Source organism: Streptomyces puniciscabiei, from assembly GCF_006715785.1.
GTDB lineage: Bacteria > Actinomycetota > Actinomycetes > Streptomycetales > Streptomycetaceae > Streptomyces > Streptomyces puniciscabiei.
In genome coordinates, this window is record NZ_VFNX01000001.1 from 2,672,157 (window position 1) to 2,787,499 (window position 115,343).

96 protein-coding genes, 2 tRNA genes and 5 pseudogenes (2 of these 103 cut by a window edge) are annotated in these 115,343 nt (G+C 70.6%); 39 read left to right on the forward strand and 64 right to left on the reverse strand.

All coding sequences use genetic code 11. The features are described 5' to 3' along the window. The 9 genes from FB563_RS12175 to FB563_RS12215 all read right to left on the reverse strand — a co-directional run. Nucleotides 1–1,163: the 5' portion of an AfsR/SARP family transcriptional regulator gene (locus tag FB563_RS12175; RefSeq protein ID WP_055709136.1), read on the reverse strand. 2,026 nt of this gene lie to the left of the window's left edge; only the first 1,163 of its 3,189 coding nucleotides appear in the window; the start codon lies at nt 1,161–1,163; its stop codon lies off the left edge, out of view. Nucleotides 1,164–1,713: 550 nt separating this feature from the next. Continuing rightward, nucleotides 1,714–2,607 carry a glycosyltransferase family 2 protein gene (locus FB563_RS12180; RefSeq protein ID WP_079049020.1) on the reverse strand — a complete coding sequence of 298 codons (894 nt, stop codon included), beginning with the start codon at nt 2,605–2,607 and terminating at the stop codon, nt 1,714–1,716. Between the two features lie 319 nt (nt 2,608–2,926). Further along, the gene (locus FB563_RS12185; RefSeq protein WP_055709135.1) at nt 2,927–3,421 is read right to left on the reverse strand and encodes a hypothetical protein; all 495 of its coding nucleotides are present in this window, start codon (nt 3,419–3,421) and stop codon (nt 2,927–2,929) included. 911 nt (nt 3,422–4,332) lie between these two features. Continuing rightward, nucleotides 4,333–5,043, reverse strand: a complete 711-nt coding sequence (locus FB563_RS12190; protein ID WP_055709134.1) for a thioesterase II family protein — start codon at nt 5,041–5,043, stop codon at nt 4,333–4,335. A 306-nt stretch (nt 5,044–5,349) separates the two neighbouring features. Further along, complete coding sequence (locus FB563_RS12195; protein WP_079049018.1) at nt 5,350–6,393, reverse strand: GNAT family N-acetyltransferase; 1,044 nt, start codon at nt 6,391–6,393, stop codon at nt 5,350–5,352. Between the two features lie 72 nt (nt 6,394–6,465). After that, complete coding sequence (locus FB563_RS12200) at nt 6,466–6,645, reverse strand: hypothetical protein (protein ID WP_142218644.1); 180 nt, start codon at nt 6,643–6,645, stop codon at nt 6,466–6,468. Nucleotides 6,646–6,763: 118 nt separating this feature from the next. Next, nucleotides 6,764–7,999: an ATP-grasp domain-containing protein gene (locus FB563_RS12205; protein WP_063797139.1), complete on the reverse strand. Its 1,236-nt coding sequence runs from the start codon at nt 7,997–7,999 to the stop codon at nt 6,764–6,766. Between the two features lie 860 nt (nt 8,000–8,859). Further along, nucleotides 8,860–9,867 carry a guanitoxin biosynthesis L-enduracididine beta-hydroxylase GntD gene (gene gntD / locus FB563_RS12210; RefSeq protein ID WP_055709130.1) on the reverse strand — a complete coding sequence of 336 codons (1,008 nt, stop codon included), beginning with the start codon at nt 9,865–9,867 and terminating at the stop codon, nt 8,860–8,862. 17 nt (nt 9,868–9,884) lie between these two features. Then, the gene (locus FB563_RS12215) at nt 9,885–12,485 is read right to left on the reverse strand and encodes an amino acid adenylation domain-containing protein (protein WP_142218645.1); all 2,601 of its coding nucleotides are present in this window, start codon (nt 12,483–12,485) and stop codon (nt 9,885–9,887) included. A gap of 805 nt (nt 12,486–13,290) precedes the next feature. Between FB563_RS12215 and FB563_RS12220 the strand changes: the two genes are divergently transcribed. Next, a complete protein-coding gene (locus tag FB563_RS12220; RefSeq protein ID WP_159045589.1) occupies nt 13,291–14,511 on the forward strand; it encodes a helix-turn-helix domain-containing protein in 1,221 nt (406 codons plus the stop codon). Nucleotides 14,512–14,530: 19 nt separating this feature from the next. Here FB563_RS12220 and FB563_RS12225 read toward each other — a convergent pair whose 3' ends face one another. The 3 genes from FB563_RS12225 to FB563_RS12235 form a co-directional block, all read right to left on the reverse strand. Then, nucleotides 14,531–16,600 carry a hypothetical protein gene (locus FB563_RS12225; RefSeq protein ID WP_055709128.1) on the reverse strand — a complete coding sequence of 690 codons (2,070 nt, stop codon included), beginning with the start codon at nt 16,598–16,600 and terminating at the stop codon, nt 14,531–14,533. Beyond that, the gene (locus FB563_RS12230; RefSeq protein WP_063797138.1) at nt 16,600–17,865 is read right to left on the reverse strand and encodes a helix-turn-helix domain-containing protein; all 1,266 of its coding nucleotides are present in this window, start codon (nt 17,863–17,865) and stop codon (nt 16,600–16,602) included. Before FB563_RS12230 ends, FB563_RS12225 begins: the two co-directional genes overlap by 1 nt. 277 nt (nt 17,866–18,142) lie before the next feature. Then, nucleotides 18,143–18,343 carry a hypothetical protein gene (locus FB563_RS12235; RefSeq protein WP_055709126.1) on the reverse strand — a complete coding sequence of 67 codons (201 nt, stop codon included), beginning with the start codon at nt 18,341–18,343 and terminating at the stop codon, nt 18,143–18,145. Nucleotides 18,344–18,819: 476 nt separating this feature from the next. Between FB563_RS12235 and FB563_RS12240 the strand changes: the two genes are divergently transcribed. From FB563_RS12240 to FB563_RS12285, 10 genes are all read left to right on the forward strand, one after another. Continuing rightward, nucleotides 18,820–19,920: a GNAT family N-acetyltransferase gene (locus FB563_RS12240; protein WP_055709125.1), complete on the forward strand. Its 1,101-nt coding sequence runs from the start codon at nt 18,820–18,822 to the stop codon at nt 19,918–19,920. After that, nucleotides 19,913–20,290 carry a nucleotide pyrophosphohydrolase gene (locus tag FB563_RS12245; RefSeq protein WP_055709124.1) on the forward strand — a complete coding sequence of 126 codons (378 nt, stop codon included), beginning with the start codon at nt 19,913–19,915 and terminating at the stop codon, nt 20,288–20,290. The genes FB563_RS12240 and FB563_RS12245 overlap by 8 nt, the downstream gene beginning before the upstream one ends. Then, entirely contained in the window at nt 20,287–20,961 is a 675-nt protein-coding gene (locus FB563_RS12250) for a nucleoside 2-deoxyribosyltransferase (protein WP_055709123.1), read from the forward strand. The genes FB563_RS12245 and FB563_RS12250 overlap by 4 nt, the downstream gene beginning before the upstream one ends. Beyond that, entirely contained in the window at nt 20,958–22,244 is a 1,287-nt protein-coding gene (locus FB563_RS12255) for a hydroxymethylcytosylglucuronate/cytosylglucuronate synthase (RefSeq protein WP_055709122.1), read from the forward strand. The genes FB563_RS12250 and FB563_RS12255 overlap by 4 nt, the downstream gene beginning before the upstream one ends. Nucleotides 22,245–22,258: 14 nt before the next feature. Then, nucleotides 22,259–23,251, forward strand: coding sequence for a cytosylglucuronate decarboxylase (gene blsE / locus FB563_RS12260; RefSeq protein WP_055709121.1), 993 nt, complete (start codon nt 22,259–22,261; stop codon nt 23,249–23,251). A gap of 55 nt (nt 23,252–23,306) precedes the next feature. After that, on the forward strand, nt 23,307–24,245 hold the full coding sequence (gene blsF, locus FB563_RS12265) for a CGA synthase-related protein (protein ID WP_055709120.1): 939 nt from the start codon (nt 23,307–23,309) through the stop codon (nt 24,243–24,245). Between the two features lie 52 nt (nt 24,246–24,297). Beyond that, nucleotides 24,298–25,461, forward strand: coding sequence for a DegT/DnrJ/EryC1/StrS family aminotransferase (locus FB563_RS12270; RefSeq protein ID WP_055709119.1), 1,164 nt, complete (start codon nt 24,298–24,300; stop codon nt 25,459–25,461). Between the two features lie 52 nt (nt 25,462–25,513). Further along, nucleotides 25,514–26,800 (forward strand): MFS transporter, encoded by a 1,287-nt coding sequence (locus FB563_RS12275; RefSeq protein WP_142218646.1) that lies wholly within the window; start codon nt 25,514–25,516, stop codon nt 26,798–26,800. Between the two features lie 90 nt (nt 26,801–26,890). Continuing rightward, nucleotides 26,891–27,115 carry a hypothetical protein gene (locus tag FB563_RS12280; RefSeq protein WP_142218647.1) on the forward strand — a complete coding sequence of 75 codons (225 nt, stop codon included), beginning with the start codon at nt 26,891–26,893 and terminating at the stop codon, nt 27,113–27,115. A gap of 161 nt (nt 27,116–27,276) precedes the next feature. After that, nucleotides 27,277–28,896, forward strand: coding sequence for an ABC-F family ATP-binding cassette domain-containing protein (locus FB563_RS12285; protein ID WP_142218648.1), 1,620 nt, complete (start codon nt 27,277–27,279; stop codon nt 28,894–28,896). A 221-nt stretch (nt 28,897–29,117) separates the two neighbouring features. Here the strand turns inward: FB563_RS12285 and FB563_RS12290 are convergent. The 5 genes and pseudogenes from FB563_RS12290 to FB563_RS12310 all read right to left on the reverse strand — a co-directional run. Beyond that, nucleotides 29,118–29,588: pseudogene (locus FB563_RS12290) on the reverse strand (YdcF family protein); the annotation flags it as partial. Between the two features lie 2 nt (nt 29,589–29,590). After that, nucleotides 29,591–30,031, reverse strand: a pseudogene (locus tag FB563_RS12295) (helix-turn-helix domain-containing protein); the annotation flags it as partial. A gap of 44 nt (nt 30,032–30,075) precedes the next feature. Continuing rightward, entirely contained in the window at nt 30,076–30,816 is a 741-nt protein-coding gene (locus FB563_RS43495) for a hypothetical protein (RefSeq protein ID WP_055708094.1), read from the reverse strand. Nucleotides 30,817–31,011: 195 nt separating this feature from the next. Then, nucleotides 31,012–31,335, reverse strand: a complete 324-nt coding sequence (locus tag FB563_RS12305) for a hypothetical protein (RefSeq protein ID WP_055708095.1) — start codon at nt 31,333–31,335, stop codon at nt 31,012–31,014. After that, nucleotides 31,329–31,472 (reverse strand): ATP-binding protein, encoded by a 144-nt coding sequence (locus FB563_RS12310; RefSeq protein ID WP_199832915.1) that lies wholly within the window; start codon nt 31,470–31,472, stop codon nt 31,329–31,331. Before FB563_RS12310 ends, FB563_RS12305 begins: the two co-directional genes overlap by 7 nt. On the opposite strand from FB563_RS12310, the pseudogene FB563_RS12315 reads away from it, so the two are divergent. Further along, nucleotides 31,463–32,005, forward strand: a pseudogene (locus tag FB563_RS12315) (tyrosine-type recombinase/integrase); the annotation flags it as partial. The gene FB563_RS12310 and the pseudogene FB563_RS12315 sit on opposite strands and share 10 nt — an antisense overlap. Nucleotides 32,006–32,134: 129 nt before the next feature. Here FB563_RS12315 and FB563_RS12320 read toward each other — a convergent pair. The 11 genes from FB563_RS12320 to bldG all read right to left on the reverse strand — a co-directional run bounded on the left by FB563_RS12320 (nt 32,135) and on the right by bldG (nt 48,885). Next, a tRNA-Thr gene (locus tag FB563_RS12320) sits at nt 32,135–32,208 on the reverse strand. Between the two features lie 119 nt (nt 32,209–32,327). Further along, the gene (locus FB563_RS12325) at nt 32,328–33,929 is read right to left on the reverse strand and encodes an alpha/beta hydrolase (protein WP_055708096.1); all 1,602 of its coding nucleotides are present in this window, start codon (nt 33,927–33,929) and stop codon (nt 32,328–32,330) included. A gap of 85 nt (nt 33,930–34,014) precedes the next feature. Beyond that, nucleotides 34,015–35,220 (reverse strand): DNA polymerase III subunit delta', encoded by a 1,206-nt coding sequence (locus tag FB563_RS12330; RefSeq protein WP_055708097.1) that lies wholly within the window; start codon nt 35,218–35,220, stop codon nt 34,015–34,017. 174 nt (nt 35,221–35,394) lie between these two features. Next, nucleotides 35,395–38,775, reverse strand: coding sequence for a dTMP kinase (gene tmk, locus FB563_RS12335; RefSeq protein WP_055708098.1), 3,381 nt, complete (start codon nt 38,773–38,775; stop codon nt 35,395–35,397). Nucleotides 38,776–38,890: 115 nt separating this feature from the next. Then, nucleotides 38,891–41,722 carry a type I DNA topoisomerase gene (gene topA / locus FB563_RS12340; protein WP_055708099.1) on the reverse strand — a complete coding sequence of 944 codons (2,832 nt, stop codon included), beginning with the start codon at nt 41,720–41,722 and terminating at the stop codon, nt 38,891–38,893. A gap of 266 nt (nt 41,723–41,988) precedes the next feature. Then, complete coding sequence (locus FB563_RS43500; RefSeq protein WP_055708100.1) at nt 41,989–42,186, reverse strand: hypothetical protein; 198 nt, start codon at nt 42,184–42,186, stop codon at nt 41,989–41,991. Between the two features lie 474 nt (nt 42,187–42,660). After that, nucleotides 42,661–44,181, reverse strand: a complete 1,521-nt coding sequence (locus FB563_RS12350) for a N5-glutamine methyltransferase family protein (RefSeq protein ID WP_055710165.1) — start codon at nt 44,179–44,181, stop codon at nt 42,661–42,663. A 179-nt stretch (nt 44,182–44,360) separates the two neighbouring features. Then, nucleotides 44,361–44,987 (reverse strand): hypothetical protein, encoded by a 627-nt coding sequence (locus FB563_RS12355; protein WP_055710164.1) that lies wholly within the window; start codon nt 44,985–44,987, stop codon nt 44,361–44,363. A 246-nt stretch (nt 44,988–45,233) separates the two neighbouring features. Further along, nucleotides 45,234–47,636: a sodium-translocating pyrophosphatase gene (locus FB563_RS12360; RefSeq protein WP_055710163.1), complete on the reverse strand. Its 2,403-nt coding sequence runs from the start codon at nt 47,634–47,636 to the stop codon at nt 45,234–45,236. Between the two features lie 272 nt (nt 47,637–47,908). Next, complete coding sequence (locus FB563_RS12365) at nt 47,909–48,340, reverse strand: ATP-binding protein (RefSeq protein ID WP_055710162.1); 432 nt, start codon at nt 48,338–48,340, stop codon at nt 47,909–47,911. Between the two features lie 203 nt (nt 48,341–48,543). Further along, complete coding sequence (gene bldG, locus FB563_RS12370; RefSeq protein WP_010986038.1) at nt 48,544–48,885, reverse strand: anti-sigma factor antagonist BldG; 342 nt, start codon at nt 48,883–48,885, stop codon at nt 48,544–48,546. A gap of 83 nt (nt 48,886–48,968) precedes the next feature. Here bldG and FB563_RS12375 point away from each other — a divergent pair, with 83 nt between their 5' ends. Further along, entirely contained in the window at nt 48,969–51,473 is a 2,505-nt protein-coding gene (locus tag FB563_RS12375) for a DEAD/DEAH box helicase (protein WP_079049111.1), read from the forward strand. A 112-nt stretch (nt 51,474–51,585) separates the two neighbouring features. Here the strand turns inward: FB563_RS12375 and FB563_RS43975 are convergent. The 7 genes and pseudogenes from FB563_RS43975 to ssd form a co-directional block, all read right to left on the reverse strand. After that, nucleotides 51,586–51,876, reverse strand: a pseudogene (locus FB563_RS43975) (Rv3654c family TadE-like protein); the annotation flags it as partial. Nucleotides 51,877–51,983: 107 nt separating this feature from the next. Further along, nucleotides 51,984–52,340, reverse strand: a complete 357-nt coding sequence (locus FB563_RS12385; protein WP_142218649.1) for a TadE family type IV pilus minor pilin — start codon at nt 52,338–52,340, stop codon at nt 51,984–51,986. A 22-nt stretch (nt 52,341–52,362) separates the two neighbouring features. Next, nucleotides 52,363–52,566 carry a DUF4244 domain-containing protein gene (locus tag FB563_RS12390; RefSeq protein WP_055710359.1) on the reverse strand — a complete coding sequence of 68 codons (204 nt, stop codon included), beginning with the start codon at nt 52,564–52,566 and terminating at the stop codon, nt 52,363–52,365. Nucleotides 52,567–52,653: 87 nt separating this feature from the next. Next, nucleotides 52,654–53,433 (reverse strand): type II secretion system F family protein, encoded by a 780-nt coding sequence (locus FB563_RS12395; protein WP_208766293.1) that lies wholly within the window; start codon nt 53,431–53,433, stop codon nt 52,654–52,656. 287 nt (nt 53,434–53,720) lie between these two features. Beyond that, on the reverse strand, nt 53,721–54,566 hold the full coding sequence (locus FB563_RS12400; RefSeq protein WP_208766321.1) for a type II secretion system F family protein: 846 nt from the start codon (nt 54,564–54,566) through the stop codon (nt 53,721–53,723). A gap of 7 nt (nt 54,567–54,573) precedes the next feature. Next, on the reverse strand, nt 54,574–55,779 hold the full coding sequence (locus tag FB563_RS12405) for a TadA family conjugal transfer-associated ATPase (RefSeq protein ID WP_055704757.1): 1,206 nt from the start codon (nt 55,777–55,779) through the stop codon (nt 54,574–54,576). Next, nucleotides 55,776–56,882 (reverse strand): septum site-determining protein Ssd, encoded by a 1,107-nt coding sequence (gene ssd / locus FB563_RS12410; RefSeq protein WP_055704758.1) that lies wholly within the window; start codon nt 56,880–56,882, stop codon nt 55,776–55,778. The genes FB563_RS12405 and ssd overlap by 4 nt, the downstream gene beginning before the upstream one ends. Nucleotides 56,883–57,473: 591 nt before the next feature. On the opposite strand from ssd, the gene FB563_RS12415 reads away from it, so the two are divergent. Beyond that, the gene (locus tag FB563_RS12415; protein ID WP_055704759.1) at nt 57,474–58,304 is read left to right on the forward strand and encodes an HAD family hydrolase; all 831 of its coding nucleotides are present in this window, start codon (nt 57,474–57,476) and stop codon (nt 58,302–58,304) included. Nucleotides 58,305–58,677: 373 nt separating this feature from the next. On the opposite strand, the gene FB563_RS12420 is transcribed toward FB563_RS12415, so the two are convergent. Further along, nucleotides 58,678–59,502, reverse strand: coding sequence for a Fic family protein (locus FB563_RS12420; RefSeq protein WP_055704760.1), 825 nt, complete (start codon nt 59,500–59,502; stop codon nt 58,678–58,680). Nucleotides 59,503–59,603: 101 nt separating this feature from the next. Here FB563_RS12420 and FB563_RS12425 point away from each other — a divergent pair, with 101 nt between their 5' ends. Then, nucleotides 59,604–60,596 (forward strand): ATP-binding protein, encoded by a 993-nt coding sequence (locus FB563_RS12425; protein ID WP_199832742.1) that lies wholly within the window; start codon nt 59,604–59,606, stop codon nt 60,594–60,596. Between the two features lie 23 nt (nt 60,597–60,619). On the opposite strand, the gene FB563_RS12430 is transcribed toward FB563_RS12425, so the two are convergent. Further along, a complete protein-coding gene (locus FB563_RS12430; protein ID WP_055704761.1) occupies nt 60,620–61,894 on the reverse strand; it encodes a polysaccharide deacetylase family protein in 1,275 nt (424 codons plus the stop codon). Between the two features lie 264 nt (nt 61,895–62,158). Here FB563_RS12430 and FB563_RS12435 point away from each other — a divergent pair, with 264 nt between their 5' ends. The 6 genes and pseudogenes from FB563_RS12435 to FB563_RS43980 all read left to right on the forward strand — a co-directional run bounded on the left by FB563_RS12435 (nt 62,159) and on the right by FB563_RS43980 (nt 70,273). Next, nucleotides 62,159–64,615 carry a SulP family inorganic anion transporter gene (locus FB563_RS12435; RefSeq protein WP_055704762.1) on the forward strand — a complete coding sequence of 819 codons (2,457 nt, stop codon included), beginning with the start codon at nt 62,159–62,161 and terminating at the stop codon, nt 64,613–64,615. A gap of 160 nt (nt 64,616–64,775) precedes the next feature. After that, a complete protein-coding gene (gene acs, locus FB563_RS12440) occupies nt 64,776–66,731 on the forward strand; it encodes an acetate--CoA ligase (RefSeq protein ID WP_055704763.1) in 1,956 nt (651 codons plus the stop codon). A gap of 187 nt (nt 66,732–66,918) precedes the next feature. Continuing rightward, nucleotides 66,919–68,362: pseudogene (gene nhaA / locus FB563_RS12445) on the forward strand (Na+/H+ antiporter NhaA). Nucleotides 68,363–68,486: 124 nt separating this feature from the next. Further along, complete coding sequence (locus FB563_RS12450; protein ID WP_055704764.1) at nt 68,487–68,975, forward strand: phage holin family protein; 489 nt, start codon at nt 68,487–68,489, stop codon at nt 68,973–68,975. Next, nucleotides 68,972–69,892 carry an alpha/beta fold hydrolase gene (locus tag FB563_RS12455; RefSeq protein WP_055704765.1) on the forward strand — a complete coding sequence of 307 codons (921 nt, stop codon included), beginning with the start codon at nt 68,972–68,974 and terminating at the stop codon, nt 69,890–69,892. The genes FB563_RS12450 and FB563_RS12455 overlap by 4 nt, the downstream gene beginning before the upstream one ends. A 201-nt stretch (nt 69,893–70,093) precedes the next feature. Beyond that, nucleotides 70,094–70,273 carry a hypothetical protein gene (locus FB563_RS43980; protein WP_079048604.1) on the forward strand — a complete coding sequence of 60 codons (180 nt, stop codon included), beginning with the start codon at nt 70,094–70,096 and terminating at the stop codon, nt 70,271–70,273. 42 nt (nt 70,274–70,315) lie between these two features. On the opposite strand, the gene FB563_RS12465 is transcribed toward FB563_RS43980, so the two are convergent. Genes FB563_RS12465 through nth form a run of 3 tightly spaced genes read right to left on the reverse strand, consistent with a single transcriptional unit; the run spans nt 70,316 to nt 73,271 of the window. Then, nucleotides 70,316–71,515 (reverse strand): MarP family serine protease, encoded by a 1,200-nt coding sequence (locus FB563_RS12465; RefSeq protein ID WP_055704782.1) that lies wholly within the window; start codon nt 71,513–71,515, stop codon nt 70,316–70,318. 13 nt (nt 71,516–71,528) lie between these two features. Then, a complete protein-coding gene (locus FB563_RS12470) occupies nt 71,529–72,224 on the reverse strand; it encodes an NUDIX hydrolase (RefSeq protein ID WP_055704766.1) in 696 nt (231 codons plus the stop codon). A 54-nt stretch (nt 72,225–72,278) separates the two neighbouring features. After that, the gene (nth, locus tag FB563_RS12475; RefSeq protein ID WP_107100538.1) at nt 72,279–73,271 is read right to left on the reverse strand and encodes an endonuclease III; all 993 of its coding nucleotides are present in this window, start codon (nt 73,269–73,271) and stop codon (nt 72,279–72,281) included. A 276-nt stretch (nt 73,272–73,547) separates the two neighbouring features. Here nth and FB563_RS12480 point away from each other — a divergent pair, with 276 nt between their 5' ends. Together FB563_RS12480 and FB563_RS12485 are read left to right on the forward strand one after the other, a co-directional pair. After that, on the forward strand, nt 73,548–74,222 hold the full coding sequence (locus tag FB563_RS12480; RefSeq protein WP_014674022.1) for a Crp/Fnr family transcriptional regulator: 675 nt from the start codon (nt 73,548–73,550) through the stop codon (nt 74,220–74,222). Between the two features lie 97 nt (nt 74,223–74,319). After that, nucleotides 74,320–75,141, forward strand: coding sequence for a nucleotidyltransferase domain-containing protein (locus FB563_RS12485; protein ID WP_055704768.1), 822 nt, complete (start codon nt 74,320–74,322; stop codon nt 75,139–75,141). A 13-nt stretch (nt 75,142–75,154) separates the two neighbouring features. Here the strand turns inward: FB563_RS12485 and FB563_RS12490 are convergent, their stop codons facing one another. The 4 genes from FB563_RS12490 to sp36 form a co-directional block, all read right to left on the reverse strand. Continuing rightward, complete coding sequence (locus FB563_RS12490) at nt 75,155–75,985, reverse strand: MBL fold metallo-hydrolase (protein WP_055704769.1); 831 nt, start codon at nt 75,983–75,985, stop codon at nt 75,155–75,157. Then, nucleotides 75,982–76,875 (reverse strand): NUDIX hydrolase, encoded by an 894-nt coding sequence (locus FB563_RS12495; protein WP_055704770.1) that lies wholly within the window; start codon nt 76,873–76,875, stop codon nt 75,982–75,984. Before FB563_RS12495 ends, FB563_RS12490 begins: the two co-directional genes overlap by 4 nt. A gap of 80 nt (nt 76,876–76,955) precedes the next feature. Continuing rightward, nucleotides 76,956–77,420, reverse strand: coding sequence for a RidA family protein (locus FB563_RS12500; RefSeq protein WP_055704771.1), 465 nt, complete (start codon nt 77,418–77,420; stop codon nt 76,956–76,958). Next, complete coding sequence (gene sp36 / locus FB563_RS12505; protein WP_003975360.1) at nt 77,417–77,578, reverse strand: Sp36 family protein; 162 nt, start codon at nt 77,576–77,578, stop codon at nt 77,417–77,419. Before sp36 ends, FB563_RS12500 begins: the two co-directional genes overlap by 4 nt. Before the next feature lie 117 nt (nt 77,579–77,695). On the opposite strand from sp36, the gene bagA reads away from it, so the two are divergent. Next, nucleotides 77,696–78,673: an ATPase BagA gene (bagA, locus tag FB563_RS12510; RefSeq protein ID WP_055704772.1), complete on the forward strand. Its 978-nt coding sequence runs from the start codon at nt 77,696–77,698 to the stop codon at nt 78,671–78,673. Continuing rightward, nucleotides 78,670–80,046 (forward strand): ATPase BagB, encoded by a 1,377-nt coding sequence (gene bagB, locus FB563_RS12515; RefSeq protein WP_055704773.1) that lies wholly within the window; start codon nt 78,670–78,672, stop codon nt 80,044–80,046. The genes bagA and bagB overlap by 4 nt, the downstream gene beginning before the upstream one ends. Before the next feature lie 729 nt (nt 80,047–80,775). Here bagB and wblA read toward each other — a convergent pair. After that, nucleotides 80,776–81,114 carry a transcriptional regulator WblA gene (wblA, locus tag FB563_RS43505; RefSeq protein WP_018547931.1) on the reverse strand — a complete coding sequence of 113 codons (339 nt, stop codon included), beginning with the start codon at nt 81,112–81,114 and terminating at the stop codon, nt 80,776–80,778. 494 nt (nt 81,115–81,608) lie between these two features. On the opposite strand from wblA, the gene FB563_RS12530 reads away from it, so the two are divergent. Continuing rightward, nucleotides 81,609–83,930, forward strand: coding sequence for a transglycosylase domain-containing protein (locus tag FB563_RS12530; RefSeq protein ID WP_055704774.1), 2,322 nt, complete (start codon nt 81,609–81,611; stop codon nt 83,928–83,930). Between the two features lie 150 nt (nt 83,931–84,080). Here FB563_RS12530 and FB563_RS12535 read toward each other — a convergent pair whose 3' ends face one another. Further along, a complete protein-coding gene (locus FB563_RS12535; protein WP_055704775.1) occupies nt 84,081–84,548 on the reverse strand; it encodes a GatB/YqeY domain-containing protein in 468 nt (155 codons plus the stop codon). Between the two features lie 102 nt (nt 84,549–84,650). Here FB563_RS12535 and FB563_RS12540 point away from each other — a divergent pair, with 102 nt between their 5' ends. The 5 genes from FB563_RS12540 to FB563_RS12560 all read left to right on the forward strand — a co-directional run bounded on the left by FB563_RS12540 (nt 84,651) and on the right by FB563_RS12560 (nt 89,368). Next, entirely contained in the window at nt 84,651–85,574 is a 924-nt protein-coding gene (locus FB563_RS12540; protein WP_055704776.1) for a metallophosphoesterase, read from the forward strand. A 185-nt stretch (nt 85,575–85,759) separates the two neighbouring features. Next, nucleotides 85,760–86,518: a Pr6Pr family membrane protein gene (locus tag FB563_RS12550; protein WP_055704777.1), complete on the forward strand. Its 759-nt coding sequence runs from the start codon at nt 85,760–85,762 to the stop codon at nt 86,516–86,518. 65 nt (nt 86,519–86,583) lie between these two features. Next, nucleotides 86,584–86,657: transfer RNA gene (locus tag FB563_RS12555), tRNA-Pro, on the forward strand. A 433-nt stretch (nt 86,658–87,090) separates the two neighbouring features. After that, nucleotides 87,091–87,255, forward strand: a complete 165-nt coding sequence (locus FB563_RS42885) for a hypothetical protein (protein WP_159045451.1) — start codon at nt 87,091–87,093, stop codon at nt 87,253–87,255. A gap of 37 nt (nt 87,256–87,292) precedes the next feature. Then, the gene (locus FB563_RS12560; protein ID WP_234357617.1) at nt 87,293–89,368 is read left to right on the forward strand and encodes a type I restriction-modification system subunit M/S; all 2,076 of its coding nucleotides are present in this window, start codon (nt 87,293–87,295) and stop codon (nt 89,366–89,368) included. A 246-nt stretch (nt 89,369–89,614) separates the two neighbouring features. On the opposite strand, the gene FB563_RS12565 is transcribed toward FB563_RS12560, so the two are convergent. Genes FB563_RS12565 through FB563_RS12575 form a run of 3 tightly spaced genes read right to left on the reverse strand, consistent with a single transcriptional unit; the run spans nt 89,615 to nt 91,880 of the window. Continuing rightward, nucleotides 89,615–91,144, reverse strand: coding sequence for a LacI family DNA-binding transcriptional regulator (locus FB563_RS12565; RefSeq protein ID WP_055704779.1), 1,530 nt, complete (start codon nt 91,142–91,144; stop codon nt 89,615–89,617). 51 nt (nt 91,145–91,195) lie between these two features. Further along, nucleotides 91,196–91,576 (reverse strand): helix-turn-helix domain-containing protein, encoded by a 381-nt coding sequence (locus FB563_RS12570; protein ID WP_055704780.1) that lies wholly within the window; start codon nt 91,574–91,576, stop codon nt 91,196–91,198. Between the two features lie 46 nt (nt 91,577–91,622). Further along, nucleotides 91,623–91,880 (reverse strand): helix-turn-helix domain-containing protein, encoded by a 258-nt coding sequence (locus tag FB563_RS12575; protein ID WP_142218651.1) that lies wholly within the window; start codon nt 91,878–91,880, stop codon nt 91,623–91,625. 511 nt (nt 91,881–92,391) lie between these two features. Here FB563_RS12575 and FB563_RS12580 point away from each other — a divergent pair. The 6 genes from FB563_RS12580 to FB563_RS12605 all read left to right on the forward strand — a co-directional run bounded on the left by FB563_RS12580 (nt 92,392) and on the right by FB563_RS12605 (nt 98,474). Next, the gene (locus FB563_RS12580) at nt 92,392–93,324 is read left to right on the forward strand and encodes a hypothetical protein (RefSeq protein WP_055704508.1); all 933 of its coding nucleotides are present in this window, start codon (nt 92,392–92,394) and stop codon (nt 93,322–93,324) included. Further along, nucleotides 93,321–94,022 carry an ATP-binding protein gene (locus FB563_RS12585; protein ID WP_004928356.1) on the forward strand — a complete coding sequence of 234 codons (702 nt, stop codon included), beginning with the start codon at nt 93,321–93,323 and terminating at the stop codon, nt 94,020–94,022. The genes FB563_RS12580 and FB563_RS12585 overlap by 4 nt, the downstream gene beginning before the upstream one ends. A 232-nt stretch (nt 94,023–94,254) precedes the next feature. Beyond that, nucleotides 94,255–95,541, forward strand: coding sequence for a hypothetical protein (locus FB563_RS12590; protein WP_199832730.1), 1,287 nt, complete (start codon nt 94,255–94,257; stop codon nt 95,539–95,541). A gap of 357 nt (nt 95,542–95,898) precedes the next feature. Beyond that, the gene (locus FB563_RS12595; protein ID WP_234357596.1) at nt 95,899–96,252 is read left to right on the forward strand and encodes a plasmid mobilization protein; all 354 of its coding nucleotides are present in this window, start codon (nt 95,899–95,901) and stop codon (nt 96,250–96,252) included. Next, nucleotides 96,249–97,985, forward strand: coding sequence for a relaxase/mobilization nuclease domain-containing protein (locus tag FB563_RS12600; RefSeq protein WP_055704512.1), 1,737 nt, complete (start codon nt 96,249–96,251; stop codon nt 97,983–97,985). The genes FB563_RS12595 and FB563_RS12600 overlap by 4 nt, the downstream gene beginning before the upstream one ends. Nucleotides 97,986–98,093: 108 nt before the next feature. Further along, the gene (locus tag FB563_RS12605; RefSeq protein WP_055704513.1) at nt 98,094–98,474 is read left to right on the forward strand and encodes a hypothetical protein; all 381 of its coding nucleotides are present in this window, start codon (nt 98,094–98,096) and stop codon (nt 98,472–98,474) included. A 169-nt stretch (nt 98,475–98,643) separates the two neighbouring features. On the opposite strand, the gene FB563_RS12610 is transcribed toward FB563_RS12605, so the two are convergent. Both FB563_RS12610 and FB563_RS12615 read right to left on the reverse strand, forming a co-directional pair. After that, entirely contained in the window at nt 98,644–99,465 is an 822-nt protein-coding gene (locus FB563_RS12610; protein WP_055704514.1) for an SPDY domain-containing protein, read from the reverse strand. A gap of 165 nt (nt 99,466–99,630) precedes the next feature. Continuing rightward, complete coding sequence (locus tag FB563_RS12615; protein WP_055704515.1) at nt 99,631–99,984, reverse strand: SPDY domain-containing protein; 354 nt, start codon at nt 99,982–99,984, stop codon at nt 99,631–99,633. A gap of 192 nt (nt 99,985–100,176) precedes the next feature. On the opposite strand from FB563_RS12615, the gene FB563_RS12620 reads away from it, so the two are divergent. Continuing rightward, nucleotides 100,177–100,881: a nucleotidyltransferase domain-containing protein gene (locus FB563_RS12620; protein WP_055704516.1), complete on the forward strand. Its 705-nt coding sequence runs from the start codon at nt 100,177–100,179 to the stop codon at nt 100,879–100,881. Between the two features lie 48 nt (nt 100,882–100,929). Here FB563_RS12620 and FB563_RS12625 read toward each other — a convergent pair whose 3' ends face one another. The 13 genes from FB563_RS12625 to FB563_RS42890 all read right to left on the reverse strand — a co-directional run bounded on the left by FB563_RS12625 (nt 100,930) and on the right by FB563_RS42890 (nt 113,934). Beyond that, nucleotides 100,930–101,883 carry an FAD-dependent oxidoreductase gene (locus FB563_RS12625; protein WP_055704517.1) on the reverse strand — a complete coding sequence of 318 codons (954 nt, stop codon included), beginning with the start codon at nt 101,881–101,883 and terminating at the stop codon, nt 100,930–100,932. A gap of 108 nt (nt 101,884–101,991) precedes the next feature. After that, on the reverse strand, nt 101,992–102,207 hold the full coding sequence (locus tag FB563_RS12630; protein ID WP_055704563.1) for a hypothetical protein: 216 nt from the start codon (nt 102,205–102,207) through the stop codon (nt 101,992–101,994). A 216-nt stretch (nt 102,208–102,423) separates the two neighbouring features. After that, nucleotides 102,424–103,119, reverse strand: a complete 696-nt coding sequence (locus FB563_RS12635) for a restriction endonuclease (RefSeq protein WP_055704518.1) — start codon at nt 103,117–103,119, stop codon at nt 102,424–102,426. Between the two features lie 322 nt (nt 103,120–103,441). Next, entirely contained in the window at nt 103,442–104,968 is a 1,527-nt protein-coding gene (locus tag FB563_RS12640) for an amino acid permease (RefSeq protein WP_055704519.1), read from the reverse strand. Nucleotides 104,969–105,013: 45 nt separating this feature from the next. After that, a complete protein-coding gene (locus FB563_RS12645) occupies nt 105,014–105,880 on the reverse strand; it encodes a hypothetical protein (protein ID WP_234357597.1) in 867 nt (288 codons plus the stop codon). 546 nt (nt 105,881–106,426) lie between these two features. After that, on the reverse strand, nt 106,427–107,167 hold the full coding sequence (locus tag FB563_RS12655; RefSeq protein ID WP_055704521.1) for a TylF/MycF/NovP-related O-methyltransferase: 741 nt from the start codon (nt 107,165–107,167) through the stop codon (nt 106,427–106,429). Continuing rightward, nucleotides 107,164–108,132: an LLM class flavin-dependent oxidoreductase gene (locus FB563_RS12660; RefSeq protein ID WP_055704522.1), complete on the reverse strand. Its 969-nt coding sequence runs from the start codon at nt 108,130–108,132 to the stop codon at nt 107,164–107,166. The genes FB563_RS12655 and FB563_RS12660 overlap by 4 nt, the downstream gene beginning before the upstream one ends. Further along, nucleotides 108,129–109,217 carry a protein kinase family protein gene (locus tag FB563_RS12665; RefSeq protein ID WP_055704523.1) on the reverse strand — a complete coding sequence of 363 codons (1,089 nt, stop codon included), beginning with the start codon at nt 109,215–109,217 and terminating at the stop codon, nt 108,129–108,131. Before FB563_RS12665 ends, FB563_RS12660 begins: the two co-directional genes overlap by 4 nt. 17 nt (nt 109,218–109,234) lie before the next feature. Beyond that, nucleotides 109,235–110,296 (reverse strand): tryptophan--tRNA ligase, encoded by a 1,062-nt coding sequence (gene trpS / locus FB563_RS12670; protein WP_055704524.1) that lies wholly within the window; start codon nt 110,294–110,296, stop codon nt 109,235–109,237. Next, a complete protein-coding gene (locus FB563_RS12675; protein ID WP_159045442.1) occupies nt 110,293–112,056 on the reverse strand; it encodes an aminotransferase class I/II-fold pyridoxal phosphate-dependent enzyme in 1,764 nt (587 codons plus the stop codon). The genes trpS and FB563_RS12675 overlap by 4 nt, the downstream gene beginning before the upstream one ends. A 275-nt stretch (nt 112,057–112,331) precedes the next feature. Beyond that, entirely contained in the window at nt 112,332–113,189 is an 858-nt protein-coding gene (locus FB563_RS12680; protein WP_055704526.1) for a hypothetical protein, read from the reverse strand. Further along, a complete protein-coding gene (locus FB563_RS12685; RefSeq protein ID WP_055704527.1) occupies nt 113,174–113,794 on the reverse strand; it encodes an HAD-IA family hydrolase in 621 nt (206 codons plus the stop codon). Before FB563_RS12685 ends, FB563_RS12680 begins: the two co-directional genes overlap by 16 nt. Continuing rightward, nucleotides 113,791–113,934, reverse strand: coding sequence for a hypothetical protein (locus FB563_RS42890; protein WP_159045444.1), 144 nt, complete (start codon nt 113,932–113,934; stop codon nt 113,791–113,793). The genes FB563_RS12685 and FB563_RS42890 overlap by 4 nt, the downstream gene beginning before the upstream one ends. A gap of 316 nt (nt 113,935–114,250) precedes the next feature. Here FB563_RS42890 and FB563_RS12690 point away from each other — a divergent pair, with 316 nt between their 5' ends. Next, on the forward strand, nt 114,251–115,343 hold the 5' portion of the coding sequence (locus tag FB563_RS12690) for a transcriptional regulator (RefSeq protein ID WP_199832732.1). It continues 137 nt past the right edge of the window; only the first 1,093 of its 1,230 coding nucleotides appear in the window; the start codon lies at nt 114,251–114,253; its stop codon lies beyond the right edge, outside the window.

Genomic DNA, 115,343 nt, shown 5'->3' on the forward strand with positions numbered 1-115,343 from the left:
ACGTACAGCTGCCCACCGGGGAAACGATCCCGCAGCTCATGCGCGACCGCCAGGGCGAGGGCGCTCTTGCCGACCCCCGCCATGCCGCTGACCACGGCGACGGCCGGAGCCGGGACGGGCGGTTCGGCGAGCGCGCGCCGCAGTTCGCGCCGGACCTCCATGCGGCCGGTGAAATGTGCCGGTGGCGGCGGGAGTTGGGCGGGTCGCGGGGTCCGGCGAGCGTCCGGTGCGGCGCCACCCTCGTGCGAAGCCGGCGTTTCGGCTTCCTCGCCGGCGGCGTCGGCCGAGTGACCGGCACGCGCGTGCTGTTGACCGTGGTCGCGCCCGGTGTCCCACTGACGGCCCTCGCGCTCCTCCTCGGCCGCCTGCCGTTCTGCGTCACTCCCCCGCAGCACCTCGACGTGGGCCTCGCGGACCGCCGGGCCGGGTTCGATGCCGAGTTCCTCGATCAGGCGGGCGCGCAGATCGCGGTGGACGGCGAGCGCCTCGGCCTGACGGCCGGTGCGCAGCAGGGCGAGCATGAGCTGACGGTGGTACGCCTCGCGCAGCGGATACTCGGCGACCAGCGCCGCGAGCTCCGGGACGATCCCGCTCACCCGTGCGCCGCCCAGGGCGAGTTCGGCGTCGTAGCGCCACTCCAGCAGGAGCAGCCGGGCCTCCTCCAGGCGCTGCACCAGGGCGTAGCCGCCGAGATCGGCGGGGAGCCCGCTGAGCGGGGTGCCGCGCCACAGCGTGAGCGCGGCCGTGCAGGCCCGGACGACACCCGGCCAGTCCCGCCGGGCGTGCGCGGCCCGCGCCTCGGCGACCCGGGCGTCGAAGACGTGCACGTCCAACTCGCCGTGCTGCACGCGCAGGACGTATCCCGGCGGTACGGCCCTGAGCCGGTCGGAGTCGTCCAGGAGCCGGCGCAGCCGGGTGACGTGGTTGTGCAGGGACGCCTGCGCGGAGATGGGCGGAGCCCCGCCCCACAGGGCGTCCTTCAGCGACTCCACGGAGACGACCCGGCCCGGCTCCAGCAGCAGGGCGGCCAGCAGTGCGCGCACCTTGGGGCTGCCGATGGCGCGGACGCCGCCGTCGGGGGTCTCACTCGAGATCTCGAACGACTGCCGGTCGTACAGGACGGGTGGCCCCAGCAGCCCGAACCGCAGCTCGCACCGCCGCATCACGCCGCTCCACTGTCTTCCTGCTCGGCCGGGGCCGACCGTGCTCCGCGACGAGCGTGTGCCCGCCGTTCCCTGGCGGAATTCCGCCCTGTCCTGGGTGGTTTCCCGCCACCTTCCGCCGACCGGACCTGTCCCGGATCGGCCTGTTCTGAAGGCCTGTTTCGCATACCGTCGGCGAGTTCCGGCCAACGGGTCCGCCACCTGACGACGAACCGTTGGCCACATGTTAGCGATTCGTTGGTGCGTCCTGGTGTGATCATTTCCATCGGATCTGGTCCGACGGCGCGCGCGTATGTCGCGTAACTCGGGGGAGTGTCGCCGTAGGCCAGGTCCGGGGACGCAAGGGGCCCCGGTCGGCGGAGGTGAACGCCCGGGGCCCCGTCCCGTTCCCTTCCGTCGAGAGGCCTCCGGCCCCACGTGAGCCCGCCTCAAGTCGCCGGAGACCACGCCGAGTCCGGCCCCCGACGACCGCCCAACCTCAGCCAACAGCCCCACGCCCCACGCGCCGGCGCCTGCGCGCCTCGGCCCAACTGGGCGGACGTCCCGCGCCTCAGATCACCGGCGGACGCCCCAGCCGGGTGAGCCGCCACACCGTCCGCCAGCGCATGGGCCGGCGCTCGCCGGCCGGTTTCCGCAGGCCTTCCACGAACCCGCCCAACCACGCCTTCAGCCCCGCCGCAGAGCGCGTGCGGGCGAGGGTGAGCAGGGTCCACACCCCGAGGTGTACGGGGATCAGCGGCAGCGGCAACCGACGCCGGGCGAGCCAGACGCGGTTGCGGGCGGTGACGCGGTAGTAGATCGCGTGCCGGGCCGGCGAGGTCTTGGGGTGCTGGAGCAGCAGCTCGGGGGCGTAGAGGATCTTCCAGCCGGCGTCGGCGGCGCGCCAGGCGAGGTCGGTCTCCTCGTGCGCGAAGAAGAACTCGGCGGGCCAGTCCCCCGTCTCGGCCAGCATCGCCATGCGCAGGGCGTGCCCGCCGCCGAGGAAGCCGGTGACGTAACCCCCGTGCAGCGGATCGGACTTGCCGACGCGGGGCACGTGCCGCTGCTGGGTCTCGCCGTGCTCGTCGGCGATGCGGAAGCCGATAATGCCGAGGCGCGGGTCGGCGGCGTACAGGTCCCGTACGCGCCGCAGCACATCGGCGTCGACGAGCAGTCCGTCGTCGTCCAGTTCCACCACGACGTCGACGTCGCCGTACTCCCGCAGGCGGGCGAGGGCGACGTTCCGGCCGCCCGGGCAGCCGAGGTTCTCCTCCACGTCGACGGTGGTGACCTCGCCGGGCAGGGAGAGCCGGCGGGCGAACTCGGGCAGCCGGCAGCCGTTGCCGACGATCACGATGCGGGTGGGGGCGAGGTCCTGCTTGGCCACGGACTCCAGCAGGGCGTCGACCTCGGCGGGCCGGTTGCCCATGGTCACCACGGCGACGCCGATCCTCGGCTCCACCACGTCCCTCACCCCATCCGGCCGACGGCGGCACCGCGCCCTGACCGCGAGGTGCCCACCGTTCACCAAGATGTTGCCTCAGATCCGTGGGTTCATCTGATCCCGCTTCACTTTGCCGCCCTTTTGCTCCGGCTTTGTCCCGGCCGGGGGTGCGCCGGGATGGCCGCCCCCCTCAGCCAGGCGTCCAGGAGGCAGTCGCGGCCGGCATCGAAGCGGGCGGTGTCGTCGCCGGGAGGTGCTGCCCCGCGGACCCGGCGTGTCCTGACGCCCTATCCGTGCCCCTGCCGCCGTCGTTCCGGCGTGGCGCCGCCGCGCAGGGCTGCTACTGGCCGCCGCCGGTGTACGTCGCGATCAGCTTGGCCAGCAGCTTGCCCAGAACGCTGCCGCTGAGCGCCTTCTTGTGGACCTTGAACCGCCACTTCCCGGCGGTGGTGCGCTCCAGTTCCAGGTCGGTCTGCAGGGCCAGTACCACCAGCGCGCCCACCCCGACCGTCACCGGGTCGAAGCGCGACGGCGTGCTGATGCCCTGCCGTGTCATCGCGATCGCCCGCTCCACCACCGGGGCCGCGTCGGGCCTTTCGGCGACCAGATGGACCAGGGTGTCCCGCGCCAGCGCCCCTGGGGCCACTGCTCCGTCGGCCGCGGCGATGCTCGGCCCGGTCGTCCCCTCGACCTCGACGGGTTCCCCGGCGGCCTCGCTGATCCGGGCGTCCAGCTGCCGTGCCCGGGCCAGGTCGGGCAGGCGTCGGTCGCGGTCCAGGACCAGGGCGAGCACGGCGATCGCCTGCTCGTCGGTGAGTGCGTCAACCTCGGACACGGGCTCCGTACATCCACTGCGACCGCAGGGCGAGACGCTCGGCCCGCGCCGGCCGTACGTCGACCTCGCAGCAGAACTGTTCCACCAAGTCGTGCGCGAAGTGCGAGCACCTGCCCGGACCGCAAGGAGAGCGGGCTGGTCCTCACCATCACGGAGACCACCCGCGCGGCCCGCTCCCGGCGCCGTCGTCGCGTCCACTGAACGAGAAAAACCCCAGGTCGGAAGCATTTCCGGCCTGAGGTTCCAGTGGAGCCGCCTTCGGGATTCGAACCGGACGCATTACGACGGCCTGCAAGTCCTGGCCAAAGCTTGCTGGGTGGTTCCGGACGGTTCTTCGGTGTCCGGAACCACCAGGTCAGAGCACATTTGCCGTAGGGGGCGATCCATCTGCGGGTGGGGGGTGCCAGACCGTCCGCTCACGCATCGCTCACGCAGGAAGAGCTGCTGACCAGGCGTTGTTTCGGTCCTCGCACTGCCTCGCTTTCTGAGCAGCCCGAGTGTCGACTGGTTGACGCCCTCACTGCTCGGGCAGGTACACACGCGTTCGGGCATACGCGGATGTGTCATCCGGGGCGCGGACTTGTCGCCGCAAGCCCCCGTCGAAGGACTTTCTCCGCCACCATTGCGCTAGTCCTCGCCGAATTCGGTTCGTCAGTGGCTGTCTCGCGAACGTTCCGGGCTCATCGAAGGCCGGTCGGCGTCGACGCCATGCCCTCAAACCAAAAACGACAAGGGCTGCCACGAGTAGCAAGCCCCCCACCAAGTACATCCCCGTGTCGGTAGAGAACTCTTGAGGGTCCTGGCTTCCGTCACTGCCCGCAGTCGGCACCGCTTCTAGGAAGCGGCCGCCCCCAAGCACGCACACAGTGGCGATCGCCACGAGGAGCGCGACGGCTGTCTCCCCTTGCCGCTCAGCCCCGGTCCTCCGGCACACCGAGGGCGGCGCGGAGCGTGGTGAGCACCTCCTCCTGCCTCGGGACCAGATAGAAGTGGTCTCCGGCGAACCTCTCCATCCGGAACCCGGCCCGCGTGGCCCCCGACCATCCGGCCATCTCCGCGCCGGTCGCGTAGGGGTCGGCAACTGCGCTGAGCGCCAGAACCGGTGTCACTGCGAGTGGTTCCGCCAAGGGCGCGTAAGACTCGAACATGGCGAAGTCCGCACGGATATAGGGCAGGACCAGGTCGCGCAGCTCCAGGTCCTCCAGGACCAGAGCATCGGTGCCTCCCATCTTCATCACTTCTGCGGCGAGGGTCGCGTCGTCCAGCTCTGCGATGGATGGTCTGCTGTCGGCGACCTGCGGCGAACGACACGCCGAGGCGAACAGATGAACGGGTTCCTGACCGATCTCCTCAAGATGACGAGCCGCCTCATAGGCGACCAGAGCGCCCAGGCTGTGACCGAACAGGGCCGTCGGGCGCTCGTCCAGCATGGCGATCGCTTCGCCGACGTCGCGGCCGAGCTGCTCCAGACTCTCGGGGAACGGGTCTCCGAAACGATCGGCCCGGCCCGGATACTGGACACCGACCACCTCGACGTCGGGTCCCATGGACCAGGAGCGGAAGGCCGCGGCGGAGCCGCCCGCGTGCGCGAAGCAGACGAGCCGCACCTGGGCATCCGGCAAGGGTCGGGGGCAGCGGAACCAGGTCTCGGGCGAGGTCCGTGGAGCGCGACGAAATCTCGACTCTCCGCCGTCCCTTCCGCCCCTTCCGTCTTCGAGTGAATCACCGCCGGTGATCTCCGCTCCGGCGATCGCGATCTCGGCGGGTGTGCTGTCAGGCATGCGTCGCCCTTTCGTCTAGACGGTCATGGAGCCGCCGAGTGGTGCGGAAGTTCGTGGTCGTGAAGCAGCAACGCGCGCGTCGCGTCCGCTCCACATTCGTGAGTCATCAGGCCATCCGTCATCAACCGCCGGTTGCCGGTGAGGTTTTCACACGGAGAGGCTCCACTGGACGGTGCACCAGTCCGGGTGGTAGGCCGCGGGCATGAGTCCTTCGAGCCGCCATCCGTTTCCTTGCATGAGGGCAGTGGTCGCAGGCGACGCCGGAAGATGCGTATAGAGCTTCCGGCCCATGGTTCCGAAGAGCCGGGGTATCTCGTCGAGCATGAAGCCGAACGCTTCGGGAGACTTCGCGCACAGCGGCATGAGTTTCACCGGGTCGCCCTTCTTGGGGCCGGCGGCGACAGTTCCCTGGATCGCCCCGGACGAGTCGACCGCCACGTGAATGATTTTGTATTTCTGATTGAGGTCCCTGGCGAACCGGCGGTTGTGGCCGTCGAACAGCGCCCGGACCCAGTCGTCGTCCACGCCCTGGAAGGTACTGGGCATCGAATCGAGGATGAGATCGCGCACCGCGGCCGCGTCGTCCTCCTCGAACAGGCGCATGTGCAGGTCACGCGGTGCCTCGCCGCCTGCCGGGGCGAGCCCGCGGTAGAGGATCAGCTCGGTCATGCCGGGCTTGTACTGGTTCGGCGACTCCCCGGCGATCCTGAACCCATGGCGCGTGAAGAACGTGATGGCCGGTGTGTTCTCAGCGGCGACCGTGCAGTAGAGCTGCCGAGCGCCCTGTTCCCAGGCGAAGGCCAGGGCGGTGCGGAGGAGCAGGCTCCCGAAACCGTCGCGCCGGCGACGGCTCGGAACCAGGATCAGCGGGCTGATCTTGACAGTTCCCTGCCGTTTGACAGCGAGGTGCAAAACACCCAGTCGCTGCGCTTGCGGCGAGCCGTCCGACCAGAGAACGAAGGTTCGCTGCGCCACTGAGAAATGGCCGTAGCTGTCATTTCCCGCGGCGAGATGAGCGTCGAGGACCCTGTCCGCGTGCGCCTCGTGGTCCCCGTCGTAGAAAGGGTTGAGGCTTGACGCGAAGATACTCCTCAGGAATTCCCGGTCGTCTTCGGTCGCGAGCGCCACGACGGGACCCGATGCACGTCGTGAGGTTTCATCGCTGAATGTGTTGTTCGTGAGGATGGTCATCAAACATCAACCTTGTCTGGTCGGGCAATGTAAGACGCATGCGAGGGATTTCCGGGACGCGTGAGCAGCGCGTCAGGCGGGTTGTTCGAAAGGCCGGGTCATGAGGTGCAGGCGCCCGCCGAAACAGGTCACGAGTGCGGCCAGGGGTCCGGCCGCCTGGGCCGGCGTGAGCACCCCGCCGGCCGCGGGGTCCTCGACGAGGAACCCTCCGGGCTGGGTGCCGAGCGAACTGCCCGCGACGGTCCCCGTCATGACCTGGGTGAGTGCCTGCGCAGTGGTGCCGCTGGGCGCATGGGCGCCGACCAGCCCACGCTGAACCGCCGTCAGCGGCCCCAAGGCCGTCGGAAGAGACGGCCGTAGCCGGCCGTCTTCATGACGCCTCCTCCGTCTCCAGTTCGAAGGCGGCCAGGACGTCGTTCATCCGGTCCTCCACGATCTGACGGGACGGGCCGACGATCTGCACGTATCCGGTGGAGGCGTGGGAGGCCCGCTGGTCCGGCAGGTCGTCGCCGATCGCGACATGCATCCGGCCGTGAACCACCCCGGGCATGGAGAGCAGCGTCTCCAGGGGCGTGACCTTGACGATGCGACCGGGCTTGTAGGGGAGCAACAGGTCTCCGGCACAGCGCAGCGCCGAGTACTCCAGAGAGGGCACGCGGCCCAGGTAGGTGTCGAGGGTCGCGGCCATCATGTCGAAGTTCCGGGCGAGCCCGTGGTTGGAGGGCAGTTCGCAGCCGGCGAGCCTGGCTCCGACCTCGCTCATGTGGACGCTGCCGTCGTCCGATCGGAAGAACTCCATGTGCAGGTAGCCGTGGTCGATGCGCATGCCGTCGACGAGGCGCTGGACCAGTTCCTTCGTGTCGATGCCCAGGTCGTCGTCGACGCCGAGGCTGATGGAGCCGTTGATGCCGCCGTGGACGGTCTCCAGCAGCGCGCACGGCGTCCACGAGATGTAGGTGTCGAGGACCCGTCCGCGAGCGACGAGAGCGCACAACTGGTACTCGCGTCCGGTGAGGAACTCCTCCACCATCCACCGCCGTGCGGGAGACAGCGGAAGGAGCTTCGCGAGATCGTGCTCGTCGTCGAGCTTGTGGGTGTCGATGGACGACCAGCCGTCAACCGGCTTGAGGATGAGCGGCCATCCGTGCGCGTCAGCGAAGTCGAGGACGTCGCCGCCGTCCGTGACCTCGGCGAACTCCGCGCAGGGGATGCCGATTTCGCGGAACCGCCGCTTCATCGCGGTCTTGTCCCGGACCCAGGCGACCTGCTCGGCGTCGAGGTGCGGCAGGCCGACGAGACCGGCGAACCGCTGGGAGATTTCCTGGAGGGGCTCCTGCGGGTTGCAGAAGTGTGCCGGTCGTACCGGGAGCCCCGCCACCCAGGTGAGGTAGCGCTCAGCCTCCTGCCGGATGCCGGTGTCGGAGTCGGCGGCGGCGGCGGCGATGGTGTACGTGGGGATGTCCGCCGTGCGCCGGAGGTGGTCGGCGGGCAGGGAGGAGAGGTGCTCTTCGAACCTCAGGAGCACGAGGTCGATATCGTCTCGGCTCAGGACGTGATCGGGGAAGGTGCCGGGCCGGCCATCGACGAGCAGGAGACAGGGACGCATGACTTCTCTCTGGAGAGGACGGAGCGGACGAGGTCGCTGAAGCGGATCTGTTCTTCGGACGAGTACTGGGGCGCGACCGGATGCTGAACGTTCGGGCGAGCAGGTCCCTGGTCCGGGCGGAGCCGTCACGGGAGATCGCGCACGAGTCGCCCTCGGCGAGGTTCCGGGGGGGGGGAGCCGTCGGAGTGGAGCGACGTGCGGTCTCCGAGGACAGGGTGGTCGGGGCGGAAATACCGATCGAGCTGAAGGTCGGAATGGATCGTCGGTCCAGAAGCCGAGGGAATCCGTCGCGGTGTCCGGCGGTGGGCGTGACGAGGCGCACGCCCGGCTTCGCACCGCCTGGCCCCCGCGGTGCGAATTCCGTGCCCGGCGTATCGCTCAGGGCGCTTTTCGGGATCGCGTGGTTGCGTTCGAGGTCGGCGCTGGTCTCCTCCAGTCGTGGCAGCTGCTGTAGCTGGACGGCGCACACCGCCTCACCGGTCCCGGGGTACTCGCCGTAGAAGGAGTTCTCCTGCCACGACGGGTACGTCCCCGGAAGGCGCTGCGCGCCGTGGTCGTGGTGGCCGCGTCTGGTCTTCCGGTCCGCGGTCCCACGGACATGCACCAGCCCGGCCCGTCCCTGAAGCAACGTGGCGTGGTAACGCCGGCGGCTCCCGCGAATCCCTTGGCGCCGGCCATGGCACCGTCCGGGGGGACTGCGCCCATGGCCTGGGCGCAGTCCTCAAGGGCGAAGCGGGCAAGGGGAATGCCGACGAGCCTGCCGTCGAGACGGACCAGGTCTCCCACCGCCGGCCGGATGGCCGGCGCCACAGGGCAGACGCCGCGTTTCATCCACCCGCTCGCAGCACGGATCCCCTGCCTCAGCCGATCACTCGGCTGGAGGTCGAGCGACGCAGACCGCGCGAAGCGCGAAGGTTCCTTGTCACCGTGAGCTTCTTGAGCCAGCGGTCAGTTCCGTCGTACTTCGCGCGGAAGGGGCGCCGACCGTGCACCGCGGTGAAGTTGTCGACGTAGACGATGTCGCCCGGCTCGAGGACGACGTCGTACTCGGCGGCCATGAGCTTCTCGCAGATCTCCTTGAGCGCCTCCTCGGCTTCGGGGTCGGTCCCGACGGTCCTCATGTAGAAGGGGTCAAGCCGCAGGTAAGGCTCATCGGGGTGACCGAAGAGGACGGCCACGGGCTCCGGGTTGTCCCGCAGCTTCTGGATCTCCTCCAGTCCGAAATGCGTTCCGTCGTCGGGGGTCTGCCCCAGGTGCTCGGTGTCCGGGTAGATCACGTAACGGGGCTCGGAGAGGACCTTCTTGGCGTCTTCGCTGAGCTCGATGTCCCGGATCGAGGCGACCGTCGTGGGAACCCGGTCGAGGTTGCGGATGCCGAGCAGGCCGACGTAGTCGCATCGATAGGGGTGGAACGCGTCCTCGGTGTGCCATCCGAGCAGGACGTCACTGCTGTGGCCGCTCTGCTCCTGCTCGACGCCCGGCAGGGGCAGGACGTTCTGGATCAGACTGCCGTTCTGGAGGGTCGACCAACCGAAGACCTCGCCGAGGCACATGCCGGTGAGGGCGAGGAAGATTTCCTCTCTCCGCAACGAGTCGGCATCGGCCCAGCTCGCCGGGGTCGGCTCGATCCCGTCCGGGTCCACGCGGAAGCCCCGGATCACGAACGCGCTGCCGGTCTCCGTGGTGCGGAAGTCGCTCAGTGCCTCACGCAGACCCGCGGGGACGCCGGCCAGATACCGCCATGCCAGGTCGTACAGGTCACCGGTTCTCGGGTCGTGCCCCGCCCGCACGATGTCGTCGATGACAGCGTCGAACGCCTCGTTGTCTTCTTCGCTCAGCACATAGGTCACGAGCGTCTTGGGGGGCATGAGTGTATCCGCCTCTCTCATTTAACGGCTTTGACGGCGACCATCGAGTCGGCCCACCAGTAGGTGCAGTCGTTCGGCGGTGCGAGATCGCGCACCACCTCGACCGAGAACGAGGAGAAATGCCTGAGCAGGCTGCGCTGGTGGGAGCGTCCGACGGTGTCGATCTCGTTGGTGTAGTAGGAGAAGACGCCTCCGGGCCGAAGATGGGCGGCGGCCGCTTCGAAGAAGTTCTCCGCGTAGTTGGTGCTGTGCACGACCGTGTCGCGATACTCGCGCTCGTTGGTCGGATAGGTGTCGAAGAAGATCGCGTCGAACTGTCCGAGCTGGTCGATCACCTCGTCCCAGAACCCGCGGACCAGCCGGATGTCGCGGTCCGGATAGCCCTCGCGCCACCGCTCGAACGCGTCGATGACGTCTTCGTTCGGCTCGATGACCGTGTGGGAGGCCGCTCCGAACTCCTGGATGAAGGTGGCCGAGATTCCCATGCCGAAGCCCACCTCCAGCACGTGTCCTCGGCTCTCGGTGACGTGGGCGGCCATCGCCCGCATGAGCGGACGCTCCCAGTCCTGCATGACCTCCTGGCCCTCGATGACCAGCTGCGAGGGTGTGTACCGGGCTCCGCTCCGGTCCCAGGACCCGTTGATGACAGGTCGGTCGACGCCGCGTTTCTGCGACGCGACGAGCCGGTCCAGATGCTCCAGGTCCGACTGGAATTCGCTGAGGGCGCGTTCCAGCATCCAGGTGCGGCGGTGGCCGATCGGCGTCCCGAGAAATCCTGGATCGCTGACCGAGACCGTCACGTCGAACGCCTCGGAACGCGTCTTGAAGATCTCCTTGGCGGCGGAACGGGCGGAGTCGCGCCGTACCAGGTCCTCCACGAGTTCCGTGAGATCCGACAGACGGCTGTGCTGCATGAGTTGACGCAGCGGAACCCGGACCCCGAACACCGCGCCGATGCGCGCACTGAGCCGTGAGATCTTCAGCGAATCGCCGCCGAGATCGAAGAAGTCGTCCTTCCCACTGGCCGGGGCAGTGCCCAGCAGCGACTCCCAGATTTCCGACAGCTCGGCTTCGGTCCGAGAGAGGGACCGGGCCCCCTTCGGGTCGGCGACGATACGTCCGGCGGCGGGCAGCGCCGCCCGGTCGACCTTGCCGCCGGGCGTGAGCGGCAGCGCGTCGAGCGTTGCCCACTTCGTCGGGACCATGTGGTCCGGGAGCCGCTTGCGGAGGTCCTCGGCGAGCTCCCGCAACTCCACCTCTCCCACGACGTAAGCCGTGATCGCGACCTCGTCGCGGTCCTTCTCGGCCTGGACGTGAGCCGCGCGGACGCCCGGATGAGTACGCAGAGCGTGCTCCACCTCGCCGAGCTCGACCCGGAAACCGCGGATTTTGACCTGGCCGTCCCGTCTGCCGTGGAACTCGAGAACGCCGTCCGACCGCCTGCGGACCATGTCCCCGGTCCGGTACATGCGTGCACCGGACTCACCCGCGAACGGGTCGTGCAGGAAGTGGGCGGCGGTCTCCTCGGCGCGGTTCAGATAGCCGGCGGCGACTCGCGGCCCGGAGATGAACAGTTCGCCGACAGCACCGTCCTCGACGGGGCGCAGCTGTTCGTCCAGCACATGGATACGGGTTCCGGGGAGCGGCGACCCGATCGGGACCGACTCCGACGGGTTCTTCCCCTCGGCCATCGCCGGGGTGACCGGGTACACCGTGGCGGTGACAGTGCCCTCGGTGGGCCCGTAGCAGCAGATGACGTCCGCCGGAACGTCCTTGGCGAACCACTCCTGGAGGTCCCCGTAGCGGATGACGTCATTGCCGATGTTCAGCAGCCGCAGGGTGCGCAGCCGGGGATCGCGGCGTTCGACGTGGGCGAGCGTCTCGCGGAGGTAGGCCGGAGAGATGTCGGCCACCGTGACGCCCAGCTCCGCGATCTTGTCGGGGATCTCCTGCGGCATCCAGAAATCGGCGTCGGGCAGGACAAGCGTGGCCCCGCTGAGGACCGCGAGGCCGACCTGCTCCAGTGACACGTCGAAGACCGGGCCTGCCAGCATCAGGATCCGGTCGGCGGAGCTGCAGCCGTAGACGTCCCGGACCCTCGTCAGGTGGTGGAGGAACGCCTCGTGGCTCACCATCACGCCTTTGGGCGTGCCGGTCGAGCCCGACGTGTGGATGACGTAGGCGAGATCAGGCGTATCAGGCACCGCCGCCGCGAACGCCGACAGACCTTCCGTACTCAGATCTCGGCCGACGCGGACGTGGACCTGTGCGGCGGCGACGATCGACTGCCTGCGCTCGGCCGGCTGGTCCGGATCGATCGGGACGTGGGTCCCGCCGGCCCGGAACACGGCCAGGAGCGCCACGAAGTGGTCGATCGAGCGCGGGATCTCCACCGCGACCCGCGCTCCGTGCGCGACGCCCAGGTCTCGCAGACGGGTCGCGAGCCGCGTCGCCTGTGCGTCCAGCTCGGCGTAGGTCAGCACGGCGTCGCCATGCTGGATGGCCGGCGCGTCGGGTGTGAGCAAGGCGTAGTTCGCCAGGTGGTCGGCGAGGGTCCTGGGGACCGGCTGCCTCGGGCCGTCCAGGGGTGGTGCGCCACGTCGATCAGCGTCTGCCATCGTCCGGCGCTCCACGTGTGCATGAAGGGCTGACAATCGAGACCCTCCTCCGTATCTCCTGTGGTCCAGCAGCAGTCGGTCGAGCTCTGCCGCAGTTCCGCTTCAGCCGAAAGGACCCCGGCCGGCATAGCGGGGAGATCCTCGGCACTGAGACGATGTTGCGCCACTTGCCAAAACGATGTCAACTCTTGACAACATCAGTTGCCTAAGGTGTGCCTGGTGGGCAACCTGTCGTGGCCTCGGCGAAGGTCCCGTCCGAGTGCGATCTGCCCCCGGGGCACGGGCGGCGCCGACGCGGCCGGTTCGCGGGCTCCTGGCCGGACGTGGCACACCACGGGCGGGCGGCCTCGTACGAGACCTCGGTGCCCGTGCCGGTGCATCGGCTGTTCGGCCCTGCGGCAGGGGGCGGGAAGCGCACGTCACAGCCACACGCAGGAGGAGAGGGCCTCGACCGGGCAACGGCGGCCCTGGTGCGGCGGTTACGGGCTCCCCGGCCGGACCCTCCCCGAGGCGGTCAGTGCCGGGATCGGTCGCGCGGGTCCGACGTGACAGCGCCTCAGCCGCGCCTCGGCTCGGGTGGCAAAATGCAGATCGCCCCGGCGAAGAGGCCCGGCGAGGAGGTCACTGTGGCGAGCTTACGAAGGTGCATCACGGCGTGTGTCCTAAAGTAGTGGGTACAGCCGCCTCAGCACTACTGCCGTGCCAGAGATTTTCAACCCCTTGCCAACGCTGGCAATGACGTAACGAGTTCTGAGTGATCTGACAGTCGCCCTGCACGTACGTGAATCGATCTGACGAGTGGAACGTGGAATCTCTGAAGCAGCCCGACTTCGGGCGCCGCCTCAAACGACTGAGAACCGAGCGACACCTGTCGCAGGCGGCCCTTGCCGGTGAAGGCATGTCGCCGGGTTATCTCTCCCGCCTGGAATCCGGCGCCAGGCCGCCCACCGCGCAGGTGGTCGCCTACCTCGCCCAGCGACTGGACATCACCGAGGAGGAGCTCGCAGGGGAGCCGGGCGACGTCAGTTCGCTCGCACGTACGCTCATCTCCGCGACCTCCGCGGGGTCCGACGCGGCAGTGGAGGCATTGGCGGAACAGGGGGCCCTCGATCCGGAGGAGGACCCGCTGCTTCGCGCCCAGGCTCTGTGGCTGCTGGCTGACGTGTCCGGACGGACCGGACGCCGAGAAGAGGAACAGGACTACCTGGAACGCCTCGTCTCCCTCAGCGATGACCTGGGGCTCGATGACGTGAGGTCCCGAGCCCGGTCCCGGCTGGGCCGCTCCCTCCGGGCGACGGGAGCGATGCGCCGGGCGAGGGAGATCGCGACAGAGGCCTTGGCGATCGCTCGCGGAACACCGCTGGACGCGCCCGAGACCGCCGGTGCCCTGATCACGATCATCTCCATCGAGGCCGAGGACGGGCAGCTCACCACCGCCCTGTCCTACGCGGACGAACTGCGCGACCTCGTCCCGGATGACAGGCTCGACCTGCGGGTCGAGGCACTGTGGGCGTCGGCGACCGTCCGGGTCCGGCTGGGCGACTACGCGACCGCGGAGCGGCACCTGGAAGAAGTGCTGCAGCTGCTCACCACTTACCACAATGCGAATCTATGGCTCCGCGCCAGGCTCGCGACCGCCTCCCTGTATCTGCAGCTGTCTCCCCCCAACACGGAGATGGCGCGCCGCCGGCTCGTCGAGGTCTCCCACGCGGTCGAAATCACCGGAAATCCCCTTTACCGCCAGGAAATGGAGCTTCTCTTCGCCTACCTGGCCTACCACGAAGGCCGGTTGGCCGACGCCAGGGCGACCTGTCAAGCCCTTGAGAAATCCACCCTGTTGCTCACCTACCGCGACAAAGCGCGCTTGGCGGCGCTCGGCGGCCTGCTCCTCATCAGTGAAGGAAAGACCACCGAAGGTACGGAGACTCTCGAGCAGGTGGCGTCGAGCGCCCGCGACGAGGGCAGCCTGGATCTCGCCGCCGACATCTGGCGCCTCTTGGCCAAGGCATTGGCAGGACTCCGATAGGCCGAGGGGGGCTCCGGGATCAGGCCGGTACGACGCCGAAGTGGCGGCGGGCCATCGTCACGGCGAGGTCCTGCACGGCGTACGCGGTCACGTAGTAGGCCTGGGGCGAGGTGCCGGCGGACAGACTCAGGGTGAACTCGGCCGCGCGGTCCTCGTCGGGTGTGACGCGGATCCTGTGCAGGGCCGGCTCCACCGCGCAGTCGGCGCGCAGGTAGCGCGGGACGTGGACGCCGAGGCGCAGCGGGCCGGTGCGGGCGCCGCGAACCACCAGCCGTACCCGGAGGGTGCCGCCCTGGGGCACCTCGTCGTCGGCGTGGATCCGCACCGTCGGCGCGCCGGGCAGGCGCAAGGAGACGTCCCCGCAGCGCGGGCAGACGACGCACTCGGTGTCGAGCGCGGTGGGCACCAGGGCCCTGCGGGTGTACCGCTCGGCGGGTCGGCCGCAGTGGCACAGCACCCGCGCCGCGGAGGACGCGTCGAGGCGGCTGCGGTCACCGAAGTGGGCCGGGTAGTCGCTGATCTCGTTCTCCGGGTCCTCGGCGATCCGTGCGGCGATGGCCTGGTCCAGGGACTGCAGGTCGTCCAGGAGGCCGCGCATCGTGCCGGTCTGGTCCCGGACCGCCAGTGAGCGGCGGGTGACCAGTCCCTCGACCTTGGCGGCGAGCTTGCCCAGCCGGGGACGCAGCGGGTTGCCGGGGGGCAGCAGCCCGCCGGCGAGGTAGGCGGTGAGGCGAGCCGAGGCGGTGAGGAGCAGCGGCCCGGGGTCCACGGACGGCGGCTCGGGTAGGGGGCCCGCGTCGTCGGCGGCCATGCCGAAGTGGAGATAGGCGGGGAAGGGCTGGACGGTGGAGATGCCGGCGTTCAGGCTCGGGGCGGAGGAAGCTCCGCGGAGGGCGGCGTCCATCCAGACCCGGTTCTCGACGCGGTCGGAGTCGTGGATGGTGACCGCGGCGACGACGTCCTTGGCGGTGCCGTCGATCGCGTTGAGCATCAGCTGGAACTTCGGGTCGTAGATGGCCGCGTCGGCGAAGGGAGCGTTGTTGCACGAGCTGAGGACGATCTCGGCGGCGCGGACCTCGCGCAGCTGGATCAGCTTGTCCATGGGCTTGTAGCAAGTGGGGCCGTAGGCGCAGGCCGGGCCGAGAAGCCCTGGGGCGCGCGGGGCGGTCTCGTTCAGGCCGCACACGGTGAAGTCGGCGAGGTTGATCGAGTCGTCCTTGCCGTGGCCCTGGAAGAGGACCCGTCTCCAGCGGGTGCCGAGGATCTCGGTTCTGATGTCCTCGCTCTCCACGTCGCGTTCGTCGCGCAGGTGGATGCCCGCCGGGGCCGGGGGGCGGTCGGTGGAGGTGTACAGGCCCAGCCGCTGGACGTCCGCGGCGATGCCGGCGTACTGCTTGGCGGTGAACCAGGCGAGGGACGCAGCGTCACGGCCGGTGAGGAAGGTGATCGGCGTGTCCGCGCGGGCGGCGGCCAGCAGGGCGGTCCACAGCGGGTCGAGGGTGAAGTGCTCGTACAGGCCGGCGACCAGCAGGGAACGCGCGGGGGCGGGACCGGCTGCGTCCACCGTGCCCCCGTCCCGGCCCCCCTCGAAGGTGTCGTCGTCCTTCGCCGTGTCCCGGACGCCAGGCCCGTCCGCCGGGCCGGCATCCGGACGGCTCTCCGCCGCGCCCGTGGTCCGGGGCCCGTCCGTGGGGGTGCCGTCGCCAGGCCCCTCCCCCTCGTCCGGCGCCCGGCGTCGCGTGCCGGGTCCGTCGGAGAGCACGGCTGCGAGTTCCTTCTCGTCGAGCCACTCCTCGGCCAGCGGTTCGATCAGTGCCGCGAGCCCGGCGGGCAGGGTGCCGGGGCTCAGCAGGACGCCGCATGCGTGGGGCGCCGGGCGGCGCACACCCGCGTACACGGTGGCTGCGCGCCCGGCGGAGGCGACGAGGTCTGGGCGGCCACCGGTCCACACCGGAACGGCCGCGGGCGAGGGGTCTGCGAGGAACCGCTCGACGGCCGCGGTGTACGAGGCCGGGTCGTCCACCGTCAGGAAGGGAGAGGAGGCCGGGACCGCCGTCCCGTCGGCGTCAGCGTGGAGCGCGGACTGCATCAGCGGGTGACTCCCTCGTGGAAGCCCGAGGGCTCCGGGAGGCTGGGGGCGGCCTGTCTCTCCGAGGCCCAGGCCAGGGTCTCGGCCAGGGTGCGCCAGATCTCGGAGGCCAGGTGGACGTTGGAGGCGTTCTGGGCCTCCTGGGCGAGTTCCTCGATGCGGCGGACGCCGGCTTCGCGGTCGCCCTCCAGGATGCGGATCTGGTGGGCGAGGACCTCAAGCCGGATCCGGTCGCGGAAGGTCAGCTGCGGCAGGGCGTCCGTGAGCTGCTCGCACAGCGTCTTGGCTAGCACCAAGTCGCGCTGGTGAAAGGCGAGATGGGCCTTGATGACGAGAAGTTCCTGGCGGTGCAGCGGGCCTCCGAAGAGACCCAGGGCGTGTTCGGCCTCGGTCAGCCACTGCTGGGCCTCGGTCACCCGGCGCGGGATCATCTGCAGGTACAGGGACGAGGCGGCCAGCCGCAGCCGCAGCATCAGGTCGCCGTGGCTCGGAAGTTCGGCCAGGGCCCGCTGCAACAGCTGGGCGGCGCCCGGGTAGTCACCCTGGCGGATGCGTACGTTCGCGGCCGACCACAGGGCTTCGGCGCGCAGCACGGTGGGCAGGACGTCGATCGGTTCCAGCATCTGGTCGGCGAGCCGGCGCGCCTCCGTGATCAGGCCCGACTCCGCCTCGACCGACAGGAGCACCAGTTGGGCGCGGACGGTGTCCGCCACGGGGACCGCCCCGTTGTCGGCGGTGCGGAGGGCGTTCTGGGCGACGGCGCGGGCCTCCTCGATGTCACCGACGGCACGCAGGCAGCGGGCGAGGAGAGTGCGGGAGCGCACCTGGAGGGTGGGCACCTCCAGGCGGTCGCTCAGCTCGGTGAGTTCGCGTGCCGCGGCGAGTTCGTCCTGGCGCTCGCCCTGCTTGGCGTGCAGCTGGGCCAGCTTCCACAGGGACAGCCAGCGCAGGGAGAGATCCTCGCCGCTCTCCGCCTGGACGGCCTCCCCGAGCAGCCGGATGGCGTCGTCGGTGTCGTCCGAGGAACTGGCGGACGCGAGGGCCCGGCCCAGCGGGGAGGTGTGGATGCCTTGCAGGACGGACGCGGGGACGCCCAGTCGCTGGGTGAGGTGGTCGAGCACCTTGGCGGTCGGGCGCCGGGCCCCGGACTCCAGGCGTGACAGATACGCGGTGGACATGCCGCCCTCGGCAACCTCGGCCTGGGACAGGCCCCGCTCCTGCCGGAGGGCCTTCAATAGCTGTCCGAACTCGGGTTGTTCGAGCACTTAGCCATCCCTGAGCCTGTGGGTCCCCGTGAACGGAACCATCTTCAGTGCGGGACACAGGGTTGTCAACCTTTGGCAACCCTGCTCGTTGAGGGGTCACCGGCCCGGAAAACCGGGCCGGTGACCCCAGCCGCCCACCACGCGGGCCACAGCCCGCCGCACTGGACGCTCCACGCGGGTCGGCCCGTCACCGCAGATGCACTGCGGGCCGGTGTGGGCCGCCGCGACCCGCACCGCACGGGTCGCCGGCCCTCTCCGCGATCGGTCGCCCCGCGGGTTACGGCCAGTCGATGCGGCCGGCCGCGACCGGGGCGGACTGCGCGCGGAGGTCGTGCGCGCCGTGCAGCGGCCAGTCGATCCTCAGGTGCGCGGCCTGGACCATACGGCCCTCGGTGCCGGCGTGGACGGCGGCCGTCCCGAGTGCGAGGACGGCGGCCGACAGGAGGGCGGTGGTGGTGCGACGACAGGCGTTCTTCATGAGTGTTCCCCCGGGATGTCGAGTGTGGTGGTGTCTGTAGACCCACCGGAGGCTGGTCAGTGCACGGTCGGACCGGCCCGGAACGGGGTGTTCCCGGAAGCCGGCGGCGACCGCTCGGTCAGGTCGAAGCTAGATCACTTGCCAAAGCTTGACAAGTCTCAGCGAATGATTGACAAATTTGTCGGGCCGCACCTAGCGTCCTGTCACGAACGAGAGAGCCGCGGTGATGCCGGGGCCCTGTCCCGGATGTCTCGGCGCCCGCCGCAGCGGGCGCGCGCGGTGACGACAGGGCGTCCTGTTCCCGCGGCGGACGGCGACCCACGATGCGGAGTCCCATGGCGCCGACCGCCGGCTGAAGAAGACCATGTCCGCCCGGGACATGCCCAAGTCCCGTGCCCTGCGGGAGTCCTCGGCCGGACGGCACCTCGTGTGCACAGCGACAGCAGCCCAGCGACCCAGACCAAGGTGGTCACACGGTGACAGCCCTGACCCATACGCCCCTGCCTTCGACCGAGCCGTCCCGGGCCGGTTCCCTGCGCACCCGCGCGGCCGGCGAGGACGACCGAGACTTCCTCAGGTCCCTCTTCACCAGCACGCTCAGCCCGTTCTACGACGGTGACCACGCGGCGCACGCCGATCGCGTCCTCGATGCGCACCTCGCCTCCGGACGCGACCCGCTCGGTCACTTCTCCCACTCCCAGCGCACCTTCATCCTGTGTTCGGACGACACATCCGACGCCGAGCGGCTGGGTGTGCTGCACATGGCGGTCAAGCGTCAGGGCACGGTGAAGATCAGTCCGCTGATCCTCGTGCCGGAGCACCGCAGTCGCTCCGGGCTCGGCACCCTGCTGCTGCGCGCGGCGGAGGACTTCGCGCGCGAGGCCGGCGCCCGGCAGCTCTACTGCACGGTCGCCGCCGCCAACACCGCCGCGCTCAACTTCTTCCTCGGGCACGGCTTCGTGCTGGCGGGCAGCGCGCCCGGACAGTACAAGCCGGACAGCGTCGAGCACATGCTCTACAAGGACCTGGCCCTGCACACGGAGCCTTCCGGGGACGACCGCACCGGCGCCGTGAGCGGCACCCGCATCCGCCCCTTCCGGCCACAGGACGCGCCCGGGCTGCGTGAGCTGGTGCTGCGCGCGATGCAGCCCGCGTACCGGGGTGTGAACGCGGACTGGGTGGGGGCGCTGATCGCCGGGCACCACCGGCGCCACGACGGTGATCCCCACCAGAAGTCCAAGGTCATCCACGTGGCGGTGGACGAAACGGGCACCTTGCGCGGAGTGGCCGCCGCCGGCCGGAAGAAGGGCCTGTCCGTCAAGGTGATGCCGCTGTGCGCGGACCACCCGGCCGTCCTCGCCCAGCTCCTGGACCAGCTGCCCGACCTGCACCGCGGGCTCGGCCGCAAGCTCTACACCCACCAGCCGCCGGATCCCGCCGTCACCGCGCTCATGCAGAGCCGCGGCTGGTCCCTGGAGGGCCTGATGCCGACCGCGTACCACCCCGACACCTGCACCGTTCAATGGGGCCTGATCCTGCCCCCAGCGCCACACCGCACCGGAGACACACATGAGTGACCTGGACCAGTACGCCGACGAACTGCACTCCTTCGTGGCCGCACGCGGCTGGGACGCCTTCCAGAACCCCAAGAACCTGGCGATGGCCCTCGGCGGCGAGAGCGGGGAACTGCTGGCGCTTCTGCAGTGGCTCACCCCGGAGGAAGCCGCGGCACGCCCCTTCGAGGACCCCGAGTTCCGCCGCGAACTCGCCCACGAGCTGGCCGACATCCTCAACTACCTGCTGCGGCTGTCCCGTTCGGCCGGTATCGACCTGCTCGCAGCCGCCCGCGAGAAGCTCGCCCTCAACGAGCAGCGGTACCCGGTGGAGCTGGCACGCGGTAACGCCCTGAAGTACGACCGGCTGGCCGAGGCGGGTGAGCAGGCATGAGCGGCACCACTTCCCTGCCCCCCACGTCCGCTGCCGCGGCACACACCGCGGCCGGCCAGCGCATCGGTGACGGCCTCACCGGTGGCCTGCGTGTCTTTCTCGCCGCGCCGTTCGTGCAGTTCATCGATCCGGCCGATGGCGTGGTCCGTCCCGAGTGGCGGCAGCGGCTGTCGGCCTTGCGTGAGGCACTTCTCGACGCCGGGCACGCGGTCTTCAACGCCCACCACAACGAGGGGTGGGGCGAGTGGGGTCTGCCCCCACAGGAGTGCGTCCCCTCCGACTTCCGCGCGATGCAGTGCGCCGACCTGGTGCTCGCCTACCCGGGGACCCCGCCCTCCACGGGCGTCGCGCTCGAACTGGGCTGGGCCTCCGCGCTGCGCAAGCCCGTCGCCCTGCTGCTCGACCCCGGCACCACCTACAGCCCGATGATTTCGGCACTCGGCCAGATCTCCCCGGTGCTGCAGCTGCCGTTCGACGGCAGCTGGTCCGCGCAGTGCCTCGACCGCGCGGTCCGCACCGCCCTGGACTGGGCCACCGGTCTCGGTGTCCAGCCGGGGCCGTGGAGCGCACCGGAGCTGGACCCGGCCCTGGCCTACCACCGGCACGCGACGGACCACCCCGACCCGCCCGAGGCGGAGCCGGCCGCTGCGGAAACGGTGGTGCAGGCATGACGACTTTTCTGCGGACACTCGCCACGGCCGCTGGCCGCGCCAAGCCGCCCACCACCGTGACCGTCGCCCTGTGCGGTGTCGAGTTCGGCTGGGGCAGCGCCGGAAAGCTCGGTGCGATCGTGCACGCGCTGCGGGCGAAGCTCGGCGACCGCGTGCGCTTCGTCGGGCTCGGCTCGCGGCTCGGCCGCGAGATCGTGCGCGGCCACGGTGTCGAAGAGTGGCACGACGTCGACCTCGGGGATGCGCGGGCGCTGCGCGCCCTGGTGGACGAGCGGTCCCTGGACGCCGCCGTGTGTGTCCTGGACCGGGCCGCCGCGGTGGCGCTGGAGGACGCAGGCTGCCCCGTCGTGTTTGTCGACAGCCTGCCGTTCCTGTGGACGAAGGACGATCTGGACAGCCTGCCGCTGCGAGCCAGCGCCTACTGCGCACAGCTCGTTCCCGGGCTGCCGGGTCCAGCCTGGCCCGTGCTGGCCCGTGTGGAGAACCTGCGCTGGGTCGAGTCGGTGGTTGTCCCCGGGCCGGTTCGGACAGGACCCGAGATGCGGCGGGCCGGCGAACGCCGCGCGGTGGTCAGCCTGGGCGGCCTGCTGTCACCGCTGCTGGACGATCCCTCCGCCTACCTGTCCCTGGCGGTGCCGGCCGCGCTCGGCGCTCTCGCCGCGTGGGGCACCCGGCAGGTCACGCTGTGCGGCAACGTGCCCGAGGGACTGTTCGACGACATCACCGTTCCGGCGGGCCTGGACGTACGCAGCGGCGCCCTCGGCCACCAGGGCTTCCTGGCCGAGATCGCCGAGGCCGACGTCCTGCTCACCTCCCCCGGTCTGACGACGCTGCTGGAGACCAGCACGCGCGGGGTGCCCGCGGTGTGCCTGCCCCCGCAGAACATCAGCCAGATCCTCAACGCCTCCTTCTACGCGCAGGCCACCGAGGCGCCGGTCGCCGAGTGGCCCGAGGAGGTGTTCCGCGCCCAGGAGGTGCTCGACGCCCGCCTGGTCACGGCATCCGACGACGTCACGGACGGCGGTGGATCGCCCGGCGAGGACGCCGCCCTGGAACTGATCTACGGCGGGATCGCGCGCGCGGCCCGCACCCCCGCGCCGGTCCGCGCGGCCCTGACCGAGCGCATCGGCGCCTGCCTCGCCGCGGTCGAGCGGCAGCAAAGCCGATGGACCGCCCTGGCCCGGCTGGTCGGCACCGGCGGCGCGGCCCAGGTCGCGGACATCGTGCTGGCCACCGCGGCTCGCCACGGCACCAGTCACCGCCCCGCCGACCTCCCTTCCTGAAAGGCTCACCGATCATGCAGGAACGACACCGCTATCTGTTCATCCGTGTGCTGGAGGCATGCAACGCCGACTGCTTCATGTGCGAGTTCGCCCTGTCCCGGGACACCTACCGGTTCAGTTTGGAGGACTTCGCCGAACTGCTCCCGGAGGCGGTGGCGAAGGGGGTGGGCTACGTCCGCTTCACCGGCGGCGAGCCGCTGATGCACCGGGACGTCGTCGATCTGGTGCGCATGGGCACCGAGCACGGCATGCGCATGTCGCTGATCACGAACGGCATGTTCCTGCCCCGCTTCGTCGACCGGCTCGCCGACGCCGGGCTGGCCCAGGTGATCGTCAGCCTGGACGGCTCCTCCGCCGCCACCCACGACGTCTACCGCCGCTCCCCCGGCATGTTCGACAACGGCCTGGAAGGGCTGCGCCGGGCGAAGGAGCTGGGCATCATCCCGCGCGTCAACTCCGTCGTGGGACCGCACAACTTCGCGCAGATGCCCGAGCTGCAGCGGGTGCTGACCGACCTCGGCGTCCAGCAGTGGGAGCTGTCCGCGATCAAGCTGGACCGTGAGATCCGCTATCCGTCGGCGGAGGAGGTCATCGCCACCTGCGAGCCCATCTACACCGCCGACCCGGCCACCACGCTCGTACCGCTCGGCAAGCGCTTCTACGGCGACACGCCCGAGGAGCAGAAGGCCTTCTTCGAGGAGTCCCTGCCGCCGCGCGCCTCGGAGCCCCTGTGCCTGGTCACCGACGACGTGATCTACCTGGACGGCAAGAACGGCCGGATGTTCTCGTGCAGCTGCCTTCCGCACAAGGAGGGGGACGAGGGCCCCGGCGGTGCGCCGCTGCGCACCGGCGACGGCAAGGTCATGCTCGACAGCCCGGTCTTCCGCACCCACGCGGACCTCTTCAAGCAGCAGGGTCCGACGATGTGCGGCGGCTGCTCCGCGACCGCCGCCGGCTACAGCGACGACCTCGCCCGCATGGGCACCGTACCGGCCTGGAGCTATTGACGGCCCCGCCTTCCCCTCACGCCCGCGTCTGGAACCGACCGCGCCCGGAGCCACCATGTCCTCACCCACCACCGCCCCGCATCCCGCCCCGCCGCGGCTGCGCGTGCTCGCCACCGCGCGACCCGCGCTGGAGTCCCAGGCCGCACTGCGCCACGTCAGCGCCCACCTCACCGAAGTCGAGCTGACCGGTCAGCCGGACGCAGGCCCCGCCCCCGGCGCCGCCGTGGTCTGCGACGACGACGTGCTCGCCGCGCGCCTGAGCGCCTCCGGCGTGCCCGTCGTGTTCGTCGCCTCCGGCGGCCCCCCGCCCGGCGACACCTGGCCACCGTCGGCGGTCCGCTGCCTGCACCAGCCCGGCTGGCTGGGCGGGCAGCGCGCCAAGGGCGTGCACAACGTCGGCACGATCGCCCCGCCCCGGGCCGCCCGGGCGCGCGCGGCGCGCGGCGCGGTCGTCCAGCTGTCCACACCGGATCTGCACCCCGACGACCACGCGGCCGTCGCCCGGGCCGGCGCGACCCTGCGCGCCGCCGTGGAAGCGGCACAGTACGACGGGAAACCGCTGCTCGGTGTGGTCCTGGACGCGCCGGTGCCCGCACGCTCCGCCCTACTGTCCGCGGCCGGGGAGGACGCCGGCGCGCTGCCCGTCGCAGGGGTCGAGGAGGCCGCCACGGAGCGGCTGCTGGCCGAGGCGTCGCTGCTGGTCACCTCGCCTCTGCTGACTGCCGTCAACCAGGCGCACGCCGCTCGGGTCCCGCTGCTGCTGCTCCCGGCGCTGGACGCGCACCAGGCGAGCCGGCTCGCCGGGATCACGGATGCCGCCGGCGTCGAGGTGCTCGACGCGGCCGCACCGGACGCCTCGGCCGACCGCGCCGTCCGAGGTGCCGACCCGCTCTGGAGCCGCGTTTCCCGGGCACTGGAGCACGCCGGCGACGACCGGCGCGGCGCCCAGCGCGTCGCCCGTCAGGTCCGGCAGCTCCTGCTCGCCCCGTTCTGACGCGGCCTCGCCCCGCAGCCCCTGTCCACCCACCTCGAACGGAAGCCCGCTGATGCTGCGTCCCTTCCCCTACGGCGCCAACTACCTCTCCCTGGAGGACACCCCCGAACTGCGCCGGTCCCTCGACAACAAGGTCCTCTTCCGGTACAGCGCCCCCGCGCCGAGCAACGCCGACCTGCTGGAGGAGTACGCCGCCGAGCGGCTCGGCGCGGGGCGGGCGCTGACCGTGCCGAACGGCACACAGGCCCTGCGTGTGGCGCTGATGGGCACCCGACCGCGGGTCGGCGACCCTGTGTACATACCGGCGGTCACGTTCGTCGCGGTGGCCGGTGCCGTGCTGTCCTGCGGACTGGTTCCGGTCCTCGTCGACGTCGACGAACGGTTCGGCCTGGACGCCTCGCTGCTGCCCGCGGACGCGGAGCGAGTGGTGGTGGCGCACATGGAGGGCACCGTCGTCGACCTGCCCGAGCGGGTGCCGTACCTGATCGAGGACACCGCGCAGGCCATGGGCGGACGCCACGCGGACGGGCGGCACGCCGGGACCGTCGGCTACGCGGGCACGTTCAGCTTCCACCACGCCAAGATCCTCACCTCCGGCGAGGGCGGCCTGGTCGTGGTCCGCGACCCCGCCCATTGGGACGTCCTGCGCTCCTACACCGACCACGGCTCGGCCCGCGAGCAGGGCAAGTACCCGGGCTGGAACCCCGGCGCGTTCTACGGCGAGAACCTGTGTGCCAACGAGGCCGTGGCCGCCGTACAGCTCCAGCAGTTCCGGCGGCTGGACGAGATCCTCTCCTCTCTGGACCGGCACTACGCCCTGACGCTGGAGGCGCTCGGCGAGCGCCCGGACGTCACCGTGGTCGCCAAGCGCCCCGGTGACGTCAAGACCAGCGTGCGGCTGCTGCTGGAGTCCCGGCACCTGCGAGACCGGGCCATGGAACGGCTGGAGGAACGGGGGCTGCCCTGCTGGACTCTGGACAAGTACCTCCTGCCCGAGCACCCGGTGGTGGCGAGCCGCGCCTCGCTGTACACGGATGGGTTCCCGTGGAACCTGGCCGACGGCGACGACCGTTACGCGCCATTGAGCTGGGACGGTTTCACCGCAACCCACGACAGGCTGAACCGCACCCTGTGCATACCGCTCACCCCGGAACTCGACGAGGCGGAACAGATCCTGCTAACCAAGGAGATCGCCGCCGTCGTCGCCGCGCTCTGAACGGCAACGTCCTGCCCGGCGGCCCGCCCCCCACAAGAACCGAGAGAATGCCATGACCCACGCCGTATCCGACAGCCGGCCCGAAGAGCCGTCCACTGAAACCGGCGCCAAGCCCCCGCCCGCCGGGAACCGGTTCCTCACCGTCCTGCGCGACAAGACCATGCGCGCTCCACTGCTGTGGAGCATCGTCGGTCGGTTCCCGCTGTTCCTGGTCACGCTCGCCCTCGTGGTGTTCGCCACCTCGCGCGGCACGGGCTACGGCTCCGCGGGCCTGCTTCTGGCCTGCTACTCGCTGGGCGGTGCAGTGCTCGCGCCGATCGTCGCTCGCCGCGTCGACGTACACGGCCAGACCCCCCTGCTCCTCCTCACCGGTGTCGTCCACCCGCTGGCACTGATCGCTCTGGTGTGCATGGCGCCTGACGCCCGCCTCGCGCAGCTGGTGTGCGCGAGCGTCGCGGGCGCCACGATCCCGCCGATCAGCGGATCCGTCCGGTCGCTGTGGAGCACTCTGCCCACCAGCGGCCGGGAGGCGGGCTTCTCCCTGGAGGCAGTGCTCAGCGAGATCTTCTTCATCGGCGGACCGCTGCTGCTCAGCGGCATCCTGTTCTGGGGAACCCCCGCCACGGCCCTGGTCGTCGGCGGAGTGCTGGCGGGCGTGGGCGCCATCGGCTTCGCCACCACGCAAGCCTCGCGCAACTGGCGCGCCGAGGAGACCGAGAGCGACCTGCTGGGCGCGCTGCGCTCGCCGGGCCTGGTCCGGCTGCTGGCCATCCTGGTCTGCGCGGCCGTGTCCACGGGCGTGTTCAACCTGGCCCTGCCCGCCTTCGCCGAGGAACACGGCTCCGCGGACAGCGTCGGGCTGATCTTCGGTGCCTGGGGCGTCGGCGGGGTCGTCGGCGGGCTCTGGTACGGCAGCCGTAACCGGGACTGGCCCGCCGAACGCACCCTCGCCATCGGCCTGCTCCTCCTGTCCGCGCTCACCGCACTGCCCCTGCTCGCCTGGGACAACTGGTCGATAGGCCTGGCCCTCGCCATCGGCGGCCTGGTCTATGCCCCGGTGACGGCCGTGGAGTACGAACTCGTCGCGCGCACGGCCCCGTCGGGTGCCATCACCGAGGCCTTCACCTGGGTCATCACCGTGAACGTCGTCGGCACCGCCGTCGGCTCCCAGCTCGGCGGTCTCCTCGTCGGCTCCTACGGCACCTGGGCGGCCTTCGTCGCCGCGGTCGCCGCCCTGCTCGCTGGCGCCGCCGTCGCCTTCGCCGTACGCCACCGGTTCGCGGCCCCGGACGCCTCCCCCGGCTCCGCCCACCCCGACCTGGCGGGCTCGGAGCTGTAGGACTCCACCGCCCTCCGCCCACCCAAGGAGTGTGCACGACCGGTCCCCGTCCCTCCCCGCTGCCGCCTCCGCCCAGGCGCCGGACGGGTCGTGGCGGCCACCCCGTTCGAGGAACTCCCGCGGCTGCCCGGCGGGCTCGGCGGGCGCGTGCCGCTCGTGCCGCTCGTGGCGGGCGCGGAGGTGACACCGCAGCGCGCCTCCCCCGCATCGTCGGGCCATGTGCGCGTGCAGGGCGGCGACGTGGCCGAAACCATCTCCCGGATGCAAGCCGTGCTGGACCATTTCCGGGCGGAGGCCCTCGACCAGGCGGCCTGAGCGGTTTGCCCCTGCGGCGGCCCTGGGCACCCCCGGCCACCGTCGGCCCGGAAAAAAATGAGCAGCCGTCGACCAGGCCCGCCTGGCACCGTGGTCCGGGGCCGCCCGCCCACACAGCGCACCGGCGCCGTACCCGAACAGCAGACAAGGACACAGGAAAGATGGGACATCTGGAGGCCTCTCACCTCGAGTACTACCTGCCCGACGGGAGGACGCTGCTCGGCGACGTGTCGTTCCGGGTGGGCGAGGGAGTGGTGGCGGCCCTGGTCGGCGCGAACGGGGCCGGCAAGACGACCCTGCTGCGGCTGCTGTCCGGCGAGCTGAAGCCCCACAGCGGCACGGTCACGTCGAGCGGCGGTGTCGGGGTGATGCGGCAGTTCGTCGGTTCGGTTCGGGACGAGAGCACGGTCCGCGACCTGCTGGTGTCGGTGGCACCGCCGGGCATCCGGCGGGCCGCGCAGGCCGTGGACGCGGCCGAACACCAGATCATGACGGTGGACGACGAGGCCGCCCAGATGAAGTACGCCCAGGCCCTGGCCGACTGGGCGGAGGCGCGCGGCTACGAGGCGGAGACGCTGTGGGACATGTGCACCATGGCCGCGCTCGGCGTGCCGTACGAGAAGGCGCAGTGGCGTCAGATCCGCACGCTCTCGGGCGGTGAGCAGAAGCGGCTCGTCCTGGAGGCGCTGCTGCGCGGTCCCGACGAGGTGCTCCTGCTGGACGAGCCCGACAACTACCTGGACGTGCCGGGCAAACGGTGGCTGGAGGAACGGCTCGGGGAGACCGCCAAGACCGTGCTGTTCGTCTCGCACGACCGGGAGCTGCTGGCGCGGGCCGCCCAGCGGATCATCGCGGTGGAGCCGAGCCCGGCCGGCTCCGACGTCTGGGTGCACGGCGGTGGTTTCGGCACCTTCCACGAGGCGCGGCAGGAACGGTTCGCCCGGTTCGAGGAGCTGCGCCGCCGCTGGGACGAGAAGCACGCCCAGCTCAAGAAGTTGGTGCGGGACCTGCAGCAGTACGCCGCGCGCAGCGACGACATGGCCTCCCGCTACCAGGCGGCGCGGACCCGGCTGCGCAAGTTCGAGGAGGCCGGTCCGCCGCCGGAGCCGCCGCGCAAGCAGGAGATCCGGATGCGTCTGCACGGCGGGCGCACCGGGGTGCGGGCCGTCACCTGCGAGCAACTGGAGCTGACGGGGCTGATGAAGCCTTTCTCCCTGGAGATCTTCTACGGCGAGCGGGTGGCGGTGCTCGGCTCCAACGGGTCGGGCAAGTCGCACTTCCTGCGGCTGCTGGCCGGGGAGGACGTGGCGCACACGGGCACGGTGAAGCTGGGCGCACGGGTGGTACCGGGTCATTTCGCCCAGACACATGCGCATCCCGAACTGATCGGGCGCACCCTGGTGGACATCCTGTGGACCGAACACGCCCGTGACCGGGGCGCGGCCATGTCGGCGCTCCGCCGCTACGAACTGGACCGGCAGGGTGACCAGGCTTTCGACCGGCTCTCCGGCGGACAGCAGGCGCGCTTCCAGATCCTGCTGCTGGAACTACAGGGAACCACCGCCCTGCTGCTGGACGAGCCGACCGACAACCTGGACCTGGAGTCGGCGGAGGCCCTGCAGGAGGGGCTGGAGGCGTACGAGGGGACGGTCCTGGCGGTCACCCACGACCGCTGGTTCGCACGCTCCTTCGACCGCTTCCTGGTGTTCGGCAGCGACGGCCGGGTACGCGAGACACCGGAGCCGGTGTGGGACGAGCGCCGCGTGGAGCGGGCACGCTGACGGGGTGATGGGCGCTCCGGCGCTGGGCCGTGGAGAGCGGAAAGCCGGTACAACGGATGGCGCGGATTCGCATCCTGCAGGGGGCACCACTTCAGAGGGCCCCACCTGCAAACGTACGTAGGTGAGGCCCCTCTGACAGTTGTGCCTGCCATCAAGGCGGGCGGTCGCCGGCGATCACTGACGACCGGGGACGAGCATCATCGTGCGCAGGCGGTCGGGAGTCAGCTGGTGATGAGGCGGCTGTCGAAGCCAGCCCGCAGCAGGCGCTCGTAGGCCTCGTGGACGGCCCCCGGTACGTCCTGCTCCACGGCGAAGCCGAGCTTCGGGTACTCGATCACCCGCTGAAGGTCGCCGACGAGCATGTCGGCCACGAGCTTCTCGTCGCCGATGGACTTGAGGTAGTCCTCCAGCTCCAGCGGCTCGGAGGCGCACACGACGTCGACCCCGGACCACAGCTTGCGACAGGTCGCGTACGAACGGCGCTCCATGTACGGCTTGGAGATCAACAGCAGCGACTCGACCGCGATGCCTGCTTCCGCCGGCAGCTCACGGGAGAAGGCGATGTTCTGCCCGGTGTTCGCCGCCTCCGTCTCGACCATGATCGCCTCGTCCGGCACTCCGAGCGTCAGGGCGTGCTCGCGGTAGTGGACGGCTTCGCCGCATGGAAAGCGGGCGCGAGTGGTGGGGCTGTTGGTCCGACCACAACGACCATCCGTGTGTCTGCGTCGATGACGACTTGGTGATTGGTGGAGTACCTCTAGTTCTTGGACTGCTCTGCGGCGCTGTGGTCGCGGGTGGGCACGAGCGTGCCGTCGGCGATGAGTACGGTGCCGGGGCGAAAGCGTTGCCGCTGCCTGAGCGCCAGCAACGGCCCATCGTGGTCGATGATGCGGTCGGCAGCTGACTTGGAGATGCCGAAAAGCGGGGCAAGCTGGCGCAGTGTCAGGTTTGTTCGCCAGTACGCGGTGACCAGCAGCACCCTGTCTTCGAACGGCAGTGACCAGGGACGTCCCCGGCGAGTCAGCTCAGCACCTTCTCGGCGCAACATAGCGGTCCGCCTGCGGAAGTCGCGCGGTTGCAGTCCGCTGAACCGGGCTATCCAATGCGGTTCCGACGCCGTGATCACACCAGTCACGCGAAGAGATCGTTCCACACCTGTGGACCTCGGAAAGCCGCGACTCAGCCGTAGCGGCTTCGCCGTGGCTCCACGGAACCCACCTGCTTCATGCGCTGGATCTCCCGCTCTGCCGCTTCCAAGTGCCCGAGGTCGAGGGCCATCGCGGCACGCCCGGCGACGTAGAAGATGTCCTGGCGGATCTGACAGTCCAACCCCGGTTGGCGGCACAAGACCAGGAACTGCACCTCGACACTGAGTTCGATGCGGCCCATCTCGTCCCGGACGCGGACCGGGAGTGCAGCGTGCCGGAGGTCCTTGGCGTAGTCACGCGTCTGGCGGTCGGCCTCGTCAGGCCGGGCTTCCACGGGACGGTAGGGGTGATCGGTCCACTCTGCGTCAGCCCAGCAGACGAGTTCGTCCAGGTACTCCGAGGCGACCACCAAATCCGGGGGCGATGAGGAGAGGGCCGCGTCCGCGCCGGCAATTAACTGGACGGGACGGCGTCGCGCCTCGTCGCCCGCCACGCACATCGCGATGAAGCCCGACAACACATCGAGCCTTGTCGGCGACGTTCGCCCGACCCCCTTCATGGAGGAGATGGCACCGAGCCTGGAGCACGGAGAGGTCGTGCTGAGGCTGCCGCTGCCGGAGGACGTCGCCCTGAAGATGATCTCGGTCAGGGACGTCGGCCTGGTCGCCGCCGCGCTCCTGCCCGACACCGCGGAGGCACGGGCGGCGGCGATGGACTTCCGGGAGACGATCAGCCCGTCCTCGACGGGCAGGATGACGGTGTTCTCGGGCATCGTGCACTCCTGTTCTCTGGGCTTCCTCTTCTCTGGGCTTCCTCCCGCTCAGCCGGAGCGAGAGGTCTTGAGCGGATCCGCTGTGCCGGTTCTTGGCAGCGCGGATCCGGAGCGGCTCCGGCCCGCCGGGGCGGGCACGAGCGCGCGCCGTTCCGCCCGGGGCCCTTTTCGGTACGCCGGGGGGGTCTGTGGGTGCTACAAGGAGGCCCGCAGGCCCTGCAGGACGCGGGAGAGCAGGGCCGTATCCAGCTCGTTGGCCTCGACGGCGGCTCGCCCGTCCGCGTGCCACTGCGCCAGTCGTTGGCGCCAGGCAGCTCCGGCGCGCATGACTTCGGTGCGCATGTCTGCCAGCGCCAGATCGGTTTCTATGCGGAGCCGTACGAGGTCGGCGGGTGTCAGCCGCAGGGCGCGGACGGTGATCGTGCCCTCGGTGCGGCGGGGTACGGCCGGCTCGACGCACCGCTCCGGATCGGCGACGCCCGCCAGTTCGTCTTCGGGCAGTAGCCGTACGGTCAGCACGGTGAGACCGCCCGCTCCGCCCAGACGGTCTTGCCCCAGCGCATTTCGTCGTAGCCCCAGCGGTGCGCGAGCGCGTCGACCAGTACCAGGCCGCGCCCGGTCTCGTCGCCCTCGGCGACCAGATCCAGTCGAGGCATCCGAACCGAAGACCGACAGTGGCTTCCGCGTCGTAGCCCTGGACGACGACACCGTCGGCGTCCTCGAACGGCACCGCAAGCAGCAGGAGGCGGATCGCGAGGAATGGGGGTCGGCGTGGGTCGAGACGGGCCTCGTCTTCACCCAGGAAGACGGCTCATGGCTGCACCCCGGCAAGGTCACTGACCTCTTCGAACAACTCGTCACCACCTCCGGCCTCCCGCCGATCCGGCTGCACGACCTACGGCACGGCGCGGCCACGCTCATGCTCGCCGCCGGCATCGACGTGAAGATCGTGTCGGACACCCTCGGGCACAGCGATAGCCGGGTCACGCGGGACATCTACCAGAGCGTCCTCCCCCACGTCGGCAAGAGCGCCGCCGAGGCCACCGCGAAGCTGGTCCCGCTCCAGCGGAAGGCGGAGGCGGAGGAAGCCGCACGTAAGGCGGAGAAGGCCCGGAAGAAGGCCAAGCGCGCCAAGAAGGCCCAGGCCGAGGGCAAGAAGAAGGCTCAGCGGAAGAAGCCCAAGGAGTAGCAGGGCGGGCCCCCTCCGCTCACGCATCGCTCACGCAAGCCACCCCACGCCACTCCAGCCGTGTGACGCGCCATGCCCCGGGCAACACAAAACCCCAGGTCAGCGACTATGTGCCCTGGGGTTTCTCAGAGCCGCCTTCGGGATTCGAACCCGAGACCTACGCATTACGAGTGCGTTGCTCTGGCCATCTGAGCTAAGGCGGCGCGCCGTCCGCACCATGGTGCGATCGGCAACGTCGGTAAGTCTACACAGTTTCCGGGGGTGCTCCGACCACGCCCCGGAAGCGAGGGCTCCGGGGCGGGCGACAGGGGCCGGGCAGGGGCTATGAACAGCGCTTTCCCACGCTCGGCGGGGTGCCCTGGAGCAGGTAGGCGTTGATCGCCGTGTCGATGCAGGTGCTGCCGCGGCCGTAGGCGGTGTGGCCGTCGCCGACGTACGTCAGGAGGCGGCCCGAGGACAGCTGGCCGGCCAGGGACTGGGCCCAGTGGTAGGGGGTCGCGGGGTCGCGGGTGGTGCCGACCACCACGATCGGCGCCGCGCCCGCCGCCTCGATGCGGTGCGGCTCACCCGTGGCCTTCACCGGCCAGTACGCGCAGTTCAGCGAGGCCCAGGCCAGGACTTCGCCGAAGACCGGGGACGCCTTCTCGAAGGCCGGCAGCGCCTGCTCGACCTGCTCGGGGCCGGTGAAGGCCGACGGCAGGTCCAGGCAGTTCACGGCCGCGTTGGCCATCATCAGGTTGCTGTAGTGACCGTTGGCGTCACGTTCGTAGTAACTGTCGGAGAGCGCGAGCAGGCCCGCGCCGTCGTTCTCCTTCATCGCCGAGGTCAGCGCCTCGCGCAACTGCTCCCAGGTGCCCTGGTCGTACATCGCCGCGATCACCCCGGTCGTGGCCAGCGACTCGCCCAGCTTGCGGCCGTCCGCGTCGCCCGCCGGGATGGGGTGCGCGTCCAGCTTCCGGAAGAACGCCCTGAGGTGGTCGCCGACCTGCTCCGGCGTCGTGCCCCTGCTGCCGAGGGCGCAGTCGGAGTGCCGTACGCAGTCCTTCGCGAACGCCTGGAACGCCGTCTCGAAGCCGGCCGTCTGGTCCAGGTTCATCTGGCGGGCGTCCAGGGACGGGTCCATCGCGCCGTCCAGCACCATCCGGCCGACCCGGTCGGGGAACAGGCCCGCGTACGTCGCGCCGAGGAACGTGCCGTACGACGCCCCCACGTAGTCCAGTTTCGGATCACCCAGTGCCGCCCGCAGGATGTCCATGTCGCGCGCCGCCTCGACGGTGGAGACGTGCCGCAGCAGCCGTGCCGAGTGCGCCCCGCAGCTCTCCGCGAACTCCCGGTCCGCCGCGACCAGCGCGTTCCGCTCCCGTTGGTCGTCCGGGGTCAGGTCGGTCTCTGTGTACGTGTCCATCCGGCGGCCGTCGAGACACTCCACGGGCTCGCTGCGGGCCACGCCCCGCGGGTCCACCGCGACCATGTCGTAGTGGGCACGGACGTCGGCCGGGTACCCGATGCCCGCGTAACTCTGCAGGTAGCCCACCGCCGAGCCGCCGGGGCCGCCCGGGTTGACCAGCAGCGAACCGAGCGGCTTGCCCTTGCCGGTGGCCGCCTTGCGGGCCACGGCGAGCCGTACGTCGCCCGCACCGGGATCGGCGTAGTCCAACGGGACCTTCATCGTCGCGCACTGGAAACCGGGGACACCGCAGCCGCGCCAGCGCAGCCGCTGGGAGTAGTACGCGGAGAGCGTCGACGGCGTCGCACGCGGCAGCGCGGCCAGCACCGCGTCCGCACCGCCCGGCGACGTGGTCGAGCCCCCGGAGGAGCAGGCGGACACGAGCAGGGCGGCGGCCGTGAACAGGGCGGCCGTGAGGCGAGCCGTCGTCCGGTGGCGGGCGCCGCGGGTCCGGCGGAGGGATGGCCTGGTGTGCATCCCGCGAGCGTAACGCTGTGCGACGCCCCGGACGCGATACGTGGCAATTGTCGCCTCGTACGAGGGACAAAGGCGGCGGCGTGGTTCAGCCCGCCCGCAGCGCCATCGTCATCGCCTCCACCGCCAGCAGCGGGGCCACGTTGCGGTCGAGGGCCTCGCGGCACGCGGCGATCGCCTCGATGCGGCGCAGGGTGGATTCCGGGCTGCCGCCGCGCGCCAGCCGCTGCAGGGCGTCCTCCGCGTCGCCGTTGGCGATCGCCACGCGGGAGCCGAGCTGAAGGGCGAGCACGTCGCGGTAGAAGGCGGTGAGGTCGCCGAGGGCGATGTCGAGGCTGTCGCGCTGTGTACGGGTTCTGCGGCGCTTCTGCATGTCCTCCAGGTCCTTCATCACCCCCGCCGTGCCGCGCGGCAGCCGGCCGCCCTGGGCCGCGCCCAGCGCCGCCTTCAGCTCCTCGGCCTCCTTGCCGTCCATCTCCTCGGCGAGCTGCTTGGCGTCCTCGGCGGCCGCGTCGACCAGTTCCTGGGCGGCCTTGAGGCACGCACCGACCTCGTCCAGCCGCAGGGGCAGCTTGAGCACGGCCGCACGGCGCTGCCGGGCCGCCGGGTCCGTGGCCAGGCGGCGGGCGCGGTCGACGTGCCCCTGCGTGGCGCGGGCGGCGGCCGCCGCGACCTCGGGTTCGATGCCGTCGCGCCGTACGAGCATGTCGGCGACCGCGTCCACGGACGGCGTGCGCAGGTTCAGGTGGCGGCAGCGGGAGCGGATCGTCGGCAGGACGTCCTCGATGGAGGGGGCGCACAGCAGCCAGACCGTGCGCGGGGCGGGCTCCTCCACCGCCTTGAGGACGGCGTTGGCCGACTTCTCGTTCAGCCGCTCGGCATCCTCGACCAGGATGATCTGCCAGCGGCCGTTCGCCGGGGCGGTGAACGACTTGCGGACCGTGTCCCGCATGTCCTTCACGAGGATCTCGGAGCCCACTGCGGCCACGGTGGTGACGTCCGCGTGGGTGCCGAGCAGCGCGGTGTGGCAGCCGTCGCAGAAGCCGCAGCCGGGGGCTCCGCCGAGGGCGCGGTCGGGGCTGACGCACTGCAGGGCCGCGGCGAAGGCCCTCGCCGCCTGGTTCCGGCCGGCTCCGGGCGGGCCCGTGAACAGCCAGGCATGCGTCATCCTCGACGCCTCGGGCAGCGGCTCGTCGGCCGCTGCGGCCGTGACCAGGGCGTCGGCGTCCCGCGCGGCCGCGTCGAGCACCGCGCTCACCTTCTCCTGCCCGACGAGGTCGTCCCATACGGTCATGGGTCACGCCGCCCTTCCGTCACACTCCGCGTTCCTGCCCTCCATTGTGCGGGCGGGCACTGACAGTGAGGGTCGCCGGCAGCCGGAGCGGCCGCGGACGGCCACCTCGGCGAGCAAAGGGGCGGCGCCGTCGGTGCTCCGACGACGCCGCCCCTGCTCAGTTCCGCGAGGACATCAACCGCGGCCGCCCCGGCCGCGGCCCCTGCGGCCCTGCTCCTCGTCGTGGTCGTCCTTCTCCCGCTGGTCGTACGACCCCAGCAGCTCGTCCGCCAGCGACGGCAGGTCGTCCAGCGGGGTCTCCTCGGCCCAGTCGGGACGCGGCCGGCGGCGGGGGGTGCCGTCGGCGTCGAGCTGCGGCATCTCGCGCGTACGGTCCTCGGAGCCGTCGGGGCCGGCGGCGGGCCGCTCGTCGCGGAAGAAACCGGACGGCATCCGGTCCGCCGGGTCGCCACCCCGTACGGGCGGCAGTACGGCCGTCTCGTCGGCCGCCCCGGGGACCACCGGAGGCAGTACGGCCGTCTCGTCGGCCGCCCCGGGGACCACCGGCGGCAGCACCGCCGTCTCATCGGCCGCACCCGGAACCGGCGGCTGGGGCAGCTCGGCCGTCACCTCGGCGTCGGGTGTGCCGGGCTCGGCCGGCCGTGCGGCACGCGCGTTACGCGCGCCCTTCGCCCCGCCCTCCTCGGACCTCTCGGGCTCGTCGGCCGCGTCGCGCACGGGACGCAGCACCGTCGTCTCGTCCGTGCCCGCCCCGCGCCCGACCGGCTCGCCCTGCCCCGGCGGGACGACCGGGGTCGGGACCGTCTCCTCGGTGCCGCGCCCGTCCGGCGACACCACCGGGGTGGGCACCGTCGCCGCGTCCGGGCCCGGCGCGGCCGGCAGGGGCGTGCTGGAGCGGCGGGCCGCCGTGTCGGCCGCCGCCGCTGCCTCGGCCGCCTGCCGGCGGGCCTCCTCGGCGCGCAGCAGGGCCTCCTCGGCCTTGCGCTGCTTCTCCAGGCGGCGTGCTTCCTCTTCCGCGCGCAGCCGGGCCTGCCGGGCCTCCTCCTCGGCGCGCAGCCGGGCCTCCTCCTCGGCCTGCCTGCGGCGGCGCTCCTCCTCGGCCCTGCGGCGGGCCTCCTCCTCGGCGCGGGCCTTCTCCTCGGCGAGCAGCCGCTGGCGCTCCTCCTCCGCGCGCCGGGCCGCTTCGGCGGCCCGCTGCCGGGCCTCCTCCGCCTGCCGTTCGGCCTCGCGGCGCTGCGCCTCCTCCAGCTCGCGGCGCTTGCGTTCCTCCTCCTCGGCGCGCAGCCGGGCCAGCTCCTCCTGGCGCTCGCGCTCCAGGCGCTCCTCCTCGGCCTTGCGGGCGGCCTCTTCCTCGGCCTTGCGGCGGGCCTCCTCCTCGGCCTTCTTCCGCGCCTCCTCCTGGGCCTTGATCTCGGCCTCGGAGAGCGGGAGCACGGTGTCGAGCCGGTGCCGGATCACGGTGGTGACGGCCTCGGGCTCCTGCCCGGCGTCCACCACCAGATAGCGGCCCGGGTCGGCGGCGGCCAGGGTGAGGAACCCGGACCGCACGCGCGCGTGGAACTCCGCGGGCTCCGACTCCAGCCGGTCCGGTGCCTCGGTGAACCGCTCGCGGGCGGTCTCCGGGGAGACGTCCAGCAGCACGGTCAGGTGCGGGACCAGCCCGTTGGTCGCCCAGCGGTTGATGCGGGCGATCTCGGTCGGGGACAGGTCGCGGCCGGCGCCCTGGTAGGCGACCGACGAGTCGATGTACCGGTCGGAGATGACCACCGCGCCGCGCTCCAGGGCGGGCCGTACGACCGTGTCGACGTGCTCGGCCCGGTCGGCGGCGTACAGCAGCGCCTCCGCGCGGTGGGACAGGCCGGCCGAGGACACGTCCAGCAGGATCGAGCGCAGCCGCTTGCCGACGGGGGTGGCCCCCGGCTCGCGGGTGAGCACGACCTCGTGGCCCTTGGCGCGGATCCACTCGGCGAGGGCCTCGGCCTGGGTGGACTTGCCGGCGCCGTCGCCGCCCTCCAGGGCGATGAAGAAGCCGTTCGCCGCCGGTGCCTCGACCGGGTCGTCGCCGCCGAGCAGCGCGTCCTTGAGGTCCTGGCGCAGCGGGATGCCGGAGCGGTCGTCGACCTTGGCGAGCACCAGCGCCGCGACCGGCAGCAGCAGCGCGCCGACCAGCATCAGCGTGAAGGAGGCGCCGCCGTGCGCGAAGACGAAGCGGCCGTTCTGCAGGCGGTGCCGGCCGATGAGACCGGCGACCACGGGCGCGATCAGGGCGCCGAGCGCTATGAAGACCCGGACGACCGCGTGCAGGTGCTCGGTGACGCGCGCCCGGCGGTAGTCCTCGGTCTCCTGGTCGAGCAGGGCGTGCCCGGTGTTCGCGGCCACGCCCGCGGTGACGCCGGCCAGGGTGACGATCAGCAGCACCGTGGTGACGTCCGGGACCAGCCCGGCGGCCAGCAGGGCGATGCCGGTGAACGCGATCGCGAGGGCGAGCAGCCTGCGGCGCGAGAGCGAGGGCAGCAGCGCGGGGGCCGTACGGATGCCGACGGCGACGCCGCCGGTCAGGCCCAGCACCAGCAGGCCGTACAGGACCGGGCCGCCGCCCAGGTCGGTCGCGTGCAGCACGCACACCGAGACGGCCGCGGCGATGGCCCCGGCGACCGCTGCGCAGGCCGGGACGAGCAGCGGGATGGCGCCCGTGCGGCCCTTGTCGACGCCGCTGCCGGTGCGCGGGCGGCGCAGGCCCTCCAGCGGGGACCGGGCGCGCGGGGTGCGCACCTCGGGCAGCTCCAGGGAGGTCAGCACGGACAGGGAGGCGGCGAACAGGCCTGCCGCCACATACGAGGCGAGGGCCGCGTGATGCTGGTCGAACCAGGCCACGCCGGTGCCCAGCAGATTGTTGAGCAGGGCGGCGACGACCAGCGTGGCGGCCGCCAGCGGGACGGCGAGGAAACCGGTGCGCAGCGAGAGACGGCGCAGGGCGTCCATGTGGTCCGGCAGCGGCCGTACGGTGGCGCCCTCCGGGGGCGGGCCGGGCAGCAGCGCCGGCGCCGCGCTCTCCCGGCACACCGTCCACAGGCGCTCGGCGACGCCGGTGACGAAGGCCGTGACGAGCAGGAGGGCCAGCGCGTTGCCCGGGGTCCAGTCGATCCACAGCGGCGCGACGATCAGCAGCGCGGCGCGCACGCCGTCGGCGCCGGCCATCGTCCAGCGGCGGTCGAGGGGGCCCTCCTGGGCGGTGAGCGTGGTCAGCGGGCCTAGGAGGACCGCGCCGAACAGCAGCGCGGCGAGGACGCGCGCCGCGAAGACCGTCGCCACTGCGAACGCGACACCCCGGTATCCACCGCCGAAAGCGCCCTGGGCGATCGCCGCCTGGAGGGCGAGGACGACCAGGACGAGGAGTGCGAGGGTGTCGCCGACACCGCTCACCAGCTGCGCGCTCCACAGGCGCCGCAGTTCGGGGCGGCGCAGCAGGGAACGCACGGCGCGCTCGCGGGAGTCCGCGACCAGGGCGTCGTCCGGGGCTGTGGTGGGGGCCGTTGGCTGCTCGGCTCGCGTCATGCGTTCAGCCTATCGGCAGCCACCGACACCACGCCCCGCCTCTCCTGGCATGGGCACGCCCCGACATCAAAGTGATGCCGGGGCGTTCACATTGCGAAGCCGGAAAGCGGCGGCGTCAGCCCTCCGCGCCGGAAGTCGGGGCCTTGGAGGCGGTCGCCTTCTTGGCGGTCGTCTTCTTCGCCGTGGTCTTCTTCGCGGCCGCGGTGGTCTTCTTCGCCGCCGTCTTCTTGGCGGCGGTCTTCTTCGCCGGGGCCGTCTTCTTGGCCGTGGCCTTCTTCGCGGTCTTCTTGGCGGGCCCCTTCGCGCGCTTCTCGGCAAGGAGTTCGAAGCCGCGCTCCGGGGTGATCGCCTCCACGCTGTCGCCGGAGCGCAGGGTCGCGTTGGTCTCGCCGTCGGTGACGTACGGACCGAAGCGGCCGTCCTTGACCACGACCGGCTTGCCGGAGACCGGGTCCTCGCCCAGCTCCTTCAGCGGCGGCTTGGCGGCGGCCCGACCGCGCTGCTTGGGCTGGGCGTAGATCGCCTGCGCCTCCTCCAGCGTGATCGTGAAGATCTGGTCCTCGGACTGCAGGGAGCGCGAGTCCGTGCCCTTCTTCAGATACGGGCCGTAGCGGCCGTTCTGCGCGGTGATCTCCTGGCCGTCGGCGTCCGTGCCGACGATCCGCGGCAGCGACATCAGCTTCAGGGCGTCGTCGAGCGTCACCGTGTCCAGCGACATGGACTTGAACAGCGACGCCGTGCGCGGCTTGACCGCGTTCTTGCCGGTCTTCGGGGTGCCCTCGGGGAGGACCTCGGTGACGTACGGGCCGTAGCGGCCGGCCTTGGCGACGATCTGGTGGCCGGTGGCCGGGTCGGTGCCCAGCTCGAAGTCGCCGCTGGGCTTGGCCAGCAGTTCCTCGGCCAGCTCGACGGTCAGCTCGTCCGGCGCCAGGTCGTCCGGGATGTCGGCGCGCTGGTGCTGCTCGGTGTCCTTCTCGCCCCGCTCGATGTACGGGCCGTAGCGGCCGACGCGGAGCACGATGTCGTTGCCCACGGGGAACGACGACACCTCGCGCGCGTCGATCGCGCCCAGGTCGGTCACCAGCTCCTTGAGGCCGCCGAGGTGGTCCCCGTCGCCGTTGCCCGCCTCCGCCGCGCCGCCGTGACCGGTGCCCTCGCCGAAGTAGAAGCGCTTCAGCCACGGCACGGCCTGGGCCTGACCGGCCGCGATGCGGTCGAGGTCGTCCTCCATCCGGGCGGTGAAGTCGTAGTCGACGAGCCGCCCGAAGTGCTTCTCCAGGAGGTTGACCACGGCGAAGGAGAGGAAGGACGGCACCAGGGCCGTGCCCTTCTTGAACACATAGCCGCGGTCGAGGATCGTGCCGATGATCGACGCGTACGTCGACGGGCGGCCGATCTCGCGCTCTTCCAGCTCCTTGACCAGGGAGGCCTCGGTGTAGCGGGCCGGGGGCTTGGTGGCGTGGCCGTCGACCGTGATCTCCTCGGCGGACAGCGCGTCGCCCTCGGCGACCTGCGGCAGCCGGCGCTCGCGGTCGTCCAGCTCGGCGTTCGGGTCGTCGGCACCCTCGACGTAGGCCTTCAGGAAGCCGTGGAAGGTGATCGTCTTGCCGGAGGCGCTGAACTCCACGTCCCGCCCGTCGGCGGCGGTGCCGCCGATCCGCACGGTCACGCTGTTGCCGGTCGCGTCCTTCATCTGGGAGGCGACGGTCCGCTTCCAGATCAGCTCGTAGAGCTTGAACTGGTCGCCGGTCAGGCCGGTCTCGGCGGGGGTGCGGAAACGATCACCCGAGGGCCGGATCGCCTCGTGGGCCTCCTGCGCGTTCTTGACCTTGGCGGCGTAGGTGCGCGGCTGCGGGGGCAGGTAGTCGGCGCCGTACAGCTGGGTGACCTGGGCGCGGGCGGCCGCGATCGCGGTGTCGCTCAGCGTCGTGGAGTCCGTACGCATGTACGTGATGTAGCCGTTCTCGTACAGCTTCTGGGCGATCTGCATGGTCGCCTTCGCGCCGAAGCCGAGCTTGCGGCTGGCCTCCTGCTGCAGCGTCGTCGTACGGAACGGGGCGTACGGCGAGCGGCGGTACGGCTTGGACTCGACGGAGCGCACGGAGAAGCGGGTGTTCTCCAGGGCGGCGGCGAGGGCGCGGGCGGTCGCCTCGTCGAGGTGGAGGGTGTTCTCGCTCTTCAGCTGTCCCAGGGAGTCGAAGTCGCGGCCTTGCGCGATCCGCCTGCCGTCGACGGTCTGCAGGCGGGCGACGAGCGACGACGGGTCCGACGGATCGCCCGCGCGGCCGGTCGCGAAGGTGCCCGTCAGGTCCCAGTACTCGGCAGAACGAAACGCGATGCGCTCGCGTTCCCGCTCGACGACGAGACGGGTCGCGACGGACTGGACACGGCCGGCCGACAGGCGCGGCATGACCTTCTTCCACAGGACCGGCGATACCTCGTAGCCGTAGAGGCGGTCGAGGATGCGGCGGGTCTCCTGGGCGTCGACCAGCTTCTGGTTGAGCTGGCGCGGGTTGGCGACGGCCTCGCGGATCGCGTCCTTGGTGATCTCGTGGAAGACCATCCGCTTGACCGGGATCTTCGGCTTGAGGACCTCCTGGAGGTGCCAGGCGATGGCCTCGCCCTCCCGGTCCTCATCGGTGGCGAGGAAGAGCTCGTCGGAGTCCTTCAGCAGGTCCTTGAGCTTCTTGACCTGCGCCTTCTTGTCGGCGTTGATCACATAGATCGGCTGGAAGTCATGGTCGACGTCCACACCGAGGCGGCGTACCTCGCCGGTGTACTTCTCGGGCACCTCCGCGGCGCCGTTGGGGAGGTCGCGGATGTGCCCGACGCTCGCTTCGACGACGTAGCCGGGGCCGAGGTAGCCCTTGATCGTCTTCGCCTTGGCAGGCGACTCGACGATGACGAGTCGGCGGCCGCCCTGTGCGGTCTCGCTGGTCGGGGACAACTTCGCTCTTCTCTCCGGTCGACGCTGGGGCCTCCCCAGGTTCCTCCCGGGGTCGCGGCGTACTTCTGGCACGTGTGACGCTGCGGAGTGTGACGGTACATCCCGCCCCCGTGTCAAACGGGAAAAGCCCACAACGGCCACTCGAACGGTAACCCGACTACCGGTATTCCTGCCGCCCGGAGTCCCGGGTACCCACTCAAGGCCTGTCCGGAGCGTGACGCTCCCCTTACTCTCGCGGCAGCCTCACCGCCGCGCGCCCGCCGACGTCAGAGGCGGGTCAGGCAGTACCCGGCGAGGGCCAGAGCGACCGTCCCGGCCCCGCTCGCGACGGCCGCCGATGCGACCCGGTTCACACCGTGGGCCACCGGCTCGCGGCGCCTGAGGCGGGTGCAGGTCCAGGTCAGCAGGGCGCCTCCGAACAGGGCGAACACGATTCCCGCGAAGATCGCCGGCCCGCTCTCCATCCCCCGCCCACCTCTTCCGTGCCGTCCGGCTCCGCCCGCGCCGCGAGACTGGCACGCACGGGAGCCGGAGGGGAGACGGGCAGGCGACATCGGAGTGAACGAAAGGTCGACGTGACATCGAACACAAGATCGAATAGCGCGGGCTGGGCTCGCGGCACCCATATTTTTCCGGCCGTTTTCCCCGCATCGGCGCGTCACGGCACCCGACCCCGACCCGCGGCGGTCCGCACCCCCGGCATACGACGATGATCCGGACGCGGCCACGAAGGCATCGGGGGCCGGCTACGACCGCCCCCGTACCCGGCGTACCTCACCCGACCCACGCCGCCATGGCCCGTCACAGTCCCGACCGGCCGCCGCTGCCCTGCCCGCCCCCGCCGCCCCGGTCAGCGCGCCTGGCCCGGTCAGCGCGCCTGGCCCGGTCAGCGCGCCTGGCCCGGTCAGCGCGCCTGGCCCGTCAGGTGCCTGGCCCGGTCAGCGCGCCGGCTCGAGGAAGCCCTGCTCCACCAGCAGGCGGATCTGCGCGGGCGTCCGGTCGCGCAGCACCACCGGGTCCTCGCCCATGAGCTGGGCGATGGCGTCCAGGATGCGCCCTGCGCTCAGCGTGCCGTCGCACACACCCGCGAACCCGGCACCGACGGTGTCCACCTTCGTCGCCCGGCGCATCCCCCGGTGCTGCCGCAGCACCACATGCTCCGGGTCCTCGGCGCCGGGCAGCCCGACCTGCTCCTGGACCACCTCGGCGGCGAGCTTGAAGTGGCTCTCGAGCAGAGCCGCGTCGTCGTGCTCCCGGAGATAGTCGAGACGCTCGAAGTGCGCCCGGATCGTGTCCCCGAGGGGCTGCTCGACCGGGTGCGGCCACTCCTCGACCGTGACGACGGGCTCGGCGGAACCCGTCCGGCGCAGGGTGATCCAGCCGAAGCCGACCGCCTTGGTCTTGCGCGCCTCGAACTCGTCGAGCCAGGCGTCGTACCGAGCCTGGTACTCCGCCGGATCGCCGCGGTGGTCACCGGCGTCCCTCAGCCACAGCTCGGCGTACTGCGTGACGTCCTGTACCTCGCGCTGCACGATCCAGGCATCGCACCCGCGCGGCACCCACGACCTGAGTCTGTCCTGCCAGTCCTCCCCCGCTACGTGCTGCCAGTTGGCGAGGAACTGCGCGAACCCGCCCTCGTTCAGCCGTTCCCCCGCCTGCTGAACGAGCGAGCGGCACAGATCGTCCCCGCCCATCCCGCCGTCCCGGTAGGTGAGTCGGGCGCCCGGCGAGATGACGAAGGGCGGGTTGGAGACGATCAGATCGAAGGTCTCGTCGGCGTGGACCGGCTCGAACAGCGAGCCCTCGCGCAGATCGGCGGCGGGCGCGCCGGAGAGCGCGAGCGTGAGCGCGGTGGTGTGCAGGGCGCGCGGGTTGAGGTCGGTGGCCGTCACGCGCGTGGCGTGCTGGGCGGCGTGCAGCGCCTGGATGCCGGAGCCGGTGCCGAGGTCCAGGGCGGACGCGACCGGGGTACGGACGGTGATGCCTGCCAGCGTCGTGGAGGCGCCGCCGACGCCCAGGACCACGCCCTCGTCGCGCTGCCCGATGCCACCCGCCCCGCCCACGGCACACCCGAGGTCGGACACGATGAACCAGTCCTCGCCGCCGGGACCGCCGTAGGGCCGTACGTCCACGGTGGCGGCCACCTCGTCGCCGCCCACGCGCGTGAGCCAGCCGGCCTCCAGCGCCTCCTCCACCGGCAGAACGGCCGCCACACGCGCGTGCGGCACCGGCTGCTGGAGCAGGAACAGCCGTACGAGCGTCTCCAGCGGCGTGTCGCCACGGGTCGCCCTCAGGGCGGGCACGGTCTCGCTGCGGGCCAGCGCCGCGTACGCGGGGGCGCCGAGCAGGTCCAGCAGACCGTCGGCGGTGAAGGTGGCGGCCAGCAGCGCGTCACGCAGGCGCGCGGCGACGTCGGGCCGGTCGGAAGCGGGCAGGGAAGCGAGTCCGGAGTCAGTCACGCCCCCATTGTGGCCCGCGGCACCTTCCGCACGCGGCCTCAGCACGCCTCACCGCCGCAGTTCGGCACGCCTCACGGACACGGCTCGGCACGCCCCACGCCCCGGCCCGGTCACGCCCCGTCGGCCGCGGCCCCGACCGCCGTACGCGAGCTGTCGGCCGGCGGCCGGGAAGCGTCCCGTCAGCCCGCCGACGGGGAGGACGGGGACGAAGCCGTGGCCGCGACCTTCTTGCAGCTGGCCTGCTGGGCGATGGCGTTCTTGACCTCACCCTGCTGGAGCTTCTCCAGCGCGTCGGTGCCGCTCTTGTGCTGCTTCTCCAGGTCCGTCATCTGCACCGCGACGTCGTGCAGACCGGAGGCGAACTTGGCCTGGTCCTTGGTGTTCAGCGCGTCGACCTGCTTCTTCAGGCCGGCGTAGGAGGCGGAGAGACCGTTGAAGCTCTTCACGACGTCCTGCAGCCGCTTGGCGCCGTCGCTGACACCGGGAGGCGCGCCCGCGTCGCTGACGGCCGTGGCGATCGCCTTGTAGCCGTCGGCCATGTCCTGGAAGGCCTGCGAGTCCGTCTTCTGGAGCGTTTCGGGCTTGGCGGTGTCGGCGGCCGTCGTGCTGATCGCCGCGTTCGCCGCCTTGATCTTCGCGTCCTGCGCGGGCACCGCGTCGCACACCGACTTGGCCCAGGCGACCAGCTTGGGGTCGGGCCCCTTGTCACCGCCGCCGCTGCTGCATCCCGTCAGCGCCACCACCAGTACCGCACCGCCGGACAGTGCGGCCGCGAGCTTCTTGTTCACCGGATCGGTCCCTTCCATGGCTCTCGGCCCACGGACCCTACACGGCGGACCCACACCCCCCACTCCCCGAACGCCCCCTAAGGCACCCTTTGTGACTCTTTGCACCATGAGAGAGAAGGCTCACCACGTGGGCGAGGCCACAGACGCCTCCCCAGAGGGCCCTGCCCAACGACCCCCCGCAGACGGCAGCGGGCGGGCGGCGCGCCAACACGCGCCGCCCGCCCACCGGTTGAGCGGGGCTCGTCGATCAGACGGAGAGTACGGCTACGAAACCACCGCCGTGTTCGGTGAGTTGGCGATCCGCTCGGTGCTCTCGTCGTCACCGACGGCGATTCCGCGCCGCTTGGAGACGTACACGGCGGCGACGATCACCGCGAGCGCGAGGATCGCGACCGCGATCCGCACGCCCAGGTTCTTGTCGCTGCCGTAGGAGAACTTGATCACCGCGGGCGCGATCAGCAGCGAGACCAGGTTCATGACCTTCAGCAGCGGGTTGATCGCCGGTCCCGCGGTGTCCTTGAAGGGGTCACCGACGGTGTCGCCGATCACCGTGGCCGCGTGGGCCTCGCTGCCCTTGCCGCCGTGATGGCCGTCCTCCACCAGCTTCTTGGCGTTGTCCCAGGCGCCGCCGGAGTTGGCGAGGAACACCGCCATCAGCGTGCCCGCGCCGATCGCGCCGGCGAGGTAGGAGCCGAGCGAGCCGACGCCGAGCGTGAACCCGACGAAGATCGGCGCCATGACGGCGAGCAGACCTGGCGTGGCCAGCTCCCGCAGGGCGTCCCTGGTGCAGATGTCGACGACCTTGCCGTACTCGGGCTTCTCGCTGTAGTCCATGATCCCGGGATGCTCCCGGAACTGCCGCCGCACCTCGAACACCACCGAACCCGCCGAACGCGACACGGCGTTGATGGCCAGTCCGGAGAAGAGGAAGACGACCGCGGCGCCCGCGATGAGGCCGACGAGGTTGTTGGGCTGCGAGATGTCCAGGGACAGGCTCATCGGCGCGCCCCGGCCGGTGAGTTTCGCCCCGACGTCCTGCACGTTGGTGGTGATCGCGTCGCGGTACGACCCGAACAGCGCCGACGCGGCGAGCACGGCGGTGGCGATGGCGATGCCCTTGGTGATGGCCTTGGTCGTGTTACCGACCGCGTCCAGGTTGGTGAGCACCTGCGCGCCGGCGCCCTCGACGTCGCCGGACATCTCGGCGATGCCCTGCGCGTTGTCGGAGACCGGACCGAAGGTGTCCATGGCGACGATCACGCCGACCGTGGTGAGCAGGCCGGTGCCGGCCAGCGCGACCGCGAACAGCGCGAGCATGATCGACGTACCACCGAGCAGGAACGCGCCGTACACGCCGAGCCCGATGAGCAGCGCGGTGTAGACGGCGGATTCCAGCCCGACCGAGATGCCGGACAGGACGACGGTGGCCGGTCCGGTGAGGGAAGTCTTGCCGATGTCCCTGACCGGGCGGCGGTTGGTCTCGGTGAAGTAGCCGGTCAGTTGCTGGATGACGGCGGCCAGCAGGATGCCGATCGCCACCGCGACCAGGGCGAGGAGCCGCGGGTCGCCGGCCTTGCCCCTGATCGCCGCGTCCGTCACGCCGTGCAGCGCCGAGTACTTCGAGGGCAGGTAGACGAAGACCGCGATCGCGACCAGGGCGAGCGAGATCACCGCGGAGATGAAGAAGCCGCGGTTGATCGCCGTCATGCCGCTGCGGTCGGCACGCCGCGGTGCGACCGCGAAGATGCCGATCATCGCGGTGAGGACGCCGATGGCGGGCACGAGCAGCGGGAAGGCGAGGCCCGAGTTGCCGAAGGCGGCCTTGCCGAGGATCAGGGCGGCCACCAGGGTCACGGCGTACGACTCGAACAGGTCGGCCGCCATGCCCGCGCAGTCGCCGACGTTGTCGCCCACGTTGTCGGCGATGGTCGCGGCATTGCGCGGGTCGTCCTCCGGAATGCCCTGTTCGACCTTGCCGACCAGGTCGGCGCCGACGTCGGCGGCCTTGGTGAAGATGCCGCCGCCCACACGCATGAACATTGCGATCAGGGCGGCGCCGAGGCCGAAGCCCTCCAGCACCTTCGGCGCGTCGGCCGCGTACACCAGCACCACGCAGGAGGCGCCCAGCAGGCCGAGCCCCACCGTGAACATGCCGACGACGCCGCCCGTGCGAAATGCGATCTTCATCGCGGTGTGCGAGACGGTGGTGAGATCCTTTTGCGGTTCGCCCGGTCCCGGGGTGGCTTCCCGGGCCGCCGCGGCGACCCGCACATTGCTGCGCACGGCGAGCCACATGCCGATATAGCCGGTGGCCGCCGAGAACGCCGCACCGATCAGGAAGAACACCGACCGCCCGGCACGCTGATTCCAGTCGTCCGCGGGCAGCAGCATGAGCAGGAAGAAGACGACCACGGCGAATACGCCGAGCGTGCGCAACTGCCGGGCGAGATACGCCTTCGCGCCTTCCTGGACCGCCTCCGCGATCCGCTTCATGCTGTCGGTGCCCTCGCCGGCCGCCAGCACCTGCCGCACCAGGATCCCCGCGACCACCAGTGCGGCCAGGGCGACCGCCGCGATGACGGCCACGATGATCCGATTGTCACCGGTCAGGACCGCGGCTGCGAGAGTTGTGGGATGACCCGATTGAGGGGTAGAAAGCCCCGCCATTCGTCCTCCTTGACGCTTGGGCTGAGCTCAAGATGTGGGGATTCTAGGTACCTCAGTGTGATCTAAACAGAGCGCGGTAAACGGAATTCGCCTCCGCCGACGCATCAGTAAATGATCGAGATCCCACCCGACAACCCGAATGGAGTAATGGGGCCAGGGCATTGTCAATGATCGTGAATTGCTTCACGAATTCGGCAGGGCGTCTCTGCGCCCCGGAAAAACACCGAGGGCCCTGCCAGGCAGGGCCCTCGTGACGTGCTGCGACGCGGGTATCAGACCAGCGCGGTGGCCGGCGGTGTGGTCGGCCAGGTCATGCGGATCAGGCCGCCGTCGTGTCCGGTGGTGACCTGGACGTCGTCGACGAGGCCGCTGATGACCGCGAGGCCCATCTCGTCCTCCTCGACCTCCGCCTCGCCGTCCTGCGCGGCGCCGGGCGTGTCGCCCGGGACGGCATGCGGAGCCTCGTCGCCGACCTCGATGGAGAACTGTTTCTCCTCTTCGATCAGCGCCACCTTCACGGGCGCGCTGATGCCGCCCATCTGGTGCAGCCCGACGGCACGGGAGCAGGCCTCGCCGACGGCGAGCCGGACCTCGTCGAGGACGGCCTCGTCCACTCCGGCCCTGCGTGCCACCGCGGCCGCCACCAGTCGGGCGGTCCGTACGTGCTCGGGCAGCGCGCTGAAGCGGAGTTCGACGGTGGCCATGCATCCCCCTAGCGAATACGGGCGTGCGGGTCGGGGGCGGGGCCGCCGAGAGGCCACACCCCCTGCTGTGCTTCTGTGCCCCGAGCCGCTTCAGGGCCCGGGACGGAACCGGTCGACGCACCGGCCCCGAACGCAGCGGGCCGGACGGTACCGGCCGACGTCCGGGCTCCGACGGGAGCCCGGCGCCGGTGACCGGTCCACGGTCAGTCGGTGGCCGCCACCGCTTCCTCGACCGAGGTGTGGATCGGGAACACCTTGGTGAGGCCGGTGATACGGAAGATCTTGAGAATGCGCTCCTGGTTGCAGACCAGGCGCAGCGAGCCCTCGTGGGCACGCACTCGCTTCAGGCCGCCGACCAGCACGCCGAGCCCGGTGGAGTCGAGGAAATCCACGCCCTCCATGTCGACGACGAGGTGGAAATTCCCGTCGTTCACGAGCTCGACCAGCTGCTCCCGCAGCTTGGGCGCGGTGTATACATCGATTTCGCCACCGACCTCGACGACCGTACGATCGCCGACGGTACGGGTCGACAGGGACAGGTCCACGGATCCTCCAGCACCTTGCTATCGAGCGGTCGCCCCTTAAGGACACCTCGGCTTGCGGCCCCCGGGACGCAACGCCAGCCGCGATGGCATTCAATCACTTACCGGCAGGCGTGCACGACGCCTTGGCTCCATTGTCCGTCACGCCAGTGACACACTCGGTGCCGATGGCCAAGAATCACCGATCCGATCGATCCCCGGCAGCCCCGGCGTCCCGCCCGTCTCCGGGCGCGGTCCTGGACCGGCTCGCCTCCGGGCCGAGCCGGTCTGCACGCATCACTCATACGGAGCACTTGCCCCCGCGCGCGGGCCGCCATGCCGTCTGGCCTGACCGAATCCGGGCCGAGGTGATCGCGGCCGTCCGGGAGTACGGCATCGAACACCCCTGGGCCCATCAGGCGCTGGCCGCCGAGCATGCCCTGGACGGCGACTCGGTGGTGGTCGCCACCGGCACCGCCTCCGGCAAGTCCCTCGCCTACCTCGCGCCCGTCCTGTCCACCCTGATGGACGGCGCCGAGGCTCCGAACGGCCGTGGCGCCACCGCCCTGTACCTCGCGCCCACCAAGGCGCTCGCGGCGGATCAGTGCCGGTCGGTGAAGGAACTTTCACAACCCCTCGGCACCTCGGTGCGCCCCGCCGTGTACGACGGCGACACCCCGTTCGAGGAACGGGAGTGGATCCGCCAGTACGCCAACTACGTCCTCACCAACCCCGACATGCTGCACCGCGGCATACTTCCCTCCCACCCGCGCTGGGCCTCCTTCCTGAAGGCGCTCAAGTACGTCGTCATCGACGAGTGCCACACCTACCGGGGTGTCTTCGGCTCGCACGTCGCCCAGGTACTGCGCCGGCTGCGCCGCCTGTGCGCCCGCTACGGCGCCTCGCCCGTCTTCCTGCTGGCCTCGGCGACGGCCGCCGAGCCCGCCGTCGCCGCCGGTCGGCTGACCGGCCTGCCGGTGACCGAGGTCGCCGACGACGCCTCCCCGCGCGGCGAGCTCGTCTTCGCCCTGTGGGAGCCCCCGCTGACCGAGCTGCACGGCGAGAAGGGCGCCCCCGTACGCCGGACGGCCACCGCCGAGACCGCCGATCTGCTGACCGACCTCACCGTGCAGGGCGTGCGCTCGGTGGCCTTCGTGCGGTCCCGCCGCGGCGCCGAGCTGATCTCGGTGATCGCCCAGGAGAAGCTGGCCGAGGTGGACCGCGCCCTGGTCCGGCGTGTCGCGGCCTACCGCGGGGGCTATCTCCCCGAGGAACGCCGTGCCCTGGAGCGCGCCCTGCACTCCGGTGAACTCCTCGGGCTCGCTGCCACGACGGCCCTGGAACTCGGCGTGGACGTCTCCGGTCTGGACGCGGTGGTCATCGCCGGCTATCCGGGCACGCGCGCCTCCCTGTGGCAGCAGGCGGGCCGCGCGGGCCGCTCCGGCCAGGGCGCCCTCGCCGTCCTCGTCGCCCGCGACGACCCGCTGGACACCTTCCTGGTACACCACCCCGAGGCCCTGTTCGACCAACCGGTGGAATCCACCGTCCTCGACCCCGACAACCCCTACGTGCTCGCCCCGCACCTGTGCGCCGCAGCCGCGGAACTCCCGCTCACCGAGGAGGACCTGGACCTCTTCGGCCCCGCCTGCGCGGACGTGCTGCCGCAGCTGGAGGCCGCGAAGCTGCTGCGCCGGCGGACGAAGGCCTGGCACTGGACACGCCGCGAGCGGGCCGCCGACCTGACCGACATCCGCGGCGCGGGCGGGCGCCCGGTGCAGGTCGTCGAGTCCAGCACCGGCCGCCTGCTCGGCACGGTCGACGCGGGCGCCGCGCACTCAACGGTCCACGAGGGCGCGGTCCACCTGCACCAGGGCCGCACCTACCTGGTGCGCCACCTGGACCTGGAGGACTCGGTCGCCCTGGTCGAGCAGGCCGACCCGCCGTACTCCACGGTCGCCCGTGACACCACCTCCATCTCCATCCTGGAGACCGACACCGAGATCCCCTGGGGCGCCGGCCGCCTCTGCTACGGCTCGGTCGAGGTCACCAACCAGGTGGTCTCCTACCTCCGCAGACGCCTCATCACCGGCGAAGTGCTCGGTGAGACAAAACTCGACCTCCCTCCTCGTACACTGCGCACCCGCGCGGTGTGGTGGACGGTCACCGACGACCAGCTCGACGAGGCCCGGATCATCCCGGAGATCCTCGGCGGCTCCCTGCACGCCGCCGAGCACGCCTCCATCGGTCTGCTCCCGCTCTTCGCGACCTGCGACCGCTGGGACATCGGCGGCGTCTCGGTCCCGCTGCACCCGGACACCCTGCTGCCGACGGTCTTCGTGTACGACGGCCACCCCGGCGGCGCGGGCTTCGCCGAGCGCGCCTTCCACACCGCCCGCACCTGGCTCGCCGCCACCCGCGAGGCCATCGCCTCCTGCGAGTGCGAGGCCGGCTGCCCGTCCTGCATCCAGTCCCCCAAGTGCGGCAACGGCAACGACCCGCTGCACAAGAGGGGCGCGGTACGGCTCCTCACGGTGCTGCTGCGGGGGGCGCCGGAGGAGAAGGCGGGGCTGCCGACGGAAGAAGCGGCTCCGGGGCAGGCGCCCCCCGCTTGAGCCCGTCCGGCCGCATGCCCGTGGGCCCCGATTCCATGAGCTCCGATTGCATGGGCTCCGATTGCATGGGCTCCGATCCCATGGGCCCCGGTCCCGTGGACGCCGCTTCCTCCGGCACCGGTCCCGCCGGTCCCGCTCTTGCCCTGGCCTCCGCAGCGAACGGTCCTCTTCCCGAGGCCGCCGTGACGTCCGAGGTCTCGCCGACGATCGCGCACCGCACCAGCCGTACCCCCTGGGCCGCCGCCAGCCGCTCGGCCCGGGTGCAGGCCGCCGCGCCGCCCTCCTCCCAGTGGGCGGCCGCCGCGAGCGCCGCGAGATCCGCCCCGCCCGCCGCCCGATGCCGGACGACGACGGCCTGTCCCAGCGCCAGCACGGCGCCGAACACCGCGCACAGCACGGCCATCGCCCCCAGGCTCCACACGGTGGCGGACCCCCGGTCGGACCACTGCCGGCCCTGCACGGCGCCGGACCCCCGGTCCCAGTGCCGCCGATTCCCCGCCCCGTCCCCCCTCACTCGGCCACCTCCCGGGTCGCTGCGGTCTCCCCGGTCGCTGCGGTCTCCTCAGCCGGTGCGACGGCCTGCTCCCGCACCTCGAACGGCAGGCCGCTCAGCACCGGCGGCCTGGCCACCACCGTCACCCGTACCCGGTCGCCCTCGCGCCGGACCGTCACCCGGGCGCCGCGCGGCGCGGCCTCCCGGGTCACGGTCACCACGGCGTCGGCGGGGTCCTGACGGGCGGCGGCCCGCGCGCCGATGCGAGCGGCGTCCACGCACTGGATCTGCGCGGCCACCACGAGCAGCCCCCAGACCAGCGCCATCGTGAACGCCACCAGCACGCACAGCACCACGGCCGCCTCAGCGGTCACGAACCCCCGGTCCGCCCCTCGCTCACATCCGCGCACTGAGGGCCTTCTTCACGATGTCCTGCAGCTCCGCCCGGACCTGGCCGCTGGTGACGACCTCGTAGAGCAGCAACGCGAACCCGACGGCCGCGATGATCCCCATCGCGTACTCGGATGTCACCATTCCGGCGTCCCGGCGGCCCTTGCCCAGCAGCCGTACCGCCGCCGCTTCCTTGATCTTCCTGTGCATTCCAACCCCCGTGGGATTCAGCTCTTTCGTGGCTCTCCGCGATTGCTCGGTTCATCGACCGCTTGCGCTCGTTCGCTCTCGGACGCCTCACCTGCCTCCCCTCATGCCGCCCGCGAGTCCGATCACGACGGGCAGCACGCCGACCGCGATGAAAGCGGGCAGAAAGCACAGGCCCACCGGCGCGGAGATCAGTACGGCCGCGCGCCGGGCCCGGGCCGTCGCGGTGCGGGCCCACTGGGCGCGTGCGTCGGAGGCGAGGCGGGCGGCAGGTTCGGCTGCCGGAAGCCCGGACTCGTCGGCCCGTTCGAGCAGCCGCGCCAGCGCCGCGGCGCCGGGCAGCTCGGCCAGCCCCCGCCAGGCGTCGGCCGGTTCACCGCCGAGCCGGACCTCGGCCGCGCCCCGCGCCAGCGCCTGCCCGACCGGCCCGTCGAGCGCCTCCCCGACCGCCTGTGCGGCGATCACCGGTCCGGCGCCGGCCGCGATACAGGCAGCCAGCAGATCGGCGGCCAACGGGAGTTGGCGTGTGGCGGCGGCCGTGTCGACCGGCTCCGCCCGACCGGCGGCCAACTGCCGACCCCGCCACCACCACAGCACGAGCCCGGCGCCCAGCCCCAGCACGCCCCCGGTCACACCACCGACCAGAAGCCAGGCACCGCCCACCGCCCCGGCCGGCGGCAGCCACCGCCGCACCTGGACCGTCGACGCCAACCCCCGCCCGCGAACCGGCACTTCCCTTCCGAGCAGCTCGGCCACCCGCCGCCGTGCCCGACGCCGCCTCCGGACAAGCCCCAACCGCCACACCACCCAGCCAAGGACGGGCACGACAGCCCCGGCCGTCCCCAACCTGTGGACAACTTCCCCGCTCATACCGCCCGCTCTCCCCGCACGCCCCAGCCGACGCGCCCCATCACGCGCTCCGTCCCGCACACACCACTCCGCTCTCCGCTGATCGACCCGGGTTCCTCCGCTGATCGACCCGGGTTCCTCCGCACGCCCCGGCCGCAGGCCCCTGACCCGCTCTGGCCCGCCCCGGAGGCTCCGGACGCCCCGGGAGCGCTGAGGCCCCTGAGGCCCCAGCCAGCGCATCCCTCGCACATCAGCCCCGAACACCGTCCAGCCCCCGAACACCGCCCCGCCCCGCTTCACGCCCTCGCTCACCCCGCCCCCGCTCCCCGTACGATCCGCACTGCCCACCACATCCCGGCCGCCTCGAAGGCGGATCCGATCGTCAGGCAGCCGAGGCCGGCGCCCGTGTGGAGCAGGACGTGGAGGGGGGCCGCGCCCATGGCCGAGCCGAGGAGGACGCCGAGGGTGGGGAGCACGGCGAGCAGCACCGTGGTTGCCCGGGCGCCCGCCACCTGGGCGTGCAGGTCGGCGCGTTGGTCCCGTTCGGCGCGCAGGGCCGCGTCCAGTCGGTCCAAGCCCGCCGCGAGCCCGGCGCCCTGGGCCACGGCCACCCGCCAGCACGCGGCCAGCCCGAGCAGGCCCTCCGCGCCCGGCTGCCGGGCCGCCGCGGCGAGCGCGCCCGGCACGTCCCCGCCGAACCGGGCCGCCGCGACCACGGCTGCCTGCGCCTCGCCGAGCCCGCCGGAGTCCCGCGCCGCCCGCAACAGCGCCTCGCCCGGCTGTCGTCCGGCGCGCACCTCCCCGGCGAGAGCCCCGCACAGGGCGATCACCGCGTCGGCCCTCCGCTCCCGGGCCCGCCGGGCCTGCCGGGCCAGCCGCACCCGGCGCAGCACCGGCACCCCGGCCGCCCCCGCGGCGGCCGGGATCACCGAGGCCCCCAGCAGCCCGAGCAGCAGGCCGGCCGCGAGCGCCCACCACTCGGGCCCCAACCGGCCCCACAGCCGACGTAGTTCCGCGCGGGCCAAGCCCCAGGAGGGCGGGCCGTGCGTCACCACTCCGCCGCCAGCGAGCAGCAGCCGCGCCCGCCGCATTCCGTAGTGCCCGCCGCCGAGCAGCCAGACCAGCGCGCCGAGACAGATCAGCGCCGCGCCCATGGACGTCTCACCGATCACTTCCCGCACCCCTCTCCGAGTCCGCCCCGGCGTCCAGGAGCCCCTCCAGCCGCTCCCAGCCGCGCTCCCGTACAAAGGCCCGCTCGCCCCAGCGCAGGGCCGGCACCGTCCGGACCAGCCCCGTGGTGTCCCGTTCCAGCACGTGCACCTCCGCGATCCGGCGCCGCCCGGACCCGTCCCGTACGAGGTGCAGGACCACGGAGAGCGCCGCCGCGAGCTGGCTGTGCATGGCGGCCCGGTCGAGCCCGGCTGCCGTGGCCAGGGCCTCCAGGCGGGCCGGGACGTCTCCGGCGGCATTGGCGTGAACCGTGCAACAGCCCCCCTCGTGACCCGTGTTGAGGGCCGCGAGCAGATGCACGACCTCGGGTCCGCGGACCTCTCCGACGACCAGCCGGTCGGGTCGCATGCGCAGCGCCTGCCGGACGAGGTCCTCCAGGGTGACCAGGCCCGCGCCTTCCTGGTTGGCGGGCCGGGTCTCCAGCCGGACGACGTGGGGGTGGTCCGGGCGCAGTTCGGCCGAGTCCTCGGCGAGCACGATCCGTTCACCCGCCCCGACCAGCCCCAGCAGTGCGCTGAGCAGGGTCGTCTTGCCGCTCCCGGTGCCTCCGCTGACGAGGAAGGACAGCCGGGCCGCAAGCAGGGCCCGCAGGATCCGGTCGCCGCCGGGCGGCACCGTGCCGGCCCGGACCAGTTCCTCCAGAGTGAACGCCCGCGGCCGTACCACCCGCAGGGCCAGGCAGGTGCAGCCGACGGCGACCGGGGGCAGCACCGCGTGCAGCCGGGTGCCGTCGGGCAGCCGGGCGTCCGCCCACGGTCGGGCGTCGTCCAGTCGGCGTCCGGCCACGGCGGCCAGCCGCTGCGCGAGGCGTCGTACGGCCGCCGCGTCGGGGAAGGTCACCGGGGTCAGCTCCAGGCCGCCGCCGCGGTCCACCCACACCCGGTCCGGGGCGGACACCAGGACGTCGGTGACGTCGGGGTCGGCGAGCAGCGTCTCCAGCGGGCCGGTGCCGACGAGTTCGGACCTCAGCTGCCGGGCCGCGCCGAGGACTTCGGCATCGCCGAGCACCCGGCCCTGCTCACGCAGCGCCTGGGCCACGCGCGCGGGGGTGGGTTCGGCGCCGCTCTCGGCCAGTCGGCGCCGGACGCCGTCGAGCAGGGCCGCGCCGTCCGCGCGGTCGAGTCCGGTGAGGGTCATCGGGTGCCTCCGGCCTCGACCAGCGCGCGCTCCCAGAAGTTCGCACAGAAGCGGGCGAGCGGGCCGCGTCCGGTGGCACCGGGCGGTTTCGCACCGCCCTGCGGGCGCAGCAGCGGCGGTTCGACCGGCACCTCGCCGGCCAGCGGCAGGCCGAGCAACCGGGCCACCTCCTGGTCGTCCAGGCCGGGTGCGTACGGTCCGCGTACCGCCACGCGCAGGTCGCGCACGACCATGCCGACGGCGGAGGCGACCCGCCCGGCGGCCGCGACGGCGCGCAGGTCGGCGGGGACGACGAGCAGCGCCAGGTCGAGCTGGGCGAGGACTTCGGCGACCCCCTCGTCGAGGCGGCGGGGCAGGTCGACCACGACCGCGCCGCCGCGCCGGCGGGCGGCGGCGAGCACCGCGCGCACCGCCTGCGGCGGGACGGCGACGCAGTCCCCGCGGTCCCAGCTCAGCACCCGAAGCGAGTGCAGTTCGGGCAGCGACTCCTCCAGGGCGCCCCCGCCCACCCGGCCGCGGGAGGCGGCGAAGGCGGGCCAGCGCAGTCCGTCGGCGCTCTCGCCGCCGAGGAGTACGTCAAGTCCGCCGCCGAGCGGATCGGCGTCCACGAGGAGGGTACGCAGTCCCTCGCGCGCGGAGGTGACGGCGAGCGCGCACGCGAGCGTGGAGGCGCCGGCCCCGCCCCGGCCTCCGATCACCCCTACGGTGAGGGCCGGGCGGCCCACTCCCTCCGCGACGTCGGCGATGCGGTCGACCAGCCACTGCTCGCCGTCGGGAAGCATCAGGACGTGGTCGGCGCCGATCTCGACGGCGCGCTGCCACACCCCCGGGTCGTCCTGGTCACGGCCGACCAGCACCACTCCGCGCCGGCGCGTGGCCCCGCCGACCCGGCGGGCGGCGTCGTCGCCGACCAGAACCAGCGGGGCCGCCTCCCAGCCGTCGCCGTGTGCGGGGACGCCGTGGTGGACCTCGGGTGTGGCGCCCGCGGCCGCGCACAGACGCAACAGGTCGTCCAGGAGTTCGGCGTCCTCGGTGACGATGAGCGGCCTGCCCGGCCGGTCCGTGGGGCCGGGCGGTGGGTCGTGGGTGACGGCTGCGGTCACGGGTGTTCCCCCTTCGCTGCATGGGCCGCGCAGCCCCTGCGGCCACGCGATTCCCAAAGGTGTGAAGAACCGGCAAGCGGCCCCCCATATGAACGGCCGACGGAAACCGGCCGTAGGCGCTCCGGCAATCGGAACCGGCCATGAACTCGCCTCGGCCGAGCGCGCTGGAATCACGGTGCAGCGATCCGCGAAATCATGTGGATCTTGGTCGAAATCTGTGGACAACTCAGGGGCTGTGAATATCACCATCACCCATACCGGTGACCCCCGTACCGACCCCTGTGCGACTTCCACAGAGCAGCACGACGATTACCGCGAGTAACGGATCATGGGCATGGCGAAACGGCGGCCGCAGCGGCGCCGTACCGGCACAGCGGCCTCACGAAGGAAGGGGGGAGGGAGAAAACCCGTCCGGACATGCGACGACCCCCGCCGGGGGGGAGAGCGGGGGTCGTCCCCACGGCCGACTCGGGGGGGGAGGAGTCGGACCGGGTTAGCACGGTCGCGAACGATCCGTGACTTCCATGGTGTACCCGAGAGCCCTCTCAGGCAAACCCACGCGCCCCACCTTACGCCGAATGGTGGGCGCCTATGCTCTGGGGCGTGGAAAACCACTCCTTGCCCCGCGCAGCAGCCTTCTTTGATCTGGACAAGACGGTCATTGCGAAGTCGAGCACGCTCACCTTCGGCAAGTCCTTCTACCAAGGCGGCCTGATCAACCGCAGGGCCGCGCTGCGCACCGCATATGCCCAGTTCGTCTTCCTGGCCGGCGGCCTGGATCACGATCAGATGGAGCGCATGCGCGAGTATCTGTCCACCCTCTGCCGCGGCTGGAACGTACAGCAGGTGCGCGAGATCGTCGCCGAGACCCTGCACGACCTGATCGACCCGATCATCTACGACGAGGCCGCCTCCCTCATCGAGGAGCACCACTCGGCCGGCCGGGACGTGGTGATCGTGTCGACCTCGGGCGCCGAGGTGGTCGAGCCCATCGGTGAACTGCTCGGCGCAGACCGGGTGGTGGCCACACGCATGGTCGTCGGCGAGGACGGCTGCTTCACCGGAGAGGTGGAGTACTACGCCTACGGCCCGACCAAGGCCGAGGCGATCCGGGAGCTGGCCGCGTCCGAGGGCTACGACCTCGGCCGCTGCTATGCCTACAGCGACTCGGCGACGGACCTTCCCATGCTCCGGTCGGTCGGGCACCCGCACGCGGTGAACCCGGACCGCGCCCTGCGCCGCGAGGCACTCGCGCATGGATGGCCGGTTCTGGAGTTCCGCCGGCCGGTCCCGCTGAAGAAGCGGCTGCCGACGTTCTCCGTCCCGCCCCGCCCCGCACTGGTCGCGGCGGCGGCCATAGGGGCGGCGGCCGCGACCGCCGGCTTTGTCTGGTACGCCAGCCGGCGCCGCAACACCGCCTGACCTCGCCACACTGTCCGACCACCGCCCGTTTCACCCTGGTTCGGGGGCAAAAGTAAAGAACCGCAGGCTGGACTTTCACTTCCTCCCGGCTCGCGGTACAAAGGCTTTAGGCCCGCGAGACCAAAGGACATCCGCGAGGATCACCTGTCATACGCACTTGGCCCACGGACCACGCATGGACACCGGGCACCCACGCGACGTCGACCCGTCGATTACGGGCCAGCCGCACCAGGTGACGGGCAAAGACCCCGACCTGATGGGCAACATCGAGGACGCTTGGTAACCCGGTGGACATGCCAGCGGCGGTACGAGGACTCGTACCGCCGCATTCGTGTCCGGCCGCATTCGTGTCCGAGGCCGTTTCCCAGGGAGCTCAGGCCGCGCCGCGCTGCAGCGCCTCGCACACCGCCGTCGACTCGCGCGCGCCCAGTTCGATCGCCCGGCCGCAGTGTGCGATCCAGGCCGCCATGCCCTCGGGGGTGCCGGAGGCGTATCCGTCCAGCGCCGCCAGATACGAGGCGCGGCCCAGCTCGGCGTGACCGACCTCCGCCGGGCAGATCGACTTCGGGTCCAGGCCGCTGCCGATCAGCACGATCCGCTCGGCCGCGCGCGCGACCAGGCCGTTGTGGGACACGAAGGGCCGCAGCGCGAGCAGCTCACCGTGCACCACGGCGGCCGTGACCAGCGCCGGCGCGGACGTCCCGGCGATGATCAGGTCCGCGAGCCCCTCCAGCCGGCCGGAGACCTCCGCCGCGTCCGGCAGCGGCAGCTCGATCAGCGGTTCGTCCACGTTCTCGCCGGCCTGGCGCGGCCTGCCGACCTCGTCACCCTTGCTCGCCGCGGCCACCAGGTGCAGCCGGGCCAGCACCCTCAGGGGCGACTGCCGCCAGATGGACAGCAGCTGTCCCGCCTCCGCCGACAGCCTGAGGGCAGCGCCCATGACCCGCGCCTCGGCGTCACCGCCGAAGTCGGTACGCCGCCGCACCTCCTCCAGGGCCCAGTCGGCCCCGGACAGCGCCGCGGAGCCGCGGGCACCGCGCAGGGCCGCCTCTGAGGTGATCTCGGCGCTGCGGCGCCGCATGATCCGGTGCCCGTAGACCCGGTCCACGGCCTTGCGCACGGATTCCACGGAGTCGGCCACACCGGGCAGCGAGCCCAGGGCGGCGAGCGGGTCGGCGTTAGCGCCTGTCGTACTCATGAGTACGACACTACGCACCCCATCGGCCGACCCCTCGAAGGAGTGGTCTTCTTCACTTCGGCGTGACACGCACAGCGATCAACCGACTACCGTTGGTGAACATGAAAATTGCTTTCGTCGGGAAGGGCGGCAGTGGCAAGACCACGCTCTCCTCCCTGTTCATCCGCCACCTCGTGTCCGTCGGCTCCCCGGTGGTCGCCATCGACGCCGACATCAACCAGCACCTGGGGCCCGCGCTCGGCCTCGACGAGACGGAGACCGCCGCGCTGCCCGCCATGGGTGAACGGCTGCCGTTGATCAAGGACTACCTGCGCGGCAGCAACCCACGCATCACCTCCGCCGCCACGATGATCAAGACGACTCCGCCCGGTGAGGGCTCACGGCTGGTCCGGGTGCGGGAACCCAATCCGGTCTACGACGCCTGCGCCCGGCCGGTGGAACTCGACGGCGGCGCCGCTCGTTTGATGGTCACCGGCTCCTTCACGGACTCCGACCTGGGGGTCGCCTGCTACCACTCCAAGACAGGAGCGGTGGAGCTGTTCCTGAACCACCTCGTCGACGGCCCCGACGAGTACGTGGTGGTCGACATGACCGCGGGTTCGGACTCCTTCGCCTCCGGAATGTTCACCCGCTTCGACATGACGTTCCTCGTCGCCGAGCCGACCCGGAAGGGGGTCTCCGTCTATCGCCAGTACAAGGAGTACGCCCGCGACTTCGGCGTCGCCCTGAAGGTCGTCGGCAACAAGGTCCAGGAGCAGGACGACATCGACTTCCTGCTCGCGGAGGTCGGGGACGACCTGCTCGTGACCGTCGGGCGCTCGGACTGGGTGCGCGCCATGGAAAAGGGCCGACCGCCCCGGTTCGATCTGCTGGAGGAGGCCAACGTCCGTGCTCTGCACACCCTGCGGGCCGCCGTCGACGCCACCTACGAGCGACGGGACTGGGAGCGCTACACCCGCCAGATGGTGCACTTCCACCTGAGGAACGCCGAGGCGTGGGGCAATGAGCGCACCGGGGCCGACCTGGCGGCGCAGGTCGACCCGGCCTTCGTGCTCGGCGAAAACCTCGGCACTCAGGTCACGACCGCCGTGTGACGCGCATGGACTGTGCGTGACGCCTACTGCTTGACCGCCGGCGCCCCGGGCACGCCCTTGGGCGCCGGGGCCGGGCGGCCGGAGAGGAAGGACGCCCAGCCCTGCCGGGGAGCCTCGCCCACCTCCAGGGTGCGCAGCTTCTCCAGGGTCTTCGGGTCCTGGGCGTCCAGCCAGTCGACCAGCTGATGGAAGGAGACACAGCGCACGTCGGGCTTGTTGCACACCTCCCTCACCGTGTCCTCGACGGCGCGCATGTAGGTGCCGCCGTTCCACGACTCGAAATGGTTGCCGATGATCAGCGGGGCCCGGTTGCCGTCGTAGGCCCGGTAGAAGCCCTTGATCAGGCCGTCGCGCATCTGGTCGCCCCAGTAGTCGAACTTGTCCGGGTCGCCCTGGGTCTTGGTGCCGGACTGGTTGACCATGAAGTTGTAGTCCATGGTGAGCTGTTCAAAGGTGTGTCCGGGGAAGGGCACCAGCTGCATCGACAGGTCCCACAGGCCCTGCTTCTTCTTGGGCCATACCTGGTTGTTGACCCCGCTGGAGTCATAGCGGAAGCCCAACTCGCGGGCCGCCTTCATGAAGTTCTTCTGGCCCTCCAGACAGGGGGTACGGGCGCCGATCAGCTCCTTGTCGTAGTCGAAGGGCAGCGGGGCCGACTTCTTCATGCCGGTGTTGCTCTTCCAGGTCTTCACGAACTCCTTGGCCTGGGCGATCTCGCTCTTCCACTCGTCCACGGACCAGGTGCCGACCCCGCCGTCCGGCCCGCAGAAGTGGCCGTTGAAGTGCGTGCCGATCTCATTGCCCTCCAGCCAGGCGAGCCGGGCCTGCTTGACGGTGTCGGCGATGCCCTTCTCGTCGTTGAAGCCGATGTCGGAGCTGCCCGGCGAGTGCTGCGGCGGTTTGTACAGATCGCGCTTCTCCTTCGGCAGCATGTACACGCCGCTGAGGAAGTAGGTCATGGTCGCGTGGTTCTCCTTGGCGACCTCGCGGAAGTGCGAGAAAAGCTTCTGGCTGTCCTCGCCCGCGCCGTCCCAGGAGAACACCACGAACTGCGGGGGCTTCTGACCGGGCTTCAGCCGCTCGGGCCTGGGCAGGTGCGGCTGCGAGCCGGTGTACGCGGTGGATCCGTCGCCGATCAGCCGGAACACGCTGCCGGGCGCCGGAGCCCCCTTCTGTGGGCCGGGCGCAGCTTGCTTCGAACCGTGAGAAACGTGCGAGCCGGTCGCGCAACCGGCGAGCGACGAGGCACAGGCCGCGACGACCATGGCGCCGACGGCGATCCTCTGGGTGGCGGCCATGTTCCGCCCACCTTCTTCCTTCTCTCAGGCAAACGCTGACGAGGGCCGTTTTCTGGTGAGGTGCCGGGCTTGAACCGGCAGCGCCGCCAAGGTCGCACGGAACCGAGAAGGAATTAGTACGACAAGCCGATCAATTGATTAGTTCGCTCATGCGAGGGATCGGCTGGGCCGTTTGCCACGAAAAGTTATGCATGAGCTTTACATGGCATTACTGTTTCTTTGCCATGCTTTGCTCAATCCCGCCGCCCCGGAGGAGACGGGACCATGTCAGCCTGCGCACCTTCGCACACCCAGGACCCGCCCCCGCCGCACGGCCCGCTGCCGGACCGCCGGGCCCGCTTCCCCGTGGCGGGCGCCGACCTGTCGGCGTCCGTCGCGGTATTCCTGATCGCTCTCCCCCTGTCCCTCGGCATCGCGCTGGCCACCGGTGCTCCGCTCCAGGCCGGCCTCGTCGCCGCGGCCGCGGGCGGACTCGTCGCCGGCCGGCTCGGCGGCTGCCCGCTCCAGGTCAGCGGCCCCGCCGCCGGACTCACCGTGGTCACCGCCGACCTGATCCACCGCTACGGCTGGCGGGCCACCTGCGGCATCACCGTCCTCGCCGGACTCGCCCAACTCGGCCTCGGCTGCCTGCGGGTGGCACGCGGTGCGCTCGCGGTCAGCCCGGCCGTGGTGCACGGCATGCTGGCCGGGATCGGCATCACCATCGCCGTCGCCCAGCTGCACATCGTCCTCGGCGGCAGCCCCGACAGCTCCGTCCTCGCCAACCTCCGTGCGTTGCCCGCCCAGTTGGCCCACCTGCATCCGGCCGCCGTCTCGATGAGCGTGCTGACGCTCGCCCTGCTGCTGGCCTGGCCCCGCCTGCCCGGCCGCACCGGCCGGGTGCTCCGGCGCGTGCCGGCCGCCCTCGTCGCCGTCACCGGGGCCACGGCCACGGCGGCCCTCACCGGCCTGACCCTGCCCCGGGTCGACCTGCCGTCCTGGCGCAGCCACGCGCTGGCCGGACTGCCCGAGGGCCCGGTGCTGGGCCTCGCCACGGCCGTGCTCACCACCACCCTGGTGTGCAGCGTGCAGTCACTTCTCGGCGCGGTGGCCGTGGACAAGCTGGCCGCGGCCCGGCCCGGACCGGACCCGGGCGTCGGCCGGTCGGACCTGGACCGGGAACTGCTGGGCCAGGGCGCCGCCAACATCGTCTCCGGGGCGCTCGGCGGGCTGCCCGTCGCCGGGGTCGCCGTGAGAAGTACCGCCAATGTGAATTCGGGTGCCGTGAGCCGGAACTCCACGATGCTGCACGGCGTTCTCGTAGTAGTCGCCGCGCTGCTGATGGTCCCGGCCCTGGAGGAGATCCCGCTCGCCTCCCTCGCCGCCCTGGTCATGGCCGTCGGTATCCAGATGGTGTCCCTGCACCACATCCGCACGGTGACGCGCCACCGCGAAGTGCCGGTCTACGCCGCGACCACACTCGGCGTGGTGCTCCTCGGGGTCCTGCAGGGCGTGCTCCTCGGGGTCGCCGTCGCGGTCGCCGTCGCCCTGCGCCGCCTCGCCCGCACTTGCATCACCCATGAAGAGAAGGAAGGAGTCCATCACGTACGAATCCGAGGCCAGTTGACGTTCCTCGCGGTGCCCCGGCTCAGCCGCTCCCTGCACCTCGTACCCCAAGGCGCCCACGCCGTCGTGGAGTTGAACGGATCGTTCATGGACCACGCGGCGTACGAGTCACTGCAGGACTGGCGCAGCTCCCACACCGCGCGCGGTGGTACGGCGGAGCTGTCGGGCCGACGCGGCGGAATCCGGACCGCCGGGCCGGGCCTCGCCACCGGGCCGGCCCCGGCCGCCGGGCAGATGCCGCCCACTGGGCCAGTCCTCGCCACCGAGCCGACCCCGGCTTCCGGGCGGACCCCGCACGCCGGGCCCGACCTCGCCTCCACCGGGCAGGCCCCGTCCACCGGGTGCCGGTGGCAGCCCTGGACGCCCTGGCGCGATCACCGGTCATGCGTCGCGGAGCCCGTCGCCGCTCCGGCGGGTCGGGAGGCCGGGCACGAACTGGTCCGTGGGATCGGCTCGTTCCAGCGGCACACCGCGCCGCTGGTGCGCGAGGAGCTGGCGCGGCTCGCCCGGGAGGGCCAGCGGCCCGCGCAGCTCTTCCTCACCTGCGCCGACTCCCGGCTCGTCACGTCGATGATCACCGCCAGTGGTCCCGGCGACCTGTTCGTCGTCGGCAACATCGGCAACCTGGTGCCGATGCCGGGCGAGGAGCACGGTGACGAGTCGGTGGCGGCCGCCGTCGAGTACGCGGTGGAGGTGCTCGGCGTGCGCTCCATCACCGTGTGCGGGCACTCGGGATGCGGGGCGATGCAGGCCCTGCTGAGCGCGACCGAGACCGGCGCCGACACCCCGCTGAGTCGTTGGCTGCGGCACGGGAGGCCGAGTCTGGCGCGGATGGCCGGGGACCGCCGCGCCCGGCCCCGGCTCGCCGGGCGGGCCCCGGCGGCCGCGGTGGAGCAGTTGTGCCTGATCAACGTGGTCCAGCAGCTGGAGCACCTGCGGGCGCACGACCCGGTGGCCCGGGCGCTGGCCGGGGGCCGGCTGGCGCTGCACGGGATGTACTTCCACGTGGGCGAGGCACAGGCGTACGTGTCGGCAGGGAGTGGGAGGGACGGGGACGGTGTCTTCGAGGTCGTCCGGGGAAGCGTCCGGGAAGTGTCCCGGACGGCGTACCGGTGAAGAGGCAGACGGTCCGGCGACGGAGCAACAGAGATCGGGCGGAGAAAAGGACTTACCCACAGGTCTAAACCAATTTTGCCGACCGCCCTTGTCAGCGGACCCCCGCGTCTGATGAGCTGTGGCCTGGGACACAACGGACACCCTGCGAGAGGGAGATGTCGTGAGCAACGAAAGCCTGGCCAACCTGCTCAAGGAAGAACGCAGGTTCGCGCCCCCCGCCGACCTGGCCGCGCATGCCAACGTCACGGCGGAGGCGTATGCGCAGGCCAAGGCTGACAGGCTCGGCTTCTGGGCCGAGCAGGCCCGTCGGCTGACCTGGGCCAAGGAACCGACCGAGACGCTGGACTGGTCGAACCCGCCGTTCGCGAAGTGGTTCAAGGACGGCGAGCTGAACGTCGCCTACAACTGCGTGGACCGGCATGTGGAGGCAGGGCACGGAGACCGGGTCGCCATCCACTTCGAGGGTGAGCCCGGCGACAGCCGCTCGATCACCTACGCCGAGCTGAAGGACGAGGTCTCCAAGGCGGCCAACGCCCTGCTGGAGCTGGGCGTCCGCAAGGGCGACCGGGTCGCCATCTACATGCCGATGATCCCGGAGACCGCGATCGCGATGCTGGCCTCGGCCCGGATCGGAGCCGCGCACTCGGTGGTCTTCGGCGGCTTCTCGGCGGACGCGCTCGCGACGCGCATCCAGGACGCGGACGCCAAGGTCGTCATCACCGCCGACGGCGGCTACCGGCGCGGCAAGCCGTCCGCGCTCAAGCCGGCCGTGGACGAGGCGATCGCCAAGGTCGACAACGTCGAGCATGTGCTGGTGGTGCGCCGTACCGGCCAGGACGTGGCGTGGACCGAGGGCCGGGACGTGTGGTGGCACGAGCTGGTCGAGCGGCAGTCCGCCGAGCACACCCCTCAGGCGTTCGAGGCGGAGCACCCGCTGTTCATCCTCTACACCTCCGGCACGACCGGTAAGCCCAAGGGCATCCTGCACACCTCCGGCGGCTACCTCACGCAGGCGGCGTACACCCACTGGGCGGTCTTCGACCTCAAGCCGGAGACGGACGTGTACTGGTGCACGGCCGACGTCGGCTGGGTCACCGGGCACTCGTACATCGTCTACGGCCCGCTGGCCAACGGCGCGACCCAGGTCATGTACGAGGGCACCCCGGACACCCCGCACCAGGGCCGCTTCTGGGAGATCGTGCAGAAGTACAAGGTCACGATCCTCTACACCGCGCCGACGGCGATCCGGACGTTCATGAAGTGGGGCGACGACATCCCCGCCAAGTTCGACCTGTCCTCCCTGCGCATCCTCGGCTCGGTGGGCGAGCCGATCAACCCCGAGGCGTGGATCTGGTACCGCAAGAACATCGGCGCCGACATCACGCCCGTGGTGGACACCTGGTGGCAGACCGAGACCGGCGCGATGATGATCTCTCCGCTGCCCGGCGTCACCGAGGCCAAGCCCGGCTCCGCGCAGACCCCGCTGCCCGGCATCTCGGCGACCGTCGTCGACGACGAGGCGAACGAGGTTCCGAACGGCGGCGGCGGTTACCTGGTCCTCACCGAGCCCTGGCCGTCGATGCTGCGCACCATCTGGGGCGACGACCAGCGGTTCATCGACACCTACTGGTCCCGCTTCGAGGGCAAGTACTTCGCCGGTGACGGCGCGAAGAAGGACGACGACGGCGACATCTGGCTGCTGGGCCGGGTGGACGACGTGATGCTCGTGTCCGGGCACAACATCTCCACCACCGAGGTGGAGTCGGCGCTCGTCTCCCACCCGTCGGTCGCCGAGGCGGCCGTCGTCGGTGCCGCCGACGAGACCACGGGCCAGGCGATCGTCGCGTTCGTGATCCTGCGCGGTACGGCCGCGGAGACCGAGGCGCTCGTCGGCGAGCTGCGCGATCACGTGGGCGCCACGCTGGGACCGATCGCCAAGCCCAAGCGGATCCTGCCGGTGGCCGAGCTGCCCAAGACCCGCTCCGGCAAGATCATGCGCCGTCTGCTGCGGGACGTGGCCGAGAACCGCCAGCTCGGTGACGTCACCACGCTGACCGACAGCGCGGTCATGGACCTCATCCAGGCCAAGCTGCCCTCCGCGCCCAGCGAGGACTAGGCGGAACGGCAGCATGGGGCGCCCGGTGTCACCACCGGGCGCCCCATTTCGTTCGCCTCGCTAACATCTGGCGTCAAAATCCGGTAAAGTGGCAGCCTCAGGGTGTGCCGGGAAGTCTGGTCGGCGACGCCGTCGGCGACCCCGCGGGACGGCGTGATCATCGCCGTACGACCCGGAGGTCCCCGCCGTGGCCGCGCCCCGCACCCCCAAAGCCCCCCGCAAGGCGCTCGGCCGTCTCTCCCTGCCCGAGCGGGCCTTCGTCGCGGATGCGCTGCGGACCGAGACCGTCGGCGGCGTCCTGCTGCTCCTGGCCGCTGTGACGGCGCTGATCTGGGCCAACATCCCCGCCCTGCACCACAGCTACGAGTCGGTCAGCCACTTCCACCTCGGCCCCGGCGCACTCGGCCTCAACCTCTCGGTGGCCCACTGGGCCGCCGACGGACTCCTCGCGGTGTTCTTCTTCGTCGCCGGGATCGAGCTCAAGCGGGAGCTGGTCGCCGGGGACCTGCGCGACCCCAGGGCGGCCGTGCTGCCCGTGGTGGCCGCGCTGTGCGGCATGGCCGTACCCGCGCTCGTCTACGCCCTCACCACCGTCACCGGCCACGGCTCGACGCAGGGCTGGGCGGTGCCCACCGCCACCGACATCGCCTTCGCGCTCGCGGTCCTCGCCGTCATCGGCACCTCCCTGCCCAGCTCCCTGCGGGCCTTCCTGCTCACCCTCGCGGTGGTCGACGACCTCTTCGCGATCCTGATCATCGCGATCTTCTTCACCGACCGGCTCGACTTCGCCGCCCTCGGCGGCGCCGCGGCCGGGCTGGTGGCCTTCTGGCTGCTGCTGCGCAAGGGCGTACGCGGCTGGTACGTGTACGTGCCGCTCGCCGTGGTGATCTGGGCCCTGATGTACAACAGCGGCGTGCACGCCACCATCGCCGGTGTGGCGATGGGCCTGATGCTGCGCTGCACCACCCGGGAGGGTGAGCGGCACTCGCCGGGCGAGCACGTCGAACATCTGGTGCGGCCCCTGTCGGCCGGACTCGCCGTGCCGATGTTCGCGCTGTTCAGCGCCGGGGTGAAGGTCTCCGGCGGGGCGCTCGGGGACGTGTTCACCAAGCCGGAGACGCTCGGCGTGGTGCTCGGGCTGGTCGTCGGCAAGACGATCGGCATCTTCGGCGGCACCTGGCTGACCGTCCGCTTCACCCGCGCCTCCCTCAGCGAGGACCTCGCCTGGGCCGACGTCTTCGCGGTGGCCTCCCTCGCCGGCATCGGCTTCACCGTCTCCCTGCTCATCGGCGAACTCGCCTTCGCCGGCGACGCCGTCCTCACGGACGAGGTCAAGGCGGCCGTCCTCACCGGATCACTCCTCGCGGCGCTGTGCGCGACGGTGCTGCTGAAGATACGCAACGCCAAGTACCGCAGGCTCTGCGAGGAGGAGGAGCGCGACGAGGACCTCGACGGCATCCCGGACGTCTACGAACAGGACGACCCGGCCTACCACCTGCGCATGGCCGCGATCCACGAGCGCAAGGCCGCCGAACACCGCCGGATCGCCGCCGAGAAGGCCGCCGCGGCGCGCCACGGGCTTTGAGGAAGTGCCGGGCGGGGCAGGCGAGGAGGGCGACCGTCCGGCATGATCTGACGAGACGGTACAAAACAAGACGGCCACACAAGCGGGACGGCCGCGTACGACGGCAGTACGCCGGCGGTACGACGGCACGGGAAGCCCGCGGCACGACAGACCTCGTAAGGGAGAACGCGATGAGCGCACCCGACGGCAGCCCGGTCGGCGCCGAACGCAGCATCGGCCAGCTGTTCGCCTCGGCGACGACCGAATTGTCCGCGCTGGTGCACGACGAGATCGCGCTGGCCAAGGCGCAGCTGAAGCAGGACGTCAAGCGCGGCGCGGCCAGCGGGGGCGCGTTCACGGCGGCCCTGGTGCTGCTCGTCTTCTCGCTCCCGATGCTCAACTTCGCCCTCGCGTACGGCATCCGGACCTGGAGCGGCTGGAACCTGGCGATCTGCTTCGTGCTGTCCTTCGCGGCCAACGTGCTCCTCGCCGGCCTCCTCGCGCTGATCGGCACGGTGTTCGCGAAGAAGGCCAAGAAGAGCCAGGGCCCGCAGAAGGTGGCCGCCTCCATGAAGGAGACGGCGGGCGTGCTGCAGAACGCCAGGCCGCACCCGCGCGCGGAGCTGCCCGAGGACCGGTCCCCCGCGGCCATCGAGTCTGTGGCACGCTCGTCGTCATGACGGACCCCGCCCCTTCGGCCGTACGGATCGAAGGTCCCTGGACGCACAAGGACGTCGCCGCCAACGGCGCGCGCTTCCACATCGCCGAGCTGGGCGACGGCCCCCTGGTGCTGCTGCTGCACGGCTTCCCGCAGTTCTGGTGGACCTGGCGGCACCAGCTGGTCGCGCTCGCCGACGCGGGGTACCGGGCGGTGGCGATGGACCTGCGGGGCGTCGGCGGCAGCGACCGCACCCCCCGCGGGTACGACCCCGCGAACCTCGCGCTCGACGTCACCGGCGTGATCCGCTCGCTCGGCGAGCCGGACGCGGCGCTGGTCGGCCATGACCTGGGCGGCTATCTGGCGTGGACGGCGGCGGCGATGCGGCCCAAGCTGGTACGGCGGCTCGCCGTGGTGTCGATGCCGCACCCGCGGCGCTGGCGCGCGGCGATGCTGCGGGACGCCCGGCAGACGGCCGCCAACTCCTACATCTGGGGTTTCCAGCGGCCGTGGATCCCGGAGCGTCAACTCACCGCGGACGGCGGTGCGCTGGTGGGCCGGCTGATCCGGGAGTGGTCCGGGCCGCGGCCACCGGAGGACGAGGCGGGGGAGACCTACCAGCGGGCCATGTGCATCCCGTCGACGGCGCACTGTGCGATCGAGCCGTACCGCTGGCTGGTGCGCTCGCTGGCCCGCCCGGACGGCATCCAGTTCAACCGCAGGATGAAGCGGCCGGTACGGGTGCCCACGCTGCATCTGCACGGCTCGCTGGACCCGGTGACGCGCACCCGCAGCGCGGCCGGTTCGGGCGAGTACGTCGAAGCGCCGTACCGCTGGCGTCTGTTCGACGGCCTCGGCCACTTCCCGCACGAGGAGGACCCGGCCGCCTTCTCCACCGAGCTCGTCAACTGGCTGCGGGATCCCGAGCCGGACCGGTGAGGCACGCGCGCGGCGACACGCACTCCGGTGATGTTCACCCGAAACGGTGAGGGAGACCGGTGACCGTACGGTGACGGTTCGATGCGCGGAGTATCCGGTTCCTGAACAGTTGTCCCCCGAACGGCCACATGCCTGCCGCATAGGCCAATTGGACGGCGCTCAGGCGGTTATCGACCTTCGGTCGGGGGCACACGTCGGGGTATGGGCTGGACGCACGACTACAGTGACGCACCCCGCAACCGCCGCTCGAGCGCCGGTGCGAGCACGTCTCACCGAGGCAACCCGCAACTCGCGGAAGCGGACCTCCGGGTCGGGATTCCGCGCATCCTGCGCCGCCGGGCCCGCTGGGTCTCGATGCGTCTGCGTCATCCGCGCGGCTGAACCTCCCGGTCATCCGCGCGGCTGAACCCCTCTCCAGAACGGTCACAGGGCGCAGCTGTCGGTGCCCACCTGCTCGTTCGCCGTACGGCCCTGCTGGATGTCGGGCTGGATCTCGTCCGCCGTGAGGGCGTAGCCGGTCTCGGCGTCATCGAGGGACTTGGCGAAGACCACGCCGTACACCCGGCCTTGCGGGGTGAGCAGCGGGCCGCCCGAGTTGCCCTGGCGGACGGTCGTGTACAGCGAGTAGACGTCGCGGCGGACGGTGCCGCGGTGGTAGATGTCCGGGCCGTTGGCCGTGATGCGCCCGCGCACGCGCGCGGCGCGCACGTCGTACGAGCCGTTCTCCGGGAAGCCCGCGACGATCGCGCCGTCACCGCCGGACGCGTCCTGCGCGGAGAACCTGAGGGCGTTCGCCTTCAGATCGGGTACGTCGAGCACGGCGATGTCGCGCTTCCAGTCGTACAGGACCACCTTGGCGTCGTACTTGCGGCCCACGCCGCCTATCTGCACGGTGGGCGCGTCGACACCGCCGACGACGTGCGCGTTGGTCATGACCCTGCGGTTGGCGAACACGAAGCCGGTGCCCTCGAGGACCTTGCCGCAGCTGGGGGCGGTGCCGGTGACCTTGACGATGGAGCGCTGGGCGCGCACGGCGACCGGGCTGTTCGCGAGCGCCGGGTCGGGCGGCTGGACGTCCTTGATCGGCTCGTTGGCGAAGGGGCTGAAGACCTGCGGGAAGCCGTTCTGCGCGAGGACGGAGGAGAAGTCCGCGAACCAGGTGTCGGCCTGCGCGGGCAGCGCACGGGAGACGCCGAGCAACACCTTGGAGCCGCGGACCTCCCTGCCGAGCGTCGGCAGGGTGGTGCCGGCCAGCGCGGAGCCGATCAGCCAGGCCACCAGCAGCATGGCGACGACGTTGACCAGGGCGCCGCCGGTGGCGTCCAGGGCGCGGGCCGGGGACCAGGTGATGTACCGGCGCAGCTTGTTGCCCAGGTGGGTGGTCAGAGCCTGGCCGACCGATGCGCAGACGATGACGACGACCACGGCGACCACGGCGGCGGTGGTGCCGACGTCCGCGTTGTCGGTCACGGCGTCCCAGATCACGGGCAGCGTGTACACGGCGACGAGGCCGCCGCCCAGGAACCCGATCACCGACAGGATGCCGACGACGAAGCCCTGGCGGTAGCCGACGACCGCGAACCAGACGGCCGCGACCAGCAACAGGATGTCCAGCACGTTCACGAACGACACCCTGTCATGCGCGCCAGTCGAGTGGGACCTGCTTCTCTCTGTCCCAGGGCCGCTCCCAGCCCGCGAAATGCAGCAGGCGGTCGATCACGCCGGCCGTGAAGCCCCACACCAGGGCCGATTCGACCAGGAATGCCGGGCCTCGGAAGCCACTGGGGTGGACGGTGGTGGCGCGGTTGGCGGGGTTCGTGAGATCCGCCACGGGGACCGTGAAGACCCGCGCCGTCTCGTTCGGGTCGACGACGCCGACCGGGCTGGGCTCGCGCCACCAGCCGAGCACCGGCGTGACGACGAAACCGCTGACCGGGATGTACAGCGCGGGCAGCACGCCGAAGAGCTGGACGCCTTCAGGGTCCAGGCCGGTCTCCTCCTCGGCCTCGCGCAGCGCGGCCCGGAGCGGTCCGTCGGTGTGCGGATCGCCGTCCTCGGGGTCGAGCGCGCCGCCGGGGAAGGACGGCTGCCCGGCGTGCGAGCGCAGTGAGCCGGCGCGCTCCATCAGCAGCAGCTCCGGGCCGCGCTCGCCCTCGCCGAACAGGATGAGCACGGCCGACTTGCGGCCCGAGCCGTTCTCCGGTGGCAGGAAGCGGCTCAGCTGGAGCGGCTCGACCGTCTCGGCGGCCCGCACCACCGGTGCCAGCCACTCGGGCAGTCCCTCCTTGCTGAGTGTCACCGCGCCGCCCCGCGTCTCACTGGCCCTCGTCATCGCCGCCCCCCTCGCTCTGCCTGTCCAACGCCCGGGGACCCCGAGATCGTTCCGTCACGCGGCCCCCAGTGGCGGGGCCGCCTTGCCGCCCGCGCCGAGGTAGGCCTGCGGGGGCTTCAGGCGCTGGCCGGGGAAGCCGCCCTTCTCGTACTTCAGGAGCTTCTTCGCCTTCTCCGGGTCGGTCTCGCCCTCGCCGTAGGCCGGGCAGAGCGGAGCGATCGGGCAGGCGCCGCAGGCGGGCTTGCGGGCGTGGCAGATCCGGCGGCCGTGCCAGATCACGTGGTGCGACAGGTCGGTCCAGTCGCTCTTCGGGAACAGCGCGCCGACGGCGGCCTCGATCTTGTCCGGGTCGGTCTCCTCGGTCCACTGCCAACGGCGCACGAGCCGCTGGAAGTGCGTGTCCACGGTGATCCCCGGCCGCCCGAAGGCGTTGCCGAGCACGACGAAGGCGGTCTTGCGGCCGACGCCGGGCAGCTTGACCAGGTCCTCGAGCCTGCCGGGCACCTCACCGCCGAAGTCCTCCGCAAGCGCCTTGGAGAGCCCTATGACCGACTTGGTCTTGGCCCGGAAGAACCCGCAGGGGCGCAGGATCTCCTCGACCTCCTCCGGGTTCGCGGCGGCCAGGTCCTCGGGGGACGGGTACCTCGCGAAGAGCGCCGGGGTGGTCTGGTTGACGCGCAGGTCCGTGGTCTGCGCCGACAGCACGGTGGCGACCAGCAACTGGAAGGGGTTGTCGAAGTCCAGCTCGGGGTGGGCGTACGGATACACCTCGGCGAGCTCGCGGTTGATGCGGCGGGCGCGGCGCACCAGCGCGGTGCGGGACTCGTCCCTCGGCGGCTTCACGGCGACCTTCTTGACCGGCGCCGCCTTCTTCACGGCCACGGCCTTCCCGGTCGCCACGGCCCTCTTGGCAGGGGCGACCTTCTTGGCCGAGGCTGCCTTCTTGGCCGAGGCCGCCTTCCCGGCCGGCGTTGCCTTCTTGGCCGGAGCGGCCTTTTTTGTCGTTTTTCCGGTTTTCTTACTGCCGCCGGAGCTCTGTTCGCCCACAGCGGAATCGCGACGTACAACCACCCGCCAAGCCCCCTCGGCCTGTGCTCTCACCGGCGATTTGGACACCCGGCCAGCCTAAGGCCCGGCACTGACATCCGCCCCGGACCCGAACGATCGGCCCCCGATTGGACCCCTGACGCTTACCTCGGCACACCTGTGCGGCATCCTTGTGACAGATCACACTGTTTGGACCGTCCGGCAAAATGGGGAACACGGTCCCCTGGCACTCGGGGGAGCAAGATCCCCTGAGCAGGTCGACAAGGAGAGAACTCAGTGGACGACGTTCTGCGGCGCAACCCGCTCTTCGCGGCTCTCGACGACGAGCAGGCCGCGGAGCTTCGCGCCTCCATGAGTGAGGTGACCCTCGCACGCGGCGACTCCCTGTTCCACGAGGGCGACCCGGGCGACCGGCTGTACGTCGTCACCGAGGGCAAGGTCAAGCTGCACCGCACCTCCCCCGACGGCCGCGAGAACATGCTCGCCGTCGTCGGCCCCGGCGAGCTGATCGGCGAGCTGTCGCTCTTCGACCCGGGCCCGCGTACGGCGACCGCGACCGCGCTGACCGAGGTCAAGCTGCTCGGTCTCGGCCACGGCGACCTCCAGCCCTGGCTGAACGCCCGCCCCGAGGTGGCCGGCGCCCTGCTGCGCGCCGTCGCCCGCCGGCTGCGCAAGACCAACGACGCCATGTCCGACCTGGTCTTCTCCGACGTTCCCGGCCGCGTGGCGCGCGCCCTGCTGGACCTCTCCCGCCGCTTCGGCGTGCAGTCCGAGGAGGGCATCCACGTCGTCCACGACCTCACGCAGGAGGAGCTGGCCCAGCTGGTCGGCGCATCCCGCGAGACCGTGAACAAGGCGCTGGCGGACTTCGCCCAGCGCGGGTGGCTGCGCCTGGAGGCGCGGGCCGTGATCCTGCTGGACGTGGAGAGGCTGGCCAAGAGGTCGCGCTGAGGTCCCTGGGGGCCAACGCCCCCAGGCGGGCCGGATCCCGCTGCCCGGCGTTCGAAAACCAGCTGCCGCCAGCGGGTGCGAACGTCACAGTTGCTCCATGGCTGAAACGATCCGTCGGCCCGGGCTCGACGACCATGGCTTCATCGCGCGCGAAGGCTCCCTCACGCGCGTGCCCGACGTTTTCCGTCCCGTCGTGGCGGCTGCACGCGACGGGCTGCTGGAGGCCTTCGGCGCGCGTCTGCACAGCGCCTACCTCTACGGATCGATCCCGCGCGGCACCGCACGCGTGGGCCGCAGTGACCTGGACCTGCTGGTGGCGCTCCGGGACGAGCCGGCCGACGCCGACCGGGAGGCCGTACGGGCGCTCGGTGCGGCGGTCGACAAGGAGTTCCCGCAGATCGACGGCGTCGGCACGCTGCTGTACGGCAGAGAGCGGCTGCTGAGCGACCTGGAGCGGTACGACCTGGGCTGGTTCGTGGCCTGTCTGTGCACCCCGCTGCTCGGTGAGGACCTCGCCGAGCAGCTGCCGCGCTACCGCCCCGACTCCCTGCTCGCCCGCGAGACCAACGGCGACCTGGCGCTCTGGCTGCCCCGCTGGCGGAAGCGGATCGCGGACGCCGAGGACACCGAGGAGGCCCGGCGGCACCTCGTGCGTTTCATGTCCCGGCACCTTGTCCGCACCGGCTTCACCCTGGTGATGCCCCGGTGGAACGGCTGGACCAGCGACCTGCGGGAGATGGCGGAGGCGTTCGCCGCCTACTACCCGCAGCGGGGCGCACAGCTGCGTACGGCGGCGGGGTACGGCTACGAACCCGTCGGCGACCCGGAGGTGCTGCGCACGTACGTCGACGACCTCGGCCCCTGGCTCGCCGAGGAGTACGCGCGCGTGCACGGCGTGAAGGCGCCCAGGCCCGAATAGCCGGGAGCCGGGGCTAGATCAGGCCGTGCTCGCTCAGGTAGTCCAGCTGGGCCCGTACCGACAGCTCGGCCGCCGGCCACAGGGAGCGGTCCACGTCGGCGTACACGTGGGCGACGACCTGGGACGGGGTGCGGTAGCCGTCCTCGACCGCCGTCTCCACCTGGGCGAGCCGGTGGGCGCGGTGGGCGAGGTAGAACTCGACGGCGCCCTGGGCGTCCTCCAGGACCGGCCCGTGACCCGGCAGGACGGTGTGCACGCCGTCGTCCACGGTCAGGGACCGCAGCCGGCGCAGGGAGTCCAGATAGTCGCCCAGACGGCCGTCGGGGTGCGCGACGACCGTCGTACCGCGCCCGAGGATGGTGTCGCCGGTCAGCACGGCCCGGTCGGCCGGCAGATGGAAGCACAGCGAGTCCGCGGTGTGCCCGGGGGTCGGCACGACCCTCAGCTCCAGGCCGCCGACGGTGATCACGTCGCCCGCGAACAGTCCCTCGTCGCCGAGACGCAGCGCCGGATCGAGGGCACGCACGCGTGTGCCGGTCAGTTCCGCGAAACGGGCGGCGCCCTCGGCGTGGTCGGGGTGGCCGTGGGTGAGCAGGGTCAGGGCTATGCGCCTGCCGGCCTTCTCGGCGGTGTCCACGACGGCGCGCAGATGACCGTCGTCCAGGGGCCCCGGGTCGATCACCACGGCGAGCTCGGAGTCGGGCTCGGCGACGATCCAGGTGTTGGTGCCGTCCAGGGTCATCGCGGAGGCGTTGGGCGCGAGGACGTTGACGGCCCGTTCGGTGGCAGGGCCGGAGACCACCTGCCCGCGGGGCTGGCCCGGCAGCGTGCTGGCGTCGGTCATGCGGGGCCTCCACCCGTCGTCTCGGCCGTCGTCGGAGCCGTCGGAATGTGCTTCGTGAACTCCTCGTGCCCCGGCCAGGACAGGACAATCTCGCCGTCCCGCAGGCGGGCACGGGCCAGTACCGGCGTCAGGTCGCGTCCGGAGGCCGCCGCGAGGGTCTCGGCGGCGGTGGCGTACGGCAGCAGCTGGCGCAGGGTGGCGATGGTGGGCGGCATCATCAGCAGCTCGCCCTTGTCGTAGCCGGCGGCGGCCTCCGCGGGGCGGATCCACACCGTGCGGTCGGCCTCCGTGGAGGCGTTCCGGGTGCGCTGGCCCTCGGGCAGGGCGGCCACGAAGAACCAGGTGTCGTAGCGGCGGGCCTCGAACTCCGGGGTGATCCAGCGGGTCCAGGCACCCAGCAGGTCCGAGCGCAGCACCAGCCCGCGCCGGTCGAGGAACTCGGCGAAGGACAGCTCGCGCGCGACCAGCGCGGCCCGGTCCGCCTCCCAGTCCTCCCCGGTGGTGTCGCCGACGACCGACTCCGCGTCGGGCCCGGCGAGCAGGACACCGGCCTCCTCGTACGTCTCCCGCACAGCCGCGCAGACGATCGCCTGGGCGCCCGGCTCGTCGACGCCGAGCCGCTCCGACCACCACGCGCGCGTGGGGCCCGCCCAGCGCACCAGACGGTCGTCGTCGCGCGGGTCGACACCGCCCCCGGGATACGCGTACGCGCCTCCGGCGAAGGCCATGGAGGCGCGTCTGCGCAGCATGTGGACCGCGGGGCCGTCCGGCGTGTCCTTCAGCAGCAGCACCGTGGCCGCGCGCCTGGGGGACACCGGGGTGAGGGAGCCGTCCGCGAGCGCGCGGATGCGGTCCGGCCACTCCGGGGGGTACCACTGACCGTTCGCCATGGCCGGAGGCTATCCCGTGCAGTGCGAATGTTCGAGAGCTGCCCGAGGTCAGAGGGGCCGCGGTGGGCCGCCGCAGTGGGTCACTGGGCGAGTTCCACCTGGATCTCGACCTCCACCGGCGCGTCCAGCGGCAGCACCGCGACGCCGACCGCGCTGCGGGCGTGCACGCCCTTGTCGCCGAGGACCTCGCCGAGCAGTTCGCTGGCGCCGTTGACGACACCGGGCTGCCCGGTGAAGTCGGACGCGGAGGCGACGAAGCCGACGACCTTCACCACGCGCGCGATGCGGTCCAGGTCGCCGGCCACGGACTTCACGGCGGCCAGCGCGTTCAGCGCGCAGGTACGGGCCAGGTCCTTGGCCTCGTCCGCGGTGACCTCGGCGCCGACCTTGCCGGTGACCGGCAGCTTGCCCTCGACCATCGGCAGCTGGCCGGCGGTGTAGACGTACACACCGGACTGCACGGCCGGCTGGTACGCGGCCAGCGGCGGTACGACCTCCGGCAGGGTCAGCCCCAGTTCGGCCAGCTTGGCCTCGACCGCGCTCATGCCTGCTTCTCCCGCTTCAGGTAGGCCACGAGCTGCTCGGGGTTGTTGGGCCCGGGCACGACCTGGACGAGCTCCCAGCCGTCCTCGCCCCAGGTGTCCAGAATCTGCTTCGTGGCATGGACGAGCAGCGGCACGGTTGCGTATTCCCACTTGGTCATGGGGCCGACTGTAGCCGCTGCGGCGGCGGGGGCGGTGACCTGCGCCTCGGGGACAGGGACCGGCGTTGTCCACAGCCTCCCGCGTGAGTGTCGAGCGGACTGGTTAGTCTCGATGATGTGAGCAGGCTCCAGGTCGTCAGCGGCAAGGGCGGGACCGGAAAGACGACGGTCGCCGCCGCACTGGCGCTGGCCCTCGCCACCGAGGGGAAGCGGACGCTTCTCGTGGAGGTCGAGGGCCGGCAGGGCATCGCCCAGCTCTTCGAGACGGAGGCGTTGCCATACGAGGAGCGCAAGATCGCGGTCGCTCCCGGGGGCGGCGAGGTGTACGCCCTGGCCATAGACGCCGAACTGGCTCTTCTGGACTACCTCCAGATGTTCTACAAACTCGGCGGCGCGGGCCGGGCCCTGAAGAAGCTCGGCGCGATCGACTTCGCCACCACCATCGCACCGGGCATCAGGGACGTCCTGCTCACCGGCAAGGCGTGCGAGGCCGTGCGCCGCAAGGACCGCTCCGGCCGGTTCGCATACGACTACGTCGTCATGGACGCCCCGCCGACGGGCCGCATCACCCGCTTCCTGAATGTGAACGACGAGGTGGCGGGCCTGGCGAAGATCGGCCCGATACACAATCAGGCGCAGGCGGTGATGCGGGTGCTGAAGTCGCCGGAGACGGCGGTGCACCTGGTGACGCTGCTGGAGGAGATGCCGGTCCAGGAGACCGCCGACGGCATCGCGGAACTGCGCGCGGCACGGCTTCCGGTGGGCCGGATCATCGTGAACATGGTCCGGCCGGAGGTGTTGGACGCGGCCGACCTGGAACTCGTACGGGCCGTGGAGCGTTCCTCTGTCGCACAGGCGCTCTCGGCGGCCCGCCTGGGCGGGGCCCGGCGCGGTGGGAACGCGGAGAAGCTGGTGGACCCGCTGCTGTGGCAGGCGGCGGAGTACGCCGAGCGGTACGCGCTGGAGCAGGAGCAGCGCGCGGTCCTCGCCGAGCTGGGCCTGCCGCTGGGCGAACTGCCGCTGCTGGCCGAGGGCATGGACCTGGCGGGCCTGTACGAACTCGCCACCGAGCTGCGGAAGCAGGGGTTGACATGAGTGGGGACCCGGCCGAGGCTCCCGAGACAACGCAGACGGCCGCGGGGCGGGGCAAGGCCGACGGGCGGGAGAAGGCCCACGGTCTCTCCCCCGCGCGCGTGCTGGACATCGACCCGCTGCTGGACGACCCGAAGACGCGGATCGTGGTGTGCTGCGGCTCGGGCGGGGTCGGCAAGACGACGACCGCGGCGGCCCTCGGCCTCCGGGCGGCCGAGCGGGGCCGCAAGGTGGTCGTGCTCACCATCGACCCGGCCCGTCGGCTTGCCCAGTCGATGGGCATCGACTCCCTCGACAACGTCCCGCGCCGGGTGAAGGGCACCGAGGGCGAGGGTGAACTGCACGCCATGATGCTCGACATGAAGCGCACCTTCGACGAGGTCGTGGAGGCGCACGCGGACCCCGAGCGGGCGGCGACGATCCTGGCGAACCCCTTCTACCAGTCGCTCTCGGCGGGCTTCGCGGGCACGCAGGAGTACATGGCGATGGAGAAGCTGGGCCAGCTGCGGGCGAAGGACGAGTGGGACCTGATCGTCGTCGACACCCCGCCGTCCCGCTCGGCGCTGGACTTCCTGGACGCGCCGAAGCGGCTGGGCTCCTTCCTGGACGGCCGGCTGATCCGCCTGCTGACCGCCCCCGCCAAGCTCGGCGGACGCGCGGGGATGGCCTTTCTCAACGTCGGCATGTCGATGATGACCGGGACGCTCGGCAAGCTGCTGGGCGGTCAGCTGCTCAAGGACGTGCAGACGTTCGTGGCCGCGATGGACACCACCTTCGGCGGGTTCCGTACGCGCGCGGACGCCACGTACAAGCTGCTCCAGGCGCCCGGTACGGCGTTTCTGGTGGTCGCGGCCCCGGAGCGGGACGCACTGCGTGAGGCGGCGTACTTCGTGGAGCGGCTGGCCGCGGAGAAGATGCCGCTGGTGGGCCTGGTGCTCAACCGGGTCCACGGCAGCGGCGCCGTCCGGCTGTCGGCCGAGCGGGCGCTCGCCGCCGCCGAAAATCTTGAGGACCCCCGCATTGTGGATCAGGGGGGCGGGAAAGCTGGACTTCGTAACTCTCCCGACCCATACGGCAGTTCGCGATCTCCCGCATCCGATTCCGCAACCGACGCCCCAGCTTCCGAGCAAGGCTCCCCCGCCGATACGGAGCGCTCCGTCGACCGGCTCACCGCGGGTCTGCTGCGACTGCACGCCGATCGCATGCAGCTGCTCTCGCGCGAGCAGCGCACGCGTGACCGTTTCACCGCCCGCCACCCCGAGGTGGCGGTCGTCGAAGTACCGGCGCTGCCCGGCGATGTCCACGACCTCGCCGGTCTGCGCGACATCGGCGCCCGGCTGGCCACGGGCGCGACAGGACGGACGGAGCTGCCGTAGCGGGGCCGACGGAGGCGAGTCCGGCGACTGTTGGGCCGGCGATGTTGGACCGGCGGCTGCGAGGCTGCTGGCCGCGAGTCTGCGGATGCCGAACCGACGGCTGCGGGCCCGCAGAGCTTGCCCGGCGTCGCGCAGCCCGGTGGGCCTGCGTGCACGCGGGCGCGGGCGGGCGGTCGTTTCGGCGCGCCGGCAGTCGTCGTAAGTCGGCGGTCGGTCGCACGAGCGCCGGTGCACCGCCGTATGCGCGCGGGGCGATCGTCCTGCACGTGCGGGCGATCGACGTGGGCACGCGGGTAATCGTCGTGCGTACGGAGGCGATCGCCGTGCGTAAGCGGCTGATCGTCGTGCGCACCCGGGCAGTCGAACGCGCCCATGCGGTGACAGTCCTGCGAGCGCGGTGGCACACGCGGACGGCGTCGGTGGCACGCGCGTGCAGGGAGACGTTCGCGGGATCGCGGGCATCCCCGGGCATCGAACGCCGAGCAAAGGCCGAGGCGTCTCGAACCGTCTTCGCCGACCTGCGGCCGTACGCCGGACCGGCGCTTTCGCGCGTCCCAGCGCTTCCCCTGCCCGGGCGGCGTGCACCCACTCGGCGCCCTGGGCCTGTGCACGACGCTGCTTCCCGTGGCCCCACGCCGACGCTGCCATGGCATGTGCCGGGTCGGAGCCTCATCGCCCCCAGTTTGCGCCGGAGGGAGTGCTTTCGGCTCCCTCGGCTGCCTGGCTGCCTCAGCTCACCGCCGCGTAGTTCTCGTACACCTCGTCGTTGTCGAGGGGCACGATGCCCGCCCCGCGCTCGTACTCCGAGCGGGCGGTCTCCAGCAGCCTGCGCCAGGAGGTCACGGTGGGCCGGCGGCGCAGCAGTGCGCGGCGCTCCCGCTCCGTCATGCCTCCCCACACGCCGAACTCGACGCGATTGTCCAGCGCGTCCGCCAGGCATTCGGTGCGTACCGGGCATCCGGTGCACACCGCCTTGGCCCTGTTCTGCGCTGCTCCCTGAACGAACAGTTCATCCGGATCGGTAGTGCGGCAGGCAGCCTGCGCACTCCAGTCGGTTACCCAGCCCATACCGGCGCCGTCCTCTCCCGAATCGAGGCTCCCCCACGGCGGCAGCGGCATATTCACCGCTGCCAGTTGAGGACGTTACGGAAGGTGGGCACAGCGCAACACCCCCTTCGGGCCCAATCTTGAATGGCCCGAACGGACTATGGGTTAACGGCAGATCACCCGCGGGAGTGAGCTGGCGACATACGCGACCATCCCGGCAAACCGGGACAGCTGTGGTGCGCCACAACGGGCGCGAGGTGACACACGAGGCGGATTCGGACACGTCCCCCTCAGGAGCCGGTCACGTCCCCACGCGAGAAAACGGGGTACGCCCGGAACGATTCGGGGTCGCCGGACGTATTGATTACGTGGCCGCACTGCTGTGACAGTTGAGAGCAGCTTAGGCCAAGGCCTGCGCGCGTGTCCGGCGAATGGGAAGGTGGGCGTCTCCCTTTGCCGTGCCGTGATGCGGTCGCTCTTTCGGAACGCTCATCAGTACGGATTAGGCTGCCTCCATGCCAAAGAAGCGCTCGGGCGGTGGTCTGTCGCCAACGCAGCAGGCCGCCAAGTTCCTCGGTGTCAGTGTCCTCGCCGGAGCCGTCATGGCGGGCATCGCGCTGCCCGCGGCCGGCGCGCTGGGCCTCGCGGCCAAGGGCTCGGTCCAGAGCTTCGACGAGATCCCGGCGAACCTGAAGAGCCCCCAGCTCAGTCAGCGCACGACCATCCTGGACAACCAGGGCAACCAGATCGCGGCCGTCTACTCCCGCGACCGTACGGTGGTGGACCTCAAGGACATCTCGCCGTACATGCAGAAGGCGATCGTCGCGATCGAGGACTCGCGCTTCTACCAGCACGGCGCGATCGACCTCAAGGGCGTCCTGCGTGCCCTGAACAAGAACGCGCAGGAAGGCGGGGTCGCCCAGGGCGCCTCCACGCTCACCCAGCAGCTGGTGAAGAACTACTTCATCGAGGAGGCCGGCGACGACCCGACGAAGGTCGCCGAGGCCACCCAGCAGACCCTCGGTCGCAAGATCAAGGAGCTGAAGTACGCGATCCAGATCGAGGAGAAGCTCGGCAAGAAGAAGATCCTCGAGAACTACCTGAACATCACCTTCTTCGGCGAGCAGGCCTACGGCGTCGAGGCCGCCTCCCAGCGCTACTTCTCCAAGCACGCCAAGGACCTGAACCTCCAGGAATCAGCGCTGCTGGCCGGAATCGTCCAGTCCCCGAGCCGCTACGACCCGGTCAACGACGAGGCGGAGGCCACCAAGCGGCGCAACACCGTGCTGCAGCGGATGGCGGAGGTCGGCGACATCTCCCAGCAGGAGGCGGACGAGGCCAAGGCGAAGCCGCTCGGACTGCACCCGAGCCAGCCCAAGAACGGCTGCATCACCGCGGTCAGGGGCGCCGGCTTCTTCTGCGACTACGTCCGCGACGTCGTCCTGAACGACCCGGTCTTCGGCAAGACCAAGGTGGCCCGGGCCAAGTTGTGGAACCAGGGCGGTCTGACGATCCGGACGACCCTCGACCCGCAGGCGCAGGACTCGGTGCAGGCGTCCATCAAGAAGCACGTCTACCAGTCCGACGCGGTGGCGACGGCCGCGACCATCGTCGAGCCGGGCACCGGCAAGATCCTCGCCATGGGCCAGTCCCGCCCGTACGGCTTCGGCCAGAACGAGACGCAGATCAACCTCTCGGTCAACTCGGACATGGGCGGCGGCGCCGGCTACCAGCCCGGTTCGACGTTCAAGCCGATCGTCGCGGCGGCCGCGATCGAGGGCGGCAAACCCCCGACGCAGCAGTACCCGTCGCCGTACGAGATGCCGTACCCGAGCCAGGTGCAGGCGTGTGACGGCAAGGTCTGGCGCAACGACCCGAACAACCCCGCCAAGCTGACGAACGAGAACCCGTCGGAGCACGGCCCGTACGGCATGAAGGAGGCGACCGCCAAGTCGGTCAACACCTACTACGTGCAGCTGATCGGCGACATCGGCATCTGCCCCGTCACCGAGATGGCGAAGAAGATGGGTGTGCGGCGCGCGGACGGCCGGGCGATCGACCAGGCCCCCTCCATCGCGCTGGGCTCCCAGGAGATGTCGCCGCTGACGATGGCGAACGCGTACGCCACCTTCGCCTCGCGCGGTACGTACTGCACCCCGGTCGCCATAGAGTCGATCACCCAGAAGGTCGGCAGCGAGGAGAAGTCCCTCCAGGTGCCGAAGTCGACCTGCTCGCGCGCGATGTCGGAGAAGACCGCCGACACCATCAGCACGATCCTCAAGGGCGTGGTCGAGGACGGCACAGGCCAGGAGGCCGGCCTCGACAACCGTCCGAGCGCGGGCAAGACGGGTACGACGGACGAGCGCTTCGCGGCCTGGTTCGTCGGCTACACCCCGAACATGGCGGGCGCGGTCTGGGTCGGCGACCCGGCCCACAAGCGCCACATGACGAACATCACCATCGGCGGCGTCTACAACGACAAGGTCTACGGCGGCCGGGTCCCCGGACCCATCTGGCGCGACATGATGACCGGCGCGCTCAGCGGCAAACCCGTGGAGGACTTCCACCTGATCGACATCCCCGACGACAACAAGAAGGGGGATGATCAGGGAAAAGGACACGGGGGGAACGACGGGGGCAAGAACGGGGACAGCACGGGCGGGATCGGCGGACTGATCGGCGGTCTGACGGTCGGCGGCACGGCTGACGGCGGCACCACGGGCGACACGACCGGCGGCGCCTTCCCCACACCGACCTTCTCCCTCCCGGGCAACTTCATCCAGGGCCAGACGAACGGCGGAAGCAAGGGGAACGGCAACGGGGGCTGGCGCGGGTAACCCCGGGCGGACAACTCCCCGAGCACCCCGGGCGGGTAACCCTTTGGTATGAGTACGGCGGCGGGGTCGCACCCTTGGTTCAGGGTGCGACCCCGCCGCCGTAAGCCTGACGTATCTGCCCGCGATACCCGTGATACCCGGATCAGAGCCTCAGCCCTGGAGCAGCTTCTTCACCGCGGCGGCGACACGGCCGCCCTCGGCCTGGCCGGCCACCTTCGGGTTCACGATCTTCATGACGGCACCCATGGCCCGCGGCCCCTCGGCACCGGCCGCCTTCGCCTCCGCCACGGCCTGGGCGACGATCGCGCTCAGCTCGTCGTCGGACAGCTGCTTGGGCAGGTACGCGGACAGCACCTCGCCCTCCGCCTTCTCCCGCTCGGCCTGCTCGGCGCGGCCGCCCTGCTCGAACGCCTCCGCGGCCTCCCGGCGCTTCTTCGCCTCACGGGTGATCACCTTCTGGACCTCGTCGTCGGAGAGCTCCCGCTTCTCCTTGCCCGCGACCTCCTCCTTGGTGATCGCGGCGAGCGTCAGCCGGAGCGTCGAGGAGCGGAGCTCGTCGCGCTCCTTGATCGCGGCGTTGAGGTCGGCCTGCAGCTTCGACTTGAGCGTGGTGGTCATGGGATCGATTGTCGCAGGTGTACTCCCGTGAACGCCCGTTGATTAACTGCTTCAAGGGACGGCCGGTCTCGGCGGCGTCCGCGCGTCTGACACGATGGACGTATGCGCGCGCGATACGGAGTACCCCTGGGAATCATGGCGGCGGGCGCCGCCGGTCTGGCGTACGCGGCGGGCTTCGAGGCCCGCTCCTTCCGCCTCCGGCGGGTGACGGTCCCGGTCCTCCCGCCGGGTATGCGTCCGCTGCGCGTGCTCCAGGTCTCCGACATCCACATGGTGAGCGGCCAGCGCAAGAAGCAGCGGTGGCTGCGGTCACTGGCGGGCCTGCGCCCCGACTTCGTGATCAACACGGGCGACAACCTGTCGGATCCGGAAGGGGTCCCCGAGGTACTGGACTCCCTGGGCCCCCTGATGGAGTTCCCGGGCGCGTACGTCTTCGGCTCCAACGACTACTACGGCCCCAGACTCCGCAATCCGGCCCGCTACTTGCTGGAGAAGGCGAGCGGCCGGCACGGCCTGAACGGCAACCCGCCGGCGGTCGGCGTCATCCACAACCCGTGGGAGGACCTGCGCGACGGCTTCGACGAGGCCGGCTGGCTGAACCTGACCAACACACGCGGTGTCCTGAAGGTCGAGGGCGTGTCGATCGAGCTGACGGGCCTGGACGACCCCCACATCAAGCGCGACCGCTACGCCCGGGTGGCCGGCGGCCCCTCGGGGACGTACGACTTCTCGATGGGCGTCGTCCACGCCCCGTACCTGCGGGTGCTGGACGCGTACACGGCGGACGGCTACCCCCTGGTCCTGGCCGGCCACACCCACGGCGGCCAGCTGTGCATCCCCTTCTACGGCGCACTGGTCACCAACTGCGACCTGGACACCGACCGCGTGAAGGGCCTGTCCACCCACACGGCGGACGGCCACACCTCCTACCTCCACGTCTCGGCGGGCTGCGGCACCAACCGCTACACCCCGGTCCGCTTCGCATGCCCACCGGAGGCCACGCTGCTGACGCTGGTGGAGCGGTAGGCACCCGGCGGCAGACGACAGGCGGCAGGCGGCTGACGACAGACGGCAGACGGCTGACGACAGACGGCAGACGGCAGACGGCAGACGGCGTTACCGGGCCGGGGCCCGGCAGCAGGGGTTCAGGGCGTAACCCACCCGGACTACACCACATGGCCCCGCCCCTCCCCCGCTCCTAGCGTGAGGGCATGACCTCCCCGATACCCAGGGAGATCCCGGACCTGCCCGCGGTCCCGGGCCCGCCCCTGCTGCTGCCCTCACCGGTCCCGGCCACGGCCGTGGTGGCACCGGTCCGCCGCCCCATGGTCGCGCTCTTCCGCCTCCTGACCGCCCTGGCGGCGGCGGGAGGCGTGGCCCTGGAACTCCTGATCGGCACCCCGGCGCGCACTCTGAGCTACTTCAGCGTCCAGGCCGGCATCCTGCTGGCCGTCATCATGCTCCTGTCGGCATCGAGGGCGTGGCGTGCCCGCCGCCCCCTCCCGCCCGTCGTGACAGGCGCCACACTGCTCTACGCCCTGATCTCGGCGCTCGTCTACCACCTGCTGCTGGGCCACACGACGCCGCCGTTCTCCATGACCGGCGCGACGACGGCCCCGGTGCGCTGGCACGGCCAGTGGGCGACCCTCCAGGTCCTGCACACGCTGACGCCGGCGGCGGCCCTGCTGGACTGGCTGCTGCTGACCCCCGCGGCCCGCCTGCACCTGCGCCAGACGGCCGCCTGGCTCCTCTACCCCCTGGCCTACCTGGCCTTCTACCTGCTCCGCGGGGCCTTCCTCGCACCCACGAACCCCGCCCGCTACCTCTACCCCTTCCTGGACGCGGCCGCCCACGGCTACCGCAGCACCCTCGCGAACGCCCTCCTCCTCGGCCTCGCGATGTACGCCCTGGCCGTCCTCCTCGTGGCCCTGGACCACATCCGCCCGACCCCGGTCCGCCGCCGCGTCTAAACCGGATTTCGTCTACAGCCACCAGTGGGCTAAAGTAAACGTCGTCGCCGCGAGAGCAGCGACATCGGGGTGTAGCGCAGCTTGGCAGCGCGCTTCGTTCGGGACGAAGAGGTCGTGGGTTCAAATCCCGCCACCCCGACGCCGTAGTACCAGGTCAGGGGCCTGATCCGCTTAGCGGGTCGGGCCCCTGAGTGGTTCCTGGGGTCACTTTGGGAGCCGTTTGGGAGCCGACTTCGTATCCCGGCTCCCAAGCAGCTCCCGTCAACCGGCCACCAAGGTCACTCCGCGGTCCCCACAGACATCACCTGCCGCAGCGAGGTATGCGACCTGCGTCACATCTCGAACCACCCCCACCACTGACTGCCGAGCGCCGCGCCCCCTCCGCACTTCTATGAACAGCGATCTCGCCCCAGGGCATGTGCGCAGCATCGCTGCGCATAGCCTCCATGCGTAGCTAGCGAGGGACTCGTTGACACACGCCTGCCGTTGATCGCTGCTACATTCCACTCCATTCACCCTCTGCATCCAGACCTGACTGCAAGCAAGGTCACGATCGGAGGATCTGCGCAGCAATGCTGCGCAGTAATGATCTCGGGATCGATGACAGGGGGCACGGCAGAGTGAAGTCGTTCTTCGAGCTGCTTGGAAAGGCGATGCAGAGCACGGGCATGACACTGCGCCTGTGTCTGCTGATGCTTGTTGCCGCAACGGCGTATGTCATCAGCCAACTGAAGTAAGCCGTACGTGGAGCGAGGAGACCTATACGTGGAGACCATGGAGACGGAGAGCCACGCCGCGGACGTCGTTGACCGGCTTTGGCGAGCGTACGCGCCCTTTCAGCGGGGCCGGAACACCTTCGATGACCTTACGTCCATGCTCGCAATCCTGGTGCTTGCAGGATTCGTTGAGTCGGTGGGCGAACCGGAAGACGAGTTCGTCAAGCGGTGGGCTCGAGCTGTCGCGGAGGCCCGCATCGGTATCTCGCCACTGATGGACCTGCGCGCTGCGATGAGGAGCGCCAGGAGGCATGCGCGCTTTCCTGTATTCGGCACCCGCAGCCTTGATGTCGGACTTCTTGACAGTGACGAAGAGTCGGGCGACGTACCGTGGGTGGCCGCCTTCCTCACCGCGCTGAACCAGCGTCCGGCGCCGGCCGAGGCTGGATTCGCGGAGGTCTGCGAGCTGCTCCTTGAACGCCACGTTCAGGAGGGCACCTTTTCGGCGGGGGAGTTCTACACACCGCGTGAGGTCGCGCGCCTGCTCATTGAATCCGCGTCTCCGCAGCCCGGGGACCGGATCCTTGATCCCGCCTGTGGCTCCGGCGGTCTCCTCGCGGCCGCAGCACAGCGAATCGCCGAGTCCGGCCGCGTCGACGGATCTTCTTTCGAGGCGTACGCAACGGATAGCAGTAATCCGCGGCTGGCGATGATGAACCTGGCCATCCACGGGGTGGATCAGCCGGTCGTAGGCGCATCCGACCCGGTGTCGCTGTTCCAGAGCCGGGGCCACGGCCTTGCCGACCGGGTGCTGAGCAATCCGCCGTTCAACCAGCGTATCGAGGACATCGGCATCGTCGACTGGCCCTTCGGCCGACCGCCCAAGTCCAATGCGAACTTCGCCTGGCTTCAGCTCGCGTGGACCCGGTTGAGCGAGAACGGGACCGCCGCGATGATCATGCCGCCGGGAGTCGCCTGGGCCAACGGCCGGGAGGCGGAGATCCGCAGGAGGATGATCGCCGCTGGCGCGCTCCTCGCCATCATCGCGTTGCCACCGAATCTCTTCACCCACACTTCCATCCCCGTGCACATCTGGTTGCTCGCCCGTGACAAGTCCCGCCACTTGCCGGCTGGCGATGCGAACGCGGTCCTCTTCATCGACGCCGGCCGGCTCGGCACCCAGGTGCCACGGCAACCGCGCGTCCTGACCCCAGCGGACAGACAACGCATCAGCAGTCGGTTTCACGCATGGCAGCGGTCTCCTCGTGCAACGCCCGATGAGCCAGGGTTCTCTCGTTCGGTCACGCACGAAGAGATCCTTGAGAACGACGGTAATCTCGACCCCCGGCTGTACGTCGACGCCGAGCAGGAGCGACCGACAACGGCACTGGACATGAGTCGCATGCTCGATGAGCTGGACCGGCATGTCGAGGCGACGTCCAGTTCGAGAGTCGGCCTGCGGAAGAGCTTCAGCATGTGCGAGCGGCTGACCCGCAGTGGGATCGAACCTCCGCGCGTGCCTCTCCGGAGCATCATGAACGGCACAGCAGAGGGAGTGTTCCAGGACTCAACGTCAGGTCTGCTCCTCGCCGGGCCTTCGGGGAGCCTGATCCGCGCCGAAGACTACGTTGATGGCGGCGGCGTTCCGGTCGTCATGCCCAAGGACCTGACTGGCAGCGGTTTCAGTGTGGCGAGCATCAGATACATCACCGAGCAGCAAGCCGAAAGTCTGGAACGCTTCCGCCTACGCCGTGGTGACGTCGTGCTCGCGCGCCGCGGAGAGCTGGGGCGATGTGCTGTCGTCCGTGAGGAGCAGCAAGGCTGGGTCTGTGGAACGGGCTGTTTCGTGCTTCGGCCCCCCGCCGAGCTCAACGCCGACTACCTCGCGGCATATCTGCGCAGTCCGGAGGCACGCAAGTGGCTCGAGGCGCACTCCACGGGAAGTATGACCATGAAGACCATCTCTCTCAACGTCTTGGGGGAGTTGCCGGTTGTACTGCCTGATCTCGGGACACAGCAGGCGATCGCTGGTGCGATGGCGCGACTGGACGAACAAGAGCGACTGTTGCTAGAGCAACTCGCACTAACCCAGAAGATCCGCAGTGAAGCACTGAACGGGATCCTGTCGAGCTAGGACTTGTTCATGACCCCAGGCAGGCCCTAGCAGAGCCGGAAATGCCTTGTCCACCGCAGTACGAAGGCCGGATGGTCCACAGGACGGCCGCCTCCGCGTCCAAACTTGCGGCCGTCCCGGCGGCTCTATGAGCCCCAGGAGGGCTGTGCGTACTCCTGCTCGATCTCCTGATCTCTCGGCTACGCATAAGGGATGTGGCTGTGTCCCCTGGCAGTGATCGCACCAGAGGGCACAGCACTATTCACGTTAGGGCTCCACCCCCACGTATGACTCCCTGCGTGCCCGCAGGAGATCACTCAGTATGCGCACTGGTGACGTGGCATTCATGGCCAAACGCGCGTCGAGTGCTGCCTCCCACTGCTCGGTCAGCCCCTGCATGAGGCGCTTGCGCATGCCTGGGGTGACGTGGGCATAGCGTGCTGAGACCGAGCCGTCGATGTGCCCCATGCGTTCGTCCATGAGCACCTTCTCGGTTCCCAGGTCCTCCATCATCGTCCGGTGGGTGTGGCGAAGGCCGTGGGGCGTGAGCCCCTTGGCTATCGGGAGCCAGCAGGCGTCGGCCCGATCGCTGGCACCCCGCCCCCGTGCTGGGACACCGGGCCACGGCTCGCCGAGCAAGGGCACCGGCCGTGGCTCCTGCGGTGCCTTCTTCGGGTACCAGCCGGAGACCGCCGGCGTGAACAGCCAGGTCGCGAAACCGTTCCTGCGCCAGTGGGCGGCATGCTCCGGTACGACGCTGCCCCGCACGAACCGGAGGTCCGCGATGGCCTGCTCGACCTTCTCTCGCGTGGCCTCGGTGACGCGTTCGGGATGGTTCAGGACGTTGGACACCGTGCCGGTCGAAACGCCGGCACGACGGGCGACGTCGACGAGCTTCGCGCCCTGGTGGCCCCCGGTACGGGCCGCGCCCTGTCCTCGGAAGACGTAGGTCTTGCCGTGGCAGGGGCACGGCTTGGGCTTCGTGCGGGCGATGTGGTTGGCGACCAGCCCGGACAGCCAGTCCATCGAGTCGATGGTGCGGTAGCTGTCGTCCTTCGGTGGGCAGCGCACCAGCTCGCCCGTGTCGAGCTCGTACAGCTGCCACTCGACCCGGACGGCTCCAGGGCGGACGAACGCGGTCTCCAGGCCGACGATCTCGCCCCAGCGCATGCCGGTGTACCCCTTGAGGACCACGGCGACGAACTCGTCGTCGCGGCCGGAGAGCAGGGCGGCGCGCTCGGCGGTCAGCAGGATGCCGAGCGCGTCGGTTACCACTTTCTCCGGACCACGGTCTCGGGAGCGGCCGGCGCGTTTGCCCCGTCCGCGCCGGCGAGCAGCCGGGTTGGACGTGATCAGGCCCTCGTCGATCGCGTCCTCGAAGATCAGGTGGAGCGTCGAGCGCCAGGTCTTGACGCTGGAGGCAGCGTAGAGGGCCTTCTCCTTCTTCTCCCACAGATCGACGTCCGTGCGCAGGATGCCAGCGAGCGCCTTGTCCTCGAACTCAGGGAGGAGGTGCTCCTCGATGTGGCGCTTGTAGTTCTGCATGGTCGAGGCGGCCAGGTCCTGGGCCTCGTACCAGCGGTTCGCGTACTCGCCGAAGGTCTCCTGGCCGAGGGCCGGGTCGCGCCAGTCGCCGCGACGGTACTTGTTCTCAGCCTCGGCCGCTGCCCGTTGGGCCTCACCCTTGGTGGCGAATCGGATCGCCTTGCCGTTCTCGTCGACGACCGTGTTGTGCTTGCCGGGCGCGACTTTGTACCGGCCGCGCCAGTAGTTTCCGCGCTTCTCCGCGAAACCCAAGTCTCGCTATCCCCCTCTTCCTTGTCCTCGGCTACGGCAGATTCGATCGGGTCACGCGACAGTGCCGTACTGCTGCTGCCGACGCGGCGGGCGGGCTCGTAGCCGAGTGGTCGGAGCAACGACAGGGCGGCGAGGTTGCGCGGAGCCGGTCTGCGTACCGGGCTCGGAGAGCGGCTCGGTCGTCCGTGCGGCTGCCGGCGCGGGCTGGGCCGGCCGCTGCTCGTAGAGGCGGATGATCTCGGCGAGATGCTCGGCGGTGAAGCGGTAGGCACGGCCGACCCGGGTGTGCGGTATCAGGCGCCGTCGCGCTCGGTCCTTGACCCACCAGGCCGAGCATCCGAGGGTGTCGGCGATCTCCTCGGGGCGGTAGAGGCGGGGCGGAGGGGCGTCGGACGGCCTGTGGGGGACGGGCGCGGGCGTGGATCGGTGCAAGGGGGCGGCTCCTGGTCGGGAAGTCGGGGAGGGCTGCGTGGGCGGCTCAGGCGGCGCCCGGCCCTTGGAGGAGGGCGGCTGGCGACACCTGTAGGGCTGCGGCGATGGCGACGAGGTCGTCGATATCGCATCGCCGCTTGGCGAGTTCGATGCGGGACAGCATCGTGTTGGACATAGGGCGACCCAAAGCGCTGCAGCGGGCTGCGAGTTGACGCTGCCCAAGGCCGCGTTCGATGCGGAGGTTTTCGATGGTGCGGGCCACCGTCAATCCTGCGGGTCCTATTTCCAGAGATCGTGCTGCCATAGCTCCATTTGTAGCGTGCATTCGGCGGTTTGGATAACCGCCGATCGTCGGCTATGTTGCGTCGCGCTCAATCGGTGAGCGAGGCGGTCGGGGTGCTGCGCGCAAGGCCGGATCCCCGAACGGGACCCGACACCAGAGACCCTCCCTGACGTGGGGTGTTGTGTTGTAGCTTCGTCACTCGCAGGACGTCAACGGCTTCCCGATGTGATCCTTCTGGCTCGGGATGCGGCGCAACTATTTGGTCAACCGCCGATCGTGCCCTACCGTTTTCGCACCGCCCTCGCCGACTCGATTCCAGCGGCATTTCTGCCGTGAGAGATTGCGCCGGATAGGGCTGGACTTGCGCGACCTGGGTGTGGCTATGTTGACGACACCCCGGAAAGCGCGAGCGGCCATCAACGCTCCCGCGTCAACGGCCAGACATTCCACGCCCCTTCACGCCCGACCGCCCCCGACCGACGGTGAACCGTGGGCACCCAGCCCACCGGCCACCGAGTGAGGACCGCCCCTCTTGGCACGAATCCGCACCATCAAGCCGGAAGCATTCGTCTCCGAGTCCCTGGCCGCCGTCTCCCTGACCGCCGAGCGCACCTTCTTCGGCCTGCTCACCCAGGCTGACGACCAGGGCCGGCACCGCGACCACGCCGCGATCATCGCCGGGCAGCTGTGGGTACTGCGCCCGGAACACACGCCTGGCGCTGTCGAGCAGGACCTCGCCCAGCTCGCCGACGCCGGGCTGATATGCCGGTACAAGGGCCCGGGCGACAAGCGCTACCTGCACATCGTCACCTGGCGGCAGCATCAGAAGATCAATCGCCCCAGCGCGAGCCGTCTTCCTCCGTGCCCGCACCACGACACGCAGGCTCGCACCGCGCCAGGCGTCGATGCGTCGGCTGCGGGGGCTGGCATCACGGAGCCCGCACCGCAGCCTCACGGAGCCCTCCGTGAGGGCTCCGGGCGAATACGCGAGCCTGCGGTGATTCCGGTCACCTATGACGAAATAGCAGGTCAGGGCGATTTCGGTGAGTCCTCCGTGAGGCAGCGAGGAGGGCTCAGTGAGGGAGCGGTGACGCCTCACGGTACGGATCTAGGACCTAGGATCATGGATCTAGGAGATACCCCTTCGGGGGGCGCGAGCGCCCCCGCACCCCACGCCGTCTCGGCCAGCGACCTCATCGCCGAGTACGCCGCCGCGTGCACACACCGTCCGCCCAAGGACGTCCTTGGCCATCTCGCTCGCGAGGTGCGCAAGCTGCTCGGCGAGGGCATCGCCCCCGCCCACATCCGGGCCGGCCTAGAACGGCACCGCGCCAAGGGCCTGCATCCCAGCACTCTGCCGAGCCTCGTGCACGAGGCCATGAACGCGGCCCCCGCCGCGCCGGTTGTCCACAGGGCGTGGACAAACCCCGCCGATGTCGAAGCCGCCTACGGAGGTGACCTCTGACCGCCACCCTCACCCGCGAGCCCCACCGGGTCGGCCCGCTCGCCGACCGGCTCAACGGCATCCTTGCCAGTCGCGGCATCGACCTCGCCACCGCCGCCGTCGAGGAAGGGCACGTCGAGCCCGTCACCGCGCTGGAACTCGCCGACGCCAGGATCCCCGCCCGCTACCGCCGAGCCCTGGCCGACCACCCGAAGGTCACCGCCTGGGCCGACGAGATCGCCCGCGCCGGACGCCCCGGCCCCGGTGGGCCGGGCATCGCTGAGGGCCCGTCGCTGCTGATCGCCGGCCCCACGGGCACGGGCAAGACGTACCAGGCGTACGGCGCCATCCGCACCCTGCTCGCCCAAGGGGTCCGTCTGCGCTGGGAAGCGACCACCACCGCCGACTTCCACGCGCGCCTGCGCCCCCGCGCCGGCCACGACGCCGAACGGGAGCTGCAGACCCTGGCGCGCTGCCCGCTGCTGTTCCTGGACGACCTCGGCGCGGCCAAGACCAGCGAATGGACCGAGGAGCTGACCTACCGGCTCATCAACCACCGGTACGAGCACATGCTCCCAACACTCATCACCACCAACCTTCCGATGGAGCAGCTGCGCGTCACCCTCGGTGACCGCGTCGCCTCCCGCCTCGCCGAGATGACGGAGCGCGTCATCCTCGACGGCCCCGACCGACGACGCCGCACAGCGCCCGCCGCCTGACTGGCCGCCTCAGCGCCCTCACCTGGCCGGCCCCGCCGCATCACCTGCGCTCACACCAGCCCTGCCCGCGCCAGCCACTCGCGTAGGCGGTTGCTCAGCGCTCCGTCGATTCGCCCTTCGCCCTCAATCCTCGACGCCTTGGAGCCCCCTCCTGCCTCCTCTCAGCCCCGTCCCCCTCGCCATACGGATCAGCGGCACGCCGCTTCTCCCTGACTGGGCCACGTCCCCGGTGATGACCGTGGCGCTCCTCGTCCCGCCCGTGCTACTCGGCCTGCTCGCCGGATGGCTGTTCCGCCAGCAGCGCCGCCGGCGGCATCACACCAACCGCTGGCGTGGGACCGCCGCGGTGCCGGTCGCGGCCGTGGCCGCGCTCGGCTGTACCGCATACAGCGCGGACACCAGCTGGCGGTTCGCCGCCGACTACCTCGACATGGGCGGCACCGCCGAGCGCGTCGCGATGTTCGCCGCCGCCGAGCTGGCCCTGTTCGCCACCGCACTGATGGCCCGGCAGAACCTCAACGGCCCGAAGCAGGCCCCCGGCCTGCCCGGCACCCTCACCTGGGTCATCACCACCGTCCAGGTTCTGCCCGCCTACGCCGAGTCCGGGCCGGTCGGCGGCACCGTGCGGGCCTTCGTCGGCCCGGTCATGGCCGCGATGCTCTGGCACCTGGCCATGGGCATCGAGCTACGCCATCGCGCCCCCGACGCCGCCTCACGCGGCCTGGCCGCCGTCCTCGTCCGCCAGGCACGCGAACGCCTCCTGGCTCGCCTCGACATCGCCGACCAGGACGCCGATGCCGCCCGCCTCATCCGCGACCGCGCACTGAGCGAAGCCGTCGCCCTCATCCTGCGCGCCGAGTCGATGACTGACCAGCAGCGCGGCAAGCGGCGGCAACGACGCCTGGCAGAACGCCTGTACGAAGCCCTCGAACGGGCCGGCGTCGACGGCGACCCGCTCCAGGACGAACTGCTCCTGCGCAAGCTCGCCACCCGCAAGCAGGCCCTCAGCCTCGCCACCATCACGCTGCCACCGCGCTGGGAGGTCCCGGCCTCCAACCCCGCCCGGGCATCCGGGCACAGCCGCCCACGCTCCAGCCGCCCGACACAACTGCCACGGGCAGAGGAAACTGCCCGCCCGCACCCGTCAGATCCGGGGGACGACGAGGTCCCTCCGGCTGCCCGCCCGCAGCCTGCTCGCCCGGCGCGCGGGCTGCCCGCACGGGCAGAAACTGAAGACAGCCGGGCGCTCACGGGCAACAACTCGGGCAGCCCTTCGGGCAGGCACGAACGGAAACCGGCTGCCCGGAAGAAGCGCGACGCGGGCAAAGCCCGTGCCTCCGACGAGGTCATCCTCAAGCACGCTCGCCGCATCCACGAGGAGACCGGCAGCGTCGGACGCGACCGGGTCGAGGACGCCCTGCGCGCCGCCGGCTACACCGTCTCCAGCGACGGCGTCGGACGAGTCGTCCGCGAGTTCAAGGCCCAGCTCAAAGCTGCCGCCAGCGATCCACCCCGCTGATCCCCGCAGCACCAACACTCCCAACCACACCCCGACCAGAAAGGCCCCATGCACACCCCGCATCACCACGAGCCCAGCACCTGCGAGGAATCCCTGCCGATCACCTCTGCCCCATCGGCAGCAAGTTGGTGCAGGAGCATTGCTCCTGTCGGGAGCAATGCTCCTGCCTCTCCCCCGTCGGCAGCGGCGGGAGCGGATCAGCACCGGGAGGCGCCGATCCGTCAGGATGCGACCGAGGGCGGATCGCATCCTGAGAGGGAAGAACCGCGTCCCTGCCACAGCACCGACTGCGCTCACGCTGCCCCGTCGACGCCCCGTGTGCAGCAACGTGAACGTCTGCGTGATGAGAAGAAGCGTGTGCACCAGCCCAGCTGCCGCATGAACGACGACGAGTACCAACTCCTCCTCCGGGCAGCCGCCGTGTGCCACATGAGCGTGGCCGGGTTCCTTGCCCGCTCGGCTCTCAACGCTGCCCGCGACCTCGACCGCACCGCCGCGGACATCGCGGGCGAGAAAGAGATGCTGCAGGAGCTGTTCGCGCTGCGGCGGCACCTCGGGCAGATCGGCAACAACCTCAACCAGGTTGCCAAAGCGCTGAACTCCGGAGCCGACGCCCCGCAGGCCGAGGCGGTCCTCGCCGCCGTCCAACGCGCCGCCAAGCGGGTCGACGCCTTCACCCAGCAGCACCTGGACAACAGGACGGCTGCGTGATCCCGCGTGTCCACGCCAGGGGCGCACGCACCATCGGCCTGCTCCACTACCTGTACGGGCCCGGCACGCATGAGGAGCACGTCGACCCGCACCTGGTGGCCGCCTGGGACGGTCTTGCCCCCGATCCCGGCCGAGACCCCGGCGCCACGTACGGCGATCTCCAGCGGCTGCTCGACCAACCGGTTATGGCCCTGCCCGAGAGCCGACGGCCCGCCGAGCACGTGTGGCACCTGTCGGTACGCGCCGCCCCCGAAGACCCGATCCTGTCGGACGAGCAGTGGGGCGAGATAGCCCGCAGGATGGTCGCCGCAACCGGTATCGCCCCCGACGGCGACGACGCCGCCTGCCGCTGGTCGGCCGTCCGGCACGCCGACGACCACATCCACATCATCGCCACCATCGTCCGCGAGGACGGCCGCCAGGCCCGCCTCCGCCAGGACGGCAAACGCTCCCAAGCAGAAGCCCGCAAGATCGAGATCGACTACGGGCTGCGCCGCCTCCACGTCGGCGACGGCACCGCCGCCCAGCGGCCTACCAGCGCCGAACGCCACAAGGCAGAGCGGGAAGGCCGGGAGCGTACCGCGCGGGAGGAGCTGCGGGAGACCGTGCGCCGCGCCGTTGCTGGCACGGCTTCCACGGAGGAGTTCTTCGACCGCCTGGCCGCCGCCGGCCTGCTCATCCGCAAACGCGTCGCGCCCTCCGGTGATCTGCTCGGCTACAAGGTCGCGCTGCCCGACGACCGCAACAAGGACGGAGATCCGGTCTTCTACTCCGGCTCGAAACTTGCACCCGACCTGTCCCTGCCCCGCATCCGCGAACGCTGGACGCTTCCCGCAGAGCCCGCTTCGGCAGACGGCTCCGAGCCGGAGCAGCCCGCCCTGCCGGACGTGACCGGCCCCGCGTTCGCGCGGCGCCGGGCCACCTCCGCTACCTGGCAGGCCCTGCTGATCATCGACCACGGCGACGACGGCACGGCAGCGGCCCAGATCGCCGCAGCGGGGGAAATCCTCGACGCACTCGCCAAGACATCCGCCGCCCAAACCCGCGCTGAGCTGCGCGAGGCGGCGTTCGTGTTCGAGCGGGCGAGCCGCTCCCACGTGAAGGCTGTACGTGGACACGACCGCGTCCTGCGCCAGGCCGCTCGCGACCTCGTCCGCAGCGGGCCCGCCCTGGGCCGAGGGGAAGACGGCGCCACCACCGCCATGCTCATCGACATGGCCTTCTTCCTCGCCATCGCCGCGGCGAACTGGCATGCAAAGAGGGAGCACGCGCAGCAGGCCGCCGCAGCCCAGCAGGCAGCCGAACACCTTCGGGCAGCCTACGAAACCGCCGCAGCCCAGCCCATGGCCACCCTCCGACAGCGAGGCCAGCGCCTGACTCCCCGTGTTCGGCAGCGGCAAGCCGAGCTTCTCCAGCAAGTCCTGCCGGATCTGGCCGAACGCATCCGTGCCGAGGCCGGCTGGGCTGCCTTGGCCGCCACCCTCGACGACGTCCGGAAGGCCGGCCATGACCCGGCGGTTTTGCTGAGCGACGCCGCCCGACGACGCGAACTCGATACCGCCGACTCCATCAGCGACGTCCTCGTATGGCGCCTACGCCGCAGCGCCCACCTGCTGGCCCTACCCGCAAGGCCCGACGGAACGGCCGCCCCAGGCACTCGGCGCACTGCACCCCCGGCGCCCGCCACGCGACCGGCCAACAGCGCCGTAACCGACCCCAGCCGTCGGCGCTGACCAGCGGAAAACGGGCGGAACATAGCCGACGATCGGCGGTTGGGCAAACCGCCGATTCTCCGGATCATTGATGCCCCCACCCACCCCACTCCTGTGAGGAGCACCCGTATGCCCACAAGCCAAGCCCGACCCGAGATCGTCGTCCTGCTCTGCGACGCGGACATCAAGCGCAAGCGTGAAACCAAAACGTGGAACCACCTCGACGGGCGCCCGTTCAGCAAGGAGGAACGGGCCCTCGTCCTCAGTGCCACCCGCGTCGAGTTCGAAGAGATACAGGAGCAGTTCAAGCGATACCGGGAGTACCGACGCACCATGGACGAAGCTCCGGATGCTCTGGAGCGCTTCCTGGCCCCGTTCATGGAGCGGCTCGCCGAGAAGAAGCTTGGCAACGCCGTCGAGCTCATGAACGAGGAGGAGCGAGCCGAACTCGATCACCTCCTCGGGCTCATCGTCGAACCAGTCCGTCCCTTCGCCCCGTACGCCTTCTGAGCCTGGGCCCCCGCGCCGGCGCTTACCCAACGCGCTGGTGAGTGGCTCCCGCGACCGAGCCGGCATCTGGCACAGAGGCGTGTGCGTTCCAGGCGATAACCGGTAGCAAGCAGCACGAAGCCGGGCTTCTCCCCGAGGGGAGGCCCGGCTTCCATGCGTTGGATGGCCCTCAGCTGGCTGGAGCGCGCAGGAGCCGGTCGCGTGTGCTCTCCGGCAGCACCCGGCGCAGGACCGGTGCGCTGGAGCTGAGGGAGTCAGCGAAGGCGGCGACGAGGTCGTGCGGCACGCTGCTGCTGAACGACGCGGCCCACAGGTAGCCGCCGCCGAGCACCGGCTCGGCCCACGCCTGCCACCCGGCCAGAGCCGCCTCATCCGCCTCAGCCACCAGCGCGAGCGGGTCGCCATCCTGGATGAGGGGCGGCACCTCACCAAGGCGGATGTGGGAGGCGAACATCGGATCCACCGCGCCCAACCCGGGCTGGTCGACGTCACGCAGCCAACCGTGCGCCGTTACCGCGTCGAGGACCAGCTCGGGGCCACCACACGGCACGGCGGGCTGATCGCGGGCGTCGAGCGCGGCAAGGAAGCCGGCGAGGATCTCCCCCGGGACATCGGGGGTGAAGTAGGCCGACCAGTGGGCGAGCGGACTGCTCGGGTCCGTACGAGCGGACACTTGCCAGGCGATCGGCAGGTTCCCCAGGTGGAACGGCTCGTCCGGCAGGACCCACTGCGCCCACCGCAGGGAGTCGGGGCCGATGTGCAGGACAGTGCTGCGCAGGACCTGACGGTCCTCCGGCGCCTCGTCAGGCTCCTGGCGCCCGCGGACGAGCGTCAAGCTAGTCCAACCCAGGTTGGCGAGCGTGTCGGCGACGGCGTCGTAGAGGCGTCCGTCGTCACCGGCCAAGTGCCGGGGACCGACCCAGTACGCGGACGGGGCGCAGGCCGGAGCGGGTGGATCGATCGGGAAATCGGGATGCAGGAGCGCCTCCAAGGGGCTGGGGGCTGGGGCTTGATGCCGCCAGCGGTGCGTGCAACTGGATGGACGAGCCGGACTGGCCTTCCGGCGACCTCGGGTGGCAGATGCCGGGCTACCCCGTCTCGCCCTCACCAGGCAGACGACAGGTTCCCCCAGGGCGCCGACTCGAGCCTCTGGCTGTCACACCCGCCGGGAGGTCTCCAGCACGCAAGCGACTGCCGCAGCGACGACGTCCGCTGGCGTCTCGGTGTCGAAGGACATCTGGTAGCCGCGCACCTTGGCCGTACCGGTGACGGCGATCTTCCACCCCTCGCCGTCGGTACCAGGGCGGCCGGACGGAAACCATCCGAGATAGAAGGATCCATCCTTCGAGTTGACGTGTACGTCCGCGCGGTCGTCGACGACCAGGTGGAAGTCGGCGGCGGAGAACTGATCCATCACGAGCGTGGCCTGGCCCGGTCCGAGCAGCCACTCACGCAGCCGCAGGGCCTCGACGCTGGTGGAGAATCCGGGGCCCTGGGGTGCCGCAGTCACGAGCAATCACCTCTTTGACCTGGTGTTTTTGCGAGAAGGTCGTCCAGATTCACATGCCCTTGCGGCGCTGACCAGTCATTCGTGGATCTTTGCTGTCTGCCCCCGGCGAACTGAGACGCAGAGCGCGAGACCTCGCTGTCCAGCCACGGAAAACGGCGTGCGCCCGGTGGGGGCAGTGCGGATAGTTGCCGCATGGATGCGATACAGGCCGCACGCGCCGTCGTAGATGAACAGCACCCCGAAGCGCGCGCCGCGTTCCTGGGCGGCAGCGTCGTGACAGGCCGCCGCACGGCCATGTCGGACCTCGACATCGTGGTCCTGCTCCACGGAGCCCCAGCCCCCTACCGGGCGAGCCTCCGGTACGCCGGCTGGCCGGTGGAGATGTTCGTGCACACCGAGGCGACGTGGCACGCCTACGTCGAACGGGAGTTGCGCAAGCGCCGGTCACCGCTGCTGTGGATGTGTGCCGACGGGCTGCTGCTCTTCGACACCGATGGACTCGGAGCCCGGCTCGCCGCACAGTCCCGGAAGCTGACCGCCGCAGGACCGCCCCCGGTGTCGGCGGAAGAGATCGATGATCGCCGCTACGCGATCACCGACCTTCTGGACGACCTCGCGGGAAGCGACGACCAGAGTGAGCGTCTGTTCATCGCGACCGAGCTGGTCCGACGCAGCGGTGAGCTGGCACTGGCCGTTGGCGGTTCGTGGGGTGGCGGTGGGAAGTGGCTGGCACGCCGTCTGGAGACGACCGCGCCAGGGCTCAGCGCACGCCTCCACCACGGCCTACAGGAGGTCCTGGACGGGACAGTAGAGACCCTCGTGGCCGTCGTGGACGAGGTGCTCGGGCAGGCCGGTGGCCGGTTGTGGGCTGGCTACAAGCGTGTCGGGGCGCCGTGAGCGATCACGCGCTGCGGACGTCGCAACCTCCGTTCTTCCACGTGCAGATCACTTGACGGAGAGCAACACCCGAACCTCCTCGGCGCACCCCCACGACAGCGTGACGCCGGCGCCTCCGTGCCCGTAGTTGTGCACGACCACGGTGCCGTCCTCCCCCACCTCTTCCTCCACGCGGACCGTGGCGCGGGTCGGTCGAGCGCCGACCCGGTGCTCCAGTACACGGGCCTCGGCGAGGCGGGGCTCGACCTCGGCACAGCGGGCGAGGATGCCAGCCGCCGCCTTGTCGTCGGGAGCCAGAGCGCCTTCGCCGTCGATCGCTGTGCCGCCCAGGACGACAGTGTCGCCGTGGGGGTAGAAGCACAGGAGGTCCGGGGAAAGACCGGTGTCCTCGGAGAAGAACTCGGTCAGCCCGGGGTTCGTGACGACGACGTGCTGACCGCGGATGGGCCGGAGGTCAGGGTCCGGAACCAGGTCGCGCGCCCCGAGGCCCGCGCAGTTGACGACCGCCAAAGCCGGACCGGCGTCCGAGAGCGAAGTCAGCCGTCGCTGCTCGACCACACCGCCGGCATCGCGGAGCCGGCGCAGGAGGTAGTCGAGGTAGGTGGGCATGTCGATCAGCGGCACGGTGAACCGGTAGCCCGCCGTGAACCCGGCCGGTAGTTCGGCCCGCTCGCATGGCCGGAAACCCGGCAAAGTGGTGGCCCAGTCCGGCGCGGCTTCGGCCGTGCGGGATGCCTCGATGCCACTGGTGAGCCGGACGCCCGTCGCCGGGTCCTGGGCCAGCTCCCGGAAGATCTCCAAGGACCGTTGTCCCCACTGGTCGACCTTGTCCTTCGGTTCGACCAGGTAAGGCCCCCACATCGCCCCGGCCGCCAGCGACGTGACCCCTGGCACCTGCTCGGCGATCACGTGCACCGAAGTCCCGGCCTCGGCGAGAACGACGGCCGTGGTGAGTCCAGCCACCCCAGCCCCGACAACGACAACGCGCTCCCCTGCGGTCATGAACACGACCTTAACGGCCGGGTCACATCGATGAGGGACGCCTGTGGGGCCAGCAAGAGGCTGCCTACGTCAGGCTGGCCTCATCTGTGTCGCTGAACCGCTGAGGGATCAGGGGCTACCGGTCTGCGACAGGCTGCGGGCGAGCTGGCCCACGGCGTTGAGGATGCCTTGCCCGAAGCTGGTGGGTGCGATCAGTACGCCGAACACCAGCACGATGACCACGGTCAGCTTCTCATCGAACCGGCTTCGGGCATGCGTGGGTCGGCGCAGCCGCACAATGATGACGACAGCAAGTAGAACCGCCACGTTGATGCTCAGAACCACCTGGCCACCCCTCCCGCGCACAACACTCTGACGTCCCGCCTTCCTGCGTAGGCGGAACTCGACAGCACCACGTTTCGATCACCAGTGATTGGCGACGGAGTGCCTAGGCAATGGCTGGATCGGGGCAGCGAACAGCAGCGTCACCTGCCCCATTCACAGCCCGGGGCGGAGGAGCCACGGCCCTCGGCTCCGTCGCATGCCGCCCTGCCCTGCGCGTCAAGACAGGGCGGTGGGGCGGCGCGGCGGGGGAATGCGGTCCAGCAGGTCCCACAGCGGTCGGGAGCCGGCCGCCCATTCGCGCAGCAGACGGCGGTCGACGAGGTGTATCCGGTGTTCCGCGCCCCAGGGGATGGCCTTGGAGGAGAAGCGGCCGTTGGTGAGCACGACCGCGACGTCCGCTCCGTGGATCTGCCGTGCGGTGCCGTTGACCTGCTGCAGGACACCGACGCCGACGGCGGAGCCGCGGTCTCCGTCCCGGCGGTGCTTGCACTGGATGGCCCAGACGCGCCCCATGGGATCGACGGCGCGTACGTCGCAGGCGTTGTCGCCGGCACCGCCGAGCTGCTCCGCCTGGCAGCCGTCCCGTCGCATCAGGTCCCGTATGGCGAACTCGAACGCGCGGTGGTCCAGGGCGTCCAGCTCCGCGATCCGCATCCGCAGGGCGCGCGCACGCACGCGCTCCCACTCGGCCCGCTGCCGCGCCTGCTGCAGCCAGAGGCCACCGGCCACCGCGGCGACCACGGCCGCGATGAGAATGATCCACCAGTGCACCAGCAGCCAGTGCACAACGGTGATCACCAACCCGATCCCCAGGACGACAACCCCCAGCAGGGCCAGCTGGTCGTCCTGCTTCTTGGAACGGCGGGCCGGTCGGCGCCGCGCAGAACGTCGCGCCGGGCGCCAGCCGCTCATCGGGCCGACCCCGGCTCAACCGGCAGGCTGTGTGCTGCAAGCCGGGCGACGTCCCTTATCGGGACAGCGGCCCGCTCGCACGCCTCCATCCGTACTGCCACGAAGTAACTCCCCCCTATTCACAGGCTGTTGACGATCCCCGCGCAGGTTATGAGAGCACGCACCACTGACAGCGGGTCGAGATACGATCACCTGGAGTGAGGGCTTTTCAGTCAGCATGGGCTGCTGCCCGCTGCGGCTGAGCACCGACGACCAGCGGGTTTCGGCGCCCGGCCGACACGCTTCGGCCGATTCGCGGCAAGCGCCGAATCCGCCGCTTCTCTCAGCGGACGCCGGCCCTCCCGCCGGCATCCGCCCGACCCGGCGTGGAGTTGCGCGGGTGCGCAGGGTTGAGGAACCACTTGCGCGCGGAGGCTAGCCACCAGATGCCGCAGAAGGCGATGACGACGCCGACCGCGACAGGGGCGTAGTTGAAGGTGCGCGCGGTGACGGGCGAGGTCTGCGGCAGCATGAACAGCACGGTGATCACCAGGACCCAGGCGACGGCGATCGTGCCGACGAGGGGGGACCAGGAGCTGAGGTGCCAGGGGCCGCGCTCGAACCGCTCGCCCTGGCGGAGCCGGAGGTAGGTCGGGATGACGTAGGCGATGTACAGGCCGATGGTCGCGATCGACGTGACCGCCGCGTACGCGGTGGTGTTCCACAGGTAGGGCAGGCCGAGGGCGAAGGCGCCGCCGGTGGCGAGCCATACGGCGTTGGTGGGCGTGCGTGTGGCGGGGTTCAGCTGGTGCCAGACCTTGGAGAAGGGCAGGGCGCCGTCGCGGGAGAAGGCGTAGATCATGCGGGAGTTGGCGGTGACGGAGGCCATGCCGCAGAAGAGCTGGGCGACGATGACGACCAGCAGCAGCCACTTGCCGGCTGCCGCGCCGAGGGCGTCCATGAGGATCTGCGCCGGGGGCACCCCGGTCCCGGAGGCGAGTGCGCCGGCGTAGGACTGGATGGCGTAGGTGAAGCCGAACAGCAGGATGAAGCCGGCGGCGAGGGAGACGAGGATCGAGCGGACGATGCCCTTGGGGCCGGCGGTGGAGGCGTCGATGGTCTCCTCGGTCATGTGGGCGGAGGCGTCGTAGCCGGTGAAGGTGTACTGCGCCATCAGCAGTCCGATCAGCACCACGTAGGTGCTGGAGGAGAAGCCGGTGTTGTTGACGAACTCACCGAAGACGAAGCCGGTCGACCGGTGGTGGTCGGGCACGAGCACCAGGGCGCCGCAGATCACGACGACGCCCAGGACGTGCCACCAGATGGACACCTCGTTGAGGAAGGCGACGATGCGGACCCCGAAGGTGTTCAGCACGCCGTGCAGGACGAGGATGATCCCGAACAGCGCAATGGTGTGACCGGGCGTGGCCGCGAAGCCGAACTCAAGGTCGAGCAGCGCGTTGAGGAAGGTCGCGGCGCCGAAGTCGACGCCCGCGGTCACCGCTATCTGGCCCAGGGCGTTGAACCAGCCGGTGAACCACGCCCACGCCGCGGCCGTTCTCGCGGGGGCCATGCGGTGCGCCCAGAAGTACAGGCCGGCACTGGTCGGGTAGGAGGAACAGACCTCGGCCATCGACAAGCCGACCAACAAGGTCATCAGGCCGACGAACAGCCAGCCCCACATGATCACAGTCGGGCCGCCGGTGTTCATGCCGTAGCCGTACAGGGTCATGCAGCCCGACAGGATCGAGATGATCGTGAAGCTGACCCCGAAGTTGGCCCTGCCGGACATCGAGCGGGAGAGAGTCTGCTGGTAGCCGAGCTCTTTCAGGCGTTCCTCGTCGGAGACACGGGAGACGTCAAGAGGCATGGAGGTGCCGTCCTTCGTACATCGGAGGGGGTGGTGTCAGGGTGGTCAGGGGTGCCGGCGTCGCGGCGGGCTGTAGGCCCAGGCTCGGTGCCGCAGGAACAGGTCTTCGGCCTGACCGCAGTAGGACCAGGGGACGCGGGTGGCATAGGGGCCGATCGCGTCGAAGACCTCCGCCGCTTCGCTGTGGCGGTTGGCGAACGACAGAGCGTGCGCCAGGTAGTTGGCGTCATCGGCAAAGCAGGCGTGCGGGCCAGGCGCGCGGTAGCGCCACCAGCGTTCCAGCACGGGGTCGATCTGCGGGCAGTCGATCCAGGGATGGATGGTCAGCCCGTACGCCGTCCGGTCGCGCTCCTGACGGGACCGGTGGGCCTCGGCGATCACGACCAGGGGCAGGACCGCGATCGGCAGCCCCTGCGGGGCGATGGACGCCTGCTCCTCGGCCCACCACATCGCCTCCCCGGGCCGACCGTGGTACCGCTGGAACAGATAGGTGACGACTTCGTGGTGGGCCTCGCGGTTCCACGGGTCACGGTGCTTGATCTCCGCCCACACATGCCGCAGGGTCGCCCGGTCCGGTGCGTGCGTCCGCAGCAACGCGAGCATCACCACCAGGGGCGCGACGTCGTGCGGCCACACCTCCAGCGCGGTGCGGCAGGTGGCCCACGCTTCGTGCATCAGTGACTGGCCGCCGTTCCGTCCGGCGATCATCGCGCGAAGGGCTTGTACGTTCGCGAGGAGGGCCAGTGCGTGCGGCGAGCGCGGTTCCGCCTTCGCCCAGGTGTCGGCGAACCGCAGCCGCGCACCCGCCTCGGCGAGAACCTGGAGGCGGAAGATCCGCCGGTCCCAGTCCGCGCCGGTCGAGGCCAGCATCTGCTGCGGGCCCTCCCAGCGGCCCATGGAGGCGTCTTCCAAGGCCCGCCGCAGTGTTTCGTCACCCCGTGCCGGGTGTGTGTCGAGGGGCTCTCTGGTTCTCATCCTTTCTTGTGGCCGCCCATCCTCCGCTGGCCGTAGCGGTCGTACCGGCGGACCGTACGCTTGGAGGCGATTGGTCCAGAGCTATCGATGCCGAGAGCGAGTGACGGGGCGCTGATCATGGGACTGTGGACCTCCTGTGATGACGCGGGGGGCTTTCCCTGGAACCCGGTTTGGTCACCGTCACGCAGCAGCTCGCCCCGAGGGTGGTACAAGCGCCCGACACCAGAGCGGTCATCTGCCGACGCGGTACTTCACCTCGCTGGCAGCGCAGAGAGCGGCGAGCTCGTCGAAGCCGTGGTGCAGCACGGCACCGAAGCGCCCGACGGTGTGGGGAGGCGCGGAAGAGCCGCTCGGCGAGGTGGATGGCCGGGGCCACGGGGTGACGGAAGCTGTTCGACGGTCGTCATCGCGCTTGATCGGGCGGACGCGTCAACGAGCTGGTCGATTTGCGGGTACAACGCGTGAGTTCTCGGGGTTATCGACCTACTCGGACGTGCCCATAGCTTCCGTGGCAGCCGGCCTCTCGGGAAGCGGCTGGTTCGGCGCGACTGCTGCGGACGGGGAGAAGTGCATGAGATGCCCGGTGTGAGCGGGCTGCTCCAACCGTGTGCCCGGGTGGGAAGCCAGGTACTCACGGAACGCCTGGGTCTCGCCGGGGAAGACCCCGTAGTTGTCCACGATCACGACGCCGCCCGGGGACACGAGGGGAACGAGTTCGGTGAGGCAGGTGACGGCTGGCTCGTAGAGGTCGGTGTCGATCACGAGCAGTGAGATGGCGAGCTCGGGGTGGTTGGCGACGTACTGCGGAACCGTCTCGCACACGTCGCCAGGGACCAGGACCGTGTTCGCTTCGAGCCCGCGCCCCCGTTGCCCCAGGGTCTCAAGCAGCTGGTCTGCTCCGATGCAGTTGAGGCCGGCGACCTGCTGGATGTGGTCGACGATACGCTGGTCGGATTCGGCGCTGGTGTGGGGGAATTCCCCGAACGTGTCGAAACCAATGAGGGGTCGGGTGTGCTCGGACTCCAGCAGGTGCCGCAGCATCGCCCACATGGTGAAGGATCCCCCGCGGAAGACACCGCACTCGACGATCGCGCCAGGGACCGTGCGGATCCGCTGGTAGAGGTCGTAAAGCGCGAGTATCTTGCCGATGCGGCTGGGGCCACAGGTCAGGAGGAAGTCCTCTTCGTGCTGGAATGCTGTGGCCGGATCGGGAAGGTCGATCATGCTGTTCCATACCTTTCTTCCTGAGTGAGTGGCTTAGCGGTGGTAGCGGCTCCGGCCCGGCGCGCTGCGGACGTGAGCAGGTCGATCTGCTCGTCGTCGAACAGACCGAAGGGCATGCCGAGGGCGCACACGACGTGGTCGACCCCGAGGCTTTCCCATGCGGTGAGCCGGCTGTGTACCTCGTCAGGAGTGCCGATCAGTCCCCGTTTGCGCCACGCGTCGAAGCTGAGCCCGTCGAGGTGACCGCCAGGTACCCAACGGCGCAGCCTGGTCCACCGCTGGTGGAGATCGTCTTCGTCCGTTCCGATGACGGTGGTGAGCCCGACGGAGCGCAGGATCGGGGCGGCTTCCCTTGCCGACGGCTGCGCCGCGTTGAGCCGAGCGAGACGCTGCCAGTAGCCGGCAGGGGTGGGGTCCCAGGCCAGGTTCCAACCATCCGCGATGCGTGCGGCGACGCTCAGAATGCCGCTGCGTTTGCCCCCGACCCAAACCGGCGGTGCCATAGGACCCAGCTCGGTGCGGATCAGGGCAGCAGTCCGTTCCACGTCGGCGAGCCGGTCGGCGGCTGCGGAGAACCGACGACCTGCCGCTGCGAACTCCGCGGCGTTCCAGCCGGCGCCGAGGCCGATGTCGAGGCGTTCTCCGGCGAGATCGGCAACCGTTGCGATCTGGTGGACGAGGAGTGCGGGTTCCCGCAGCGATGCGGGGGTGACCAGAGATCCGAGCCGGATGTGACGGGTGGTCGCGGCGATCGCCGCCAAGAGAGTCCAGCAGTCCGGGGAGCGGCGACGGTCCTGGGGGGCGACGTCCAGCCAGAGATGGTCGGACACCCAGAGCTGGTGCAGTCCGGCCTGCTCCGCTTTTTGGGCGTAGGCGAGTGCCCTGCGCGTCCGGTGTGCTCCGGTGACGCTTGGGTTGGGGAAGAAGCCGTCGTAATGGGGCAGTGCCAGGCCGATCGTGATCACCCCAGGCTCCCCTCGGTCTGCTGCGGGTGGGTGAAGGCTTCCAGCAGCGGGTGCGGACGGTCTGAGTACGCGGAGTCGAGGATCCGGGCCGCCTCGCCCAGGAGTGGAGCGAACAGGTGGTGCCTTCCCTCCACGATGACCTTGGGTATTTCCCGGAGCAGGAGCATCGCGGTGTGAACAGCGAGCGCACTGAAGTCCTCTTCGAGTTCGGCGGGCCGACTCATCCGCCGGAAGGCGCGCACCGCGGGGGCGGTCCACCTGGAGAGAACGGCCGGGGGTGTGCTGCGGTAACTGAGCGCGAGTGCGGACCGTGTAGGCGTGATACCGCCGTGCGTGCTGGCCAGGAGGCTCTCGACGTACCACCAGCCGACGAGGTGGCTTGTCATCATGCGCCAGTCCTGATGGTGGCCGGACCACTCCCAGTCCACCAGGTGCCACTGCTCCGCATGGTCGAGCAGGATGTTGCGGGGTTGTGGGTCTCCGTGGCAGGCGACGCGAATAGTGGGTGGTCGCAGAGCTGCCAGCCGATGCAGCATCCGGTCCAGAGATCCGTGGTCCGTGCCGTTGACGATGATGTGGTGCTGGCCGTCGATCGGTATTCGCAGGTGGTGCGCGGCGTGGTGTAAGCCGTGGCGGCCACGTTCCAGTCGCAGTGTGTGTTTTCTGGTGGCCAGCGCAGGCTCGAAGCCGGTCCGTGCGGACTGCTGCCATACCTGGCAGAGTGCCTCGGTCACCTCGGTCCATACCGCGGCTGCCTGGGTGGTGGGCCCGGGACGGAGAGCGGCGTCTGCCAGGGTGGTTACCGAGGGACAGCGAGTGATCAGGGTGTCGCTGCCGTGGTGGTGGCCGGCGAAGAGGACCTCGGGAAGCCTGGCGCCGAAGTAGGGGGCGATGGTGTCCCGGGCGCGGGCCTGCTGGGTGGCGGGCACTCGCGGGTTGCGGGCGGTCTTGACGGCCACGAGCGTGCCGTCGGGGCGTTGGACGATGCGGACGAGGGCTCCCGAGGAGCCGGTGCGGACGATACGGACGGTGTGGGCGGTGCGGGAGCTTAAGGACCGCTCCCGCACCGACGTGCCAGAAGGCATGGGTCTCCCGGTGTCCTTCAGGGTGCTGTGTCTTCCCTGCTCTTGCGGGCTCGCTCGGCCTTGCGGCGCAGCTGGTTGTAGGCGGCGGTCAGGCCCATCGCCTTGCGGGCTTCAAAGACCACCTGCTGCACTTCGCGGCGGGTGCGTTCGGTGCCTTCGACGATGATCTCGTCGACGAGGCCGCTCTGCTCCTCGTAGCGTGCGCGGCGCTCCCGCATCGGGTCGAGGAAGCGGTTGATGGCGGCAGCCAGCTTGTCCTTGACCTCGACGTCGCCGACCTTGCCCGCTCGATAGCGTTCCTTGAGGTCGGCGACCTCCGCGGCGTTGTCGTTGAAGACGTCGTGGTAGATGAAGACGGGGTTGCCTTCCACCGTGCCGGGAATGTCGGCACGGATCCGGTTGGGGTCGGTGTACATGCCGGCGACCCGCTTGCGGACATCCTCGGCGCTGTCGGAGAGGTAGATGACGTTGCCGATGGACTTGCTCATCTTGCCCTGGCCGTCGGTGCCCACCAGGGTGGGCACCTCGCTCTCGACGAGTTCGGGGACGGGGAAGGTCTCCCCGTAGAGGTAGTTGAACCGGCGGGCGATCTCCCGGGTGACCTCCACGTGGGCGTGGTTGTCCTTACCGACGGGAACGACGTGCGCCTTGACGCAGAGGATGTCGGCGGCCTGGAGCACCGGGTAGCCGAGCAGGCCGTACGGCATCTCTTCCTTGCCCGCGTCCCGAGCCATGTCCTTCAGGCTGGGCACGCGCTCCAGACGCGGCACGGTCACCAGGTTCTGGAACAGGGCGTTGAGCTCGGTGACCTCAGGGATGGCCGATTGCAGGTAGAAGGTCGCCCGGGTCGGGTCGATGCCGGCCGCGAGAGAGTCCAGGACCATGTCCCGGGCATTGGTGGAGACCTGGGCGATGTCCTCCCGGGTGTTCTTCGTGGTGAGCATGTGCAGGTCGGCGATGATCAGGAAGGTCTCGTACTTGTGCTGGAGCTGCACCCGGTTGGCGATGCTGCCCACGTAGTGGCCGAGGTGCAGCTTTCCGGTGGGTCGGTCTCCAGTGAGCATGCGCTGGTCTGTCATGGAACTGATGGCCCTTCAAAGATCTTGTCGTGCAACGACGGTCGATGAGATGAGATCCCATTCTCGCCGGTCGTGCCCTGCTGAAGCGCCTCGATAAGTGGTTCGACGAAGGGCACGTCGATCAGATGGAGCTGTATCCAGCCGGGCATCGACCACCGCCGGCCGTCTCGGAACGGCGTCCCACTGGATCGCAGGCGCCTGGTGACCGATGCGTGGCGCGTGCCGAGATCCATCAGGAGGAAGTTCGCCTCGGTGTGTACGTATGTGACGCCGAGGTTCTGGAGGGTTGCCGTGAGCCGTGCCCGGGCTTCGTGGCTGGCCTGTACGGTCCGCTGACGGGACTGGTCGTCCCTCAGCGCGCTGTGCGCCGCGGCGATCGCCAGCGAGTCCATCGTGTAGGGGAGCCGCTGGGAGCGCAGTCGGCTCGCCAAGGGAGGCGCTGCGAGTGCGTAACCGACTCGGGCACCGAGCACGCAATGAGCCTTGGACATCGACCCGAACAGCACGGCGCGCGGATACCGGCTGAGCAGCAGCGAGGCTGGTTCGATGGACGTGCGGATGAAGTCCGCGTAGACGAGGTCGAGGAGTACGGCGGCGTCATCAGGCAGAGTCTCGAAGAGGCGGTCGAGCAGCTCGGTGACCTGGCCGACGGCTCCGGAGACGGAGTGCGGGACGTCGATGACGCACAGTGCCGTGTCGCGGTCGGCCAGACGGACCAAGGCCGCGGCGTCATGAGTGAAGGTGCACGGGTCCCACGCAGCAGCCGCGTACCGCAGGCGGTGGCGCTCGGCGAGCTCCTGGTACAGCTCGAACGTCGGCTCTGTTGCGACCACCTTTCCACCGGGGCGGGCTTGGATACGGAAAAGCCAGTCCATGACCTCCGTGGAGCCGTGGCCCACCACCACCTGGTCAGGGTGTACTCCGGAGCGTTCCGCGATGGCAGCCTCCAGGTCGGTGGCGTCGCGGGGTGGCGGGCGGTGCAGTCCGCCTGCGGCCTGCCTGACGGCGGGTCCCACCTGCGAGGAGGTGCCTGCGCGCAGGGGCGCCGTGGTGGCGGCGCGGAGCCCGGCGACGACGCCGGTCAGGTGCTCCGCCTTGCAGTCCCCGCAGCTCCGACCTGACAGGCAGCCGTCCAGCGCCCGCTGGGCGGTCTCCGGTGGACACAGCAGCTCGATCATGGCGAACGCCGAGCATCGCGTCGCGTCCCCACCCAGGGAACGCTGCTCTTCGACGCTCGCCCGACCACCGGTCCGTGAGCGCAGGAACTTACGCCGGACTGTCACATCGTCGTCGTCCACGAAGACCACGGAGGATGGCTCGCGGACACTGCCCCGCTCGCCTTCCCGTCGCAGACTGGGGAAGAGCCGGCGGTAGAGCAACTCCGGAACCTTGGCGTCGACAGCCCGTGCGGCTCGGGGCAGCAGGGCCGAGTGCGGTGCCTGCATGGCGTCGACCAGGGCGACGCCTCCCTCTTCCATGCCCGCCGGGGTGTAGAGAAAGAAGCTGATCATGGCTTCCAGGTCGGTCAGTGCGCTCGCTGGTGTACTGCTGTCCCAGCCGTAGAGGCGGCGCATCCTGTCCAGCCGCAGCCCGGACAGCGCCTGGTGCTGCCACCGTCGTAGCTCGGGGCCGTACTCGATGAGCTGATCGGGCACCGAGGCTCCTGCGTAGTGGCAGACCGCGGTGCGGAAGCCATCGACGATGGAGGTGGAATCGTCCGAGGCGTCGAACAGTAGAAGGTGCGCACCGCTCTCGGCCATCTGAGCTGCTGTACGTGCCAGTCCGAGGTGGCCTAGGTGCAGGCGCCGGCCGGCGAACCCTACGCGGATCGGAGAGGCGGCCGAGCGGCGGGTCGGTTGTGAGGCACCTAGCGTCTGGGTCGCCCAGACTTCGCCGGGGAGCATCGGCTTTCCCGTCTCCTGCGCCCGGTCATCGGAGCCGACGACCGGCCGGAGGCCGAACTGCCGTGAGCGGTGCTCTTCGCGCGCGGCTGTCTGCCGGTTGGATGCCGCGTGCCACGCCGCCAGGGTCAAGATCACGGTGCGCCTCCCCCCTCGGCGATGCCGTGGAGGAACTCCAAGGCGGAGTGCTGTTCGTGTGGAGTTGCGTGAGCGTCCGTTTTGCCGAAGTACACGTCCGGGAAGCCAGGGTCCGCTTCGTGGCACACGGCTCCGAAGGCCCAGAACCGGGCCGTGCAGCGGGCGCGTTCCCGGTCGGCGTCATCGACTGGTGTGCGCCCGGTGTACACCCAGTCCCCGTGGGTGCCCGCGGGTGCGATGTACCCATCAGCCTGGAGTGATTCGAGGTACGTGTGGCGCTGGTGCCCCCACACGCGGGTCATCAGCGGGGGGTTACGCAGGAGCCTGGCCAGGTAGCCCGCGGCGTCCGGATAGAGGTCGAGGAACGCCAGATGGGCGTGGGCGAGCAGCTGGTCCGCGTTCCAGGCCGTGTCCGGCTGCCCCAGGGCGAGCAATTCAGCAAGGGGCGCCAGGAACCGGGCGGTGTGCTGCGAAAGCAACAGGTCACGCTCGGGCCGGTCGGTCACGAAGGGGCCAAAGAGCTTCAGCGTGAAGTATCCGCCGAACTGACGCCTCAGTCCGTCGTCTGCCAGATCTCCGTGCGACAGCACGTAGATCGTCACGGGTGTCGCACCCCACGAGGCACTTCGCCTGTGCGGAGCACTACCGAGGCTGCCGTCATGGAGGAGAAACGCATCGAGGTCGCTGCCCTCGCGCCCCTGACCGAGCGGCAGGCTGCCGTAGAAGACCCACTGCCGGCCCTCGCGGGGGATGTCGGCCACGACAGGTTCCAGCAGGGCGATGAGATCGGGGATCCGGTCGACGAAGTCCTGGCTGATCACCTCTTCCACCGGACCGGTCAGCATCCCAGCCACGCGTCCACCTCCTCCGACCACCGGCCGTCGACGTCGGCCAGCAGGCTCCTGACACCAAGCGACCTGGCGGCAGCGACGTTCGCCGGCTTGTCGTCCACGTAGAGGGTTCGGGCCAGGTCAGTGCTGCCGAGCACTCGGTCGTAGACCGCTCGATCCGGCTTGACCAATCCCGTGAGGCTGGAGATCCACACGTCCGAGAAATGGCCGGCCAGGGCGAGCGCCTCCAGCCTCGGGACGAGCCACTCGTGCCGGTGGTTCGAGACCAGGATCAGGCGGGCCTGCCGTCCCCAGGACGGCAGCCGGCGGACCACAGGCATGGCCCGCATGGACTGGTCGAGGACCGTACGCCACTCTGCCGGAGCGCGCTCCAACCCGCAGGTCGCGGCCAGGGAGGTCCAGAAAGACGTCTCATCCATGCGGCCGGCCCACAGGTCATCGCGGAACCGCTGCCTGAAGAGCTGGGCGACCACAGTGGGGCTCAGACCACTGGAAGACGCGACGGCGCGGAACAACGGCTCCATGGGTTCACCCAGCACGACTCCGCAGGCGTCCAGCAGCAGTATCCGGTCCGGGGCTTCGCAGTGCAGCCGCGGTTGGCTCCTCACAGCGTCCTCCCGGCCAGATCGCCACCGCTGCCATCGCCGGGAACGGCCGGCATGGCTGCAACCAATACGTCACCCATTGAGTGGGTAGCGATCGCGGACGGCCCCATCAACAAGGGGATGCACGTCGGCAGATAGCGCATGATGAGGCTCCATCAGTAGATCGGTGATCCGTGCGTAACCGGACTCTCCGGCTGAAGTGACCGTGCTGGCGCTACGGCCGTTCTCTGCGGGTTCGGTGACAGACTGGAACTGCGCACCCTCTACACCTCCGTTCCGCGGGCCGTGCCCTCCTCCCGTTTGAGAAGCAGAGCCGAAGGTCAAAGCGAGCCGACACAAGGGAGTTGATGACGTTGCCCTGCGGCCTTCTCGGTCTCCTGCGACAGTAGGCGGGGAGTCCCGCGGCACCCCGGAAAATCCTTCCGGGGCCCCTTTCGGCCACGAGGTGATGCTCAGGACATGCGAGGAATCACAGAGCATCTGACCACCGGGGAGCGCGTCGCCTGGTACCGGCGCCGACGCGGCCTTTCTCAAGAGGTCCTGGCCGGCCTTGTCGGACGCACCACGGACTGGCTGAGCAAAGCGGAGAACAACCGGATCGAGCTCGACCGCCTCTCGGTGATCACTTCACTTGCCGAAGCCCTCGACGTGTCCCTCGGAGACCTGCTCGCCGAACCGACCCTCATGGAGTGGTCCAACGACAGCGGCCGGCATACAGTCCCGGCCTTGCGAAACGCCCTCATGGACTACAGGCAGCTCACGCCTTTGTTGGGAACCTCACCCGACGAGGAACCACCTGCTCTGGAGCGCTTGCGGGCCGACGTGAAGGAAGTCCTCGATGCCTACCAAGTCTCCCGGTACGGCTTCGCCACTCGACGGCTTCCATTTGTCCTGGCCGATGCCCTTGCCGCCTCCCGCGCGTACTCAGGGCGCGAACGGGAGGAGGCTCATGCCGAGCTCGCCCTGGCCTACCACGGTGCGGCAATGGTGCTGGGTAAGGTCGGCGAGTCGGAACTGGCGTGGATCGCCGCCGACCGTGGATTGGCAGCCGCGCAACAGAGCGGCCAGAACTCGGTGACGGGCTCGCTCTTCCGGGCGGTCACGCACTGTCTGATGGCTACCGGCCGCTTCACCGCGGCGATCCAGATGGTGAACGATGCGGCAGCCGTCATGCAGCCGGATCTGGGCACCGCAAACGACGAGTACCTTTCCGTCTACGGCACGCTCTTCCTCGCCGGCGCTATGGCGGCCGCCCGAGCGGAGGACCGGGCAACCACACAGACCTTCCTTCGGGAGGCCGACGAAGCCGCGCAGCGGCTGGGCACCGACGCCAACCACCTATGGACGGCCTTCGGACCGACCAATGTGGCCATCCACTGCGTCGCCACCGCCAGAGAGCTCGGTGACATCCAGATAGCCGTGGACCTCGGACAACGCATCGACACCAGTGGCTTGCCTGTCGAACGGCGTGTGAGGCACAGCCTGGAAGTCGCCCGCGCACTCAGCGCCTGGAACCGGACCGACGAAGCCCTGGCCAGGTTGCTGGACGCCG

Excerpts from the sequence above, each read along its gene's own strand:
- FB563_RS12195 (WP_079049018.1), bottom strand. The coding sequence starts at position 6,393 with ATGACCATCCTCACGAACAACACATTCAGCGATGAAACCTCACGACGT.
- FB563_RS12200 (WP_142218644.1), bottom strand. The coding sequence starts at position 6,645 with ATGACGGGGACCGTCGCGGGCAGTTCGCTCGGCACCCAGCCCGGAGGG.
- FB563_RS12205 (WP_063797139.1), bottom strand. The coding sequence starts at position 7,999 with ATGCGTCCCTGTCTCCTGCTCGTCGATGGCCGGCCCGGCACCTTCCCC.
- gntD (WP_055709130.1), bottom strand. The coding sequence starts at position 9,867 with ATGCCCCCCAAGACGCTCGTGACCTATGTGCTGAGCGAAGAAGACAAC.
- FB563_RS12215 (WP_142218645.1), bottom strand. The coding sequence starts at position 12,485 with ATGGCAGACGCTGATCGACGTGGCGCACCACCCCTGGACGGCCCGAGG.
- FB563_RS12225 (WP_055709128.1), bottom strand. The coding sequence starts at position 16,600 with ATGCAGTCCGCGCTCCACGCTGACGCCGACGGGACGGCGGTCCCGGCC.
- FB563_RS12235 (WP_055709126.1), bottom strand. The coding sequence starts at position 18,343 with ATGAAGAACGCCTGTCGTCGCACCACCACCGCCCTCCTGTCGGCCGCC.
- FB563_RS12245 (WP_055709124.1), top strand. The coding sequence starts at position 19,913 with ATGAGTGACCTGGACCAGTACGCCGACGAACTGCACTCCTTCGTGGCC.
- FB563_RS12250 (WP_055709123.1), top strand. The coding sequence starts at position 20,287 with ATGAGCGGCACCACTTCCCTGCCCCCCACGTCCGCTGCCGCGGCACAC.
- FB563_RS12255 (WP_055709122.1), top strand. The coding sequence starts at position 20,958 with ATGACGACTTTTCTGCGGACACTCGCCACGGCCGCTGGCCGCGCCAAG.
- blsE (WP_055709121.1), top strand. The coding sequence starts at position 22,259 with ATGCAGGAACGACACCGCTATCTGTTCATCCGTGTGCTGGAGGCATGC.
- blsF (WP_055709120.1), top strand. The coding sequence starts at position 23,307 with ATGTCCTCACCCACCACCGCCCCGCATCCCGCCCCGCCGCGGCTGCGC.
- FB563_RS12270 (WP_055709119.1), top strand. The coding sequence starts at position 24,298 with ATGCTGCGTCCCTTCCCCTACGGCGCCAACTACCTCTCCCTGGAGGAC.
- FB563_RS12275 (WP_142218646.1), top strand. The coding sequence starts at position 25,514 with ATGACCCACGCCGTATCCGACAGCCGGCCCGAAGAGCCGTCCACTGAA.
- FB563_RS12285 (WP_142218648.1), top strand. The coding sequence starts at position 27,277 with ATGGGACATCTGGAGGCCTCTCACCTCGAGTACTACCTGCCCGACGGG.
- FB563_RS43495 (WP_055708094.1), bottom strand. The coding sequence starts at position 30,816 with ATGCCCGAGAACACCGTCATCCTGCCCGTCGAGGACGGGCTGATCGTC.
- FB563_RS12310 (WP_199832915.1), bottom strand. The coding sequence starts at position 31,472 with ATGCCTCGACTGGATCTGGTCGCCGAGGGCGACGAGACCGGGCGCGGC.
- FB563_RS12325 (WP_055708096.1), bottom strand. The coding sequence starts at position 33,929 with ATGCACACCAGGCCATCCCTCCGCCGGACCCGCGGCGCCCGCCACCGG.
- FB563_RS12330 (WP_055708097.1), bottom strand. The coding sequence starts at position 35,220 with ATGACCGTATGGGACGACCTCGTCGGGCAGGAGAAGGTGAGCGCGGTG.
- tmk (WP_055708098.1), bottom strand. The coding sequence starts at position 38,775 with ATGACGCGAGCCGAGCAGCCAACGGCCCCCACCACAGCCCCGGACGAC.
- FB563_RS43500 (WP_055708100.1), bottom strand. The coding sequence starts at position 42,186 with ATGGAGAGCGGGCCGGCGATCTTCGCGGGAATCGTGTTCGCCCTGTTC.
- FB563_RS12355 (WP_055710164.1), bottom strand. The coding sequence starts at position 44,987 with ATGGAAGGGACCGATCCGGTGAACAAGAAGCTCGCGGCCGCACTGTCC.
- FB563_RS12360 (WP_055710163.1), bottom strand. The coding sequence starts at position 47,636 with ATGGCGGGGCTTTCTACCCCTCAATCGGGTCATCCCACAACTCTCGCA.
- FB563_RS12365 (WP_055710162.1), bottom strand. The coding sequence starts at position 48,340 with ATGGCCACCGTCGAACTCCGCTTCAGCGCGCTGCCCGAGCACGTACGG.
- FB563_RS12375 (WP_079049111.1), top strand. The coding sequence starts at position 48,969 with ATGGCATTCAATCACTTACCGGCAGGCGTGCACGACGCCTTGGCTCCA.
- FB563_RS12390 (WP_055710359.1), bottom strand. The coding sequence starts at position 52,566 with ATGCACAGGAAGATCAAGGAAGCGGCGGCGGTACGGCTGCTGGGCAAG.
- FB563_RS12395 (WP_208766293.1), bottom strand. The coding sequence starts at position 53,433 with ATGAGCGGGGAAGTTGTCCACAGGTTGGGGACGGCCGGGGCTGTCGTG.
- FB563_RS12400 (WP_208766321.1), bottom strand. The coding sequence starts at position 54,566 with ATGGGCGCGGCGCTGATCTGTCTCGGCGCGCTGGTCTGGCTGCTCGGC.
- FB563_RS12405 (WP_055704757.1), bottom strand. The coding sequence starts at position 55,779 with ATGACCCTCACCGGACTCGACCGCGCGGACGGCGCGGCCCTGCTCGAC.
- FB563_RS12415 (WP_055704759.1), top strand. The coding sequence starts at position 57,474 with ATGCTCTGGGGCGTGGAAAACCACTCCTTGCCCCGCGCAGCAGCCTTC.
- FB563_RS12420 (WP_055704760.1), bottom strand. The coding sequence starts at position 59,502 with ATGAGTACGACAGGCGCTAACGCCGACCCGCTCGCCGCCCTGGGCTCG.
- FB563_RS12425 (WP_199832742.1), top strand. The coding sequence starts at position 59,604 with ATGAAAATTGCTTTCGTCGGGAAGGGCGGCAGTGGCAAGACCACGCTC.
- FB563_RS12430 (WP_055704761.1), bottom strand. The coding sequence starts at position 61,894 with ATGGCCGCCACCCAGAGGATCGCCGTCGGCGCCATGGTCGTCGCGGCC.
- FB563_RS12435 (WP_055704762.1), top strand. The coding sequence starts at position 62,159 with ATGTCAGCCTGCGCACCTTCGCACACCCAGGACCCGCCCCCGCCGCAC.
- FB563_RS12450 (WP_055704764.1), top strand. The coding sequence starts at position 68,487 with ATGAGCGCACCCGACGGCAGCCCGGTCGGCGCCGAACGCAGCATCGGC.
- FB563_RS12455 (WP_055704765.1), top strand. The coding sequence starts at position 68,972 with ATGACGGACCCCGCCCCTTCGGCCGTACGGATCGAAGGTCCCTGGACG.
- FB563_RS43980 (WP_079048604.1), top strand. The coding sequence starts at position 70,094 with ATGGGCTGGACGCACGACTACAGTGACGCACCCCGCAACCGCCGCTCG.
- FB563_RS12470 (WP_055704766.1), bottom strand. The coding sequence starts at position 72,224 with ATGACGAGGGCCAGTGAGACGCGGGGCGGCGCGGTGACACTCAGCAAG.
- FB563_RS12485 (WP_055704768.1), top strand. The coding sequence starts at position 74,320 with ATGGCTGAAACGATCCGTCGGCCCGGGCTCGACGACCATGGCTTCATC.
- FB563_RS12490 (WP_055704769.1), bottom strand. The coding sequence starts at position 75,985 with ATGACCGACGCCAGCACGCTGCCGGGCCAGCCCCGCGGGCAGGTGGTC.
- FB563_RS12495 (WP_055704770.1), bottom strand. The coding sequence starts at position 76,875 with ATGGCGAACGGTCAGTGGTACCCCCCGGAGTGGCCGGACCGCATCCGC.
- FB563_RS12500 (WP_055704771.1), bottom strand. The coding sequence starts at position 77,420 with ATGAGCGCGGTCGAGGCCAAGCTGGCCGAACTGGGGCTGACCCTGCCG.
- sp36 (WP_003975360.1), bottom strand. The coding sequence starts at position 77,578 with ATGACCAAGTGGGAATACGCAACCGTGCCGCTGCTCGTCCATGCCACG.
- bagB (WP_055704773.1), top strand. The coding sequence starts at position 78,670 with ATGAGTGGGGACCCGGCCGAGGCTCCCGAGACAACGCAGACGGCCGCG.
- wblA (WP_018547931.1), bottom strand. The coding sequence starts at position 81,114 with ATGGGCTGGGTAACCGACTGGAGTGCGCAGGCTGCCTGCCGCACTACC.
- FB563_RS12530 (WP_055704774.1), top strand. The coding sequence starts at position 81,609 with ATGCCAAAGAAGCGCTCGGGCGGTGGTCTGTCGCCAACGCAGCAGGCC.
- FB563_RS12535 (WP_055704775.1), bottom strand. The coding sequence starts at position 84,548 with ATGACCACCACGCTCAAGTCGAAGCTGCAGGCCGACCTCAACGCCGCG.
- FB563_RS12540 (WP_055704776.1), top strand. The coding sequence starts at position 84,651 with ATGCGCGCGCGATACGGAGTACCCCTGGGAATCATGGCGGCGGGCGCC.
- FB563_RS12550 (WP_055704777.1), top strand. The coding sequence starts at position 85,760 with ATGACCTCCCCGATACCCAGGGAGATCCCGGACCTGCCCGCGGTCCCG.
- FB563_RS42885 (WP_159045451.1), top strand. The coding sequence starts at position 87,091 with ATGCTGCGCAGTAATGATCTCGGGATCGATGACAGGGGGCACGGCAGA.
- FB563_RS12560 (WP_234357617.1), top strand. The coding sequence starts at position 87,293 with ATGGAGACGGAGAGCCACGCCGCGGACGTCGTTGACCGGCTTTGGCGA.
- FB563_RS12575 (WP_142218651.1), bottom strand. The coding sequence starts at position 91,880 with ATGGCAGCACGATCTCTGGAAATAGGACCCGCAGGATTGACGGTGGCC.
- FB563_RS12590 (WP_199832730.1), top strand. The coding sequence starts at position 94,255 with ATGACCGTGGCGCTCCTCGTCCCGCCCGTGCTACTCGGCCTGCTCGCC.
- FB563_RS12605 (WP_055704513.1), top strand. The coding sequence starts at position 98,094 with ATGCCCACAAGCCAAGCCCGACCCGAGATCGTCGTCCTGCTCTGCGAC.
- FB563_RS12620 (WP_055704516.1), top strand. The coding sequence starts at position 100,177 with ATGGATGCGATACAGGCCGCACGCGCCGTCGTAGATGAACAGCACCCC.
- FB563_RS12625 (WP_055704517.1), bottom strand. The coding sequence starts at position 101,883 with ATGACCGCAGGGGAGCGCGTTGTCGTTGTCGGGGCTGGGGTGGCTGGA.
- FB563_RS12635 (WP_055704518.1), bottom strand. The coding sequence starts at position 103,119 with ATGAGCGGCTGGCGCCCGGCGCGACGTTCTGCGCGGCGCCGACCGGCC.
- FB563_RS12640 (WP_055704519.1), bottom strand. The coding sequence starts at position 104,968 with ATGCCTCTTGACGTCTCCCGTGTCTCCGACGAGGAACGCCTGAAAGAG.
- FB563_RS12655 (WP_055704521.1), bottom strand. The coding sequence starts at position 107,167 with ATGATCGACCTTCCCGATCCGGCCACAGCATTCCAGCACGAAGAGGAC.
- FB563_RS12665 (WP_055704523.1), bottom strand. The coding sequence starts at position 109,217 with ATGCCTTCTGGCACGTCGGTGCGGGAGCGGTCCTTAAGCTCCCGCACC.
- trpS (WP_055704524.1), bottom strand. The coding sequence starts at position 110,296 with ATGACAGACCAGCGCATGCTCACTGGAGACCGACCCACCGGAAAGCTG.
- FB563_RS12675 (WP_159045442.1), bottom strand. The coding sequence starts at position 112,056 with ATGGCCGAGAGCGGTGCGCACCTTCTACTGTTCGACGCCTCGGACGAT.
- FB563_RS42890 (WP_159045444.1), bottom strand. The coding sequence starts at position 113,934 with ATGCGCTATCTGCCGACGTGCATCCCCTTGTTGATGGGGCCGTCCGCG.